The sequence below is a fragment of the Massilia agri genome (assembly GCF_024753255.1).
Classification (GTDB): domain Bacteria; phylum Pseudomonadota; class Gammaproteobacteria; order Burkholderiales; family Burkholderiaceae_D; genus Telluria; species Telluria agri.
Genome location: NZ_JANUHA010000003.1, coordinates 57,354 through 169,996, shown reverse-complemented (window position 1 = coordinate 169,996; position 112,643 = coordinate 57,354). Strand labels below are relative to the sequence as shown.

Annotated in this window: 108 protein-coding genes (2 of these 108 cut by a window edge); 70 read left to right on the top strand and 38 right to left on the bottom strand. The window is 66.3% G+C overall.

Translation table 11 applies throughout. From position 1 onward, the window contains the following. From NX780_RS05815 to hutI, 7 genes are all read left to right on the top strand, one after another. Positions 1-968, top strand: the 3' portion of a protein-coding gene (locus NX780_RS05815; protein WP_258826913.1) for an amidohydrolase. The gene continues 703 nt to the left of window position 1, outside the view; only the last 968 of its 1,671 coding nucleotides appear in the window; its start codon lies beyond the left edge, outside the window; the stop codon is at positions 966-968. Positions 969-1,093: 125 nt separating this feature from the next. Then, complete coding sequence (gene hutU, locus NX780_RS05810) at positions 1,094-2,797, top strand: urocanate hydratase (protein WP_258826912.1); 1,704 nt, start codon at positions 1,094-1,096, stop codon at positions 2,795-2,797. Between the two features lie 11 nt (positions 2,798-2,808). Next, positions 2,809-4,356, top strand: coding sequence for a histidine ammonia-lyase (gene hutH, locus NX780_RS05805; RefSeq protein WP_258826911.1), 1,548 nt, complete (start codon positions 2,809-2,811; stop codon positions 4,354-4,356). A gap of 30 nt (positions 4,357-4,386) precedes the next feature. Beyond that, a complete protein-coding gene (gene hutG, locus NX780_RS05800; RefSeq protein ID WP_258826910.1) occupies positions 4,387-5,175 on the top strand; it encodes an N-formylglutamate deformylase in 789 nt (262 codons plus the stop codon). Further along, positions 5,172-6,539, top strand: a complete 1,368-nt coding sequence (locus NX780_RS05795) for a formimidoylglutamate deiminase (protein ID WP_258826909.1) — start codon at positions 5,172-5,174, stop codon at positions 6,537-6,539. The genes hutG and NX780_RS05795 overlap by 4 nt, the downstream gene beginning before the upstream one ends. After that, on the top strand, positions 6,536-7,138 hold the full coding sequence (locus tag NX780_RS05790; protein ID WP_258826908.1) for a HutD/Ves family protein: 603 nt from the start codon (positions 6,536-6,538) through the stop codon (positions 7,136-7,138). The genes NX780_RS05795 and NX780_RS05790 overlap by 4 nt, the downstream gene beginning before the upstream one ends. Further along, positions 7,131-8,351 carry an imidazolonepropionase gene (hutI, locus tag NX780_RS05785; RefSeq protein ID WP_258826907.1) on the top strand — a complete coding sequence of 407 codons (1,221 nt, stop codon included), beginning with the start codon at positions 7,131-7,133 and terminating at the stop codon, positions 8,349-8,351. Before NX780_RS05790 ends, hutI begins: the two co-directional genes overlap by 8 nt. Positions 8,352-8,649: 298 nt before the next feature. Here the strand turns inward: hutI and NX780_RS05780 are convergent, their stop codons facing one another. The 4 genes from NX780_RS05780 to NX780_RS05765 form a co-directional block, all read right to left on the bottom strand. Then, a complete protein-coding gene (locus NX780_RS05780; protein ID WP_258826906.1) occupies positions 8,650-9,141 on the bottom strand; it encodes a GNAT family N-acetyltransferase in 492 nt (163 codons plus the stop codon). Beyond that, a complete protein-coding gene (locus NX780_RS05775; RefSeq protein WP_258826905.1) occupies positions 9,138-10,076 on the bottom strand; it encodes a DMT family transporter in 939 nt (312 codons plus the stop codon). Before NX780_RS05775 ends, NX780_RS05780 begins: the two co-directional genes overlap by 4 nt. A 61-nt stretch (positions 10,077-10,137) precedes the next feature. Next, the gene (locus NX780_RS05770; protein ID WP_258826904.1) at positions 10,138-10,584 is read right to left on the bottom strand and encodes an Mpo1 family 2-hydroxy fatty acid dioxygenase; all 447 of its coding nucleotides are present in this window, start codon (positions 10,582-10,584) and stop codon (positions 10,138-10,140) included. 47 nt (positions 10,585-10,631) lie between these two features. After that, positions 10,632-11,591 (bottom strand): LysR family transcriptional regulator, encoded by a 960-nt coding sequence (locus NX780_RS05765; protein WP_258826903.1) that lies wholly within the window; start codon positions 11,589-11,591, stop codon positions 10,632-10,634. A gap of 130 nt (positions 11,592-11,721) precedes the next feature. Between NX780_RS05765 and NX780_RS05760 the strand changes: the two genes are divergently transcribed. From NX780_RS05760 to NX780_RS05730, 7 genes are all read left to right on the top strand, one after another. After that, complete coding sequence (locus tag NX780_RS05760) at positions 11,722-11,937, top strand: hypothetical protein (RefSeq protein ID WP_258826902.1); 216 nt, start codon at positions 11,722-11,724, stop codon at positions 11,935-11,937. After that, positions 11,934-12,776 carry an alpha/beta hydrolase gene (locus NX780_RS05755; protein ID WP_258826901.1) on the top strand — a complete coding sequence of 281 codons (843 nt, stop codon included), beginning with the start codon at positions 11,934-11,936 and terminating at the stop codon, positions 12,774-12,776. Before NX780_RS05760 ends, NX780_RS05755 begins: the two co-directional genes overlap by 4 nt. A 336-nt stretch (positions 12,777-13,112) precedes the next feature. After that, positions 13,113-14,330: an efflux RND transporter periplasmic adaptor subunit gene (locus NX780_RS05750; protein ID WP_370663581.1), complete on the top strand. Its 1,218-nt coding sequence runs from the start codon at positions 13,113-13,115 to the stop codon at positions 14,328-14,330. A gap of 4 nt (positions 14,331-14,334) precedes the next feature. Continuing rightward, positions 14,335-17,520 (top strand): efflux RND transporter permease subunit, encoded by a 3,186-nt coding sequence (locus NX780_RS05745; RefSeq protein WP_258826900.1) that lies wholly within the window; start codon positions 14,335-14,337, stop codon positions 17,518-17,520. A 1-nt stretch (position 17,521) separates the two neighbouring features. Continuing rightward, on the top strand, positions 17,522-19,009 hold the full coding sequence (locus NX780_RS05740; protein WP_258826899.1) for an efflux transporter outer membrane subunit: 1,488 nt from the start codon (positions 17,522-17,524) through the stop codon (positions 19,007-19,009). A 255-nt stretch (positions 19,010-19,264) separates the two neighbouring features. Beyond that, a complete protein-coding gene (locus NX780_RS05735; RefSeq protein ID WP_258826898.1) occupies positions 19,265-20,539 on the top strand; it encodes a glucan 1,4-alpha-maltotetraohydrolase domain-containing protein in 1,275 nt (424 codons plus the stop codon). A 50-nt stretch (positions 20,540-20,589) separates the two neighbouring features. Further along, the gene (locus tag NX780_RS05730) at positions 20,590-21,126 is read left to right on the top strand and encodes a DNA-deoxyinosine glycosylase (RefSeq protein WP_258826897.1); all 537 of its coding nucleotides are present in this window, start codon (positions 20,590-20,592) and stop codon (positions 21,124-21,126) included. Here NX780_RS05730 and NX780_RS05725 read toward each other — a convergent pair whose 3' ends face one another. After that, complete coding sequence (locus NX780_RS05725; RefSeq protein WP_258826896.1) at positions 21,127-22,317, bottom strand: tetratricopeptide repeat protein; 1,191 nt, start codon at positions 22,315-22,317, stop codon at positions 21,127-21,129. A 94-nt stretch (positions 22,318-22,411) separates the two neighbouring features. Then, positions 22,412-23,269 (bottom strand): HDOD domain-containing protein, encoded by an 858-nt coding sequence (locus tag NX780_RS05720; protein WP_258826895.1) that lies wholly within the window; start codon positions 23,267-23,269, stop codon positions 22,412-22,414. Between the two features lie 158 nt (positions 23,270-23,427). Between NX780_RS05720 and NX780_RS05715 the strand changes: the two genes are divergently transcribed. Next, positions 23,428-23,997 carry a DNA-3-methyladenine glycosylase gene (locus NX780_RS05715; RefSeq protein ID WP_258826894.1) on the top strand — a complete coding sequence of 190 codons (570 nt, stop codon included), beginning with the start codon at positions 23,428-23,430 and terminating at the stop codon, positions 23,995-23,997. A gap of 5 nt (positions 23,998-24,002) precedes the next feature. On the opposite strand, the gene NX780_RS05710 is transcribed toward NX780_RS05715, so the two are convergent. After that, positions 24,003-25,697: a methyl-accepting chemotaxis protein gene (locus NX780_RS05710; protein WP_258826893.1), complete on the bottom strand. Its 1,695-nt coding sequence runs from the start codon at positions 25,695-25,697 to the stop codon at positions 24,003-24,005. Between the two features lie 27 nt (positions 25,698-25,724). Further along, complete coding sequence (locus NX780_RS05705) at positions 25,725-26,180, bottom strand: cache domain-containing protein (RefSeq protein WP_258826892.1); 456 nt, start codon at positions 26,178-26,180, stop codon at positions 25,725-25,727. 341 nt (positions 26,181-26,521) lie between these two features. Between NX780_RS05705 and NX780_RS05700 the strand changes: the two genes are divergently transcribed. The 3 genes from NX780_RS05700 to NX780_RS05690 all read left to right on the top strand — a co-directional run bounded on the left by NX780_RS05700 (position 26,522) and on the right by NX780_RS05690 (position 30,625). Next, positions 26,522-27,901, top strand: coding sequence for a KamA family radical SAM protein (locus tag NX780_RS05700; RefSeq protein WP_258826891.1), 1,380 nt, complete (start codon positions 26,522-26,524; stop codon positions 27,899-27,901). Positions 27,902-27,926: 25 nt separating this feature from the next. Further along, on the top strand, positions 27,927-29,204 hold the full coding sequence (locus NX780_RS05695; RefSeq protein ID WP_258826890.1) for an MFS transporter: 1,278 nt from the start codon (positions 27,927-27,929) through the stop codon (positions 29,202-29,204). Between the two features lie 101 nt (positions 29,205-29,305). After that, the gene (locus tag NX780_RS05690; protein ID WP_258826889.1) at positions 29,306-30,625 is read left to right on the top strand and encodes a PQQ-dependent sugar dehydrogenase; all 1,320 of its coding nucleotides are present in this window, start codon (positions 29,306-29,308) and stop codon (positions 30,623-30,625) included. Between the two features lie 29 nt (positions 30,626-30,654). On the opposite strand, the gene NX780_RS05685 is transcribed toward NX780_RS05690, so the two are convergent. From NX780_RS05685 to NX780_RS05670, 4 genes are read right to left on the bottom strand one after another with little or no spacing between them, the layout of a single operon-like run. Further along, a complete protein-coding gene (locus NX780_RS05685; RefSeq protein ID WP_258826888.1) occupies positions 30,655-30,984 on the bottom strand; it encodes a hypothetical protein in 330 nt (109 codons plus the stop codon). 2 nt (positions 30,985-30,986) lie between these two features. Beyond that, positions 30,987-33,491, bottom strand: coding sequence for a cytochrome c oxidase subunit I (gene ctaD, locus NX780_RS05680; RefSeq protein ID WP_258826887.1), 2,505 nt, complete (start codon positions 33,489-33,491; stop codon positions 30,987-30,989). Next, complete coding sequence (locus NX780_RS05675) at positions 33,488-34,417, bottom strand: cytochrome c oxidase subunit II (protein WP_258826886.1); 930 nt, start codon at positions 34,415-34,417, stop codon at positions 33,488-33,490. Before NX780_RS05675 ends, ctaD begins: the two co-directional genes overlap by 4 nt. 5 nt (positions 34,418-34,422) lie before the next feature. Beyond that, entirely contained in the window at positions 34,423-34,818 is a 396-nt protein-coding gene (locus NX780_RS05670; protein ID WP_258826885.1) for a c-type cytochrome, read from the bottom strand. An 89-nt stretch (positions 34,819-34,907) separates the two neighbouring features. Between NX780_RS05670 and NX780_RS05665 the strand changes: the two genes are divergently transcribed. Genes NX780_RS05665 through NX780_RS05655 form a run of 3 tightly spaced genes read left to right on the top strand, consistent with a single transcriptional unit; the run spans position 34,908 to position 36,704 of the window. Continuing rightward, entirely contained in the window at positions 34,908-35,450 is a 543-nt protein-coding gene (locus NX780_RS05665; protein ID WP_258826884.1) for a c-type cytochrome, read from the top strand. Continuing rightward, positions 35,447-35,797 carry a c-type cytochrome gene (locus tag NX780_RS05660; RefSeq protein WP_258826883.1) on the top strand — a complete coding sequence of 117 codons (351 nt, stop codon included), beginning with the start codon at positions 35,447-35,449 and terminating at the stop codon, positions 35,795-35,797. Before NX780_RS05665 ends, NX780_RS05660 begins: the two co-directional genes overlap by 4 nt. Positions 35,798-35,855: 58 nt before the next feature. Next, entirely contained in the window at positions 35,856-36,704 is an 849-nt protein-coding gene (locus NX780_RS05655; RefSeq protein ID WP_258826882.1) for a fumarylacetoacetate hydrolase family protein, read from the top strand. Between the two features lie 4 nt (positions 36,705-36,708). Here NX780_RS05655 and NX780_RS05650 read toward each other — a convergent pair whose 3' ends face one another. After that, positions 36,709-37,263: a carboxymuconolactone decarboxylase family protein gene (locus NX780_RS05650; protein ID WP_258826881.1), complete on the bottom strand. Its 555-nt coding sequence runs from the start codon at positions 37,261-37,263 to the stop codon at positions 36,709-36,711. Between the two features lie 112 nt (positions 37,264-37,375). Here NX780_RS05650 and NX780_RS05645 point away from each other — a divergent pair, with 112 nt between their 5' ends. Further along, positions 37,376-38,701, top strand: a complete 1,326-nt coding sequence (locus NX780_RS05645; protein ID WP_258826880.1) for an aspartate aminotransferase family protein — start codon at positions 37,376-37,378, stop codon at positions 38,699-38,701. A gap of 101 nt (positions 38,702-38,802) precedes the next feature. Here the strand turns inward: NX780_RS05645 and NX780_RS05640 are convergent, their stop codons facing one another. The 3 genes from NX780_RS05640 to yjgA are packed head-to-tail and all read right to left on the bottom strand — an operon-like array spanning position 38,803 to position 40,699. Continuing rightward, positions 38,803-39,471, bottom strand: coding sequence for an alpha/beta hydrolase (locus tag NX780_RS05640; RefSeq protein ID WP_258826879.1), 669 nt, complete (start codon positions 39,469-39,471; stop codon positions 38,803-38,805). Positions 39,472-39,483: 12 nt separating this feature from the next. Further along, on the bottom strand, positions 39,484-40,116 hold the full coding sequence (gene mog, locus NX780_RS05635; RefSeq protein WP_258826878.1) for a molybdopterin adenylyltransferase: 633 nt from the start codon (positions 40,114-40,116) through the stop codon (positions 39,484-39,486). Continuing rightward, positions 40,097-40,699, bottom strand: a complete 603-nt coding sequence (yjgA, locus tag NX780_RS05630; protein WP_258826877.1) for a ribosome biogenesis factor YjgA — start codon at positions 40,697-40,699, stop codon at positions 40,097-40,099. Before yjgA ends, mog begins: the two co-directional genes overlap by 20 nt. A gap of 107 nt (positions 40,700-40,806) precedes the next feature. Between yjgA and pmbA the strand changes: the two genes are divergently transcribed. Genes pmbA through NX780_RS05615 form a run of 3 tightly spaced genes read left to right on the top strand, consistent with a single transcriptional unit; the run spans position 40,807 to position 42,861 of the window. Beyond that, complete coding sequence (gene pmbA / locus NX780_RS05625; RefSeq protein ID WP_258826876.1) at positions 40,807-42,171, top strand: metalloprotease PmbA; 1,365 nt, start codon at positions 40,807-40,809, stop codon at positions 42,169-42,171. An 11-nt stretch (positions 42,172-42,182) separates the two neighbouring features. Next, positions 42,183-42,422, top strand: coding sequence for a hypothetical protein (locus tag NX780_RS05620; RefSeq protein ID WP_258826875.1), 240 nt, complete (start codon positions 42,183-42,185; stop codon positions 42,420-42,422). Between the two features lie 13 nt (positions 42,423-42,435). Continuing rightward, a complete protein-coding gene (locus tag NX780_RS05615) occupies positions 42,436-42,861 on the top strand; it encodes a DUF1801 domain-containing protein (RefSeq protein WP_258826874.1) in 426 nt (141 codons plus the stop codon). Between the two features lie 159 nt (positions 42,862-43,020). Here the strand turns inward: NX780_RS05615 and NX780_RS05610 are convergent, their stop codons facing one another. From NX780_RS05610 to NX780_RS05600, 3 genes are all read right to left on the bottom strand, one after another. Further along, positions 43,021-43,257, bottom strand: a complete 237-nt coding sequence (locus NX780_RS05610; protein ID WP_258826873.1) for a hypothetical protein — start codon at positions 43,255-43,257, stop codon at positions 43,021-43,023. Further along, positions 43,254-44,387, bottom strand: a complete 1,134-nt coding sequence (locus NX780_RS05605; RefSeq protein ID WP_258826872.1) for a M14 family metallopeptidase — start codon at positions 44,385-44,387, stop codon at positions 43,254-43,256. The genes NX780_RS05610 and NX780_RS05605 overlap by 4 nt, the downstream gene beginning before the upstream one ends. 63 nt (positions 44,388-44,450) lie before the next feature. Then, complete coding sequence (locus NX780_RS05600) at positions 44,451-45,305, bottom strand: LysR family transcriptional regulator (protein ID WP_258826871.1); 855 nt, start codon at positions 45,303-45,305, stop codon at positions 44,451-44,453. 99 nt (positions 45,306-45,404) lie between these two features. Between NX780_RS05600 and NX780_RS05595 the strand changes: the two genes are divergently transcribed. After that, positions 45,405-46,064: an NAD(P)-dependent oxidoreductase gene (locus NX780_RS05595; RefSeq protein ID WP_258826870.1), complete on the top strand. Its 660-nt coding sequence runs from the start codon at positions 45,405-45,407 to the stop codon at positions 46,062-46,064. Here the strand turns inward: NX780_RS05595 and paaX are convergent. Then, positions 46,061-46,981: a phenylacetic acid degradation operon negative regulatory protein PaaX gene (gene paaX / locus NX780_RS05590; protein ID WP_258826869.1), complete on the bottom strand. Its 921-nt coding sequence runs from the start codon at positions 46,979-46,981 to the stop codon at positions 46,061-46,063. The two genes, NX780_RS05595 and paaX, sit on opposite strands and share 4 nt — an antisense overlap. Positions 46,982-47,074: 93 nt before the next feature. Between paaX and paaA the strand changes: the two genes are divergently transcribed. From paaA to NX780_RS05525, 13 genes are read left to right on the top strand one after another with little or no spacing between them, the layout of a single operon-like run. Further along, entirely contained in the window at positions 47,075-48,064 is a 990-nt protein-coding gene (gene paaA, locus NX780_RS05585) for a 1,2-phenylacetyl-CoA epoxidase subunit PaaA (RefSeq protein ID WP_258826868.1), read from the top strand. An 18-nt stretch (positions 48,065-48,082) separates the two neighbouring features. Next, positions 48,083-48,367: a 1,2-phenylacetyl-CoA epoxidase subunit PaaB gene (paaB, locus tag NX780_RS05580; RefSeq protein WP_020651929.1), complete on the top strand. Its 285-nt coding sequence runs from the start codon at positions 48,083-48,085 to the stop codon at positions 48,365-48,367. Positions 48,368-48,375: 8 nt separating this feature from the next. Next, positions 48,376-49,128 (top strand): 1,2-phenylacetyl-CoA epoxidase subunit PaaC, encoded by a 753-nt coding sequence (paaC, locus tag NX780_RS05575; RefSeq protein WP_258826867.1) that lies wholly within the window; start codon positions 48,376-48,378, stop codon positions 49,126-49,128. After that, complete coding sequence (paaD, locus tag NX780_RS05570; protein WP_258826866.1) at positions 49,128-49,649, top strand: 1,2-phenylacetyl-CoA epoxidase subunit PaaD; 522 nt, start codon at positions 49,128-49,130, stop codon at positions 49,647-49,649. Before paaC ends, paaD begins: the two co-directional genes overlap by 1 nt. Before the next feature lies 1 nt (position 49,650). Further along, positions 49,651-50,727, top strand: a complete 1,077-nt coding sequence (gene paaE / locus NX780_RS05565) for a 1,2-phenylacetyl-CoA epoxidase subunit PaaE (RefSeq protein ID WP_258826865.1) — start codon at positions 49,651-49,653, stop codon at positions 50,725-50,727. Between the two features lie 50 nt (positions 50,728-50,777). Beyond that, complete coding sequence (gene paaG / locus NX780_RS05560; protein WP_258826864.1) at positions 50,778-51,569, top strand: 2-(1,2-epoxy-1,2-dihydrophenyl)acetyl-CoA isomerase PaaG; 792 nt, start codon at positions 50,778-50,780, stop codon at positions 51,567-51,569. 3 nt (positions 51,570-51,572) lie between these two features. Further along, a complete protein-coding gene (gene paaH / locus NX780_RS05555; RefSeq protein ID WP_258826863.1) occupies positions 51,573-53,111 on the top strand; it encodes a 3-hydroxyacyl-CoA dehydrogenase PaaH in 1,539 nt (512 codons plus the stop codon). Beyond that, the gene (gene paaI, locus NX780_RS05550; protein ID WP_258826862.1) at positions 53,104-53,541 is read left to right on the top strand and encodes a hydroxyphenylacetyl-CoA thioesterase PaaI; all 438 of its coding nucleotides are present in this window, start codon (positions 53,104-53,106) and stop codon (positions 53,539-53,541) included. The genes paaH and paaI overlap by 8 nt, the downstream gene beginning before the upstream one ends. 34 nt (positions 53,542-53,575) lie before the next feature. Next, positions 53,576-54,889 (top strand): phenylacetate--CoA ligase PaaK, encoded by a 1,314-nt coding sequence (gene paaK / locus NX780_RS05545; RefSeq protein WP_258826861.1) that lies wholly within the window; start codon positions 53,576-53,578, stop codon positions 54,887-54,889. Positions 54,890-54,904: 15 nt separating this feature from the next. After that, complete coding sequence (gene pcaF, locus NX780_RS05540; RefSeq protein ID WP_258826860.1) at positions 54,905-56,107, top strand: 3-oxoadipyl-CoA thiolase; 1,203 nt, start codon at positions 54,905-54,907, stop codon at positions 56,105-56,107. Between the two features lie 2 nt (positions 56,108-56,109). Next, the gene (locus NX780_RS05535; protein ID WP_258826859.1) at positions 56,110-56,709 is read left to right on the top strand and encodes a phenylacetic acid degradation protein PaaY; all 600 of its coding nucleotides are present in this window, start codon (positions 56,110-56,112) and stop codon (positions 56,707-56,709) included. A gap of 25 nt (positions 56,710-56,734) precedes the next feature. Further along, on the top strand, positions 56,735-58,786 hold the full coding sequence (paaZ, locus tag NX780_RS05530; RefSeq protein ID WP_258826858.1) for a phenylacetic acid degradation bifunctional protein PaaZ: 2,052 nt from the start codon (positions 56,735-56,737) through the stop codon (positions 58,784-58,786). A 38-nt stretch (positions 58,787-58,824) separates the two neighbouring features. Beyond that, complete coding sequence (locus NX780_RS05525; RefSeq protein WP_258826857.1) at positions 58,825-59,289, top strand: cupin domain-containing protein; 465 nt, start codon at positions 58,825-58,827, stop codon at positions 59,287-59,289. 3 nt (positions 59,290-59,292) lie between these two features. On the opposite strand, the gene NX780_RS05520 is transcribed toward NX780_RS05525, so the two are convergent. Continuing rightward, positions 59,293-59,520: a hypothetical protein gene (locus NX780_RS05520; protein WP_258826856.1), complete on the bottom strand. Its 228-nt coding sequence runs from the start codon at positions 59,518-59,520 to the stop codon at positions 59,293-59,295. Between the two features lie 65 nt (positions 59,521-59,585). Then, positions 59,586-60,302: an HAD-IA family hydrolase gene (locus NX780_RS05515; RefSeq protein WP_258826855.1), complete on the bottom strand. Its 717-nt coding sequence runs from the start codon at positions 60,300-60,302 to the stop codon at positions 59,586-59,588. Positions 60,303-60,591: 289 nt separating this feature from the next. On the opposite strand from NX780_RS05515, the gene rsgA reads away from it, so the two are divergent. Further along, the gene (rsgA, locus tag NX780_RS05510; RefSeq protein WP_258826854.1) at positions 60,592-61,620 is read left to right on the top strand and encodes a ribosome small subunit-dependent GTPase A; all 1,029 of its coding nucleotides are present in this window, start codon (positions 60,592-60,594) and stop codon (positions 61,618-61,620) included. 34 nt (positions 61,621-61,654) lie between these two features. Here rsgA and argH read toward each other — a convergent pair whose 3' ends face one another. Continuing rightward, complete coding sequence (gene argH / locus NX780_RS05505) at positions 61,655-63,052, bottom strand: argininosuccinate lyase (RefSeq protein ID WP_258826853.1); 1,398 nt, start codon at positions 63,050-63,052, stop codon at positions 61,655-61,657. A gap of 141 nt (positions 63,053-63,193) precedes the next feature. Here argH and NX780_RS05500 point away from each other — a divergent pair, with 141 nt between their 5' ends. The 5 genes from NX780_RS05500 (at position 63,194) to NX780_RS05480 (ending at position 67,791) form a co-directional block, all read left to right on the top strand. Continuing rightward, the gene (locus NX780_RS05500) at positions 63,194-63,802 is read left to right on the top strand and encodes a hypothetical protein (RefSeq protein ID WP_258826852.1); all 609 of its coding nucleotides are present in this window, start codon (positions 63,194-63,196) and stop codon (positions 63,800-63,802) included. 112 nt (positions 63,803-63,914) lie between these two features. Then, positions 63,915-64,352: a GNAT family N-acetyltransferase gene (locus tag NX780_RS05495; RefSeq protein WP_258826851.1), complete on the top strand. Its 438-nt coding sequence runs from the start codon at positions 63,915-63,917 to the stop codon at positions 64,350-64,352. 69 nt (positions 64,353-64,421) lie between these two features. Further along, entirely contained in the window at positions 64,422-65,681 is a 1,260-nt protein-coding gene (locus tag NX780_RS05490; RefSeq protein WP_258826850.1) for a cyanophycinase, read from the top strand. A 61-nt stretch (positions 65,682-65,742) separates the two neighbouring features. Continuing rightward, positions 65,743-67,158 (top strand): IgA Peptidase M64, encoded by a 1,416-nt coding sequence (locus NX780_RS05485; RefSeq protein WP_258826849.1) that lies wholly within the window; start codon positions 65,743-65,745, stop codon positions 67,156-67,158. A 144-nt stretch (positions 67,159-67,302) separates the two neighbouring features. Beyond that, positions 67,303-67,791, top strand: coding sequence for a hypothetical protein (locus NX780_RS05480; protein ID WP_258826848.1), 489 nt, complete (start codon positions 67,303-67,305; stop codon positions 67,789-67,791). A 58-nt stretch (positions 67,792-67,849) separates the two neighbouring features. Here the strand turns inward: NX780_RS05480 and parC are convergent, their stop codons facing one another. Then, positions 67,850-70,186: a DNA topoisomerase IV subunit A gene (parC, locus tag NX780_RS05475; RefSeq protein WP_258826847.1), complete on the bottom strand. Its 2,337-nt coding sequence runs from the start codon at positions 70,184-70,186 to the stop codon at positions 67,850-67,852. 31 nt (positions 70,187-70,217) lie between these two features. Next, positions 70,218-72,215, bottom strand: coding sequence for a DNA topoisomerase IV subunit B (locus NX780_RS05470; RefSeq protein WP_258826846.1), 1,998 nt, complete (start codon positions 72,213-72,215; stop codon positions 70,218-70,220). Positions 72,216-72,433: 218 nt separating this feature from the next. On the opposite strand from NX780_RS05470, the gene NX780_RS05465 reads away from it, so the two are divergent. From NX780_RS05465 to NX780_RS05455, 3 genes are all read left to right on the top strand, one after another. Next, positions 72,434-73,324, top strand: a complete 891-nt coding sequence (locus NX780_RS05465; RefSeq protein WP_258826845.1) for a response regulator — start codon at positions 72,434-72,436, stop codon at positions 73,322-73,324. 140 nt (positions 73,325-73,464) lie between these two features. After that, entirely contained in the window at positions 73,465-74,466 is a 1,002-nt protein-coding gene (locus tag NX780_RS05460; RefSeq protein ID WP_258826844.1) for a gamma-glutamyl-gamma-aminobutyrate hydrolase family protein, read from the top strand. Between the two features lie 122 nt (positions 74,467-74,588). After that, positions 74,589-74,930, top strand: coding sequence for a hypothetical protein (locus NX780_RS05455; RefSeq protein ID WP_258826843.1), 342 nt, complete (start codon positions 74,589-74,591; stop codon positions 74,928-74,930). Between the two features lies 1 nt (position 74,931). Here NX780_RS05455 and NX780_RS05450 read toward each other — a convergent pair whose 3' ends face one another. Further along, positions 74,932-75,594 (bottom strand): ArsR/SmtB family transcription factor, encoded by a 663-nt coding sequence (locus tag NX780_RS05450; RefSeq protein WP_258826842.1) that lies wholly within the window; start codon positions 75,592-75,594, stop codon positions 74,932-74,934. 74 nt (positions 75,595-75,668) lie between these two features. Here NX780_RS05450 and NX780_RS05445 point away from each other — a divergent pair, with 74 nt between their 5' ends. Together NX780_RS05445 and NX780_RS05440 are read left to right on the top strand one after the other, a co-directional pair. Beyond that, positions 75,669-76,001 carry an NIPSNAP family protein gene (locus tag NX780_RS05445; protein ID WP_258826841.1) on the top strand — a complete coding sequence of 111 codons (333 nt, stop codon included), beginning with the start codon at positions 75,669-75,671 and terminating at the stop codon, positions 75,999-76,001. After that, the gene (locus tag NX780_RS05440) at positions 75,998-76,375 is read left to right on the top strand and encodes an antibiotic biosynthesis monooxygenase family protein (protein ID WP_258826840.1); all 378 of its coding nucleotides are present in this window, start codon (positions 75,998-76,000) and stop codon (positions 76,373-76,375) included. The genes NX780_RS05445 and NX780_RS05440 overlap by 4 nt, the downstream gene beginning before the upstream one ends. 6 nt (positions 76,376-76,381) lie before the next feature. Here NX780_RS05440 and NX780_RS05435 read toward each other — a convergent pair whose 3' ends face one another. The 6 genes from NX780_RS05435 to NX780_RS05410 form a co-directional block, all read right to left on the bottom strand. Further along, positions 76,382-77,035 carry a hypothetical protein gene (locus NX780_RS05435; RefSeq protein WP_258826839.1) on the bottom strand — a complete coding sequence of 218 codons (654 nt, stop codon included), beginning with the start codon at positions 77,033-77,035 and terminating at the stop codon, positions 76,382-76,384. Positions 77,036-77,136: 101 nt separating this feature from the next. After that, positions 77,137-78,273 (bottom strand): YbdK family carboxylate-amine ligase, encoded by a 1,137-nt coding sequence (locus NX780_RS05430; protein ID WP_258826838.1) that lies wholly within the window; start codon positions 78,271-78,273, stop codon positions 77,137-77,139. Beyond that, a complete protein-coding gene (locus NX780_RS05425; RefSeq protein ID WP_258826837.1) occupies positions 78,263-79,465 on the bottom strand; it encodes a cation:proton antiporter in 1,203 nt (400 codons plus the stop codon). The genes NX780_RS05430 and NX780_RS05425 overlap by 11 nt, the downstream gene beginning before the upstream one ends. A gap of 185 nt (positions 79,466-79,650) precedes the next feature. Beyond that, positions 79,651-80,820: a vWA domain-containing protein gene (locus NX780_RS05420; RefSeq protein ID WP_258826836.1), complete on the bottom strand. Its 1,170-nt coding sequence runs from the start codon at positions 80,818-80,820 to the stop codon at positions 79,651-79,653. Positions 80,821-80,823: 3 nt separating this feature from the next. Then, positions 80,824-81,414, bottom strand: coding sequence for a GNAT family N-acetyltransferase (locus tag NX780_RS05415; RefSeq protein WP_258826835.1), 591 nt, complete (start codon positions 81,412-81,414; stop codon positions 80,824-80,826). Then, positions 81,411-82,265, bottom strand: coding sequence for an AAA family ATPase (locus NX780_RS05410; RefSeq protein WP_258826834.1), 855 nt, complete (start codon positions 82,263-82,265; stop codon positions 81,411-81,413). Before NX780_RS05410 ends, NX780_RS05415 begins: the two co-directional genes overlap by 4 nt. A gap of 177 nt (positions 82,266-82,442) precedes the next feature. Between NX780_RS05410 and NX780_RS05405 the strand changes: the two genes are divergently transcribed. From NX780_RS05405 to NX780_RS05385, 5 genes are all read left to right on the top strand, one after another. Beyond that, on the top strand, positions 82,443-82,781 hold the full coding sequence (locus NX780_RS05405; RefSeq protein WP_258826833.1) for a c-type cytochrome: 339 nt from the start codon (positions 82,443-82,445) through the stop codon (positions 82,779-82,781). A 10-nt stretch (positions 82,782-82,791) separates the two neighbouring features. After that, a complete protein-coding gene (locus NX780_RS05400; RefSeq protein WP_258826832.1) occupies positions 82,792-83,130 on the top strand; it encodes a c-type cytochrome in 339 nt (112 codons plus the stop codon). Positions 83,131-83,230: 100 nt separating this feature from the next. Next, a complete protein-coding gene (locus NX780_RS05395; RefSeq protein WP_258826831.1) occupies positions 83,231-84,727 on the top strand; it encodes a SulP family inorganic anion transporter in 1,497 nt (498 codons plus the stop codon). 40 nt (positions 84,728-84,767) lie between these two features. Further along, the gene (locus tag NX780_RS05390; RefSeq protein ID WP_258826830.1) at positions 84,768-85,889 is read left to right on the top strand and encodes an AraC family transcriptional regulator; all 1,122 of its coding nucleotides are present in this window, start codon (positions 84,768-84,770) and stop codon (positions 85,887-85,889) included. Positions 85,890-85,977: 88 nt separating this feature from the next. Next, positions 85,978-87,453 (top strand): amidohydrolase family protein, encoded by a 1,476-nt coding sequence (locus tag NX780_RS05385; protein ID WP_258826829.1) that lies wholly within the window; start codon positions 85,978-85,980, stop codon positions 87,451-87,453. Position 87,454: 1 nt separating this feature from the next. On the opposite strand, the gene NX780_RS05380 is transcribed toward NX780_RS05385, so the two are convergent. The 4 genes from NX780_RS05380 to NX780_RS05365 all read right to left on the bottom strand — a co-directional run bounded on the left by NX780_RS05380 (position 87,455) and on the right by NX780_RS05365 (position 91,844). Then, entirely contained in the window at positions 87,455-88,990 is a 1,536-nt protein-coding gene (locus NX780_RS05380; RefSeq protein ID WP_258826828.1) for an aspartyl protease family protein, read from the bottom strand. 97 nt (positions 88,991-89,087) lie between these two features. Then, positions 89,088-89,516, bottom strand: coding sequence for a DUF1841 family protein (locus NX780_RS05375; protein ID WP_258826827.1), 429 nt, complete (start codon positions 89,514-89,516; stop codon positions 89,088-89,090). Between the two features lie 70 nt (positions 89,517-89,586). After that, positions 89,587-91,113, bottom strand: coding sequence for a retroviral-like aspartic protease family protein (locus tag NX780_RS05370; protein WP_258826826.1), 1,527 nt, complete (start codon positions 91,111-91,113; stop codon positions 89,587-89,589). Positions 91,114-91,208: 95 nt separating this feature from the next. Then, the gene (locus NX780_RS05365; RefSeq protein ID WP_258826825.1) at positions 91,209-91,844 is read right to left on the bottom strand and encodes an RNA pyrophosphohydrolase; all 636 of its coding nucleotides are present in this window, start codon (positions 91,842-91,844) and stop codon (positions 91,209-91,211) included. 204 nt (positions 91,845-92,048) lie between these two features. On the opposite strand from NX780_RS05365, the gene NX780_RS05360 reads away from it, so the two are divergent. The 4 genes from NX780_RS05360 (at position 92,049) to NX780_RS05345 (ending at position 97,438) form a co-directional block, all read left to right on the top strand. Continuing rightward, complete coding sequence (locus NX780_RS05360) at positions 92,049-93,767, top strand: proline--tRNA ligase (protein WP_258826824.1); 1,719 nt, start codon at positions 92,049-92,051, stop codon at positions 93,765-93,767. Between the two features lie 23 nt (positions 93,768-93,790). Further along, positions 93,791-94,387, top strand: coding sequence for a lytic transglycosylase domain-containing protein (locus NX780_RS05355; protein ID WP_258827137.1), 597 nt, complete (start codon positions 93,791-93,793; stop codon positions 94,385-94,387). Positions 94,388-94,584: 197 nt separating this feature from the next. After that, positions 94,585-96,057: an alkaline phosphatase gene (locus NX780_RS05350; protein ID WP_258826823.1), complete on the top strand. Its 1,473-nt coding sequence runs from the start codon at positions 94,585-94,587 to the stop codon at positions 96,055-96,057. 10 nt (positions 96,058-96,067) lie between these two features. Continuing rightward, entirely contained in the window at positions 96,068-97,438 is a 1,371-nt protein-coding gene (locus tag NX780_RS05345; RefSeq protein WP_258826822.1) for an alkaline phosphatase, read from the top strand. A 181-nt stretch (positions 97,439-97,619) separates the two neighbouring features. On the opposite strand, the gene NX780_RS05340 is transcribed toward NX780_RS05345, so the two are convergent. Together NX780_RS05340 and ffh are read right to left on the bottom strand one after the other, a co-directional pair. After that, entirely contained in the window at positions 97,620-97,997 is a 378-nt protein-coding gene (locus NX780_RS05340; RefSeq protein WP_258826821.1) for an SWIB/MDM2 domain-containing protein, read from the bottom strand. Between the two features lie 231 nt (positions 97,998-98,228). Beyond that, a complete protein-coding gene (gene ffh / locus NX780_RS05335; RefSeq protein WP_258826820.1) occupies positions 98,229-99,596 on the bottom strand; it encodes a signal recognition particle protein in 1,368 nt (455 codons plus the stop codon). A 357-nt stretch (positions 99,597-99,953) separates the two neighbouring features. On the opposite strand from ffh, the gene NX780_RS05330 reads away from it, so the two are divergent. From NX780_RS05330 to curA, 11 genes are all read left to right on the top strand, one after another. Beyond that, a complete protein-coding gene (locus tag NX780_RS05330) occupies positions 99,954-100,925 on the top strand; it encodes an ABC transporter substrate-binding protein (RefSeq protein WP_258826819.1) in 972 nt (323 codons plus the stop codon). Positions 100,926-100,935: 10 nt separating this feature from the next. After that, entirely contained in the window at positions 100,936-101,784 is an 849-nt protein-coding gene (locus NX780_RS05325; protein ID WP_258826818.1) for an ABC transporter permease, read from the top strand. A 1-nt stretch (position 101,785) separates the two neighbouring features. Then, positions 101,786-102,613 carry an ABC transporter ATP-binding protein gene (locus tag NX780_RS05320; protein WP_258826817.1) on the top strand — a complete coding sequence of 276 codons (828 nt, stop codon included), beginning with the start codon at positions 101,786-101,788 and terminating at the stop codon, positions 102,611-102,613. A 58-nt stretch (positions 102,614-102,671) separates the two neighbouring features. Continuing rightward, complete coding sequence (locus NX780_RS05315; RefSeq protein WP_258826816.1) at positions 102,672-103,478, top strand: cytochrome C assembly family protein; 807 nt, start codon at positions 102,672-102,674, stop codon at positions 103,476-103,478. Further along, the gene (locus tag NX780_RS05310; RefSeq protein WP_258826815.1) at positions 103,475-103,732 is read left to right on the top strand and encodes a PP0621 family protein; all 258 of its coding nucleotides are present in this window, start codon (positions 103,475-103,477) and stop codon (positions 103,730-103,732) included. The genes NX780_RS05315 and NX780_RS05310 overlap by 4 nt, the downstream gene beginning before the upstream one ends. Positions 103,733-103,740: 8 nt before the next feature. Then, positions 103,741-105,390: a sensor histidine kinase gene (locus NX780_RS05305; RefSeq protein ID WP_258826814.1), complete on the top strand. Its 1,650-nt coding sequence runs from the start codon at positions 103,741-103,743 to the stop codon at positions 105,388-105,390. A gap of 36 nt (positions 105,391-105,426) precedes the next feature. Continuing rightward, positions 105,427-106,899 carry a sigma-54-dependent transcriptional regulator gene (locus NX780_RS05300; protein WP_258826813.1) on the top strand — a complete coding sequence of 491 codons (1,473 nt, stop codon included), beginning with the start codon at positions 105,427-105,429 and terminating at the stop codon, positions 106,897-106,899. Positions 106,900-107,500: 601 nt separating this feature from the next. Further along, positions 107,501-110,425 carry a ribonucleoside-diphosphate reductase subunit alpha gene (locus NX780_RS05295; RefSeq protein WP_258826812.1) on the top strand — a complete coding sequence of 975 codons (2,925 nt, stop codon included), beginning with the start codon at positions 107,501-107,503 and terminating at the stop codon, positions 110,423-110,425. Positions 110,426-110,546: 121 nt separating this feature from the next. Beyond that, positions 110,547-111,656: a ribonucleotide-diphosphate reductase subunit beta gene (locus NX780_RS05290; protein ID WP_258826811.1), complete on the top strand. Its 1,110-nt coding sequence runs from the start codon at positions 110,547-110,549 to the stop codon at positions 111,654-111,656. Positions 111,657-111,790: 134 nt separating this feature from the next. Next, positions 111,791-112,336, top strand: a complete 546-nt coding sequence (locus tag NX780_RS05285; protein WP_258826810.1) for a DUF4256 domain-containing protein — start codon at positions 111,791-111,793, stop codon at positions 112,334-112,336. A gap of 72 nt (positions 112,337-112,408) precedes the next feature. Continuing rightward, on the top strand, positions 112,409-112,643 hold the start of the coding sequence (gene curA, locus NX780_RS05280) for an NADPH-dependent curcumin/dihydrocurcumin reductase (protein WP_258826809.1). 785 nt of this gene lie beyond the right edge of the window; 235 of the gene's 1,020 nt are visible here — the first part of the coding sequence; it begins with the start codon at positions 112,409-112,411; its stop codon lies beyond the right edge, outside the window.

Below are 112,643 nucleotides of genomic sequence, written 5' to 3'. Positions count from 1 at the left end.
CGCTGCAGGAACTGGCGCGCGTGGGCCTGACCACCGTGCACGACGCCGGAATCGGCGTGGCGGAAGACCGCCTCTACCGCGACTACGCGGACCAGAAGAAACTCACCGCGCGCGTCTACGCCATGATCGGCGGCACCGGCGCGGACTTCGACCAGCTGGCCAGGAAGGGCCCGCTGAAGGACTACGCCGACGGCATGTACGCGCTGCGCGCCGTGAAACTGTATTCCGACGGCGCCCTGGGCAGCCGCGGCGCGGCCCTCATCAAGCCATACAGCGACGAGCCGCATTCGCATGGCCTGCTGTTCTTCAAGGCCGCGCAGATGGACGCGATGATGACCAAGGCCATGCGCAAGGGCTACCAGGTGAATGTGCATGCGATCGGCGATGCCGGCAACAAGCAGATCCTCGACATCTACCAGAAGGAACTCGGCGTCACCAAGAGCGCAGCCCAGCGCCACCGCATCGAACATGCCCAGGTGGTGACGGCCCAGGACATCCCGCGTTTCCAACAGTTGGGCATCATTCCTTCGATGCAGCCGACCCACGCGACCTCGGACAAGAACATGGCCGAGACCCGCGTCGGTCCGGAGCGCATCAAGGGCGCCTACGCCTGGCGCAGCTTCCTGCACCAGGGTTCGCGCATCGCCTGCGGTTCGGACTTCCCGGTCGAGTCGCCGAACCCCTTCTACGGCATCCACGCCGCCGTCACCCGCATGGACCACGCCGGCCAGCCGGTGGCGGGCTGGTACCCGAACCAGGCGATGTCGCTCAAGGAAGCCTTCCGCTGCTTCACCCTGGACGCGGCCTACGCCGGCCACCAGGAAAACAGCCTCGGTTCGCTGGAAGTGGGCAAGCACGCCGACTTCATCGTGATCGACCGCGACCTGTTCCGCATGTCGACGTATGACATCTTCAAGACCGGCGTGCTGGAAACCTGGGTGGGTGGCAAGCAGGTGTTCAAGAAGTAAGCGCCCGGGTGGGCGGCGGGTCCGTCGCCCACCCCCGTGAAAGGCATCAAGCGTAACGATGAAAGTGGTTGACTTGGTTGTATAGACAACCTAGACTCATTGCAGATTCCAACCCAGGAGCCGCCATGAACTCACCGATGCCCCACGACCCCCGCTTCGACCCCACGCGCGTCATCCGCGCCCCACGCGGCAGCGAACTCTCCTGCAAGAGCTGGCTGACCGAAGCCGCCTACCGCATGATCCAGAACAACCTCGACGCCGAGGTGGCCGAGAACCCGCAGGCGCTGGTCGTCTACGGCGGCATCGGCCGCGCCGCCCGCAACTGGGAGTGCTACGACCAGATCCTCGCCTCGCTGCGCGAACTGGAAGACGACCAGACCCTGCTCATCCAGTCCGGCAAACCGGTCGGCGTGTTCCGCACCCATGCGGACGCCCCGCGCGTGCTGCTGGCGAATTCCAACCTGGTGCCCAAGTGGGCCAACTGGGAACACTTCAATGAGCTGGACCGCAAGGGCCTGTTCATGTACGGCCAGATGACCGCCGGCAGCTGGATCTACATCGGCACCCAGGGCATCGTGCAGGGCACCTACGAGACCTTCGCCGAGGCCGGCCGCCAGCACTTCGGCGGCGACATGGCGGGCCGCTGGATCCTCACCGCGGGCCTGGGCGGCATGGGCGGCGCCCAGCCGCTGGCCGCGACGTTTGCGGGCGCCGTGTCGCTCAACATCGAGTGCCAGCAGAGCAGCATCGACTTCCGCCTGCGCACCCGCTACCTCGACAAGCAGGCGCGCGACATCGACGAAGCGCTGGCGATGGTGAAGGAATACACGGACAAGCGCGAAGCCGTCTCCATCGGCCTGCTCGGCAATGCCGCCGACGTGCTGCCGGAGCTGGTGCGCCGCGCGAAAGCGGGCGGCCTGGTGCCGGACCTCGTCACCGACCAGACCTCGGCCCACGACCTGATCAACGGCTACCTGCCGTCCGGCTGGTCGGTGGAAGAGTGGAAGGCAGCCCAGCAGGACCCGTCGCAGCATGCGCGCCTGAAGGCGGCCGCCGCCGCGTCCTGCGCCGTGCACGTACGCGCCATCCTCGACTTCAAGGCCATGGGTTCCCATGCCGTCGACTACGGCAACAACATCCGCCAGGTGGCCAAGGACGAGGGCGTCGAGAACGCCTTCGACTTCCCCGGCTTCGTGCCCGCCTACATCCGTCCCCAGTTCTGCGAAGGCCGCGGGCCATTCCGCTGGGTGGCGCTGTCCGGCGACCCGGAAGACATTTATAAGACCGACGCCAAGATCAAGGAGCTGTTCCCGCAGCACGCGCGGGTGCACCGCTGGCTCGACATGGCGCGCGAACGCATCGCCTTCCAGGGCCTGCCGGCGCGCATCTGCTGGCTCGGCCTGGGCGAACGCCACCTGGCCGGCCTGGCCTTCAACGAGATGGTGCGCACGGGCGAACTGAAAGCGCCGATCGTGATCGGCCGCGACCACCTCGACACCGGTTCCGTGGCGAGCCCGAACCGCGAGACCGAAGCCATGCGCGACGGCACCGATGCGGTGTCGGACTGGCCCCTGCTCAACGCCCTGCTCAACACCGCGGGCGGCGCCACCTGGGTCTCGCTGCACCATGGCGGCGGCGTGGGCATGGGATACTCGCAACACTCGGGTGTGGTCATCGTGGCCGACGGCACCGAGGCGGCCGCGCAGCGCCTGGCGCGCGTGCTGGTGAACGACAGCGGCTCGGGCGTGATGCGTCACGCCGATGCGGGCTACGACAGCGCAATCGAGACGGCCAGGAAGAATGGCCTGATTCTCCCGATGATCAAGTAAAGAGCAAGAGCATGAACGATTCGCACCACCATCTGACTTTGCAACCGGGTGAACTTCGCCTGGCCGACCTGCGCGCCGTCTGGGCCGCCCACGTGCCTGTGAAACTCGCACCCGAAGCCTGGGCCGCGGTCGAGGCTTCCTGCGCCCTGGTCCAGAAGATCACCGCCAAGGGCGACCCGGCCTATGGCATCAACACCGGCTTCGGCATCCTGGCCAAGGCCCACATCCCGAACGACCAGCTGGAAGCGCTGCAGCGCAACCTGATCCTGTCGCATGCGGTGGGCACCGGTGAACTCATCGCCGACAACATCGTCCGCCTGATCGTGCTGACCAAGATCGGCAGCCTGGCGCGCGGCTACTCGGGCGTGCGCCCGCTGATCATCGAGACCCTGATTGCCCTGTACAACGCGGGCATCATGCCGGCGATTCCGAGTCAAGGCTCGGTCGGCGCCTCGGGCGACCTGGCGCCGCTGGCCCACATGACCCTGGCCATGCTGGGCGTCGGCCCGGTGCGTTATCGTGGCGAACTGATGGAAGCCTCCGCAGCCCTGAAGGCCGCCGGCATCGAGCCCGTCACCCTGGCCGCGAAAGAGGGCCTGGCCCTGATCAACGGCACCCAGGTCTCGACCGCGCTGGCCCTGCACGGCCTGTTCATGGCCGAGCGCCTGCTGGAGGCGGGCATGGTGGCCGGTTCCCTGTCGGTCGACGCGGCGCGCGGCAGCGATGCGCCTTTCGACCCCCGCATCCACGCGGTACGCGGCCAGCCCGGCCAGATCGCGGCGGCCCACATCTACCGCGAACTGGTCAAGGGCAGCGCCATCCGCGCCTCCCACCTGGTGGGCGACGAGCGCGTGCAGGACCCCTACAGCCTGCGCTGCCAGCCCCAGGTGATGGGCGCCGCCATGGACCTGATCGCCAATGCCGGCCGGACCCTGCTGATCGAGGCCAACGCGGTGACCGACAACCCGCTGCTGTTCCCGGAGGATGGGGCGATCATCTCGGGCGGTAACTTCCACGCCGAGCCGGTGGCCTTCGCCGCCGACACCCTGGCCCTGGCCATCGCCGAGATCGGCGCCCTGTCCGAACGCCGCATCGCCCTGCTGATCGACGCCAACCTGTCCGGCCTGCCGGCCTTCCTGGTGAAGGAGCCGGGCCTGAACTCGGGCTTCATGATCGCCCACGTCACGGCCGCCGCGCTGGCCTCGGAAAACAAGTCCCTGGCCCATCCGGCCAGCGTCGACAGCCTGCCAACCTCGGCCAACCAGGAAGACCACGTCAGCATGGCCACCTTCGCGGCGCGCCGTCTGGACCAGATGGCGCACAATACGGCGGTTATCGTCGGCATCGAGTTGCTGGCGGCGGCCCAGGGCATCGAGTTCCACCGGCCATTGACGAGTTCCGACCACCTGGAGCACGTGCACGCCCAGCTGCGTTCGCGCGTGGCGCCCTACGATGCGGACCGCTTCTTCGCTCCGGACATCGAGGCTGCGCGCAAGATGGTGGTCGAGGGCGAACTGTCGGCCTCGTGCAAGGAACTGTTCACCGTGCTGCACCCGTAATCAATCTTCGTTAATCTATTTGGAGAGGACATGGATTTCCGGTTCAAGGCAGGCAGGCTCCCCATGCTCGTGTCGATGCCCCATGCGGGCACCGACATCCCGGACGAGGTGTTGGCGACCATGACGCCCTGCGCGGCGTCGACCGCCGACACCGACTGGCACCTGCCGGAACTGTACGGCTTCCTGGAAGAGATGGGCGTGTCGACCATCTCGGCGCGCTGGTCGCGCTATCTCATCGACCTGAACCGTCCGCCCGAGAACACCAATCTGTATCCGGGCATGGACACCACGGGACTGTGTCCGGTCGACACCTTCGGCCGCGAGAGCCTCTACCTGGAAGGCCGCACGCCCGATGAGCTTGAAGTGCGGCGGCGCCTGGAACGTTACTGGATGCCTTACCACGAACAGCTGCGCGAGGAACTCGACCGCTTGAAACGTGAGTTCGGTCGCGTGGTGCTGTGGGATGCGCACTCGATCGCCTCCATCGTGCCGCGCTTCTTCGAGGGCCGCCTGCCGGACCTGAACTTCGGCACCGCGGATGGCGCGTCCTGCGATCCCGGATTGCAGGAGGCCGTGGTCGGTGTCGCACGCGCCCAGGACCGCTTCAGCATCGCCGTGAACGGCCGCTTCAAGGGCGGCCACATCACGCGCAAGTATGGCCAGCCGGCGCAGGGCGTGCACGCGATCCAGCTCGAGATGTGCCAGTGCCTGTACATGAACGAAGCGCCGCCTTTCGAGTACCGTCCCGAGGTCGCAGGCGAGGTCCAGCCCCTGCTGAAGGACATGGTCAAGGCCGCGGCCGACTGGGTGCGCGCATGAGAGCCCTGTTCGCGCGCCATGCATTGCTGCCGGACGGCTGGCGGCGCGACGTGCTGCTCGAATGGGATGCGCACGGCGACCTGACGCGGGTCGAGGCCCAGGCCACGGCTCCACTGGGCGTGCCGCGCGCCGACCACGTCCTGCCGGGCATGGTCAACCTGCATTCGCACGCCTTCCAGCGCGCACTGGGCGGCCTGACCGAGGTGGCGGGCGAGGGCCCGGACAGCTTCTGGACCTGGCGCGACCTGATGTACCGCTTCGCCGCCCGCATCACGCCTGGGCAGATCGAGGCGATCGCCGCCCAGCTGTTCGCGGAGTGCCTGCGTCACGGCTACACCTCGGTGTGCGAATTCCACTACCTGCAGCGCGCGCCGGGCGGCGAAGCCTATGCGCGCCCTGCGGAGACGGCCGAGCGCGTCGCTGCTGCCTCCCACGCCACCGGCATGGGCCTGACCCTGCTGCCGGTGCTGTACAGCCACGCCGGTTTCGGCGAACAGCCCCTCAAACCCGAGCAACGGCGCTTCCGCACCGGTGTCGACGACATCCTCGGCATCGTGGACGCGCTGTCGCCCTTGCGCGGCGGCCAGCTCGAGGTCGGCGCGGCGCCGCACTCGCTGCGCGCGGCCACCATCGCGCAGATCCGGGAACTGTCCGCGGCCTTGCCGCAAGGGCGCCCGCTGCACATCCATATCGCCGAGCAGCAGGGGGAGGTGGAGCAGAGCCTCGCGTTTTGTGGCAAGCGGTCGGTCGAATACCTGATGGACCAGGTCGCGGTCGACGAGCGCTGGTGCCTGGTGCACGCCACCCACCTGAACGACCAGGAAGTGCAGGCGATCGCCCGCAGCGGCGCCGTGGCCGGCCTGTGCCCGACCACCGAGGCCAACCTCGGCGACGGCCTGTTCCCGCTGCGGCCCTTCATCGATGCGGGCGGACGCTTCGGCATCGGCAGCGACAGCCACGTGTCGCAAAGCCCGGTCGAGGAGCTGCGCTGGCTGGAATACGGCCAGCGCCTGCAGCATCAGCGCCGCAACGTCGCCTTCACGTCCCAACAGCGCGACGTCGGCCAGTACTTGTGGCAAGCTGCCTTGCGTGGCGGCGCCCAGGCGGCCGGCCGCAAGGTCGGCGCGCTCGCCGTCGGCCTGCGTGCGGACCTGCTGGTGCTGGACGACAGCCACCCGAACCTGGACGGCGTACGGGACGAGGAAGTGCTGGGCCGCTTCCTGTTCTGCGGTAACGACAACCTGGTGCGCGACGTTCTGTGCGGCGGACGCTGGGTGGTGCAGGGCGGCCGCCACGTGGCGCAGGACGCGATCGCGCGGCGCTACCGGGATGCAGTCAATGAACTACGGGAGGTAAGCCAATGACCACTCTGATCCCCTTCGCGGCGCTCGCTCCGGTGCCGTGGAAGAACGGCGGCGGCAGCACGACCGAAATCGCCATCGGCCCGCCGGATTCCGGCTTCGAGGACTTCGACTGGCGCGTCAGCCTGGCCACCATCGAAAAGGATGGCGCTTTTTCCCTGTTCCCCGGCGTGGACCGTACCCTGGCATTGGTCGAGGGGCACGGCATGACATTGGAAATCGACGGCGAGCCGACCCTGGTCACCGATGCCGATCCGGTGGTCGCTTTCGACGGCAGCTCGAAGGTCGAGGCCAAGCTCAATCGCGGCGGCAGCACCGACTTCAACGCCATGACGCGCAGCGAGCGCTGCTACCACACCTTCGGACGCCGGCGCCTGTCGGGCGACTCGACCTTCGTGGCGCGCGCCGACGTGACGGTGCTGTTCCTGGCCGAGGGCGACGCGCTGGAACTGCGCAACGAAGGCGAGCGCATCGGCCTGGTGCGCTACGACGCGGTGGTGCTCGAAGGCGGCTCCGTCTGGAAGCTGGAGGGGCAGGGCATGGTCTACATCGTCGACGTCTGGTACCACGGCGACGAAGAGGACGAGACATATTATGAGTGAGGTGGCGGACCTGCTGTTCACCAACGTCCGTCTCGCGACGATGGTCGGCGGCTACGGCGAGATCGAGGACGCCGCGCTCGCCGTCCGGGATGGACGCATCGCCTGGATCGGTCCGCGCGCGGCAAAGCCGCAGGCATCGAGCGAATACGACTGCGGCGGCGCCTGGATGACGCCCGGCCTGGTCGACTGCCACACCCACATCGTCCACGCCGGCAACCGCAGCAACGAGTGGGAAGCGCGCCTGAACGGCGCCACCTATGAAGACATCGCACGCCAGGGCGGGGGCATCATGTCGACGGTGCGCGCCACACGCGAGGCCGATGTCGACACCCTGCTGGCGCAAAGCCTGCCGCGCGTGGCCCGGCTGCTGTCCGAAGGCGTCACCACGCTCGAGATCAAGTCCGGCTACGGCCTCGAAGCGGGCGCCGAGGAGCGCATGCTGCGCGCCGCGCGCCAGGTCGCCGGGCGCCTGCCGGTGCGGGTCGCCACCACCTTCCTCGGCGCCCACGCGCTGCCGCCGGAATTCGCGGGCCGCCCCGACGACTATGTGGACGCGCTGTGCAGCGAAATGCTGCCGCAGCTTGCCCGCCATGGCCTGGTCGACGCGGTGGACGCCTTCTGCGAACGCATCGGTTTCACCCATGCGCAGGCCGAGCGCGTGTTCGAGGCGGCGCGCAGGCTCGGCCTGCCCGTCAAGCTGCATGCCGAGCAGTTATCAAGCCAGGGCGGCGCGGCGCTCGTGGCGCGCTATGGCGGCCTGTCGGCCGACCACCTCGAATACCTGGACCAGGCCGGCATCGATGCCATGGCGGCCGCCGGCACCGTGGCCGTGCTGCTGCCGGGCGCCTACTATTTCCTGCGCGAGTCCACGCCGCCACCGGTCGCCGCACTGCGCGAAGCCGGCGTGCCGATGGCCGTCGCCACCGACTGCAACCCGGGGACGTCGCCGATGACGTCCCTGCTGCTGGCGATGAACATGGCCTGCACCCTGTGGCGCCTGACGCCGCAGGAAGCCCTGCTCGGCGCCACCATCCATGGGGCGCGCGCACTCGGCCTGCACGGGCAGATCGGCACCCTGGAAGTAGGGAAGGTGGCCGACATGGCGCTGTGGGACATTGCCCGACCGGCCGACCTGGCATATGCGATGGGGTCGAACCCCTGTCGCGCCGTGGTGAACGGCGGCATCTTACGCGGCGCCCATATCGCCGCCTGAGCCGAAGCGCTGCGGAAAAGCTGCGCTCCCGCATGCCGGGGACTGTCAATAGAAGTGTTTTTGACAGGCATCAAATCGCCTGTTTACAACTGGGGAATGATGGACTGAACGGATCGCGTCACACGCTAGAAAGAAGCAGTTGGTGTCGTAACAACGGTAACGAGTTGTAAAGCTTCATTGCCGCTTAAGAATCGACGCCTATAGTGAACCCGTGTGATTCACCATCTCCCCTCCCCATTTGACGAAAATGGGTTCGCCCACGGCGCCTTCTGGTCCGTGGGCTTTTTCTTGTGCGCCCCTAGCAGGCGCGGCGTTCCGCCAGCGCCGCCAGGCTGTCGCCGGTGACGCGGCAAATACGCCAGTCGGGCAGGATGTCCGCGCCCATGGCCTTGTAGAACTGGATCGCCGGTTCGTTCCAGTCCAGCACCGACCACTCGAAGCGGCCGCACTGGCGCTCGACCGCGATCTGCGCGAGGCGGGTCAGCATCCTGGTGCCATAGCCCTTGCCGCGGTGCGACTGGCGCACGTAGAGGTCCTCCAGGTACAAGCCCTTTTTCGTCAGGAAGGTCGAGAAGTTATGGAAGAACAGGGCGAAGCAGACCACTTCGCCGTCTTCCTCGCCCATGATCGCTTCGCAGGACGGACGTTGGCCGAACAGTCCTTCGTGCAGCAGTTCGTCGGTGGCGACCACCATATGCTCGAGTTTTTCGAACACCGCAAGCTCCCTGATCATCGACATGATGTGGGGGATGTCTTGCGTGGTCGCGGGGCGGGTGGTGAAAGTGGTCATGGTGTTTCGAGTGGGTTGTTCAGGTTGGCGGATTGCACGGGTTTCGCTGCGGGTGCGCGCAGGGCCCAGGCCACGCTGGCCAGGCACAGGACCATGCCGGCAAATTCGATGGGACCGGGGCGGTAGCCTTCGAGCTGGATCGACAGCAGCACCGACAGCACGGGCGTGATCACGCCGATGTAGACGGTCTTCTGCGCGCCGATGCGGCCGATGAGCGTGAAGTAGGCGAAGAAGGCGATCACGGAGCCGAAGATCGACAGGTAGACCAGGCCGCCCCAGTAGGTGGCGCTTGCCGGAATCACGAAGCTGTCCCCGTGCGCGAGCGCCCAGACGGTGACGAGCGAAGCGCCCCACAGCATCGACCAGGCCATCGTCAGGGGCAGGTTCTCGCATTCTTCCTTGACCTTGCTGACCACGATGCTGCCGGCCGAGCTGGCGATGGTCGCGGCCAGGGCCAGCACCACGCCGGCAATGAATTTCGCACTGCCTCCGGCCTGGAAGTCGGCCCAGGCGGCGCCGATCGAATGCCAGAACAGCAGCGCCACGCCGGCGATCGCGGCGACCCCGCAGCCGATGGTGCGGCGGTTGATGACGGTGCCGAAGAACAGGCTGCTCAGAAGCGGCGTCCAGAACACCATCAGCGCGAATACCACGGCCACCAGGCCCGAGACCACGTACTGTTCGGACTCGTAGGTGCACAGGTAGGAGATGCAGAAGGTCAGCACGCCCTGCAGCGCCATCCACTTGTGCACGCGCCATGGCAGCGCCAGGCGGTCGCGCTTGACCAGGCAAATCACGAAGAGCGTGGCGGCGGCCAGGAAGAAGCGGTAGGCCACCGAGACGGCGGGCGGCGCCTCGCCCAGCTGCAGGGTGATGGCGAAAAAGGTCGAGCCCCAGATCAGGGAGGCGATGGTGAAGAGGGCGGAGGAGGGCATCGCGGGAGTATACGTCGTCCCGCGATTTGTTGCAGTGGCCGGCGTCGCCAGCCACCAGGCATCAATAAGCGAAATTCAGGCGGCGGTACAGGAACGACAGTACGAACAGCGGCCCGATGAGCAGGAAGCGCAGGTCCTCGAAAAACGAGGGCTTCTTCCCTTCGATCTTGTGGCCGATGAACTGCCCGATCCAGGCCACCACGAAGATCGCGATCGACACCGGCAGCACGGTGTACTCCGGCATGATCGCCAGGATCCCCAGCATCACCGCGCTCATTACGCCCATGCCGAGCGCGAACTGGCGCGACAGCTTGGTGTAGTAATAGAGCGAGGCGAGCGTCGTCGCGACCGCCACCACCGGATGGATCGCCCACAGGATGCCCAGCAGGCTCAGGACGATCAGCGGGATGCACACGAAGTGGATGATCTCGTTGGTGTGGTTGCGGTGGCTTTCGGCGTAGCGCGCCAGCAGGATGTCGATGTTGCGGGGCTGCGAACTGGGGTTCATGTCTGTCTCCTGGATCTGTTGTCCGATTTTTCCCATCCTGCCCGATTCTACACGGTCTCCAGCTGCAAATCAGCCGGCACGGCGCTCGGGCGCGGCGTCTGCAGGCGCAGGTTCGGATGCGCCGCGAACAGTTCCGAGACCCACTCCACGAACACCCGCACCTTGGCCGACAGGTGACGGTTCTGCGGATACACGATGTGCACCGGCAGCGGGTCGCTGCGCCACTCCTGCAGCACCGGGACCATGCGCCCCGCCGCGATGTGTGCGGTCAGAAGGTAGTCGGTCATCATGATGACGCCCAGGCCCGCCAGCCCCGCCTGGACGTAGGCGTTGGAATCGTTGAGCGCGATGGCGCCGGGCAGGGCAACCTCGATCCGTTCGCCGTCGCGCGTGAAATCCCAGTTGAGGATCTTGCCGTTCTTGGCCGAGAAGTAGTTGACGCAGCGGTGGCGCTCGAGGTCGCGCGGGTGCTGGGGCATGCCGTTGCGGGCGATGTAGTCGGGCGAGGCGCAGGTCATGAAGTTGATCACGCCGATGCGGCGCGCGATCAGGTTCGGGTCGATCAGCTCCCCGCCGCGCACCGCGCAGTCCACGCCTTCTTCCACCAGGTCGACCGGGCGGTCGGTGCTGCCCAGTTCCAGGGTGATGTCCGGATAGCGCTCGAAGAAGGCGGGCAGGGCGGGAATCAGGATCTCGGAAGCCAGGCCGGTGGGCGAATCCACGCGCAGGCGCCCGCTGGGACTGAGCCGGTGGCGCGACAGCGATTCCTCGGCGTCGCGCACGTCCGACAGGATCTGCACGCAGCGCTCGTAGTAGGCGGCGCCGTCCGAGGTGATCATGACCTGGCGCGTCGTGCGGTGCAGCAGCTTGACCGACAGTGTCGATTCCAGCGTCTGCACCAGCGTCGACACCGTCGCCTTGGGCAGGTTCAGCATTTCGGCCGCCTTGGTGAAGCTGCCGCAGTCGACGACCTGGATGAACACTTCCATGGCCTGGAGCTTGTTCATGGTGGACTCCCTTTTTCGTGATTGTTCAGCCTTCTGAACAATCAATTCGATATTGACATCTTTATCTGATTGTAGATGAAGTCTATAGTGTGTGCATCGCAACAAAAAGTAAACACACACGGAGCAGGTCATGAGCATTCGGGATGGAATCTTCACCACGGTAGCAGTCGCCCTGAGCGGGGTAGCGCTGGCAGGCCTGCTGGGGACCGACGCCTATTCGCAGGCTGCCGGCGCGGAAGCGCGCGGCCTGAAGGCGCTCTCGATGCAAGTGGAACTGGGCAGCGAAGCCTGCGTCGACGAGGTCGACAGCCGCTGGGCCGCCCTGCCTGAAGGAGGCGCACGATGAGCGCGGTGCTCGACGAGGTGCAGCTTGCTGTCGACGTGCGCGAGCTCGAGGTCGGCGGCGCCGAAGGCCCGCTGGCGGCGCGCCTCTACCTGGGAAGCGGCGCCGGCGCGCCGGCCAAGCGCGACACCCTGGTGGTGTTCTTCCACGGCGGCGGCTTCGTCGCGGGCGACCTGCAGGAAGCGGACGAATTCCTGCGCTACCTGGCCCAGTGCGACACGAGCCGCGCGGTACTGGCTTCGAACTATACGCTGGCCACCGTCAAGCCCTTCCCGGCGGCGGTGGAAGACGCCCATGCCGTGGTGCTGTGGGCAACCAAGCACAAGGCCAAGCTGGGCTGGTCCGGCAAGAAGCTGGTGGTGGCGGGCATCGAGGCCGGCGCCAACCTGGCGGCAGTCTGCGCCCTGATGGCGCGCGACCGCGCGGCCCCGAAGCTGGCCGGCCAGATCCTGATCATGCCGATGCTCGACCCGGGCCTGTCGACCTGCTCGATGCGCCAGATGAACGAATGCCCGGAACGCGAGAAAGTGACGAACGTCTGCGCCGAAGCCTACCGTGGTTACCTGCCGCATGCCGCGGACCGTGCCCACCCGTATGCCTCGCCGCTGCGCTCGACCCGGCTGAAGAACCTGCCGCCGGCCCTGATCCTCTCCGCCGAGGACGACCCATTGTGCGACGAGGCCGAACAATACGGCGCAAAACTGATCAACGCCGGCGTAAGAACCACCGTGCGGCGCATGCCGCCGGCGCCCCTGGCGGAGCCGGGCGGACGCAACGACTGCGCCTGCAAGGTGCACGCGTTGGGGGAAATCGCCATCTTCCTGTCCGCACTGGACCGGTAAGCCGCCAGCAGTAACACGACATCCGCAGTCTCCCGAATACCGTGCCACGTGGCGCGGGGAGGCCCTGTTTTTCCCAAAATTCGCCGCGAATAGCGCCGTGAGGGAGCTTTTCAAGAAAGGTGAGCCATGATGCATGCCTGTTTCGCCAGCCCGCCTGGCCACCCGCGCACCATGCGTTGTTGACGCTTGCGCCCTGAGCGGCCCGCTCCGCTCCTAATTCACTCGGAATCGGTCATCCACGCCTGAAGCGTGGAGAGGCCCTCTTTTTTCCTCGCATCCGGCTTCGTCCCGGCTGCGATAGGGATTGTTTTGTCTCCTCAATAAGAAAGGTTGATCATGAAAAACCAACAAGGACGGATGGGCACAGTGAAAACGCTCGTGGGCCTGCTTGCGGCCGCGGGCCTGGCAGGGGCGGTCCTGAACGGCTGCGCCGACGCCAACAGCAAGGATGAACCGGCAGCGGCCGCGGCGCAGGCCGGCCCGCCGGTGTCGGCGGCGATCGTCGTCGAAAAGCCGGTCGCCGAGACCCAGGAATTCTCGGGCCGCCTGGAAGCGGTCGAGGTGGTCGAGATCCGTCCGCGCGTGAGTGGCTACATCACGGCCGTGAACTTCAAGCCGGGCGCCGAAGTGAAGAAGGGCGACGTGCTGTTCGTGATCGACCCGCGCCCCTACCAGGCCGAAGCCGACCGCGCCGCCGCCGCCGCCGCCGCAGCGCGCGCGAAGGCCGACCTGGCCCGTCTCGAACTGCAGCGCGCCGAGCGCCTGCTGGCCGATAAAGCCATCGCCCAGCGCGAGTTCGACGAGCGTGCCAGCGTCCAGAAGGAACTCGACGCCGCCGCCCGTGCCGCCCAAGCCCAATCCGAGGCAGCGCGCCTGAACCTCTCCTATACCCGCATCACCGCGCCGATCGACGGCCGCGTGTCGAAAGCCGAAATCACCCTCGGCAACCTGGTCGACGCCAGCGCCGTGCTCACCTCGGTGGTGTCGCTCGACCGCATCTATGCCAGCTTCGACGGCGACGAGCAGACCTACCTGCGCGTCGGCAGCCGCGCCCAGCGGGCCCAAGGGGCCACCGTGAAAGTCGGCCTGACCGGTGAAGAAGGCTTCCCGCACGAAGGCAAGCTGGAATTCGTCGACAACCAGCTCGACGCCAACACCGGCAGCGTGCGCATGCGCGCCACCCTGGACAACCCGGACCGCACCCTGGCGCCGGGCCTGTTCGCCCGCGTGCAGATCGGCAGCGGCGTGGCCAACAAGGCGGTCCTGATCAATGACCGCGCCGTCGGCACCGACCAGAGCCGCAAGTACGTGGTCGTGGTCGGCGCCGACAGCAAGGCCGAGTACCGTCCCGTCACCCTGGGCCCGGTGGTCGACGGCCTGCGCGTGGTGCGCACCGGCCTGAAACCCGGCGAGAAGATCGTCGTCAACGGCCTGCAGCGTGTGCGCCCGGGCTCCCCGGTCACCGCGCAGATCGTGCCGATGGATGCCGCCGCGACCGCTGCCGCCGCCGATAAGAAGACCGGCACGCAAGTCGCCCTGAATACGAAGGAGTAATCCCATGAACTTTTCCCGCTTCTTCGTCGACAAGCCGATCTTCGCGGTCGTGCTGTCGGTGATCGTCTTCGTGGGCGGCCTGATCTCGATCTTCAAGCTGCCGGTGTCCGAGTACCCGGAAGTGGTGCCGCCCTCGGTGGTGGTGCGCGCCCAGTACCCTGGCGCCAATCCGAAGGTGATCGCCGAAACCGTGGCCGCGCCGCTGGAAGAGCAGATCAACGGCATCGAGGACATGCTCTACATGTCTTCGCAAAACACCTCGGATGGCGCCCTGGCCCTGACCCTGACCTTCGCGATCGGCACCGACATCGACCGCGCCGAGAGCCAGGTGCAGAACCGGGTGCAGCGCGCGCTGCCGCGCCTGCCCGAGGAGGTGCGCCAGATCGGCGTCACCACCGTCAAGAGCTCGCCCAACCTGACCATGGTGGTGCACCTGAATTCGCCGGATGGCCGCTACGATGACCTCTACCTGCGCAACTACGCGGTGCTGAACATCAAGGACCAGCTGGCGCGCCTGAACGGCATGGGCGAAGTCCAGCTGTTCGGCTCGGGCGACTACGCCATGCGCGTCTGGCTCGACCCGCAGAAGGTCGCGGCGCGCAACCTGACCGCGGGCGACGTCGTCTCCGCCATCCGCGAGCAGAACGTGCAGGTCGCGGCCGGTGTCATCGGCCAGGGCCCCGCCAAGGACGCGGAGTTCCAGCTGACCGTCAACACCCAGGGCCGCCTGTCGAGCGTCGAGGAATTCGGCGACATCGTGGTCAAGGCCAACGAGGACGGCGCCGTCACGCGCCTGAAGGACGTGGCGCGCCTGGAGATGGGCTCCAGCTCCTACGCGCTGCGCTCGCTGCTGAACAACAAGTCGGCGGTGGCGATCCCGATCTTCGAGGCGCCCAACGCCAACGCGCTGCAGCTGTCCGCCGACGTGCGCGCCAAGATGGAAGAGCTGTCGAAGGACTTCCCGGAAGGCGTCGAGTACAGCATCGTCTACGACCCGACCCAGTTCGTGCGCGAGTCGATCGACTCCGTCATCAAGACCCTGCTGGAAGCCGTGGTGCTGGTGGCCCTGGTCGTGATCGTGTTCCTGCAGACCTGGCGCGCCTCGATCATTCCGCTGCTGGCGGTGCCGGTGTCCGTCGTCGGCACCTTTGCCGTGATGCTGATGTTCGGCTTCTCGATCAACACCCTGTCGCTGTTCGGCCTCGTGCTGGCCATCGGTATCGTGGTCGACGACGCCATCGTGGTGGTGGAGAACGTCGAGCGAAACATCACGAATGGCCTGTCGCCGCATGACGCGACCATCCAGGCCATGAAGGAAGTCTCGGGTCCGATCATCGCGATCGCCCTGGTGCTGTGCGCCGTGTTCGTGCCGATCGCCTTCGTGTCCGGCCTGACCGGCCAGTTCTACCGCCAGTTCGCACTGACCATCGCGATCTCGACCGTGATCTCGGCCTTCGTCTCGCTGACCCTGGCCCCGGCCATGTCGGCCGCGCTCCTGAAAGCGCACGATGCGCCGAAGGACGCGCTGACCCGCGCCATGGACAAGGTGCTGGGCCGCTTCTTCGCCGCCTTCAACCGCTTCTTCGGCCGTGCCTCGCACCGCTACGAAGGCGGCGTGAAGACCGTCCTGCGCCGCAAGACGGCGACCCTGGGCGTCTACCTGGTGCTGGGCGTGGCCGCGGTCTTCATGTTCAAGGTCGTGCCGCCGGGCTTCGTGCCGGCCCAGGACAAGGGCTACCTGATCGGCTTCGCCCAGCTGCCGGATGCCGCCTCGCTGGACCGCACCGATGAGGTGATCCGCAAGATGTCGAGCATCGCCAAGGAAATCCCTGGCGTGGAATCCTCGATCGCCTTCCCGGGCCTGTCGATCAACGGCTTCACCAATGCGCCGAACGCCGGCATCGTGTTCACGGGCCTGAAGCCCTTCAGCGAGCGCAAGGGCAAGCCCGAGCAGAGCGCCGAAGCGATCGCCGCCGAAATCAACAAGCGCATGGGCGCGGTGGAAGACGCCTTCGTGATGGTGCTGCCGCCGCCTCCGGTGAACGGCCTGGGCACCACCGGCGGCTTCAAGCTGATGCTGGAAGACCGCGGTAACCTCGGTTACGACGAGCTGTATAAAGCCACGCAGGCGCTGCAGGCCAAGGCCTGGGGCACCCCGCAGCTGGCGGGCGTCTTCTCGAGCTACCAGATCAACGTGCCGCAGCTGTTCGCGGACGTGGACCGCGTGAAGGCCAAGCAGCTGGGGGTGCCGCTGGCGACCATCTACCAGACCCTGCAGGTGAACCTGGGCTCGCTGTACGTGAACGACTTCAACCAGTTCGGCCGCACCTACCAGGTGCGTGTGCAGGCCGATGCGCAGTTCCGCTCGCAGCCGGAGCAGATCGCGCAGCTGAAGGTCCGCAACGACAAGGGCGAGATGATTCCGCTGTCGTCGCTGATGCAGGTGAAGGACAGCTATGGCCCGGACCGCGTCCAGCGCTACAACAACTACGTGGCGGCCGACATCAACGGCGGCGCGGCGCCGGGCGTGTCCTCGGGCCAGGCCCAGGCCATCATGGAGCAGCTGGCCAAGGAGACCCTGCCGAAAGGGATCGCCTATGAATGGACCGAGCTGACCTACCAGGAGATCCTGGCCGGTAACACCATGGTCTACGTGTTCCCGCTGTGCGTGCTGCTGGTGTTCCTGGTGCTGGCCGCCCAGTACGAGAGCTGGACCCTGCCGCTGGCGGTGATCCTGATCGTGCCGATGTCGATCCTGTGCGCCCTCATCGGCGTCAAGCTCTCCGGCGGCGACAACAACATCTTCACCCAGATCGCCCTGTTCGTGCTGGTGGGGCTGGCATCGAAGAATGCGATCCTGATCGTGGAATTCGCGAGGGAACTGGAAGACCACGGCCGCAGCGTGTTCGAGGCCGCACTGGAAGCATCGCGTCTGCGCCTGCGTCCGATCCTGATGACCTCGATCGCCTTCATCATGGGTGTGGTGCCGCTGGTGTTCTCGACCGGCGCCGGCGCCGAGATGCGCCATGCCATGGGCGTCGCGGTGTTCGCCGGCATGCTGGGCGTGACCTTCTTCGGCCTGTTCCTGACGCCGCTGTTCTACGTCCTGCTGCGCACGTTCGCCAAGCGTTTCGAGAAAAAAGCCCCGGCCGTCGCCCACAAGGCGCCGAGCCTGGAAGGAGTGCATTGAGATGAAAAGCATGATCGCAAAGGGCGTGGCGCCCCTGCTGGCAGCCCTGCTGCTGACGGCCTGCGCCACCCCGGAGTTCAAACAACCGGCGGTGGAAACGCCGACCGCCTTCCGTGAATCCCAGACGCCTGCGAACGAGGTGGAAGGCGTCGACGGCGCGCGCTGGAAACCGGCCCAGCCGGCCGAAGCGCAGCCGCGCGGCCAGTGGTGGCTCGCCTTCAACGATCCGGCGCTCACCGCCCTGATCGATGAGGCCAGCGCCAACAACGCGAATCTGTCGGTGGCCGCCGCCCGCGTCAAGCAGGCGAGGGCGATCGCCGGCATCGCCGCAGCCGACCGCGTGCCGCAGATCGGTGTCGGCATTGGCGCCCAGCGCGCCCGTTCCTCGGCGCTGGAGTCCGGCCTGCCGCAGGGCACGCCGATGCAGCCGGTGACGAGCTATAACGCCCAGCTCACCGCCAGCTACGAGGTCGACCTGTTCGGCCGCGTGGCGGCGGGTGTGTCGGCGGCGCGCAGCGATGCGGCGACCTCCGAGGCGAACTACCGCTCGGTGCTGCTGGCCCTGCAGGCCGACGTGGCGCAGACCTACTTCCGCCTGCGCGCCCTGGACGCCGAGCTGGATACCGTGGCCCGCACCGTGCAGCTGCGCGAGGAAAGCGTCAACGTCAACCAGCGCCGCTTCGACCTGGGCGACATCGGCGAATTCGACCTGTCCCGCGCCCGCACCGAGCTGTCGACCGCCCGCGCCGAGGCCATCGGCCTGCAGCGCCAGCGCGCCACCGCGGAACACGCGCTCGCGGTCCTGCTGGGCAAGCCGGCGTCGAACTACGTGGCCGGCCGCAGCCCGCTGCTGGACGCGACCGCATTGCCGACCATTCCGGCCGGCCTGCCGTCCTCGCTGCTGGAGCGCCGTCCGGACATCGTCGCCGCCCAGCGTGCGATGGAAGCGTCGAACGCCCGCATCGGCGTGGCGCGCGGCGCCATGTTCCCGGCACTGACCATCAGTGCGGCCGGCGGCGGGGTGGGCGGCGCCTTCTCGGACGTGTTCAGGTGGAGCAGCCGCTCCTGGGTGCTGGGTCTCCTGACCTCGATGCCCATCATCGACGGCGGCCGCAACCGCGCCAACGTCGAGCGCAGCGAAGCCGTGCTGGAAGAATCGGTCGGGACCTACCGCCAGAGCGTCCTGAGCGCCTTCGCCGAGGTCGAGGACAACCTGGCCGGCCTGCGCATCCTGTCGGGCCAGGCCGGCGAGATCGATTCCGCCCTGGTCTCGGCGCGCCGTTCGGCCGACCTGGCGCAGAAGCTCTACGACGCCGGCCGCTCCAGCTACCTCGAGCTGCTGGACGCCCAGCGCAACCTGGCGGCGGTCGAACGCACGGCTGTCCAGCTGCGCGGCAACCGTGCGGTGACGACCGTGGCGCTGATCCGCGCACTCGGCGGCGGATGGGAGGCCGGCCGTATCGGCGGACAGGCGGTCGCACAGAACTAAGCTTTACCTCTCCAGGCCTTGTTTGCCCTTTGCGGCGGGTGCGTAAGCGCTCGCCGCTTTTTTTTCGTGGGTAGCAAAACTACAAAAAGCGTTCAGAATTCAATTGACACCCGATCTGACCAGGCAGAGAATCTTTCGGGTCATTTCCATGTATGTGCGTTGGTGATGGTAGTTAAACTACCTGTTTTGCATGGTGATTGACCGTTGTTACCGCTTTCTGAAAACACCAATCCGTAACAATTATTCGGAGGAGACATGAAGAAGAAAGTCAGCGTTACAGCCTTGCTCGCATCGGGTATCCTGATGCTGTCGGCCCATGCCGGCGCCGCCACCCCGCCAGCCCAGGCCGGCAACAGTTCCGCCGTCGTGCTCCAGGGCTTCCACTGGAATTCGGCGGGATACAGCAATCCGAACTGGTACAACACCCTGGCCGGCAACGTGGCCGACCTGAAGGCGATGGGCTTCAGCCATGTGTGGTTGCCGCCCTCGTCGGACTCGGCGGCCAGGGAAGGCTACCTGCCGCGCCAGCTGAACAATCTCAGCTCCAGCTACGGCAGCTCGGCCGAGTTGACCAATGTGGTGCGCGCCTTCACCAACAGCGGCATCCGGGCGATTGCCGACGTCGTCGTCAACCACCGTGTCGGCTCGACCGGCTGGTCCGATTTCACCAATCCGAACTGGACGCGCTACACGATCGCCAATAACGACGAGTGCAACTGCGGGCTGGGGAACGGCGATACCGGCTCCGGCTTCAATGCCGGCCGCGACATCGACCATACGAACGTCGGCGAGACCCAGAACGGCATCATCAACTGGCTCAACTACACCATCAAGCCGGTCGGCTTCAGCGGGCTGCGCTTCGATTACGTGAAGGGCTTCGGCGCCCAGTATGCCGGGCAGTACGCGAATGCCTTCGGCGCCCAGTTCTGCGTGGGCGAGCTGTGGACCGACCTCGACCTGAACAACATCGATTCCCACCGCCAGCAGATCATGAACTGGATTAACGGTACCGGCAACAGCTGCGGCGCCTTCGACTTCACGACGAAGGGCCTGCTCAACGACGCACTGGCAAACGGCAACTACTGGCGCCTGCGCGATTCTTCCGGCAAGCCGCAGGGCGCCCTCGGCTGGTGGCCGGCAATGGCGGTGACCTTCGTCGACAACCATGACACCGGCCCTTCGGAGAGTTGCGGCGTCGGCCAGAACCACTGGCCGGTGCCCTGCGGCGCGGTGATGCAGGGTTATGCCTACATCCTGAGCCATCCGGGCATCCCGACGGTCTACTACCCGCACATCTACAACTGGAACCTGAAGGCGGCGATCAGTGCGCTGATGCAGGCGCGCCGGACCGCGGGCGTGCATTCCACCTCGCCGGTCGCGATCCAGGCCGCCACCCAGGGACTGTACGCCGCCATCATCACCGGCAGCACGCGCCAGCTGGCGATGAAGATCGGCCCGAACAGCTGGAGCCCGGGCGCCGGCTGGACGCTGCAGACCTCGGGAAGCAACTACGCTGTCTGGATGAAGTAAACGGTCCGGGAGGCGAGCGGCTCCCGCGACGGCGCCGCTACAATGGAGGCATGACGACAGCACCATCCCCGACCCTGACCGGCCTTGCGCCGGTCATCGATGCCGACGTGCGCATCCTCGTACTCGGCAGCTTTCCCGGCGCGGCTTCGCTGGCTGCAGGGTGCTATTACGCGCACCCGCGCAACCAGTTCTGGCGCCTGGTTTCCGGAGTGCTTGGAGAAGACCTGGCGGCCTTGCCCTATGAAGAGCGGCTCGTGCGCCTGCTGGCGCACCGCGTCGGCCTGTGGGACGTGCTGGCCGGCTGCGAACGCGAAGGGAGCCTCGACTCAAGCATCCGCAAGCCGGCCGCCAACGATTTCGAGCGCCTGCGGACCTTGTGTCCATTGCTGGAAACCGTGGGATTCAACGGCCAGGCCTCCGGCAAGTTCGCCCCGCAGTTCGCGGCAGCCGGCTACCGCACGGTGGTATTGCCTTCGAGTTCCCCGGCGCACATGGCGATGAGCTTCGAGCAGAAGCTGGCGGTGTGGCGCCGGTTGGCGGAGGAGACGGCGCCAGGCGCGCGTCCGGCACAGCCGCCCCTGTTCTGATTACTGATAGCGGCTCGGCTCGACACTGCGCCGCGCGTTCATGCTGATCTGCCTGAGATAAGCCAGCTTCGCCGAATACTGGTCCCGCACGTCGCGCCGGGTGCTGTGCTCGACGGCCAGGGCCAGCTGTTCACGCGCGTCGCCGATCTCGCCCATGCGCGCATAGGCGATGCCCAGCCAGAAGCGGAACTCGTCATTGAAGGGCGCGCGCCTGATCTCGCGTTCGAACAGCGATCTCGCCTTCTCCGGCTCGCCGTCCTTCAGGGCGATCATGCCCTGGTCGAAATAGTAATAGGGCGCGACGGGCTCGATGCTGTTGATGCGCTTGGCGAGCGCCATGGCTTCCTCACGCTTGCCCAGGTCGACCAGCACCGGCTGCAGGTTGCGCATGACGACCACGTTCTCCGGCTCGCGCGCCAGTGCCGAGCGATAGGTCTGTTCGGCCATGGCCAGCTTGCCGCTGCGCTCGTAGACCACGCCCAGGGTGTTGAGGACGGTGACCAGCTTCGGACGTGCCTGCACCGCGGCGCGCGCCCACCAGTAGGCATCGTTCACGCGGCCCTGCACCAGCATTTCGGCGGCGCGGTTGTTGGCATAGAGCGCGATGATGTCCTGCTCTTCGATGGCGTGGGCGCGCAGGCGTGCTGCCGCGTCGCTCGGAATGAAGTCGACCAGCAGCTGCATCTCGGCGCCCGGGGAATGCACGTTCGGCATGCGGCGGTCGCTGAGCAGGATGTTGACGTGCGAGCTGGCCAGGAACAGGCCCGCTTCGCGGCTCCAGGTGTTCTGGGCGTCGATGTTCTGGTACTGCACCGGCATGCCCAGCGCCTTGGCGAAGGCCGCGGTCATGATGACGAGCGACAGGCAGTTGCCGGAGCGGGCGGCATAGGTTTCCGCGGCCGTGCGGGTCTTGCTGGATTCGTATTCGAGCTGCAGGTCGGACTTGCGGTACAGGGCGTCGACCAGGCCATGGCGCTCGCCCCGCTCGCGCAGGAGGGCGGAGAACCTGGAACTGTTCAGGTAAGCCCGCATCTCGGGGCTGAGCTCGAACAGGGTGTCGGTGCGGACCGGTTCGGAAGGCGGCGCGAAGGAGGCGTCGGCGAAGACGGGCGGGGGAGGCTCGACAGGCGGCGCAACCGTGGCGCAGCCGGCAAGCAGGGATATCGACAACAGGACCGCCAGGCGCTTCATGTCTTCCTCCGTATTTACTGCTTATGATGGAGGAGTATCGGCCTGTGCGGCAGGCTTGTCAAAGCCTGCCCGATGCATACTTGGAGCGCTCTTTTTATTCGGTGTGGAATGCTTCCACCAGCTCGTCCAGCAGCTCGGCGGTTTCCTCGTCCGAGAGTCCGAGGTAGGCGCAGGCGCTGGCGCCGCCCTTGGCCCATTCGAGCGACTCGGCATGGCCCTGGTAGCGGCAGATCGCGCTTTCGGCCAGCACCGACAGGGCCACCAGCGAACGCACCGCGCCGGAGGTGGCGGGGTCGTCGAGGACGTCGAAGTCGTGGTGGTGCAGGATGGCCCAGCCGACGTCGCCGGACAGGCCCCAGTTGCGCGCCAGCAGGCAGCCGACCGAGGCGTGCGAGGTCGAGTGGCGTTCTTCTTCCAGGGCCGTGAACGGACGGTCGCTTTCCAGCGAGGCGTCGGCATACGTCTGGGCGTAGTCGGGGAAGCGCTCGATCAGGAGCGGCACGCCGGTGTCGCAGAACAGGCCGAAGGTATGGGCCACGTCCGCTTCGCCGATGCGCAGGCGGCGCGAGAGGAACACCATGGCCTGGGCGCGGCGGGTCGAGATGTCCCAGAAACTCGCCAGGCTGGCGCTGTTGGCCGGAATCGCCTCGCGCGCCAGCAGCCCGGTCATCAGGGCCGCGACCTGGTTGATGCCCAGGAATAGGATGGCCTGCTCGACCGACTTGGCCTTGCGGCGTCCGCCGTAGATCGAGGAGTTCGCCAGCTTCAGCAGGGCGCCGGACATGCCGACGTCGCTCGCCACGATCTTGCCGATCGCTTCCGGCGACGGATCTTCCGATGCCAGCTCGCGCTGCATGTCGGCCAGCAGGCTCGGACGCGGCGGGATGCGGATCGACTTGATCAAGGCGTCGACCTTGTCGAGATGCGGAAGAGGATCGGCGACGGTATTCATGGGCGCGGGAAGAAAAGGAAGGGCGGCGGGGGAAGCGAACAACCCTGCCACTATACCCCAGCCGAATTTTTCTTGCACTTTGGCAATGCTCATTTGTGTCAATTTCACCAAAGGACAGCGTTGCGACACCGGTTCAGTAGCGGAATTACAATGCATCCATGGCTATTTCGACAATTGCAGGAATCGACTTCATGGCGCCCTCGGAGATCGTGGCGCGCCAGCTGATCGGCGTGACGGTGCTGGTGGATGGTGTCGGCGGCCGGATCGTCGAAACCGAGGCCTATGACCGCGAAGATCCGGCATCGCACGCCTTTTCCGGCCCGACCGAGCGCAATGCGGCGATGTTCGGGCCGCCCGCCCATGCTTATGTCTACCGCTCCTACGGGATTCACTGGTGCCTGAACTTCGTCTGCCGCGAAGAGGGGCATGGCGCCGGGGTCCTGATCCGCGCGCTCGAGCCGGTGATCGGGCTGGACACGATGCGGGTGCGGCGCGACGCCGATGACGAGTGGCTGCTGTGCTCCGGACCCGGCAAGCTGTGCCAGGCCCTGGGCGTGACCCGCGCCCTGAATGGCCGGCCCTTGTCGGAGGCGCCTTTCGAGCTGCTGCCGGGCCCGCCGGATCTCGAGGTGGTGACCGGGCCGCGCATCGGCATCTCGAAGGCGATGGACGTGCCCTGGCGCTTCGGGCTGGCCGGATCGCGTTTCGTGAGCCGGCCGTTCAGGTAAGGGATTTACGCGCGGCGCCGCTGCGGTTGCGCCGCCGGCAGGGCCGCGACCGGCCGCCCGCGCATCGGGCTGCCCTCGGCGCGCCGCTCCTGCAGGCCGTGGAAGCCATCCTCTTCCATCTCTTCCTCGTCGATCGCGATCGCCGGCGCGCCGTCGGCAAGCTTGAAGATCGACACCGCCTTGGCCAGGTTGACGGTCTGCTCGTGCAGGCTTTCGGCGGCCGCCGCGGCCTGTTCGACCAGGGCCGCGTTCTGCTGGGTCATACCGTCCATCTGCCCGACCGCCTTGTTCACCTCGGCGATGCCGTCGGCCTGCTCGGTGCTGGCCACGCTGATGCGGCCGATGATGTCGTTCACCTGGCGCACCGAGGACACGATGTCGCCCATGCTGGCGCCGGCCTCGCTCACCGAGGCGCTGCCTTCCTCGATGATCTTCACGGAGTCGGCGATCAGGGCCTTGATCTCGCGCGCCGCCGCGGCCGAGCGCTGGGCCAGGGTGCGCACCTCGGCGGCGACCACGGCGAAGCCGCGTCCCTGTTCGCCGGCGCGCGCGGCTTCCACCGCGGCGTTCAGGGCCAGCAGGTTGGTCTGGAAGGAGATGCCGTCGATGACGCCGGTGATCTCGACGATCTTGCGCGAGCTGGCCTGGATCGATTCCATCGTCGCCACCGCGCGGCCCACGGCTGAGCCGCCATTGGACGCCAGCTGCGCGGCTTGCGCCGACAGGTTGGAGGCCAGGCGCGCATTGTCGGCGTTCTGCTTGACCGCCGTGGTCAGCTCTTCCATGGTGCTGGCGGTCTGTTCGAGGGAGCCGGCCTGCATCTCGGTGCGGGTCGACAGGTCGAGGTTGCCGCTGGCGATCTCCTTCGAGGCGGTGTCGATCGAATGCACCGACTTCAATATGCTGCGCAGGGCCCCGTCCAGGCGCGAGATGGAGTGGTCGAGGGCGCGGGCGGTGTCGGCGATCTCGTCGCGTCCGCTGCCTGCCGTGTTCGAGGTGCGCAGCCGGCCTTCGGCCAGGTCGCCCACCACCGTGGCGATCGCCTGGATGTCGGCCAGCATGGCGCGCCGCACCAGCATGGTCACCGCCAGCGACAGCCCGATCGACAGCAGCACCAGGGCCGCCATCGTGATGCCGAGGAAACGGAATTCGGCCTTGGCCGCGGCGTGCGCTTCCACGCTCAGCTTCTTCTCCAGCGTGGCCAGGCGCTGCAGTTCGGCATCAAGCGCGACGAACTGCTTCTCGGCCTTCTGCATCGAGTTGGTGGCGATCGACTGGTCGACCTGGGCGAGTTCGATCGTTTCCGCCACCATCTTGCGGTAGCCGGCCAGCGCCGCCAGGGAATTCTCCAGCGGCGCGCGTTCGCCCGGCGCGGCTGACTTCTTGAGCTCGCCGAGCTCGTCCCCGATTAGCGCATGCTTCTTGTGGATGTCCGCGGTCAGCGCCGCCAGCCGGCTCTGCGCGAAGCTGCCGTTGACCCAGGCCAGCAGCTGGTAGATGTTGGCGTGCGCGAAGCGCGCATCGCCCGCCACGTCGGCAACCGCCTGCAGGCGCGCGGCGCGCACCTGCACCATGTGCTCGAGCGAGGCGTTCTGGCGCACCATGCCGTAGTAGGCGGCTGCCGACAGCATGGTGAGCAGCACCAGCACCAGTCCCGGGGCCAGCAGGAGTTTGGGGCCGATCCGCAGTTTGTTCAGCATGCTTGACTCCGGGAGGATGGAGGGACGTTATTTCTTGTAGATGCCGGCTTCGAGGACAACGTCGTCGACCCGCTGGATATAGGTGGTCTTCGGCTCGATCTTGCCGCTGGTCGGATTCTTGTACTGGTAGTCGACCCAGCCCTTGCCCTTGGCGGCGGCCAGCTCGATGATCTCGCGGCGGTACTTCTTGCCGTTGGCATCGGGGACATCGGTCAGGTCCTTGCCGACGATCGAGGGATTGATCGGGTGGGCCAGCACGATGCCGGTCTTCAGGTCGCGCATGTCGATGTACAGCTCGCCCTGCACGTAGTCGGCATCCTTGGCGTTGATCTTCCTGATCATCTCGTCCTTGCCCTTGGCCTTGATCAGGGCGGCGCCACGTTCGACCATGGCGATGGCGTCCTTTTCGGTCGGGCCGCTGGCCAGGGCAGGGGTGGCGGCCAGGGCAAGGCACAGGGCGGCGGCGGTGGCGGTCAGCTTCATGGTCTACTCCTCGGGTTAGTGTTCTGGGGCCAATATTTCTGAAGTGCATTGGCAAATGTACCGGGGTGAGAGGGGCGGGAATTGCGATTACGCAATCGCACGTGGGACGCGGGATCAGAACGTTGTGGATTGGTGTCCAGGCAGGTCAAGCGCTGGCTTGACCGACCTGTCCAGATGTCGTCCCGTTCCGCGCCTTCCTTGTGCTAGCTCCCCTTGTCAGACTCGTCCGATTGATTGACGGCAATTCTTCAATATTTCCGCAGCGTAAGATGAATTCTTCCCGGCAACGCGCCTGCAACATATTGGCGGCCGGCCCACCTTTCGTTTCCTGGAGAACTCCCGTGATCACGACCGAATCGACGCCCTCCAAGTTCAAGCCCTATACCCGGCAATCGATCCATACCGCGCGCCAGTGGCAATGGCTGACGCCGGAGCTGCAGGAAGCGGTGCAGGTGGTCTCCCACGTGCTGCCTTTCCGGGTGAACGCCTATGTGCTGGAGGAGCTGATCGACTGGGACAAGGTGCCGGACGATCCGATCTATCGCCTGACCTTCCCGCACCGCGACATGCTGCCGGCCCAGGAGTACGAGCAGCTGCGCGACCTGGTCCTGTACAAGAAGGACGAGGCGGCCACGGCGAAGCTGGTGCACGCGATCCGCATGCGCATGAACCCGCATCCGGCCGGCCAGATGACCCACAACGTTCCGCGCGTGAACGACGCGCCGCTCAAGGGCCTGCAGCACAAGTACAAGGAGACCGTGCTGTTCTTCCCGAGCTCAGGCCAGACCTGCCACGCCTATTGCACCTTCTGCTTCCGCTGGCCGCAGTTCGTCGGCATGGACGACATGAAGTTCGACGCGCGCGAGTGCACCGAGCTGGTGTCCTACCTCGAGACCCATCCGGACGTCACCGACGTCCTGATCACGGGCGGCGACCCGATGATCATGAATACCCGCTCGCTCGCCGAATTCCTCGAGCCCCTGCTCGAGCCCAACCTGGCCCACATCCAGAACATCCGCATCGGCACCAAGTCGGTCGCCTATTGGCCGCAGCGCTTCGTGTCGGACAAGGACAGCGACGACCTGATGCGCCTGTTCGAGAAGGTGGTCAGATCAGGCAAGAATCTCGCGATCATGGGCCACTATAATCATGCGGTGGAGCTGCGCCACCCCATCGCCCAGCAGGCCGTCAAGCGCATCGTCGGCACCGGCGCCACCCTGCGCATGCAAGGCCCCCTGATCCGCCACATCAACGAAGACCCGAAGAGCTGGGCCGAGCTGTGGACCACGGGCGTGCGCCTGGGGGCGATTCCCTACTACATGTTTGTCGAGCGCGACACCGGCCCGCGCGACTATTTTGCCCTGCCGCTGGCGCGCGCCCACCAGATCTTCCAGGAAGCGTATTCGATGGTGTCCGGCCTGTCGCGCACGGTGCGCGGCCCTTCGATGAGCGCCTTCCCCGGCAAGGTGGTGATCGACGGCGTGGTGACCATCAATGGCGAGAAGCTGTTCGCGCTGCAGTTCCTGCAGGCCCGCAATCCCGAGTGGGTGCGCCGTCCCTTCTTCGCCAAGTACGACCCGGATGCCACCTGGCTGGATCACCTGAAACCGGCCTTCGGGCGCGACAGGTTCTTCTTCGAGATGGAAAGCGGCGGCCCCCTGCGCGGACCCGGCGGTCGCGTGATCCCCCTGGTGCCGGCCGCCCAGCGCGACGCCGCCTGACATCCCGCTTCTACCGGGAACCGCCATGCAGGACACCGCCACCGCGCCACGCCTGTCCGGCGTGGCGGTTTTCTTCCATGTCTTCCTGCCCTTCGCCCTGGGGCACTACCTGTCCTCGCTGCTGCGCAACGTGAACGCCGTGCTGGCCTCGCACCTGGTCGGCGCGCTCGCGCTCACGCCGGGCGAGCTCGGGCTGCTCACCAGCGCCTTCTTCTTCGCCTTCGCACTGGTGCAGCTGCCGGTCGGGATCGCGCTCGACCGCTTCGGGCCGCGCCGGGTGCAGCTGGTGATGATGCTGGTCGGTTCGCTCGGCGCACTGCTGTTCGCCCACGGTGAGAGCTTCGGCCAGCTGCTGCTGGCGCGCGCCGTCATGGGCTTCGGCCTTGGCGGCTGCTTCATGGCGGCGGTGAAGGCGGTCTCCACCTGGATCGCGCCAAACAGGCTGCCCTCGGTGCACGGCTACCTGATCGCGGTCGGCGGGCTCGGGGCGGCGTCGGCCACCATGCCGGTGCGCCTGGCCCTCGACTACCTAGAGTGGCGCGGCCTGTTCGTGGTGCTGGCCGGCCTGGTGGCCTGCTGCGGCCTGCTGGTCGCGCTGCTGTACCCGCGCGCCGAAGCACCAAGCCCGAACCGCGGACCGCTCGGCGAGGCGCTGCGCCAGGTGCTGCGCGCGCCGGTGTTCCGCACCACGGCCTCGCTGGTGCTCGTCCCGCATGCGGTGTTCTTCGGCATCCAGGGCCTGTGGATCGGGCGCTGGCTGACGGACGCGGCGCGCTTTCCCGACCACGCCGTGGCCTACCTGCTCTACATGGGCATGGCTTCGGTGATCTTCGGCGCCATCGCGGTGGGCATGATCACCGAGTGGGCGGGACGGCGCGGCATCGCCCCGCTGGACGTGGCGGCGGCGGGCATCACGGTGTTCCTGCTGGTGCAGGCGGCCTTCGTGGCCGGCTACAAGCCGAGCTACCAGATGCTGTCGGTGCTGTTCACGCTGGTGGGGACGATCACGGGAATCGAGTACGCGATCATCGCCCAGTCGATGCCGCGCGAGCTCACCGGGCGCGCGGCCACCTGCCTGAACCTCTTGATCTTCATCGGCGCCTTCGTGGTGCAGGCGGGCTTCGGCCTGCTGGTCGGCCTGTGGACACCGGAACCGGGTGGCCATGCGCCGGCGGTCGCCTACCAGGTCGGCTTCGCGGTGCTGGTGCTGGTGCAGCTGCCGGGCCTGGTGGGCTTCGTCCTGCGGCGGCGGCGCCAGGCGGGCGCGCCGGCGGTGGAGGAGGCTTTGCCGGCGGTGTCCTGATGGCTTGCTTTTCTCGTCGGTAAGGGATGGCGCTGTATTGCCGAATTGGCTAGCATGTGGCAATACGGACGCCGTCCGGACCTGACGAGAGAAGAACCGCCATGCGCGCCCACCTGCTGCCTCGCCTCACGGCAGGCTCTTTGATCCTGCTGCTCGCCGCCTGCGGCGACAAATCCACCCTGCCGGTCGGCGCCGACGTTGGCCTGAACCCGACCATCAAGGCGCCGGTCAGGAGCGCCATCCCGACCGTCGACATCGCGCCCGCCAAGGGCTGGCCTGAAGGCGGCAAGCCCGTGGCCGCCGCGGGCCTGGCGGTGAACGCGTTTGCCACCGGCCTGGACCACCCGCGCTGGCTGCACGTGCTGCCCAACGGCGACGTGCTGGTGGCCGAGACCAATGCGCCCGAGCGTCCCGAGGGCAAGAAGGGCATCCGGGGCTACGTCATGGGCAAGGTGATGGCCAGGGCCGGCGCCGCGGTGCCGAGCGCCAACCGCATCACCCTGCTGCGCGATGCCGACGGCGATGGCATCGCCGAGGTCAAGAAAGTATTCCTGAAGGGCCTGAACTCGCCCTTCGGCATGGCCCTGGTGGGTGACATGCTCTACGTGGCCAATACCGACGGCATCGTGCGCTTCCCCTACCGCGAGGGCGAGCTCGAGATCACGGCGGGTGCCCAGCCGGTGGCGGCGCTGCCGGGCGGCCCGCTGAACCACCACTGGACCAAGAACATCATCGCCAGCCCTGACGGGCGCAAGCTCTACGCCACCTCGGGCTCGAACAGCAATGTGGGCGAAAACGGCATGGACAAGGAAGTCGACCGCGCCGCCATCCTCGAGGTCGACATCGCCACCGGCAAGGCCCGCCTGTTCGCCTCGGGCCTGCGCAATCCCAACGGCCTGGCCTGGAACCCGCAGACCGGCGCCTTGTGGACCGTGGTGAACGAGCGCGACGAACTGGGCAGCGATCTGGTGCCCGACTACCTGACGTCCGTAAAGGACGGCGGCTTCTACGGCTGGCCCTACAGCTACTACGGCCGGCACGTCGACGAGCGCGTCCAGCCGCCGCGCCCCGAGATGGTGGCGAAGGCCCTGGTTCCCGACTACGCGCTGGGTGCCCACGTGGCGGCGCTCGGCCTGGCCTTCTATACCGGCAAGTTGCTGCCCGCGCAGTACGCGAACGGCGCCTTTATCGGCCAGCACGGCTCCTGGAACCGCAAGCCGCTGTCGGGCTATAACGTGGTGTTCGTGCCCTTCAAGGATGGGATGCCGGCCGGGAAGCCCCTCGAGGTGCTCACGGGTTTCGTGAACAGGGAGGGCGATGCGATGGGGCGGCCGGTGGGTGTCGCCGTGGACAGGGCGGGCGCCGTGCTGGTGGCGGACGACGTGGGCAACGTCGTCTGGCGCGTCACGCCGGCCCGATAATCATGATGTGGGCGGCACAACCGCCCGCATCATGCACAACCCCCGACTATCAGCAGCGGCAGGCCGGTCCACACGATCCCGACCAGCGCCAGCAGCGCCCCCAGCGCCGCCGCCCAATCCAGCAGCGCGGCGTCTTTCGCATTCTTCAGGATGCCCCGCTCGCGCCACAGCAGCCAGGCGCACATCGCCAATGCGACGATGGTCACGATCCCCATCAGCCCCCGGTCCGGCCCGCCCGCGCGCATGGCCGCCGGCGTGCACTGCGCCGCCGCCAGCAGGTAGCAGAAGGTGAAGTGCGCCGCCCATACCAGCAGGGGCAGGGTGCCGCGCAGCAGCTGTCGCCAGAATCCGTCTTGCATGCTCACTCCATCAGCAGCGGCAGGATGTTCACCAGCGCCATGCCGGCGATTCCCTGCAGGGTCGTGTAGTGCCAGAGCAGGCTGACGTTGTCGAGCGTCGCCCGGCTGTGCTCACCCAGGTGACCGCGCCAGTGGCGCAGCGCCAGATACGGCCCGGCGATCGCCAGCACCACGATGTGCAGCCCCTGGTAGGACAGCAGGGCGCCGATCGCCGCGGCCCAGGCGGTGGCCGTCGGGTCGAGGCCTGCGAACTGGTGGCCGCGCAGGTCGAGCAGGAAGGAAGCCGCCGTGCAGCCCAGCGCCAGCAGCACCAGCCAGGGCAGGCGGCGCTTGCCGATCGCACGCGCCGCGAGCAAGATCAGTGCGGAACCCAGCAGGAGCAGTCCGCCGGAGGCCAGCTGCCAGGGCAGCGAAGGCAGCGATGCGCCGGGCGGCGGGCAGACCATCAGGCGCATCGAGACATGCACATAGGCGTAGCCGAAGGAAGCGAAGATGCAGGCGTCCACCACCAGCATCACGATCGTGCCCCACCAGGACTGCGAGGCCGTGGTCTTCGCGTTCACCGGCAGCACCAGGTCGTCGGCCACGCGCGCTTCTCGAATGGGCGGCTTGCGGTCCGATTCCCACAGCCAGGCCACGGTGCCTGCCACCGCCATGAAGCCGAAGATCCAGGCCAGCAGCACCGCTTTCACTGTCAGCAGCAGGAAGAAGCCGGCCGTGCCCAGCGCCGCGACCACGGGCAGCCAGCTGTCGGTCGGCAGCACCATCAGGTAGCGCGGCTCGCCCGCGACAGGACTGGTGGCGATGGTCTCGCGCAGGCCGGTGGCGGTGCCGGGAAGGTAGTGCTGGCCGCGGTCGACTTCTTCGGACAGGGTCGGCTGGTCCCACAGCGGATTGGTCGAGGTGATGCGCGGAATGCTGTGGTTGCCGTAGGACTCCGAGGTCAGCCATTCGAGGGTGGGCGCATTCCACGGGTTGCCGACTTCTTTCTCGGGCCGGCGCAGGGTGCGCACGGCATCGACGATGAAGAGCACCACCCCGAAAGCGAACACGAAGGCGCCGATGGTCGACAGCAGGTTCAGGAAATCCCAGCCCAGCTGGCTGTCGTAGGTGTAGACCCGGCGCGGCATGCCCTGCAGACCGGTGATGTGCATGGGGAAGAAGGCGAGGTTGAAGCCGCCGAACATCAGCCAGAATACCCAGCGCGCCACTTTCTCTGACAGGCGCTGCCCCTTGACCAGCGGGAGCCAGTAGTACATGGCCGCGAACACCGGGAACACCATGCCGCCGATCAGCACGTAGTGCAGGTGGGCGACGATGAAATAGGTGTCGTGCACCTGCCAGTCGAAGGGAATCACCGCCACCATCACGCCGGTGAGGCCGCCCAGCACGAAGATGAACATGAAGCCCATCAGGAACAGGGCCGGGGAAGTCATCTGCACGCGTCCGTTCCACAAGGTGGCGATCCAGGCGAAGACCTGGATGCCGGTCGGGATCGCCACTGCCATGCTGGCCGCCGAGATGAAGCTCATCTCCAGCACGCCCAGGCCCGCCGTGAACATGTGGTGGGCCCACAGGCCGAAGCTGAAGAAGCCCACGCCCACCAGGGCCACGATGATGGCGCGCCGCCCGACGAGTGGTGTGCCGGCGATGGTCGGGATCATGGTCGAGACCATGCCGGCCGCCGGCAGGAAGATGATGTAGACCTCGGGGTGGCCGAAGAACCAGAACAGGTGCTGCCACAGGATCGGGTCGCCGCCGCGGTCGGCGATGAAGAAGGGCCAGTCGAAGGCGCGTTCCAGCTCCAGCAGGGCGGTGCCGGCGATCACGGCGGGGAAGGCGAACACGATCATCACGGCGACCACCAGCATGGCCCAGGCGTAGACCGGCATGCGGCGCAGGCTCATGCCGGGTGCGCGCGTGAACAGGATGCCGACGATGAGCTCCACCGCTCCGGCGATGGCCGAGATCTCGATGAAGCCGATCCCCAGCAGCCAGAAGTCGGCGTTCAGGCCGGGCGAATACTGCTCGCCCGTATAGGGCGGATACATGAACCAGCCGCCGTTCGGCGCCAGGCCGACAAAAATGGTGCAGAAGAAGGCCAGGCCGCCGAAGGCATAGGCCCAGTAGGCGTAGGCCGAGAGGCGCGGGAAGGGCAGGTCGCGCGCGCCCAGCATGTTGGGCAGCAGGTAGACGGCGATCGCCTCGACGATGGGGATGGCGAACAGGAACATCATCACCGTGCCGTGCATGGTGAAGACCTGGTTGTAGGTTTCGGGCGAGAGCAGGGTGTTGTCCGGCACCGCCAGCTGCACCCGCATGACCAGGGCCAGGATGCCGGCCAGGATGAAGAACAGCAGGGCGGTGCCGATGTAGAGCAGGCCGATGCTGGTGTTGTTCACCGACTTGAAGAAGCGCCAGCCGGTCGGCGTGCGCCAGACTTCCTTCAGGCGCTCGAATTCGCCGTCCGGGCGGGGGAGAGAGTTCGGGAGGCGCTGCTCGTTCATTTCAGGTGCTCGAGATAGGTGGCCAGCGCCTGCAGGGTGGCGAGGTCGAGGTCTTGCGAGCCGGGCATGAAGACGCCGGGCTTGGCCGCCTGCGGGTCCGCGATCCAGCCTTGCAGGGTGGCGCGGTGGGTGCGCAGGGTGCCGGCGCCGATGTGCATGCGGCTGCCCACGTGGGTCAGGTCCGGGCCCAGGCGTGCGCCCTCGGCCACGCCGCGGATGGTGTGGCAGGCCTGGCAGCGCTGCTGCAGGAAGGCTTCGCGTCCTTGCGCGAGCACCGTGCTGTCGGCGGGCGCCGCCGGCTGCGCCTGGCGCGCCAGCCAGGCCTCGAACTCCCGCGGCGTGGAGGCGACCACGTGCAGCGCCATCTTCGCATGCTGCTCGCCGCAGTATTCCGCGCATTGTCCCCGGTAGATGCCGGGCTTCTCTGCGCGCAGGGTCAGGCCCGTCACGCGGCCCGGCACCATGTCGCGCTTGCCCGCGAGCGCAGGCACCCACAGGCTGTGGATCACGTCCGCCGAATTCAGGCCCAGGTAAACCGCGCGCCCGGTCGGAATGTGGATCTCGTTGGCGGTGACGATCTCGCGGCCCGTCGCCGGATCGTGGTAGCGCACCTCCCACCACCACATCTTGGCCGTCACCGAGATGGTGAGGGCGTCCTTCGACGACTGCGGCGCCAGCTGGGCGCTGCGCCAGGTGCTCCACCCCAGCAGCGCGGACAGGACCACGACCGGAAAGGCGATGCCCCCGCCGCCGATCCACAGCAGGGCGCGCGCGGGGCGTTCCTGGCGGCGCAGGCTGAGCAGCAGCAGGGCCATGACGGCGACAAAAATCAGGGTGCCGGCGCCGAACATCACCCAGGCGAAATGGCTGATGATGGCGGCGTCCCAACCGGCCGGGTGCAGTACGGACTGGAGGTTATCCGGCATCGCCTTCATCGCAGCGTGTACAGGTAGGCCGCCATATGGCGCGCCTCCTGCTCCGTGAGGCCCATCGGCGGCATCTCGGTGCCGGGCTTGACCGCGTGCGGCACGCGCAGCCAGCGCACCATATTGCCGGGGCTGTTGGGGATGCCGCCGGCGATGTAGCTCAGGCGGCCGATGTAATCGAGCGCGGGACCTTCGTCGCCCGCCGCCCCCTGTACCCCGGGGATCACGTGGCAGGCGCCGCACTGGTACTGGGTCACCAGGCGCAGGCCCTGTTCGATGTCGCCGCCCGGGACGACGGACTGGCGCTCCCCCTCGCAGCCCGCCAGCGCCGCCACGCAGGCCAGCGCCACGCCGGCGCGTCGTAAATACAGGGTCGCTTGGTTTGGTGGACGGGCGCGCACGTTTGGAATTCGGGATTATGGAGTGGCTTTTATAATACACAAACGACAATGTAATTTTTTTAACAAATTCAATCGGACGCACCCCCGACATGCTCACCAACCGCCAACGGCTGATCGTCAAGACCGCTGTCCTTACGCTGCTGGCGGCAGGCGTCACGGCCGGCGCGGCGGGCCTGGCGCTGCTCTACGGCGGCTGGTACAACATCGGTGCGACGGCCCAGCACTTCCCCTTCGTCTACTCGGTGCTGGAAGAGGGCATGAAGCACTCGGTGCGCAACCATGCGGAGGACATCAAGGCGCCGCGCCTGGGCGGTGCGCAGCAGCTGCAGCTCGGCGCCCGGGTCTACCGCGACAAGTGCCTGCAGTGCCACGGCGGGCCGGGCGTCGCCCAGTCGACCATCGGCATGAGCATGCAGCCGATTCCCGGCCCCCTGGTCGACGCGACCCAGCGCTGGGAGCCGAACGAGCTGTATTGGGTAACGAAGCACGGCATCAAGATGAGCGGCATGCCGGCCTGGGAATACCACCTGCGCGACGAGGAGATCTGGGCGGTGGTGGCCTTCGTGACGCTGCTGCCGTCCATGGATGCGCAGGCCTTCAAGGCCGCGACCCGGCCGGAGGCGGCGCCATGAGGGCGCTTGCGCTGCTTGCCTTGATGGCGCTGGCGGCCTGCGCGCCCAAGCGCCCGCCCGGCGGCGTGCAGGGCGATCCGGAGCGTGGCAAGATCGCGCTGACCCAGTACGCCTGCCAGTCCTGCCACCTGATTCCCGGCGTGCCCGGCTCCAAGGTCTACGTCGGCCGGCCGCTGTCGGACATGGGACGGCGCAAGGTGCTGGCGGGCGCGGTGCCGAACGACCAGGCGGGCCTGATGCGCTGGATCCGCGACCCGCAGTCGGTCGATCCGAATACCGCGATGCCGAACATGGGCGTCACCGAGCGCGATGCGCGCGACATGAGCGCTTACTTGCTAAGTCACTGAGAAGCCACCGGACGCGATCCTGTATCATCGCCGCTTTTACCCATTCAGGAAGACAAGCATGAGATTGGTGCGCTATGGCCGCCCGGGCAAGGAAAAGCCGGGCCTGTTCGACGAAGAGGGCCGCCTGCGCGACCTGTCGGGCATCATCGACGACATCGACGCGTCGCAACTGGGCGACAAGGCCCTGCGCAAGCTGGCCAAGGTCGACTGGAAGACCCTGCCGCTGGTACGCGGCAACCCGCGCCTGGGCGTGCCGGTCGCCAAAGTCGGCAAGTTCATCGGCATCGGCATGAACTACGCCGACCACGCCGCCGAGACGGGCGCCGCGGTGCCGAAGGAGCCGGTGTTCTTCACCAAGGCGACCAGCTGCCTCAATGGCCCGGACGATCCGATCCAGCTGCCGAAAGGATCGAAGAAGACCGACTGGGAAGTCGAGCTGGGCGTGGTGATCGGCGCCCGCGCGCAATACGTCAGCGAAGAGGAGGCGCTGAAGTACGTGGCCGGTTATACCGTGGTCAACGACGTTTCCGAGCGCGCCTTCCAGTTCGAAATGGGCTCGCAGTGGGACAAGGGCAAGGGCTGCGATACCTTCGGCCCGGTCGGCCCCTTCCTGGTGACCCGCGACGAGGTCTATGACGTGCAGGACCTCGACCTCTACCTGGAACTGAACGGCAAGCGCATGCAGACCGGGAACACGGCGAGCATGATCTTCACCGTGGCGCAAATCGTCAGCTACGTCTCGCGCTTCATGACCCTGGAGCCGGGCGACGTCATCACCACCGGCACCCCGCCGGGCGTGGGCATGGGCCGCTCGCCGCAGCGCTTCCTCAAGAAGGGCGACAAGCTGCGCCTCGGCATCGCCGGTCTCGGCGAGCAGCAGGCCGAGGTCGTGGGCTTCCCAAAGTAAGCCTTCAGTCAGGCAGGGGCGCCGCCTGTGAGGGCGGCGCCACCGTCCTGGCCGTGTTCATCACCATGGCCAGGAAGGTGTAGTAGCCGTTCAGCCCCATCAGGTCCACCACCCCCTGCTCGCCGAAGAGCGCGAGCGCATCCGCATACACCCGGTCCGACACCGACTTCCTTTCGTGCAGCTCGATGCAGAAGTCGTGCACCACGGCCTCGTCCACCAGCATGTCCTCGGGCCGCTGCCGCTCGGCGATCGCATGGATGACGGAAGGCGGAATCCCCACCTGCGCCGCGATCGGCGCATGGATCGCCCACTCGACCTGCTGGTTCCACTGGCGCGCGGTCACCAGGATGGCCAGCTCCGACAGCCGCACCCCGATGGCGCTGCGGTAGCGCAGGTACTCGCCCATGCGCTGGGCGTACTCCATCAGTTCCGGGCTGCGCAGCAACGGCACGAAGGGCCCGTAGACGGCGCCGCGCGGGCCGTCGATGATGGCCTGGGCGGCGGCGCGCTGCGCAGCGGTCCAGTCTTCCGGCGCGATCGGGCCGAGTCGGTCGGTCATGGTGGAGAGGGACTGTTGTAATTGGTCAATAATTGCACAGCGTCCCAACAAAATCAAAAGAACCCTTGCGCGACACGCTTATTGTCAAATCCTTCTACTGAAGGGAGTCGCAATGAGCCACATCCTCCATCGCAATTTGCGCCAGGTGCCGCCGACCGCGGTGGCAGCCGACGGCATCCGCATCCGCGACAAAGCCGGCCGCGTCTACATCGATGCCAGCGGCGGCGCGGCCGTGTCCTCGCTCGGCCACGGCCATCCGGACGTGATCGCCGCCATGCACCGCCAGATCGACAAGGTCGCCTACGCCCACACCGGCTTCTTCACTACCGACGCGGCCGAGGAGCTGGCTGACCGCCTGATTGCCGGCGCGCCGCAGGATATCGGCGCCGTCTACCTGGTCTCGGGCGGATCGGAAGCGATGGAGACGGCGCTCAAGCTGGCGCGCCAGTACTGGGTGGAGGCGGGCGAGCCGCAGAGGAAGCTCTTCATGGCGCGCCGCCAGAGCTACCACGGCAACACCCTCGGCGCCCTCGCGGTGGGCGGCAACGAGTGGCGCCGGCGCGACTTCGCGCCGCTGCTGATGGACACGGTGCGCGTCTCCGCCTGCTACGAATACCGCGGCCGCGCCGCCCACCAGAGCGTCGACGACTACACCGCGGGCCTGCTCGACGAGCTGGAAACCCGCATCCTGGAGGCCGGGCCGGAGAACATCATCGCTTTTGTCGCCGAACCCGTGGTGGGCGCGACCGGCGGCGCGATTCCGCCGACCCCCGGCTACTTTCAGGGCGTGCGCGAGATCTGCGACCGCTACCGCATCCTCCTCATCGCCGACGAGGTGATGTGCGGAATGGGCCGCACCGGCACCATGTACGCGATCGAGCAGGACGGCGTGGCGCCGGACATCATCGCCGTGGCCAAGGGCCTGGCCGCGGGCTACCAGCCGATCGGCGCGGTGCTGGCGCACCAGACCATCGCCGACTGCCTGCGCAAGGGCAGCGGCGTATTCCAGCACGGGCACACCTATATCGGCCATCCTGTCGCTGCGGCGGCCGCACTGGAAGTACAAAATGTGATCGAGCGCGACGACCTGCTGGGGCGGGTGCGCAGCCGCGGCGCGACCCTGCGGCGCATGCCGGGCGACGTCTTCGGGGTGCACGAGCACGTGGGCGACATCCGCGGACGCGGGCTGCTGCTGGCGCTGGAGTTCGTGCAGGACCGCGCCAGCAAGACGCCCTTCCCGCCGGAGCGCAGGCTGCATGCGGCGATCAAGGCCAAGGCGATGGAGAACGGCTTGATGGTGTATCCGATGGGCGGGACCATCGATGGGCAGCATGGGGACCACGTGCTGCTGGCGCCGCCCTTCATTGCGACGGCGGCGGACCTCTCGGAGATCGTGTCGCGGCTATCCGATGCGGTGGAGGCGGCCTTGAATTCGTAGGGTGGTCGGCTCTGCCGACCGCGCGTTCAAACCGACGATGGTTAGACGCGGTGCATCAATTCACATGTGATTTGAACGCGCGTTCGGCGAAGCCGAACACCCTACGACAGCACCTTGCGGATCCACTTCGAGATATCCTGCACCTCTTCCAGGCACAGCGAGTGCTGCATCGTGTACTCGTGCCACTCGACCTGGTAACCCAGCTCCTTGAGCACCTGCGCCGACTGCTGCGCGCGCACGAAAGGCACGACATTGTCGTGGGTGCCGTGGGCCATGAAGACCGGCGTGGCCAGGCTTTCGGCGCTGCGCTCGGCGGCGGCCACGCCGGCCAGCGGCAGGTAGCCCGACAGGCACAGCATGCCCGCCAGTTTTTCGGGATGGCGCATGCCGGTCTGCAGCGTCATCGCGCAGCCCTGCGAGAAGCCGGCCAGGATGATGCGCGAGGCGGGAATGCCGCGCGCCTTCTCGCGGGCGATCAGGGCTTCCACGTCGCGCTGCGAGGCGCGCAGGCCGCCTTCGTCCTCGCGGCGGCTCAGGTCTGCGTTGCTGATGTCGTACCAGGCGCGCATCACGTAGCCGCCGTTGATCGTCACGGGCATGGTCTTCGCATGCGGGAAGACGAAGCGGATGCCCGGCAGGCTTGATAAGTCCAGCTCGTTCACCAGCGGCACGAAATCGTTGCCGTCCGCGCCCAGGCCGTGCAGCCAGATGACCGCGACTTCCGGGTTCGGCGCGGTTTCGATCTCGATGTTTTCCAGCAGTTGGGTCATTCGGTATTCCTTTTATGCCGCAGGAGGACGCAGCGCCGACTTCGGGCGGAAGGTCTTGCTGACAAGGGGGTTGGTTTCCATGTACGGGCCGCCAATGAGGTCGATGCAGTAGGGGACCGCGGCGAAGATGCCGCCGACCACCACATTGCCGGCATCGTCCTTCAGGCCTTCCAGCGTTTCCTTGATCGACTTCGGCTGGCCCGGCAGGTTCATGATCAGGGCCGCGTGGTCCGGCGTTTCACGGATCACGGCCGTCTGGCGCGACAGGATCGCGGTCGGCACGAAGCGCAGGCTGATCTGGCGCATCTGCTCGCCGAAGCCCGGCATTTCCTTCGTCCCGACGGCAACGGTCGCTTCCGGCGTGACGTCGCGCCGCGCGGGACCGGTGCCGCCGGTGGTGAGCACGAGGTGGCAGCGGGCGTTGTCGACCAGGTCGACGAGGGTGCGCTCGATCTCCGCGCGTTCGTCGGGGATCAAACGGGTTTCGAGCCGAAATGGCGTGGTGATCGCCTGGGCCAGCCAGTCGGACAGGGCCGGGATGCCCTTGTCCTCGTAGACGCCGCCGCTGGCGCGGTCCGAGACCGACACCAGGCCGATGATCAGCTCTTGATGCGCCAGTTCCGGATCATTCGTCGTCGGATTCATCTTCGACCGGTTCTTCCTCGTCGTCGCTTGCCGCCTGCTTCGGCTTCTTGCCCAGGTCCTTCAGGATCTGGAAGATCTCGCGGTAGGCCTTGGGCGGCTTGTTCTCCGCCTGCTCCTTGCGCGCATTGCGGATCAGGGTGCGCAGCTGCTGCACGTCGAGTTGCGGGTGCTCTTCCAGCAGCTGGGTCAGGGCCTTGTCGTCGGCAAGGAGCTTCTCGCGGCGGCGCTCGAGCGCGTGCAGGGCCGCGGTTTCGGCCTTCGAGGCGCCTTTCCAGCCCTCGATGGTGCGTTTGATGACCTCGACCTCTTCCTCGTCCAGCGTGCGCATCTTCTTGCCCACGAACTGCAGGGCGCGGCGGCGGCCCTCGTGGTTGGTGATGGTCTGGCAGGTGAGGATGGCTTCCTTGACGTCTTCGGGCATCTCGACGCGCTTGACGCGGTCGCGCGGCGCCTCGACCAGCTGTTCGCCGAGCTTCTGGAGCTCGTTCGACTGGCGCTTGGCCTCGGACTTGGAAGGACGTTCGTATTCTTGGTCGAACTCGTTGGACTGGAAGCCGACGGAGCCGCGGTTTGGATTAGGCATAATCTATGGATTGACTCGGATTGATCCGATTGGCGTGGAGCCGGTCAGTGAAATCTGTAAACGGCTGCTATGATAACTGTTTTAGGGCGAGCTACGAAAAACACGACATGAACGACTCCGCGATCACCTCTGCTTTCACCCATACGCAGGACCAGCTGAAACAGCTCGCCCGCGACGTCCTGGCGTTCGCAAAAGAGCAGGGCGCCACTGACGCCTCGGTCGAGATCAGCGAAGGCAGCGGCCTGTCGGTTTCTGTGCGTAAAGGCAAGATCGAGACCATCGAGCAGAACAAGGACAAGGGTATCGGCGTCACCGTGTATTACGGCCAGCGCCGCGGCAATGCCAACACCTCGGACTTCTCCAGCAAATCGCTGAAGGACACCGTGGAGGCGGCCTGGAACATCGCCCGTTTCACCGCCGAGGACGACTGCGCCGGCCTGCCGGACGCGGATCTGCTGGAAACCAGTCCGCGCGACCTGCGCCTGTTCTATCCCTGGCAGATCAGTACCGAGGAAGCCGTCGAACTGGCCCAGCGCTGCGAGAACGCGGCCTTCGAGGTCGACCCGCGCATCACCAACAGCGAGGGCGCCAGCGTCTACGTGCAGCAGTCGCATTTCGTCGGCGCCAACACGCGCGGCTTCATCGGCGGCTACCCCTTCTCGCGCCACACGATTTCCGTCGCGCCGATCGCCGGCCGCGGCAACAAGATGCAGCGCGACGACTGGTACACCTCGGCGCGCGACCCGAAGAAGCTGTCCAGGCCGGAGCTGGTCGGCCGCTACGCCGCCGAGCGCGCGCTGGCGCGCCTGAACGCCCGCAAGCTCGACACCCGCACCTGCCCGGTGCTGTTCGAGGCGCCGCTGGCCGCCGGCCTGCTGGGCGCCTTCGTCCAGGCCGTGTCGGGCGGCGCGCTGTACCGCAAGTCGACCTTCCTCCTCGATTCGCTCGGCAAGCAGATCTTCCCGGAGCACATCAACATCGTCGAAGACCCGCACCTGATCGGCGCGGTCGGTTCGGCGCCGTTCGACGAGGAAGGCGTGCGCACCACCCGCCGCAAGGTCATCGACAAGGGCGTGCTGCAGGGTTATTTCCTGTCCTCCTATTCGGCGCGCAAGCTGGGCATGCAGACCACCGGCAATGCCGGCGGCTCGCACAACCTGGACATCGTCTCGACCCAGACCAAACGTGCCGACGATTTCGAAGGCATGCTGCGCAAGATGGGCACCGGCCTGCTCGTCACCGAACTGATGGGGCAGGGCGTGAACTACGTCACCGGCGACTATTCGCGCGGCGCGTCCGGCTACTGGGTCGAGAACGGCGTGATCCAGTACCCGGTCGAGGAAATCACCATCGCGGGCAATATGCGCGAAATGTTCCAACAGATCGTGGCCGTCGGTAACGACGTCCTCACCCGCGGCAACAAGCAGACCGGCTCGATCCTGATCGAGAAAATGGTCATCGCCGGCAGCTGAAAGGAACACACATGAGCAAATTCGTCCGCATCGACAAGGAAAACAGCCAGAAGACCGTGCTGCTCAACCTCGACCTCGTCGCCACCGTCGAGCTGTCCCAGCAGTCCGACCTGCTCAGCTCGGGCAACGACAGCCGCAAGGTCTACACCACCTTCCTGGCTCCCGACAAGACGGCCATCGCGACCCTGCATTTCGATACCGTCGAGGATGCGAATGCCTGGGTCGGCAAGCACCTGGGCGTGGAACTCTGACACTGCGCCGGCCATGGCCAGCCAGAACAAGACGGTTCCAACCGATGCCAGCGTCCGGGCTTACCTGGACGCCATTGAAGACCCGGTGCGCCGCCAGGATTGCGAGCGTATTACTGCCATGATGGAACGCCTGGCCGGCGCGCCGCCCGTGATGTGGGGCGGCAGCATCGTGGGTTTTGGCAGCTACCACTACCGCTACGACAGCGGCCGCGAAGGCGATGCGCCGTTGATTGGCTTCTCCTCGCGCAAGGGCGACATCAGCGTTTATCTTTCCTGCGACGATGCGCAGCTAGAGGCCATGCGTGACAGGCTCGGCAGGCACAAAATGGGCAAGGCCTGCCTCTACCTGCGCCGGCTCGAGGACGTCGACCAGCAGGTGTTGGAAGCCATGCTGGTCCACGCCACCGCCACCACGCGCGCCCGCTATCCTCAGCCGTAATTCTCAGCCGTAAGGCAGGAACGGCACCCGGTTCGCGAAATCGCCTGAAACCGCTAGTCATGTCCAACAAAGACGGCATTGAATTGCCGATCATGCTGCGGGCATGTGAAAACGCCCCGCCAGGGGCGGAGCGTTCCATAGTGCACAGATTCCGGCCGGTCAGCCGGCCTGCTCGATCCGGCTGAGCCGCTGGCCGTAGATGCCCCAGCTGCGCGGCTCGCCATCGACCGTCGCCTTCAACGCCCAGCCGGTGCCGATCTTCTCGACCGTCACCTCGGTCTCGAGTTCCTTCGCCACTTTCTCGGCCCAGGTCTGGGCCGCGCCGCGGCCCTTGAACAGTTCCTGGCCCTCGAACACCACGGTGGCGTCGAAGACGGGAGCGGAGAAGACGCTCATTTCAGCGCGCGGACCGCGTTGAGCACCGGCTGCAGTACCGCCGCGCCCAGGCGCGCACTGCGGGCGCCGTCCCAGCCGACCTGCGGATCCGGGTCATTGGCGTTGTCCTTGAACGGCAGTTCCAGGGTGAGCGAGAGGCAGCCGAAGGCGTGGGTGATGTGCGGCGAACCCATGGTCAGGGTCTCGTCGGTGAACGGCGTCGCGCCGTAGCCGTGCACGTCCTGGAAGTCCGGGCTGGCGATCTTGAAGTCGTCGATGAACTGCTTCTGCTGCGCCGCTTGCGCCTCGGTCCAGGTCGGGAGCGACTCGCTGCCGGCCACGAAGACATAGGGCAGGCCCTCGTCGCCGTGCACGTCGAGGCAGAGGTCGACGCCGGTTTCGTGCATCTTCTTGAGCACCAGGAAGACTTCCGGGCTGCGCTCCATGGTCGGGTTCATCCACTCGCGGTTCAGGTTGGCGCCGGCCGCGTTGGTGCGCAGGTTGCCGCGCACCGAGCCGTCCGGGTTCATGTTCGGGACCACGTAGAACACCGATTCCTTCAGGAGCTGGCGGCCAAAGGGGTGGGCCGGGTCGAGCAGGGCGTCGAGCATGCCTTCCACGAACCACTCGGCCATCGTCTCGCCCGGGTGCTGGCGTGCGATCACCCAGACCTTTTTCTTTTCAGGCGACGGTTCGCCGATCACCAGCATGTTCAGGTCGCGGCCGTCGACGGTGGAGCCGAGGTCCAGCATGCGCACGTGCTCGGACATCTGGGCGCGGTCGAGCAGCTCCAGGTGGCGTTCCCACGAATACGGCTCGAAATAGGCGTAGTAGACGCTGTCCATGCCCGGGGTGTGCTCGATGGTAAGGACCTTGCCGTCGTAGGAGGTCGGCACGCGGAACCAGTTGATGCGGTCGTAGCTCGCCATCGCCTGGTAGCCTTCCCAGCCGGCCGGATAGGCGGCCTGGCCCGCATTCAGGAAGCGGATGGTGCAGGCCTGGCCTTGCGCGCCCTGCAGGCGGAAGTAGAACCACTGGATGATGTCGGCGTGCGAATCCTTGCGGATGTTCAGGTCGATGGCGTTCGCGCTCGTGGCGTTCACGACCTCGATGGCGCCAGCGTCGAACTGGCTGCTGATCTTGATAGACATGGTGTGTCCCGGGAAGGGGTGTTGGGTAAAACGCCGATGATAACCCCTTTTGGCGCGGGTTCGCTAGCCGGAAAGGCAACCCGGGAGCGCGGCGAAATGGCGCCGCAGGGCGTCCAGCGCGACGCGCACCTTGGCCGGATCGCCGGTGCGGCCGGGCGTCACCGCCGTTACCGGCAGCGAAGACTGGCGCGTGCCGGGAAGCACCCGCACCAGCGCGCCGCGCGCCAGGGCGGGGGCTGCGTCCGCATGGGCGAGCCGGGCCAGGCCCAGACCCTGTTCGCACATCTGCTGCAGGGTGAGCTGGTTGTTGCTCACGATGCGCGCGCCGGCATTGGGTTCGCGGGGCGACGCCAGCCAGTGGTGCGCTTGCAGATCCTCCGGTTCCGCCGGCATGCCGTGGCTGTCGATGTAGCTTGGCGCGGCGCACAGGATGATTTCCAGTTCGCACAGGGGACGGGCAACCCAGTCCGAATCGGGCAGCTGGCCCGCGCGGATCGCGATGTCGATGCGCGCATCGATCAGGTCGATCATCGCATCGTCCACCAGCAGGTGCAGGCGCAGTTGCGGCCAGGCGGCCAGCACCGGCGCCAGCGCCGCGGCGATGTGGGCGCCGAAGCCGACGGGCGCGGCGATGCGCAGTTCTCCGCTCGGTGCGTCGCGCGCCTGCAAGAGCGAATCGGATGCGGCGCGGGCCGCGTCCAGCAGGCGCTGGCAGTGGGGAAGGCAGCGCTGGCCGGCTTCGGTGAGCGTCAGCTTGCGGGTCGAGCGGTGCAGCAGGGTGACGCCGGTCTCGCTTTCCAGCGCGCGGATGGACTGGCTGACGGCCGAGGGCGTCATGCCGAGGCGCCGCGCGGCCGCGCTCATGGAGCCGGCGGCAACGGTCTCGGCGAAGACGGCGTAGAGCTTCAGGTCGTTCATTTGTTAGCCCAGCTTCAAAGTCCTAGCCATTCTAGCCCGCTTATCGCCGCATCGTGAAGCGGATATCGTGATGCTTTCGATATTGAAGAAGGAGCACACATGAAGATCGCCCTCATCGGCGCCACCGGATTTGTCGGCGCAGCCGTGCGCGCAGAGCTGCTGCGACGCGGCCACCAGGTCACCGCGCTGGTGCGCGAAGCGGCGCGCCTGTCGCCTGAACCGGGACTCATCCCGGTCGTGGCCGACGTCTACGACGCGGACGCGGTGGCGGCCGGCGTGCGCGGGCACGATGCCGTGGTGTCGGCGTTCAATCCTGGCTGGAACGATCCGGCGCTGTACGAGAACTTCATGCGCGGCAGCGCGGCCATCGAGCGTGGCGTGGAGGCGTCCGGCGTGCGTCGATTATTGGTGGTCGGCGGCGCCGGCAGCCTGTTCGTGGCGCCCGGCGTGCAGCTGGTCGATACGGAGGAATTCACCGGACACGTGCCGCCGAATATCGTGCCGGGCGCACGGGCCGCGCGCGATGCGCTGGGCATCCTGCGCAGGAACACGGAGTTGGATTGGACCTTTCTCAGCCCACCCGCCTTCCTGGGGCAGGGAGAACCGACCGGCGCCTATCGCGTGGGAGCGGACGATCTGCTAATGGCGGGCGATCGCCCCGCCGGCATCGCCGTCGAGGACCTGGCGCTGGCGATCGCGGACGAAATCGAAGCGCCGCGCCACCTGCGCGCGCGCTTCACCGTCGCCAGTCCGCTTTAATCCAGGCCGCCGAAGCGCTCGTGGAAGGCCGCGTCGGCGGGCGGCGTGGTCTCGTCTTCCTTGCGCAGCATCGCCATGACGTGTTCCTCGGCGCGCGCCTGGGTGCGCCGGTAGATGTGCCGCGCCAGTTCATAGGCTTCGCTGCCCGGCCAGGGCGTGGGCAGCAGCTCGAGCGGCAGCATCGGGTCGTGCAGCTGCACGCGGCGGTAGGCGTGGATCAGCAAGGTACGGATTGCAAACGCTTCCTGCGGCGCCAGGCTGTCATCCAGATTGTCCGCCACGGGCGTGAAGGTGGCGATGAACTGGCGATAGCTCTCCACCACGCTCGACAGATCCCAGGCATCGCCCACCAGTTCCGGCAGGGGACGTGAGCCGACGCCCGGCAGCTCCGCCGCGTCGCACACGAATACTTTTCCTTCCGCGCCGGCGCGCACCAGGATTTCCTTCAGCGTATCCCGGTCCGGCGCCGGATGCGCCATCACGCCGGTCGCCAGCATCGCAAAGCCTTCCCACTCCAGTTCCTTGCGCAGCAGCGCGCGCAGGTCGCCGTCGATGCTGCCGTTCGGGGCCAGCACGAAGGTCCAGCGGCCGTCCCAGTGCAGGCCGGGCGCCGAATAGATGCGGCGGTTGGCGCGCTCGAAGCGGGGCAGGGCCTTCGGCTCCAGCGCATAGCGGCTGCGCCGTCCTTCGCGGCTGGCCACCAGCCAGCCTTCCTGCACCAGGCGGAACACGCTGGTGCGCACCAGCCGGTCCGACACGCCGAGCGGACCCAATAGCTCGATCATGCTGCCCAGCCAGAAGGCGCCGCCGTGCGGGGCGATCGTGTCCCCGCACAGGGTCATCACCAGCGATTTATGCCGTGGCGGCTCGCTCGTGAGGAAGTGGTCGATCCAGGCGCCGCTGCTGAGTGATGTCATGTTGATGAGTCTGCAATATGATTCAAAATTTCGGTGTACATTCAATTTTTTGTATCGTATTATGGTTTGCAGAAGTTCGCAACGGAGACCGACATGTACGCACAGATGGTGGAGACCGGACTCAAGAAAGTCCGTACCGAGGAAGACATGAGCGCCGAGGAACAGGCGTTCCAGGCGCGCATCGACGCCGGCATCAAGATCGAGGCCAAGGACTGGATGCCCGAGGCCTACCGCAAGACCCTGATCCGCCAGATCTCGCAGCACGCGCACAGCGAGATCGTCGGCCAGCTGCCGGAAGGGAACTGGGTCACGCGCGCCCCGACGCTCAAGCGCAAGTCGGTCCTGCTGGCCAAGATCCAGGACGAGGCCGGCCACGGCCTTTACCTGTACAGCGCCGCCGAAACGCTCGGCGTCTCGCGCGACGAGCTGCTTGCCGCCCTGCACTCGGGCAAAGCCAAGTATTCGAGCATCTTCAACTACCCGACGCTGACCTGGGCCGACATGGGCGCGATCGGCTGGCTGGTCGACGGCTCAGCCATCATCAACCAGATCCCGCTCTGCCGCTGCTCCTACGGCCCGTATGCGCGCGCCATGATCCGCGTCTGCAAGGAAGAGTCCTTCCACGCGCGCCAGGGCTACGACATCATGATGAGCCTGGCCCAGGGCACGCCCGAGCAGAAGGCGATGGCCCAGGATGCGCTGAACCGCTGGTGGTGGCCTTCCTTGATGATGTTCGGCCCGTCGGATGCCGAATCCGTCAACAGCGCCCAGTCGACCGCCTGGCGCATCAAGCTGTTCTCGAACGACGAGCTGCGCCAGCGCATGGTCGACCAGACCGTGCCGCAGGCCGAATACCTCGGCCTGACCATCCCCGACCCGGACCTCAAATGGAACGAGGAACGCGGTTCCTACGACTTCGGCGAGATCGACTGGAGCGAGTTCCAGAATGTCCTGAAGGGCAACGGCCCCTGCAACCGCGAGCGCCTGCGCACCCGCGTGAAAGCGTATGAAGACGGCGAATGGTTCCGCGACGGGTTGAATGCCCACGCCGAGAAGAAAGCGGCCCGCAAAGCGGCTGCATAAGAAACTGGAGAGACAAGCATGAGCAAAGAATGGCCCCTGTGGGAAGTCTTCATCCGCAGCCAGCACGGCCTCGCCCACAAGCACGTCGGCAGCCTGCACGCCCCTGACGCCGAGATGGCGATCAACAACGCCCGCGACGTCTACACCCGACGCAACGAAGGCGTCAGCATCTGGGTCGTGCGCGCCGCCGACATCGTCGCCAGCAGCCCGAGCGACAAGGAAGCCCTGTTCGAGCCGGCCAACAGCAAGGTCTACCGCCATCCCACCTTCTTCCCGATGCCGGAAGAAGTGAAGAACCTGTGAGTCCGGCCGTGGATGCAAAGATCGAATACCTCCTGCGCCAGGGCGACAACGCCCTGATCCTCTCCCAGCAGCTGTGCCAGCTGTGCGGCAAGGGCCCGGCGCTGGAAGAAGACATGGCGCTGTCGAACGTCGCGCTCGACCTGCTGGGCCAGACCCGCATGTGGCTCACCTACGCCGGCGAACTCGAAGGGAAGGGCCGCGACGAAGACCGCCTGGCCTTCCACCGCGACGCCTTCGATTACCGCAACTGCCTGCTGGTCGAGCAGCCCAACGGCAGCTACGCCGACACGATGATGCGCCAGTTCCTCTTCGATACGTGGCACTACTTCCTGATGGACGGCCTGACCCGCTCGAGCGACGCGCGCATCGCCGAGATCGCGCAGAAGTCGATCAAGGAAGTGACCTACCACCTGCGCCGCTCCGGCGACCTGGTGGTGCGCCTGGGCGACGGCACCGACATCAGCCACGCCAAGATGCAGACGGCGCTCGACGAGCTGTGGATGTACAGCGGCGAAATGTTCATCTACGACGCCGTCGACAACGCGATGGTGGAGCAGGGCGTGGCACCAGGCGCCGAGCAGCTGCGCAAGCACTTCCTCGACCACCTGGCCGACGTGCTGAACGAAGCCACCCTCACGATGCCTTCTCCGGACGCCTGGATGCAGCGCGGCGGCAAGCAGGGCCGCCATACCGAGCGCCTCGGCTACATCCTGGCCGAGATGCAGTTCCTGCAGCGCGCCTATCCGGGAGCGCAGTGGTAATGAGCGCGGTCGGCGTCACCACGGACCAGGTCTGGCGCTGGCTCGGCGAGGTTGCCGATCCGGAGATCCCGGTCATCTCGGTGGTGGACCTCGGCATCGTGCGCGACGTCGCTTTCGACGGTGCGCATGGTGAAACTTGCGTGGTGACGATCACGCCGACTTATTCCGGCTGCCCGGCGATGCAGGTGATCTCTGACTCGGTGAAGGAAGCCCTGCTGTCGCACGGCCTGGAAGACGTGCGCATCGTCAGCCGCCTCTCGCCCGCCTGGACCACCGACTGGATGAGCGAGGCCGGCAAGGCCGCCCTGAAAGGCTATGGCATCGCCCCGCCGGTGCAGCAGGCGATCGACATCAGCGGCCTGCACGCGGGTATCCGCCGCCGCGCCGCGCCCGAGGTCTCCTGCCCGAACTGCGGCTCGCCGCATACCCAATTGACCAGCGAATTCGGCTCGACCCCGTGCAAGGCCCTGTACAAGTGCCTCGACTGCCGCGAGCCCTTCGACTACTTCAAGTGTCACTAAGATGAGCAAATTCTATCCCTTGACCGTCGCGAAGGTGAAACACGAAACCCGCGACGCCATCGCCGTCACCTTCGACGTCCCGGCCGAGCTGAAACCGCAATTCGCCTACCAGCAGGGCCAGCACCTGACCCTGCGCGCCATGATCGACGGCGAGGACGTGCGCCGTTCCTACTCGATCTGCTCGGCGGTGCAGGACGACACCCTGCGCGTGGCGATCAAGCGCGTCGGCGGCGGCCTGTTCTCGAGCTGGGCCAACGAACACCTCAAACCCGGCGCTACCCTCGACGTGATGCCGCCGATGGGCCACTTCAACGTGCCGCTCGACGCGCAGAGCGAACGCCACTACCTGGCCTTCGCCGCCGGCAGCGGCATCACGCCCATCCTGTCGATCGTCAAGACCACCCTGCTGGCCGAGCCGAAGAGCCGTTTCACCATCGTCTACGGCAACCGCGCCTCCTCAAGCGTGATCTTCCGCGACGAGCTGACCGATCTCAAGGATACGTACATGGACCGGCTCAAGCTGGTGTATGTGATGAGCCGCGAGCAGCAGGACATCGAACTCTTCAACGGCCGCATCACCGAAGAGAAGTGCGGCCACTTCCTGAAGCACTGGATCGACATCCGCGACATCGACGTCGCCTTCATCTGCGGCCCCGAAGACATGATGCACGGCGTCTCGCGCGCATTGCAGGACGCCGGCCTGGCCAAGGAAAAGATCCGCATCGAGCTGTTCGCCGCCAGCATCCCGAAGCACGAGCACAAGCCGCGCAAGGTGGAAGCAGGGCAGCAGCATCAGACCGAGGTCACCGTCATCATGGACGGCAACGCGGCCAGCTTCACGATGGACAAGGACAAGGAATCCCTGCTCGACGCCGGCCTGCGCGCCGGCATCGACATGCGCTACTCCTGCAAGGGCGGCGTGTGCTCGACCTGCCGCTGCAAGGTGCTCGACGGCCAGGTCGAGATGGACGTGAACTACGCGCTGGAAGACTACGAAGTGGCGCGCGGCTTCGTGCTGAGTTGCCAGAGCTTCCCGATCACGGACAAGGTGGTGGTCGACTTCGACATCGCAGAGTAATTGGTCCAACCGAGCAGTCCGACAAACAACAAGAAGACGAGGAGACATCCATGAGCTACGAAACCATCCAGTTCAAGATCGAGAACGGCATCGCCCTCCTGACCCTGAACCGCCCCGACCGCCTGAACAGCTTCACCCAGGCCATGCACCTCGAGGTGCGCGACGCCCTGGACAAACTCCAGGCCGACAAGTCCGTGCGCGTGCTGGTCCTCACCGGCGCCGGCCGCGGTTTCTGCGCCGGCCAGGACCTGCAGGACCGCGCGGTCGAACCGGGCGCACCGGGCGTGGACCTCGGCGAATCGGTCGAGAAGTTCTACGCGCCGCTGGTGTTGACCCTGAAAACACTGCCGATGCCCGTCATCTGCGCCGTCAACGGCGTGGCCGCCGGCGCCGGCGCCAACCTGGCGCTGGCCTGCGACATCGTGCTGGCCGCAAAATCGGCCAGCTTCATCGAGGCCTTCTGCAAGCTGGGCCTGATCCCGGACACCGGCGGCACCTGGCACCTGCCGCGCCTGATCGGCCAGGCGCGCGCCACGGGTCTTGCCATGCTGGGCGAGAAGCTCAGCGCCGAGAAGGCCGAGCAGTGGGGCCTGATCTGGGCCTGCGTCCCCGACGAAGCCCTGATGGACCAGGCCATGGCCATGGCTGAGCATTTCGCCGCCGCGCCAACGAAAGGCCTGGCCTTCACCAAGAAAGCCCTGCAGGCCAGCTGGACCAACACCCTGCCGGAACAATTGAAGCTCGAGGGCGAAATGATGCGCGAACTCGGCTACAGCCACGACTACCGCGAGGGCGTTGCCGCCTTCATCGCCAAACGTCCGGCGCACTTCAAGGGAGAGTAAGCAATGCAGGCACTCCCGAAGGAAAGCATCGTTGCCGTCGTCGGCAGCGGCGCCATGGGTTCCGGCATCGCCCAGGTCGCGGCCACCGCCGGCCACCAGGTGCTGCTGTTCGATACCCGCGTCGAAGCGGCCGACAAGGCCATCGACGGCATCAAGGCTACTTACGCCAAACTGGTCGAAAAGGGACGCATGGGCGCCGTCGAAGCGGACCTCGCCGGCGAACGCCTCAAGCGCATCGGCACCTTGCAGGAAGCGGCAAAGGCAGCGCTGGTGGTCGAAGCCATCGTCGAGAACCTGGACGCCAAGCGCGCCCTGTTCACCGAACTGGAAGGCATCGTGCTTGATGACTGCATCCTGGCCACGAATACCTCGTCGATCTCCGTCACCGCGATCGCCGCACCCCTGCGCCGTCCGGAACGCCTGGTCGGCATGCACTTCTTTAACCCGGTGCCCCTGATGGCGCTGGTCGAAGTCATCAGTGGCATCGCGACAAGCAGGCAGGTCGCCGACACCGTCCATGCCACCGCCGAAGCCTGGGGCAAGAACCCGGTGCACGCCAAGTCGACGCCGGGCTTCATCGTCAACCGCGTCGCCCGTCCGTATTACGCGGAAAGCCTGCGCCTGCTGCTGGAGCAGGCCGGCGACCCCGCCACCATCGACGCCGTGCTGCGCGACTGCGGCGGCTTCCGGATGGGCGCCTTCGAGCTGATGGACCTGATCGGCCACGACGTCAACTTCTCGGTGACGAACTCGGTCTACGACGCCTATTTCGGCGACCCGCGCTTCACACCCTCGATCCTGCAGCAGGAACTGGTCAACGCCGGCTTCCTGGGCCGCAAGACCGGCCGCGGCTTCTACCGCTACGGCGAAGGCGTCGAGAAGCCTGCCGTGCACACCGAAGCGCCGCAGGCGCGGCCCGATTCCGTGGCGCTGATCGGTGGCGAATCGAGCACCCTGGCGCCGCTGGCCGCACGCCTGGCGGCCGCCGGCTTCGAGCTGCCGCGCCATGAAGCATTCGAAGGCACGCCCGGCTTCCTGTGCGGGGCAGCCGCCGTGTATCTCACCGACGGCCGCACGGCCACCGAGCGCGCGGCCGAGACCTGGCATCCAGATACGGTCATCTACGACCTGCTGCTCGACGCCGGCAAGGCCACCCGCATCGCGCTGGCGCGCGCCGACCAGTGCAGCGACGCCGCCTACAACGCGGTGGTCGGCATGTTCCAGGCCGCCGGCTTAGCGGTCACGCGCCTGGACGACGTGCCCGGCATGGCCGTGATGCGCACCGTCGCCATGCTGGCCAATGAAGCGGCCGATGCCGTCAACCAGGGCGTGTGCAGCGCCGTTGCCGTCGATATCGCGATGCAGAAGGGCGTCAACTACCCGCGCGGCCCGCTGGCCTGGGCCGACAGCATCGGCCTGCAGCAGGTCGTCACCGTCCTGTCGCACCTGGCCGCGAGCTATGGCGAAGACCGCTACCGCGTCTCGCCGCTCCTGCGCCGCAAGATCGCCGCCAATCCGACCGGAGCGCGCTTCCATGCATGATGATGGCAGCCCGCAGGCGCTGGCCGAGCTGGCCGGCAAGACCATGTACGAGCGCGACCCGGCCAGCCAGGCCCTGGGCATGACCTTGGACGAGATCCGCCCCGGCTACGCCCGCATGTCGATGCACGTGCGCGGCGACATGCTCAACGGGCACGCCACCTGCCACGGCGGCTACATCTTCATGCTGGCCGACAGCGCCTTCGCCTTCGCCTGCAACTCGCACAACTTCAATACCGTCGGCGCCGGCTGCACCATCGACTACCTGGCCCCCGGCCGCGAGGGCGACGTACTGGTGGCCGAGGCGGTGGAGCAGGCCTTGCAGGGCAAGACGGGCGTCTACGACATCACCGTGACGAACCAGGAAGGGAAGAAGATCGCCCTGTTCCGCGGGAAGTCGCACCGTGTCAGTGGGATGGTGGCCGAACGCTAGCAGTACCGCTTTTGCAACACGATAGGAGGCCGGAATGGTCCAACGCACCCCTGCTCCGAATGAGCTGGAACCGATCGAACGCGCGAGCCGCGACGAGCTGCAGGCCCTGCAGCTCGGGCGCCTGAAATGGTCGCTGCACCACGCCTACGAGAACGTGCCGCACTACCGCGCCGCTTTCGACGCGGCCGGCGTGCACCCGGAAGACCTGAAGTCCCTGGGCGACCTGGCGAAGTTCCCCTTCACCGACAAGAAGACCCTGCGCGACAACTATCCCTTCGGCCTGTTCGCCGTGCCGCGTGAGCAGGTGGTGCGAATCCACGCCTCGAGCGGCACCACCGGCAAGGCCACCGTGGTGGGCTACACCCAGCACGACATCGACACCTGGGCCGGCGTGGTGGCGCGCTCGATCCGCGCCGCCGGGGGACGTGCGGGCGACATGGTCCACATCTCCTACGGCTATGGCCTCTTCACCGGCGGCCTGGGCGCCCACTACGGCGCCGAGAAGCTCGGCTGCACGGTGATCCCGATGTCGGGCGGCCAGACCGAGAAGCAGGTGCAGCTGATCCAGGACTTCAAGCCCTCGATCATCATGGTCACGCCCTCCTACATGCTGAACATCGTCGAGGAATTCGCACGCCAGGGCCTGGATCCGGCGCAGTCTTTGCTCAAGGTCGGCATCTTCGGGGCCGAACCCTGGACCGATGCGATGCGCAGCGAGATCGAGGCGCGCGCCGGCATCGATGCGGTCGACATCTATGGCCTGTCCGAGGTGATGGGCCCGGGCGTGGCCAGCGAGTGCATCGAGAGCAAGGACGGCCCGGTGATCTGGGAAGACCATTTCTACCCCGAGATCATCGATCCCGATACCGGCGAAGTGCTGCCGGACGGCGAGGAGGGCGAACTCGTGTTCACGTCGCTCAGCAAGGAAGCGCTGCCCATCATCCGCTACCGCACCCGCGACCTGACGCGCCTGCTGCCGCCGACCTCGCGCTCGATGCGCAGAATTAGCCGCATCACGGGGCGTTCCGACGACATGCTGATCATCCGCGGCGTGAACGTGTTCCCGAGCCAGATCGAAGAAATCATCCTGAAGATGCCGGCGCTGGCGCCGCAATACCAGCTGGTGGTGGCGCGCGACGGCCACCTGGACACGCTGGAGGTGCTGGGCGAGCTGCGCGACGCCGCGATTTCGCAGGCCGACGTGGACGCCTTGGGCCGCGAACTCCAGCACCGCATCAAGACCTATGTGGGCGTGACCACCCGCGTGACATTGACCCCGCCAGGCGGCATCGAACGCACGCTGACCGGCAAGGCCCGCCGCGTGGTCGACAAGCGCCCAAAAAACTAAACCAGAGGAGACACCATGCTTGAGGCATTCATCTGCGACGCCATCCGCACCCCCTTCGGCCGCTACGGCGGTTCGCTGGCCACCGTGCGCGCCGACGACCTGGGCGCGCTGCCCATCGCCGCGCTGATCGCCCGCAACAAGGACGTGGACTGGGGCGCCGTGGACGACCTGTTCTACGGCTGCGCCAACCAGGCCGGCGAGGACAACCGCAACGTCGGCCGCATGGCTGCGCTGCTGGCCGGCCTGCCGCAAGAGGTGCCGGCCAACACGATCAACCGCCTGTGCGGTTCGGGCATGGATGCCGTCGGCACCGCTGCACGCGCGATTCGCGCCGGCGAAGCGCAGCTGGTCATCGCCGGTGGCGTCGAAAGCATGACCCGCGCCCCATTCGTGATGGGCAAGGCCGACAGCGCCTTCTCGCGCGCCGCCAAGATCGAGGATACGACCCTCGGCTGGCGTTTCGTGAACCCGCTCATGAAAGCAAAATACGGCATCGATTCGATGCCCGAGACCGCCGAGAACGTGGCCCGCGAATTCGGTATCGCCAGGGAAGACCAGGACGCCTTCGCCCTGCGCAGCCAGCAGCGCTGGGCACGCGCGAATGCCGAAGGCTTCTTCAAGGACGAAATCATCCCGGTCACCATCCATGGCAAGAAAGGCGAGTCGCGCGTCTTCGACACCGACGAGCAGCCGCGCGAGACCAGCATGGAAGCGCTGGCGAAACTGAAGGGCGTGGTCACGCCCGACGGAACGGTCAGCGCCGGCAACGCCTCGAGCCTGAACGACGGCGCCTGCGCACTGCTGCTCGCTTCGGAGACGATGGCCGTGCGCAACGGCCTGACCCCGCGCGCCCGCGTGGTCGGCATGGCCACCGCCGGCCTGGCGCCGCGCATCATGGGCTTCGGTCCGTCGCCGGCGGTGAAGAAGCTGCTGCTGCAAACCGGATTGCGCCTCGACCAGATGGACGTGATCGAACTGAATGAAGCGTTCGCCGCCCAGGGCCTGGCCGTGACGCGCGACCTCGGCCTGCCGGACGATGCGGCGCACGTGAACCCTAACGGCGGCGCGATCGCCCTCGGCCACCCGCTGGGCGCGTCCGGCGCGCGCCTGGTGACGACCGCCGTCAACCAGCTGCACCGGTCGAAGGGCCGCTACGCCCTGTGCACCATGTGCATCGGCGTCGGCCAGGGCATCGCCCTGATCGTCGAGCGGGTGTAGGCATGGTCAAGGTCTACGAGATCAACGGCGTGCGGCCGGTGGTGCACCCCACCGCCTACGTGCACCCGAGCGCGGTGCTGATCGGCGACGTCATCGTCGGCCCGCGCTGCTACATCGGCCCGCTGGCTTCGCTGCGCGGCGACTTCGGTCGCCTGATCCTGGAGGAGGGAGCCAACCTGCAGGACACCTGCGTGATGCACGGCTTCCCGGGCGAGGACACGGTGGTCGAAGTCGACGGCCACATCGGCCACGGCGCGGTGCTGCACGGTTGCCGCATCAAGCGCAACGCCATGGTGGGCATGAATGCGGTCGTGATGGACAAGGCCGTCGTGGGCGAAGAATCGATCGTCGCCGCGATGAGCTTCGTGAAGGCGGGCATGGTCATCCCGCCGCGCAGCATGGTGATGGGCACGCCCGCGAAGATCATGCGCGAGCTGACGATTGATGATGTGAAGTGGAAGAGCTTCGGCACGCGCCAGTACCACGAGCTGAACGTGCGCTCGCTGGAGACGATGCGCGAGGTCGAAGCCTTGACGGAAGTGGAGCCGGATCGCAAGGGCATCGCGTTCGACCCGAGCGGCATGCACAAACCGAAATCCTGAAGAGACAAGAACGGAGACGAACGACATGGGCAATATCGCCACCCTGCAAAGCCTGATCGCCGGCCGCTGGCACGGTACCGAGGCGCACACCCCGCTGCACAGCGCGCTGAACAATGAACTGATCTATCACACCCACGCCGAGAAGATCGACTTCGACGAAGCCGTCACCTATGGCCGCAAGACCGGCATCCCGGCCCTGATGCAGCTCGACTTCCAGAAGCGCGCCCAGCGCCTGAAAGCGCTGGCGCTCTACATGATGGAGCGCAAGGAAGAGCTGTACGAAATCTCGCACCTGACCGGCGCCACCCGCCCGGACAGCTGGGTCGACGTCGAAGGCGGCATCGGCACCCTGTTCGCGTACGCCAGCATGGGTTCGCGCGAGCTGCCCTCGTCGAACGTCCTGCACGAAGGCCCGGCCATGGCCCTGGGCAAGCGCGGCGGTTTCGCCGGCACCCACATCCTGGTGCCGCGCGGCGGTCTCGCAGTGCACATCAATGCCTTCAACTTCCCGATCTGGGGCATGCTGGAAAAATTCGCGCCGAGCTTCCTGGCCGCCATGCCCTGCATCGTCAAGCCGGCGACTGCCACCAGCTACCTGACCCACGCGACCGTCAGGATGATGATGGACTCCGGCCTGCTGCCGGAAGGCGCGCTGCAGCTCGTCATCGGATCGACCGGCGACCTGCTCGACCGCCTGGGCGGCTTCGATGCCGTCACCTTTACCGGCTCGGCCGATACCGCCGCCAAGCTGAAGGCCAACCCGAACCTGATCCGCGAAGCGGTCCCCTTCACCGCCGAAGCCGACTCGCTCAACTGCGCGATCCTGGCCCCTGACGTCACGCCCGACGACCCGGAGTTCGACCTGTTCGTCAAGGAAGTCGCGCGCGAGATGACCGGCAAGGCCGGCCAGAAGTGCACGGCGATCCGCCGCGTGATCGTGCCGGAGCAGCATGCCGAAGCGGTGGGCGCGCGCCTGCGCGAGCGCCTGGCCAAGATCACCGTCGGCAATCCGAAGGTCGAGGGCGTGCGCATGGGCGCGCTGGCCTCGATGGACCAGCACCGCGACGTGTCGGAACGCGTCGAGATGCTCGCACGCGGCAACGAAGTCCTGTTCAGTGCCCGCGACGGTTTCAATCCGGTGGGTGAGGGCGTAGCTGCTGGCGCCTTCTTCGCACCGACCCTGCTCCTGTGCCGCAACGCGATGGTCAACGACGCCGTCCACGACATCGAAGCCTTCGGCCCGGTCTCCACCGTGATGACCTACCGCGACATCGACGAAGCCTTGACTCTCGCCGCACGCGGCAAGGGCAGCCTGGTGACGACGCTCGTCACCAAAGACCCGGCCATCGCCGCGCACGCGGTGCCGATCGCCGCCGCCTCGCACGGCCGCGTGCACATCCTCGAGCGCGAATCGGCCGTGGACTCCACCGGCCACGGCTCGCCGCTGCCGCAGCTGAAGCACGGCGGTCCGGGCCGCGCCGGCGGTGGCGAAGAGCTGGGCGGCATCCGCGCCGTGAAGCACTTCCTGCAGCGCGCCGCGGTCCAGGGCTCGCCGACCATGCTGGGTGCCGTGACGGGCGAATACGTGCGTGGTGGCGCGGTCAAGGAAACCGAGGTCCATCCTTTCCGCCGCTGGTTCGAGGACCTGGAAGTCGGCCACTCGCTGCTGACCCATCGCCGCACCGTGAGCGAAGCCGACATCGTCAACTTTGGCGGCGTCTCGGGCGACTACTTCTACATGCACTTCGACGAGATCGCGGCCAAGGACACCCAGTTCGGCAAGCGCATCGCCCACGGCTACTTCGTGCTGTCGGCGGCGGCGGGACTGTTCGTGTCGCCGGCCCCGGGGCCGGTGCTGGCCAACTACGGCCTGGACAACCTGCGCTTCGTCGCGCCGGTGGCGATCGGCGACACCATCCGCGCAAGGCTCACCTGCAAGCGCAAGGTCGACCGCAACCGCACGGACGAACAGGGGCGGGGGCAGGGCGTGGTGGCCTGGGACGTGCAGGTCACCAACCAGAACGACGAACTGGTGGCGAGTTACGATATCCTGACGCTGGTACAGAAGCGCGGCTGAAACGACGCTCTTGCCGCGAATCAACAGGAGATCACCGCATGTCGAGACTGGACCTGAGCAGCATCCCCGTGGTGAAGGGCACGGGCTACCCCGATCCCTTCGCCGAGCTGGTCGACGGACGCACCCGGCAGGCGCTGGGTGATGCCGGCGGCCTGAGCCAGTTCGGCGTGAACCTGGTCGAGCTCCAGCCCGGCGCCGCGTCTTCGCAGCGCCACTGGCACTCGCACGAGGACGAGTTCGTGATGATGGTGTCGGGCGAGCTGGTCCTGGTGACCGACGAGGGCGAGACCATCATGCGAGCAGGGGACTGCGCGGCTTTCCCGGGTGGAAAGCCGAACGGGCACCATCTCATCAACCGCAGCTGGGGACCGGGCGTCTTCCTCTGCGTCGGTTCGCGCATCCGGGAAGACAAGGCGAGCTATCCCGACATCGACCTGCAGTACGACGGCGCGACCGATTCCTACTTGCACAAGGACGGCACGCCCTATCCCAAGCGCACCTGAGCCCTAGTTCAGCTTGCGCGCATAGCGCGAGCGGATATGCTGGCTGACGAAGGTGGACAGCCCGCGGCCTTCGCGGGCCAGTTCCTGCATCTTGGCAATGTTCTCCGGGCCAGCGCTGCGCTCGGTGTAGAGGTAGCGGTCGCCCCCGGTGAACTGGATGGTGATCGAGTCCTTGTCGATGTCATAGGCGACGACGCCGGATTCGCCGCTCGTGTTGCGATAGCGGTGCATGCGCACCTCCGTGAGGAATGTCGATACGCCTCATGTGGGTGCCGTTCGCCCCAGTACAAGTCGGCTCAGTGGCCGATCTTCCTCTGCACCTTGAGCATGCCGTTCTCTAGCTGCACGGCAAGCAGGTCCGCGTAATCGGGCACCGGCGACGAGCGCGTCTCGACCGGATGCGTGTGGGTGGCCGTGACGACGATGCTGTCCATGCCGGCCGCTTCCGCTGCCGCCAGGCCGATCGGCGTGTCCTCGAACACCAGGCAATCCTGCGGATTCACGCCCAGCTTCTGCGCCCCCAGCAGGAAGGGATCCGGCGCCGGCTTGCCGTGTTTCACATCCTCGGCCGACACCAGCAGCGGCGGCAGGGGCAGCCCGGCGGCGGCGATGCGCGCGGTCGCCAGCGGGCGCGAGGCCGAGGTGACGATGGCCCAGCGGTCCGTCGGCAGGCTGGCCAGGAAGCGTCCCACGCCGCGGATTTCCTCGATGTCCCCCACGTCCTCAATCTCGGCCAGGGCAATGCCCAGGGCTTCGGCCACCGGATCGACGCCGGGCAGGCCGAGCTTGCGGATGGTGTCCTCGGTGCGCTTGCCGTGCACGGTGGGCACGAAGGTCACGGGATCGAGCCCATGGCGCACGGCCCAGGCGCTCCAGACGCGCTCGGCGGACTTGATCGAGGTAAGGATGGTGCCGTCCATGTCGAACAGGAAGGCGGCATACTCGCGGGAAGGGAGGACTTTAGGATTGCTTGGCGTCACGGGAGTCTCGATATCGGTTGATGAGCCGGTCATGGGCTGGGCAAACAGCATAGCGCAAACCGCCAGGCGGCATCGCGCCCTTGACCTTCTTGCCGGCTGCTGCCAGACTAGCCATCCCACCAACCGATCCGAGGAGACAAAGCATGAACCAGCCTGATACCGCCCTCCGGTCGGCCGCCTGATCCGCCCGCTCATCACCACGCTTCACTAGCGATGTGCCTGGCGCGATAGCGCGCCGACCTTCCACTTTTCGACCCTGCTGCGCCAAACGCGCAGTGCCTGCGCACGCCTGTTGCGCTCTCGAACTGGAAACCACATCGTCATGATCGACATCGATTTCCCGACCCTTCACGGGATCGGATTCAAGCAGCAATTCGTTTCACAACTGGCCGCGAGTTCGGCCCAACACCGCCTCGCCCGCGTCACCGCCGCCCAGCGCGACGCGATGACCCTCGACGACGGCAAGCACACCTTCCATGCGCGTCTCCTGCGCCACATGGAGCCGGCCGTGGTCGGCGACTGGGTGCTCCTCATCGAGAGCGCCGGGGAATACTGGATCGACAGCGTCCTCGAGCCGTCCACGCGCCTGACGCGCCGCACGCCCTCCGGCCGCCAGGTATTGGCCAGCAACGTCGATACGGCCCTGCTCCTGATGGGCCTCGACAACGACTTCAATCCGCGCCGCATGGAGCGCTATATCGCCGTGGTGCGTGCCTGCGGCGTCGAGCCTGTGATGGTGCTGACCAAGTCGGACATCGGCATCGACGCTAGCGAGAAGATCGCCCAGCTGCGCCAGCGCATCCCGGACGACGTGCCGGCATTGAGCCTGCATCCCGCCGAGCAGGACGATGCGGGAATGCTGGCGCCCTGGCTGGGGAAGGGCCAGACCCTGGTGCTGCTTGGCTCTTCCGGCGTCGGCAAGTCGACCCTGACCAATGCCCTCACGGGCAGCGGCCAGGCCACCGGCGGCACCCGCCATGGGGACGACCGCGGCCGCCACACGACCACCGCGCGCTCGCTGCACCGCTGCCCGGGCGGCGCCTGCATCATCGACACGCCGGGCCTGCGGGCCTGGCAGCCGGATGCGGACGAGGAAGAGCTGGGACTGTCCTTCAACGACATCGCCGCGCTGGCGGAGCAGTGCCAGTTCCGCGACTGCGTGCACGAGAGCGAGCCGGGATGCGCGGTACGGGGTGTGGTGGATGCGGACCGGCTGCGCAACTACCGCAAGCTGCTGCGCGAGGTGCAGCGCGCGGAGCAGACGCCGCTGGATCGGATCGCCGAAAGAGGGAAGTGGAAGGTGTTGATGAAGGAGGCCCGGCAGCGGGGCCGCGACAAGCGCGGAGGGTGAGGATGGCGGGCGGCGCGGCCGCCCGCCATGAACATCATTCAGCCAGCTGCTTGCGCACGCGCTCGATGGCTTTGCGGACCTGGTTCGGCGCGGTGCCGCCGACGTGGTCGCGCGCCGCCACCGAGCCTTCCAGCGACAGCACGGCGAATACGTCCTGCTCGATCAGCGGCGAGAACTCGCGCAGCTTCTCGAGCGCCATCTCGGACAGGTCGCAGCCGGCCACGTCGCAGGCGCGCACCGCGTGCGCCACGGCTTCGTGCGCGTCGCGGAAGGGCAGGCCCTTCTTGACCAGGTAGTCGGCCAGGTCGGTCGCCGTCGCGTAGCCCTGCAGGGCGGCGGAGCGCATGTTCTCGGCCTTCACCGTGATGCCGCCCGCCATGTCGGCGAAGATGCGCAGCGTATCGGTGACGGTGTCGATGGTATCGAACAGCGGTTCCTTGTCTTCCTGGTTGTCCTTGTTGTAGGCCAGCGGCTGGCCCTTCATCAGGACCAGCAGGCCGTTCAGGTGGCCGTAGACACGGCCGGTCTTGCCGCGCGCGAGTTCCGGCACGTCCGGGTTTTTCTTCTGCGGCATGATCGACGAGCCGGTGCAGAAGCGGTCGGCGATGTCGATGAAGCCGATGCGCGGGCTGATCCACATCACCAGCTCTTCCGAGAAGCGCGAGATGTGCATCATGATGAGGGAGGCGGCCGCCGTGAATTCGATGGCGAAATCGCGGTCCGACACGGCGTCGAGCGAGTTGTGGCAGACGTCCTCGAAGCCCAGGGTCTTGGCCACGCGCAGGCGATCGATCGGGAAGGTGGTGCCGGCTAGCGCGGCCGCGCCCAGCGGCAGGCGGTTGACGCGGCGGCGCGCGTCCTGCATGCGCTCGAGGTCGCGGCCGAACATCTCGACGTAGGCCAGCATGTGGTGTCCAAAGGTGATGGGTTGCGCCACCTGCAGGTGGGTGAAGCCCGGCATGATGGTGTCCGCATGGCGCTCGGCCAGGTCCGTCAATGCAGCGCGCAGGCTGTTCAAGAGACCCACGATGTCGTCGATCGCGGCGCGCACATACAGGCGGATGTCGGTTGCGACCTGGTCGTTGCGCGAGCGGCCGGTGTGCAGGCGCTTGCCGGCGTCGCCCACCAGCTCGGTCAGGCGCTTCTCGATGTTCAGGTGCACGTCTTCCAGGTCCAGCAGCCATTCGAAGGTGCCGGCGTCGATCTCGCTCTTGATCTGGGCCATGCCGCGCTCGATGTCCGCGCGGTCCTGTGCGCTGATGATGCCCTGGGCGGCCAGCATCTCGGCGTGGGCCAGCGAACCCTGGATGTCGTAGGGCGCCAGGCGCTTGTCGAAGAACACGGACGCGGTGTAGCGCTTGACGAGGTCGGAAACGGGTTCGGTGAAGCGCGCGGACCAGGCCTCGGCTTTCTTGGAGAATTGATCGGTCATGGTGGAATCTCGGTTGGGGATCGTACGATTATAACTGGCCGGCAGGTCGGACCACTTCGCCCCATCCGTGGTGGATGACAAGCCCGGGGAAATGCGTGATGATGTGGCCAGGCTTCATTAAATGACAACAAAGGGGGAGACATGAATCGACTGACACAACTCGGCGCGGCGGCGCTGCTGGCGGCGGCAAGCTGCGTACCGGCAGCGGCCCAGCAGGCGACGCCACCGGTACCCGGCGCGACGCCGACCGCGATCGCGCCGCCGCCGCCCAAGGCCGCCCCCGGCCTGCCGGCTGCCCGTCCCGCCGATGTCGCCTCGATCGACGCGATCGTCGCCGCACTCTACGACGTGATCTCCGGCCCGGCCGGCGCCCCGCGCGACTGGGACCGCATGCGCTCGCTGTTCGCGCCCGAGGGCCGGATGGGCGCCGTCGGCATGCGCCCGGACGGCAGCTATGTGCTGCGCAGCCTGACGCCGGAAGACTATATTTCGCGCAATACCAAGGCCTTCGCCACCATGGGCTTTTTTGAAACCGAGCTGGCCCGCACCACCGAAACCTTCGGCCAGATCGCCCATGTGTTCAGCACCTACGAGGCGCGCCACGCCAAGGACGATGCGAAGCCCTTCATGCGCGGCATCAACAGCATCCAGCTGATCCACGACGGCAAGCGCTGGTACGTGCTGAACCTGATCTGGCGCGCCGAGGACAGCAAGCTCCAGCTGCCCGAGCGCTACCTGCGCAACGGTTGAGCTGGGCGCGGCGGACGTCATTGCGCATGGCGCAAGGACGTCCAATCGCGTGTTGTATTACTGGCAAACGGCGCTAGAATTCACTTTTAAGCCAGAACCAGACACGGGTCCCATGATTACCAACGACTCCAGCTTCCAGGTCAGCACCGATCAGACGAAGCTCGACATCCCGATGATCTACCGCTTCCTGAGCGAGCAGAGCACCTGGGCGGTCGGCATCTCCCGCCCCGTGGTCGAGCGCGCGATCGAGAATTCGCTGTGCTTCGGCGGCTACCTCGACGGCCGCCAGATCGCCTTCGCGCGCGTGATCACCGACTTCGCCACCTTCGCCAACCTGGTGGATGTGTTCGTGGTGCCGGAATACCGCGGCCATGGATACGGCAAGCAATTGGTCGGCGTCGTGCTGCGCCACCCGAGCCTGCAGAAACTGCGCCGCTTCACGCTCGCCACGACCGATTGCCACAGCCTCTACGAACGCTTCGGCTTCACCACGCCGCAGCGTCCCGAGACGCTGATGGAACGTTACTTTCCGAACATATATTTGTCCTGAGCATACTCAACACGGCGACGCCCTTCTCGAATCAGGCTTACGATAGTCCTCATCGAGAAGGAGGCAGTCATGTTCCAGGTCGCCGCCCGGGTTCTCCGTCGCGCCTTGCTCGCCTTTCTACTGCTGGCGGGTAATAGCTGCTGGGCCGACAAGGTGGAGGTCCCCCCTTCGCCCAAGGGGCATCTCGTGATCATCGGTGGCGCCCTGCGTGGCGACAATGCGGCCGTGTGGGAACGCATGGTCCAGCTCGCGGGCGGCAAGGGCGCCCGCATCGCCGTCTTCGCCTCCGCTTCCGCCAGCCCTGACAAGGCCGGCAAATTCCTGGTCGACCGTTTCAATGCCTACGGCGCGAAAGCCTTTTTCGTGCCGGTCGCCGTGCGCCTGGCCGGCACCGACTACCAGGCCGCGGCCGAGGATCCGATCTTGGCCGACGCGGTGCGCTCGGCCGGCGGCGCCTTCTTCGCCGGCGGCGACCAGGGCCGCATCACGCGCGCGCTCAAGCGTCCCGACGGCGGCAATACCCGTATGCTCGATGCGCTCTGGGAGCTCTACCGGCGTGGCGGCATGCTGGCCGGTTCAAGCGCCGGGGCCGCCATCATGAGCAGCACCATGTTCGGCTATCCGAAGCCGGTGCTGGCCACCATGAGGCTGGGTTTGGACGAGGGCAGGGAGATCGCGCCGGGCCTGGGCTTCATCGGCGAAGACGTGTTCGTCGACCAGCACCTCCTGGTGCGCGGGCGCTTCGCGCGCATGGTGCCGGCCATGCTCAAGAAGGGCTACAAGATCGGCCTGGGGATCGACGAGAACACCGCCATGGTGGTCGGGCCGAAGCGCGAGGTCGAGGTGATCGGCTACCGGGGCGCCCTGCTGGTCGACCTGTCGAGGGCGGTGGCGCAGGACGGGCCCCTGAACGTCAGCAATGTGCGCCTGAGCTACCTGGACAACGGCGACCGCTTCAGCCTGCATACCCACGCCTTTACGCCGGGCAGCGACAAGATCGACAACAAGCTCGATCCTGCGAAACCCTACTTCCGCGAACCGCTGTTCTCGGCCGACATCCTCGGCAACACGACCGTGGTCGACCTGATGTCCCGGCTGATCGACAGCGACCAGCGCGAGGCCATCGGACTCTCGCTCGACGGCCCCAACGGCCCCCAGCCCGACCTGGGCTTCGAGTTCAAGCTCACGCGTACGAACGACAGCGTCGGCTATATGTCGCTGCTGACCGAAACCTACTCGGTCTACAACATGCGGCTCGATATCCGGCCCATCGTGGTGCAGCGGCCCTTGTACCAGTACCGGCAGGCCGAGACCGCGGCAGCCAGGTGATTGCCGGAATGGCAGGCCAGGCGCAGTAGAATGGACGACCTTCGTCTCATGAGGATCGTCCATGTTCCATCTTTCCTACCGCCTGCTTGCCGCAGCGCTGGCGCTGGCCGCAGGCATTGCCCATGCCGCCCAGCCGGCCACCGTCCGCGTCGACTATGCCCACAGCGGCAACGCCCTGTCGGACCAATACGCGCTCGAGCGCGTCGTGATCGAACCGCTGCCCTGGCCGGGCAACACCGCGCGCAACCTGGACGATACCAACCGCGGCCAGAACCGCGTCGAGGTGGTGGATGTGAAGACCGGCGACCTGCTGTATTCGCGCGGCTTCTCGACGGTCTTCGGCGAGTGGCGCACGACGGAAGAGGCGAACCGCATCAGCCGCGCCTTCCACGAATCGGTGCGCTTCCCGAAATTCGACCGCCCGGTGCGCGTGCGCATCCTCAAGCGCGACGAGCGCAACCAGTTCTCGGTGGCCTGGAGCATCGAAGTCGACGCCGACGCGCAGGAGGTGGTGAAGAAGCAGCCTGCCGCGCCCGCAAAACCGGTTCCGATCCACGTTAGCGGTCTATCGCCCGACAAGGTCGACCTGCTGGTGCTGGGCGACGGCTACACCGCTCTGGAACTGAAGAAATTCGAAAGCGACGCGCGGCGCCTGGTGAAGCACCTGTTCACGGTCTCTCCCTTCAAGGAGCGTGCGAAGGACTTCAATGTCTGGGGGCTGGCGGTGCCGACGAAGGAATCCGGTATCACCCGTCCCTCCACCGGCGTGCACCACGCCTCGAGCCTCGGCACGCGCTATGACATCTTCGGCAGCGAGCGCTACGTGCTCACCCTGGACAACCGCGCGCTGCGCGACATCGCCCAGCACGCACCCTATGAGTTCATCGAGATCCTGGTGAACAACGAGACCTATGGTGGCGGCGGCATTTTCGGCCAGTTCAGCACCGCGGCGGCGGGCAACGAGTGGGCCGATTACCTCTTCGTGCACGAATTCGGCCACCACTTCGCGGGCCTGGCCGACGAGTACTACACCTCGCCGGTGGCCTATGCGACGGGCGGGGTGCGCATGGAGCCGTGGGAGCCGAATGCCACCGCGCTGCGCGACCCGGCGAATCTGAAATGGAAGCGCCACGTGAAGGCGGGCACGCCGTTGCCGACGCCCTGGCCCAAGGCCGAATACGAGGAGGCCTCGCGCGCCTACCAGAAGAAGCGCGCCGCCCTGCGCGCGGCGAATCGCCCGGAGAGCGAGATGAACGCGCTGTTCCGCGAAGACCTCAAGGCGACCGAGGCGCTGTTCGCGGGCAAGCCGCATCGCCACGATGTGGGCGCCTTCGAAGGTGCGAACTACGAGGCCAGTGGCTACTACCGCCCGGCGATGCAGTGCCTGATGTTCGACCGCAGCGAAGCCTTCTGTCCGGTGTGCCGGGATGGTGTGAGCGAGATCATCGACCTGTATGCGGGGCCTGCTCGGCAGTAAAGTTTGCTTACAAATGTCACCGGAAGTCCGTGGGGTGGCTAACAGACCCGGGCAGTAGGGCAGCCTATTCTGGAGTCGTTGTCAGACAAAAATTATTACGCGGTTGCACAGCACTGCGTGACCACTCACCGGAAAGGAACCATCATGAACAAACTGATCGCCACCCTCATCGCCGGCCTGTTCGCCACCGCCGCCACCGCCCAGACCACCACCACGCCGGCCGCGACCGACGCTGTCGTGAAAGCGGAAGCCAAGGCGGAGAAGGAAGTCGTGAAGGCCGAAGCCAAGGAAATCAAGAACGCCGCCAAGGCGGACGAGAAAGTGAACAAGGCGGTCGCCAAGGCCAACGAGAAGAAGGCCGAGGCCCACGCCGACGCCGTGAAGGCCCACGCCAACGCGGTCGAGAAAGTCGCGAAAGCCGATCCGGAAGACCGCGCCAAGGCGGTAGCCAAGGCCGAGGAAAAGATCGCCGACGCCAACCTGAAGGCTGACAAGAAGATGATCAAGGCCGACGAGAAGCTGTTGAAGACCCAGGTCGATGCGGCAGCCGACAAGGCACAAGCCGCAGCCAAGACCGAACAGGTGCGTGCTGAAGCGCAGGCTGATGTGCACAAGGCCGCTGCCAAGCACTGATCAGCATCCGCTGAAATGAAAAACGCCGGCTCGCGAGCCGGCGTTTCGTTTTACGCGATCAGGTCGCGCCGGCGTCGGTTGCCCGCATCGCCAGGTCCTGCGCCTTGAGCTTCGCCGACAGCGGCTTGCCCTTGCGCGCACGCTTGCCGAAGTGCGGCTCCAGGCCGGACGCGAACAGCTCCACCGTGCGCGGCTTGGAGCCGGCCCAGGTGCCGATGACGTTCACGCCCTTCTGGGTGATCGGCTGCGCCGCCAGCAGGGTTTCCTTCGGTTCGAGCTCCATCAGGATCACGCCGCGGCCGCCGTTGGTCAGCACCTTCATCTCGTCGATGCCGAACACCAGCACGCGGCCCTTCTCGGACAGGCAGGCGATCGCGCCCGCCGTTTCGCTGACGATCCGCGGGGCCAGCGGCACGGCGCCCTCGTCCAGGGTGATGAAGGACTTGCCGCCCTTGAGCCGGCTGATCATGTCGCCGGCCTTGGCGATGAAGCCGAAGCCGTTCGAGGTCGCCAGCAGCAGGCGGGTCTCCGGGTTGCCGGCGAAGTAATGCAGGATGCGCACGCCGCCCGACAGGTCGACCAGGGTCGTGATCGGCACGCCGTCCCCGCGCGCGCCAGGCAGTGCGGCCACCGGCACCGAGAAGGACTTGCCGTTGCTGCCGATGCCGATCAGCGAGTCGATCGTGCGGCACTCGAAGGCCTGCAGCAGCGAGTCGCCGGCCTTGAAGGTGAACTGGGCCGGGTCATGGCCGATGCCGGTGCGCGCGCGCACCCAGCCCTTCTCGGACACGATCACCGTCACCGGCTCGTCGATGACCTTCTGTTCGGCCACGGCGCGCTCGGCTTCCTCGATCAGGGTGCGGCGCTCGTCGCCGTACTGCTTGGCGTCCTGCTCGATCTCGCGGATGATCAGGCGCTTCATCGAGGACGGATTCTCGAGGATGTCTTCCAGCTTTTCCTTCTCGCTGCGCAGCTCGGCCAGCTCCTGCTGGATCTTGATCGCTTCCAGGCGCGCCAGCTGGCGCAGGCGGATCTCGAGGATGTCCTCGGCCTGGCGGTCCGACAGGCGGAAGCGCTCGATCAGCGCGGCCTTCGGCTCGTCCGAGTTGCGGATGATGGCGATGACTTCGTCGATGTTCAGCAGGACCGTCTCGCGGCCTTCCAGGATGTGGATGCGGTCGTTGACCTTGCCCAGCCTGAATTCGGTCCGGCGGCGCACGGTGACGAAGCGGAAGTCGATCCATTCCTGCAGGACCTCTAGCAGGCCCTTCTGGCGCGGACGGCCGTCGCCGCCGATCATCACCAGGTTCATCGGGCTCGAGGTCTCGAGCGAGGTATGGGCAAGCAGCATCAGCATGAACTCGCCCTGGTCCTGGTTCTTCGACTTCGGCTCGAACACGATGCGCACGGCTGCCTCGCGGCCCGATTCGTCGCGCACGGTGTCGAGCGCGCCCAGGATGGTCTGCTTCAGCGCCAGCTGTTCCGGCAGCAGGGTCTTCTTGCCCGCCTTGATCTTCGGGTTGGTCAGTTCCTCGATCTCTTCCAGCACGCGCTGGGCCGAGGTGCCCGGCGGCAGTTCGGTGACCACCGCCTGCCACTGGCCGCGCGCCAGTTCTTCGATCTTCCAGCGCGCGCGGACCTTGAGCGAGCCGCGGCCGGTCGCGTACATGTCGGCGATGCTCGAGGCCGGGGTGATGATCTGGCCGCCGCCCGGGAAATCCGGGCCGGTGATCAGGGTCATCAGCTCGGCGTGGGTGATCTTCGGGTTGCGGATCAGGGCCACCGCTGCGGACGCCACTTCGCGCAGGTTGTGCGAAGGGATCTCGGTGGCCATGCCGACCGCGATGCCGGAGGCGCCGTTGAGCAGCACCATCGGCAGGCGCGCCGGCAGCTGGCGCGGCTCGGTGGTGGAGCCGTCGTAGTTCGGCTGGAAGTCCACCGTGCCCATGTCGAGTTCATCGAGCAGCAGGCGCGACACCGGCGTCAGGCGTGCTTCGGTATAACGCATCGCCGCCGCGCCGTCGCCGTCGCGCGAGCCGAAGTTGCCCTGGCCGTCGATCAGCGGATAGCGCAGCGAGAAGTCCTGCGCCATGCGCACCAGCGCGTCGTAGACCGACTGGTCGCCGTGCGGGTGGAGTTTGCCGAGCACGTCGCCGACCACGGTGGCGGACTTGCGCGGCTTGGCGGTGTGGCCCAGGCCCAGTTCGTGCATCGAGTACAGGATGCGGCGCTGGACGGGCTTCTGGCCGTCCGACACGTCCGGCAGCGCGCGGCCCTTGACCACCGAGACGGCGTAGTCGAGGTAGGCGCGCTCGGCGAAGGTGGAAAGGGTGAGCGTCTCGACGTCGTCGGACGGCTCGTGTTGTTGTTCGAAGAGGCTTGCTTGCGTCGTCATGATCTATTCGTTCTGTTCGGCAGGCGCGACGTCAGATGTCGGCTTCCGTTTCGTTCCCGTGTTCTTCCAGCCAGGCGCGGCGGGCGGCCGCTTCGCCTTTGCCCATCAGCATATTGAAGCGCGAGGCCGATTCCGGCAGGCTGTACTGGCCGAAGGCGACCGGCAGCAGGCGGCGGGTGTCGGGGTTCATGGTGGTTTCCCACAGCTGTTCCGCGTTCATCTCGCCCAGGCCCTTGAAGCGGGAAATGCTCCACACGCCTTCCTTCAGGCCTTCTTTTTTCAGCTTGTCCTCGATCGCCAGCAGTTCGCCGTCGTCCAGCGCGTAGAGCTTCTGCAGCGGCTTCTTGCCGCGCGCCGGCACGTCGACGCGGTACAGCGGCGGCCTGGCGACGCAGATGTGGCCGCTGCGGAACAGGGCGGGGAAGTGCTTGAAGAACAGGGTCAGCAGCAGGACCTGGATGTGCGAGCCGTCCACGTCCGCATCCGACAGGATGCAGATCTTCCCGTAGCGCAGGCCGGACAGGTCCGGGTTGTCGTCAACGCCGTGCGGGTCGACGCCGATCGCCACCGCGATGTCGTGGATCTCGTTGTTCGCGAACAGGCGGTCGCGCTCGGTCTCCCAGGAGTTCAGCACCTTGCCGCGCAGCGGCAGGATGGCCTGGAATTCCTTGTCGCGGCCCATCTTGGCCGAACCGCCCGCCGAGTCGCCCTCGACCAGGAACAGTTCGTTGCGGGTGATGTCGGTCGATTCGCAATCGGTCAGCTTGCCCGGCAACACGGCCACGCCCGAGGACTTCTTTTTCTCGACCTTCTGCAGCGAACGCAGGCGCGACTGGGCCTGCTTGATGACCAGTTCGGCCAGCTTCTTGCCGTATTCGACGTGCTGGTTCAGCCACAGTTCGAGCGGCGGACGGGTGAAGGTCGACACCAGCTTGACCGCGTCGCGCGAGTTCAGGCGTTCCTTGGTCTGGCCCTGGAACTGCGGGTCCAGCACCTTGGCGGACAGCACGAAGGAGACGCGCGCGAACACGTCTTCCGGCAGCAGCTTGACGCCTTTCGGCAGCAGCGAGTGCATCTCGACGAAGCTCTTCACGGCGCCGAACAGGCCGTCGCGCAGGCCGGATTCGTGGGTGCCGCCGCTGACGGTGGGGATCAGGTTGACGTAGGACTCGCGCACCACGCTGCCTTCTTCGGTCCAGGCCACGACCCAGGCCGCGCCTTCGCCCTCGGCGAAGCCTTCGTCGCCGGCGGCCGCGTACTGCGCGCCCTCGAACAGCGGGATCACGGTCTGGCCACCCGAGGTCTGGGCCAGCGCTTCGGTGAGGTAGCCGCGCAGGCCTTCGTCGTAGCGCCAGGTCTGGACGTCGCCGGTCTTGGCATTGGTGAGCGTGACGGTCACGCCCGGCAGCAGCACGGCCTTCGAGCGCAGCAGGCGCTGCATGTCGCCCAGCGGGATGACGGGCGAATCGAAATATTTTGGATCGGGACGGGCGGTGACGCGGGTGCCGTTCTTCTTGCCGCCGCGTTCAGCCGGGCGCGAGCTCAGGGGCTCGACCAGATCGCCGTTCTCGAAGGCCAGGTCGTGCACGCCATTGCCGTCGTCATCCTTGCGCCAGACGGTGATTTCCAGGCGCGTCGACAGCGCGTTGGTGACCGAGACGCCGACGCCGTGCAGGCCGCCCGAGAAGGCATAGGCGCCGCCCGAGCCCTTGTCGAACTTGCCGCCCGCGTGCAGGCGGGTAAAGACGATCTCGACGGTCGGCACGTTTTCTTCCGGGTGCAGTCCAACCGGGATGCCGCGGCCGTCGTCTTCGACCGTGACCGAGCCGTCCGTATTGAGCGTCACGGCGATGTTCTTGCAGTGCCCGCCCAGCGCCTCGTCGGAGGCGTTGTCGATCACTTCCTGGATGATGTGCAGCGGATTTTCGGTCCGGGTATACATGCCCGGACGCTGTTTCACGGGTTCGAGTCCCTTGAGGACGCGGATGGATGATTCGCTGTAGTCGGATGCGGGTTTCTTGGAAGCCATGCTGATATTCTTAAATTCGATGCTTGCGCATTCTATCTTGTCGCGCGGAAAATTTTGATCTTTTCAAGCGATCCAACTGTGCTTGTTAGTCCGCACCATTGTGCTAGATTAAAACGATATGGTCAGGAAGATGCCAAGGGCAGCTTAAAAACCGTCGCGGGCGGCATGCCGCGCGCAGCAGGTTTTTCGGCTGCCCCCAAGGAAAGGCTGGAAGAGCGATGCACGCACCCAGATATCCGTTCACCATCCGCCTGGTCGGGTTCGCGCCGGCTGAATGCGCGCAACTGGAACACCTGCTCGCGCAAGCCCCTGCGACAGGGCCGTCGTATTTTTGCCTGCACGACGACAGTTTGCAAGAACCCGACCTGTATATCGCCGATGGCGGCAACCCCGCCGCCCTGGCGCGCTTGTCTTGCCTGCCGCCCGGCGCCCTGCAGCCCATTCTCCTGATCGGCGGCGACGGCGCCAGCTGCCTGCGTACCCTGCCGCGCCCGGTCGACCCAAGCCGACTTTGCACGACCCTGGCCGAACTGCTCGACGCCCGGGTGCAGGCGCAGGCCGCGCTGGCCGCCAGCGGGCAATGCAGCCTGCCGGAGCGCCGCCGAAGGCCTCGGCTGGGGCCGGATACCGAGGCCCCGGCCTATTACCAGCGCATGCGCCAGGGGCCGCCGGACGGCGCGGTGCTCATCATCGACAAGGGCGGCGCCTTCCGCGACCACGTGGCGCGCGTGGTGCACGGCAAGCTCGGCGCCGCTTACGACGCCGGCCTCGGCAACGGCAACCGCCCCGGCGCCGGCTTGCCCGGCAGCGCCCGGCCGGTCGAGTGGACCGACAGCTGCCGCGCCGCCGTGCGCCTGTGCGACGAAACCCCGGTCTCCCTGGTCATGATCAACACCTGCGCGCCCGGCATCGAACCGTATAGCCTGAGCAGCGCCATCAAGTCCCAGGAAGGGGCAGGGCGGACCGCCGTGCTCTTTCTTGTCGGGCAATCGTTCAAGTACGACAGCCTGCGCGCCCGCGATGCCGGCGTGCGCGGCCTGCTCGACAAGCCCGTGGCGGACCGTCACCTGGTGGCGACCTTCCAGAAGCTGCTGGCCCTGCCTGCCTGAAAAACTACTGTAATTGCATACAGTATTAACCGAAATTGGAATTCCCGCAAGCTGCCGTTTTCACAACGCCTGGCGGAGGAGACCGGGAATTTGTAACAAATTCGAATCGTGCGCTGCCGTGACGCGGCTATATTGGTGTCATGGTGGAAGAGCAAAAAAAAACAGTCAAGGAAGCGTCCGGCCCCCCGATCGAAAAGCGTCCCGATACGCCGGTAAGAGTGCCTGACCGGCGCGCGACCCAGGGGCAGACCGTACGCGGGTATGCCAAGTACCTGCGCGACGGTGATACGCCGCTGGCGCTGGTGGGCCGGGTCATGAGCTCGCGTTGGCGCGCCGTGCGGGAGCGCTTTAACCGCGACTTCATGAACCGCACGCTGCACATCGGCGTGTCGGCGCGCATTTTCCACCCCGAACCCGGCGCCCGGGGCCTGCTCAGCAAGAATCTCCAGTATCTCGAGGAATCGATCGCCCAGTGGGTGATGTCGCGCGACGTGCTGGTCTTCATGATCCCGACGGTGAATACCAATGGGCTGCTCCACCCCAGCAACATCACCCTCCGCCATTACGCGCGCCACCTCGACGGCCTGGTGCTGCAGGGCGGGGCGGACGTGGCGCCGCAAACCTATTCCGAAGTACCGACCCGGCCCGAATGGAGCGGTGACCGCGCCCGCGACGTCTACGAGCTCGAGCTGTTGCACGAATTCGTCGACGCAGGCAAGCCGGTGCTGGGCGTCTGCCGCGGCTGCCAGCTGATCAATGTCGCTTTCGGGGGCACGCTCTACCAGGACGTCGCCACCAACGTCCCGGAAGCGCTGGCCCATGTGCACGACATCTACGATGCCCACCGCCACGCCGTCCGCTTCCCTGCCGGCTCCACGCTCGGCAGGATGTTCGGCCACGTCGAGCGGCCCATCGTCAACTCCATCCACCACCAGGCGGTCAAGGAGCTGGGGCGCGACATCCGCGTCGAAGCCTATTCCGAGCCGGACGGCATCGTCGAGGCGATCCGCTACGAACGCGCCGATTTCGTGATGGGCCTGCAATGGCATCCGGAATTCCACCGCGCCGGCGGCACCGAGCTGCTGGACTGCACGCCGGTGCTGGACGAGTTCCTGCGCGCCGCGCGCGAGACGCGGCTCTGATCTCCGGAGTTTGTTTCACCTCGAACACGTTTGCCGAAAACGCTTGCTTTCGTCCGATGACCGGACAATAATTGAATGAGAATGATTCTCATTTGATTGGCGACCGTTCAGGAGACGTGTGTATGACTATTCCTTTCGCAGACCCGGCCTCGACCCCGCAGGAGCCGCGCAGCCAGGACGTGATGCTGGTGGCCTCGCTGCTGCACCTGATGTCGCATTACACCGCACGCGGCGACGGCGAGCAGCCCTGCGTGAAGCTGGCCTCGGTGATCGAGCGCCACTTGTGCGCGCTGTCGCGCCTGCCGGATATCGACCCCGTGCTGCGCGCTACCTGCGAGCAGCTGGCCGAGCGCTGGGCCGGCCTGGTGGACGAAAAGCTGCCGCGCCCCCAGCCGGCCAAGCAGCCGCTGCTGGCGCGTTTCATGAAAGGCCAATGGGGCGGCAAACCAGTCGCTGCCGGCTGAATCAGTCCAGCCAGTCCCGTAGCGCCGCTTCTCCCGCGGCGCTGAATGCCATGACACGGGAATCTGGCACCCGTTTGGCCCATCCCAGCTGTTCGAAGCGCGCCAGGAGCGCCGCGCCGAGCGTTCCGGCAAGGTGATGGCGCCGCTCGCTCCAGTCCAGGCAGGTGCGGCAGAAGGGACGGCGCCCCTTGGGCTCCACCAACTCCACGCCGAGCTTTTCCATGGCCTGTGATCCCAGCGGCGTGAGGGCGATCCCGCCTGGATCCAGCGCGAAGGCGCCGCGCTGTGCCAGCTTTTCATACACCAGCACCCCCAGTTCTCCCGCCAGGTGGTCATAGCAGACCCGCGCCTTGCGCAGCGCCGGCTCGCGCGGGCCCACATGCGGCGATCGCGCGAGGGCGGCCGCGCCCATCAGGCTCTCCAGCATCTGCGCGACGTCCTCGTCGGCGATGCGGAAGTAACGGTGCCGTCCCTGCTTCTCGACTGTGAGCATGCCGGCGTCGACCAGCTGCGCCAGGTGGGTGCTGATGGTCTGGCGCGTGACGCCCGCGGAGTCCGCCAGTTCGGTGGCGGTGAGGGCGCGGCCGGCCATGAGTGCGCTCAAGACCTGGCCGCGTGCGGTGTCGCCGACGAGCGCGGCGATGGTGGTGATATTCGGTCCCATGCTTCGATCTTAGCCGAAGCATCCGGGCATGCAAACGTCCAGAATGGCCGCATCCATTCACACGAGGAGTTCGCATGACCATCACCTGCTTCATCCGCTACCAGATCGATCCCTTCCAACGCGAGAACTTCCGGCGCTACAGCGAGAACTGGGGGCGCATCATTCCGCGCCTGGGTGGACGCCTAGTGGGCTACTTCCTGCCGCACGAGGGGACCAATGACGAAGCCTGGGGCCTGGTTGCCTTCGACAGCCTGGCTGCCTACGAGGCCTACCGCAGCCGCCTGAAAACGGATCCGGAAGCCCGCGCCAACTTCGCGCTGGCGCAGGAACAGCGCTTCATCCTGCGCGAATGGCGCACCTTCACGGAAGTGGTCGAGGGTACGCTGGGGCGCGAGGCGTTGTCATGATTGCCGTGATCTTCGAGGTCGAGCCGGCCGAGGGGCAGCGCCAGGCCTACCTCGACATTGCCGCCGGGCTGCGTGCGGAGCTGGAGACGATCGACGGCTTGGTGTCGATCGAGCGCTTCGAGTCGCTGTCGCGCCAGGGGCGCATCCTGTCGCTCTCGTTCTGGCGCGATGAAGAGGCGGTGACGCGCTGGCGCAATGTGGAAGCGCACCGCGCGGCGCAGGCGCAGGGAAGGAGCGGGATCTTCCGCGACTACCGGCTGCGCGTGGCACATGTTGTGCGCGACTACGGGTTGCACGAGCGCACAGACGCGCCCCAGGATTCGCGCGACGTGCATGGTGGGTCCATTCGCTGTGATCGCCAGGCTGCGCCATGAAGCCCGTCATGCACCGTCGATATGCAACTCGAACAGAGATTTGCCAAACTTGTCGCGAACAATCAAGGCTTGTCCTTCCAGCACGACATCGTGGAATCGATGCGAGTACACGACTTCATCCGGCAAGGTTCTAAGAATCTCCTGAGCAAAAACCTGCCTCTCCCCATGCTTGACCTCCAATATCAGATGAAAGGATGAGAGGTCGAGTTCACACAGCAATCTGCATGCGAGTCCAGCCGAACGAAAGGTCCTTGCCGAGTGCACCCACTGATTTCTGTAGCCCAGCTTTCTAAACGACTCAATTGCTTCGTGAAATAGCTCTACCGGCAGATCTTCATCCCTGCCGCACTGCATGAAGCCGGTGTGGAGCAAGCCAATGAAATACTCGGGAAGATCTTCTTCTGCAGTTCTTTCATACTCTGCGATATCAAAAGGAACTTCTACTTCCAGGGTGTTGGAAGAATTCTTGTAGCTCGAACCGGAAGCAGTGCTTGTACAGACCACGCAGATCCGGTTGAAGCCCTGGGTTTGAACCTTTCGATCAGCCAGGAAATGCTGGACGTAATGACAGATGAATCGCGTCTGGTTTCTGAATGCGCGTGCTGAATCACTCTTGAAGGTACCCAGGTCGGGGTAAAGAAATAGTCCGGTGAAGCGCATGAATATCCATTCCCTGGCAGATCACATGCCGTGCCTCCCTGACACGAGCTCAGCCTTGATTCTACCGTGCTGCCACCGCCAATCCTGCGGCGTGCCGGACCCTAGCGGATACGCATGCGCCGCTCGCCCCGGAAGCGCTGGATGGCGGCATTGACCACGCCTTCCACGCTGCCCTCACGCTCGAACACGTGCCGCAGCTGGGTCGCGTCGCTCCCTTCGCGCGCCGCCTCGGCCAGGTGCTGCAAGGCATCCACGCTGCCCAGCGCCTCCGCATGCGGCATCATCTTCTCCAGCGTGGTCAGGATGTCCTCGCGCAGTGGCAGCGATTCGTAGGTCTTCGGATGCGTGATCGCACCGTCCAGCCCGAAGCGGCAGGCCTGGAAGCGGTTGTAGTTGTAGACCAGGTAGTCGTCCTCGACGGGCGCCGCCTCCGCGCGCGTGAGCAGGTAGCGGCACAGGGCCTGCAGGTAGGCGGCGATGGCGGCGGCCCGTTCCACCGTCAGCGGCGTGTCGCACACGCGCAGCTCGATGGTGCCGTATTCGGGCTTGGGCCGCAGGTCCCAGTAAAAATCCTTCATGCTCTTGATGATGTTGGTGCGCTCCATCTTGGCGAAGTACACGTCGGTGAACTCCTGCCAGGTATGGACGAAAGGCGCACGCCCGCTCATCGGGAAGGCGAACACGGAATTCAGGCGCGCCGACTGGAAGCCGGAATCAACGCCCTGCACGAAGGGGGACGAGGCGGAGAGTGCGATGAAGTGCGGCAGGTAGCGGTTCAGCGCGTGCAGCAGGTAGAGGGCGTCGTTGCCGTTGGCGCAGCCGATGTGCACGTGCTGGCCGAAGACCGTGAACTGCTTGGCGAGGTAGCCGTAGAGCTGCGACAGGTATTCGTAGCGCGGCTTGCTCGAGATCTTCTGTTCCGACCAGTGCTGGAAAGGGTGGGTGCCGCCGCCGGCGATGCCGACATTGAGCTGGTCGCCGGCCGCAACCAGGGTGTCGCGGATGTCCAGCAGCTCGGCCAGCAGCGGGCCGTAGGACGAGTGCACGCTGGAGTTAATCTCGATCATGCTCTCGGTGATCTCGGGCGTCACATTGCCCGGGAAAGGCTTGCGCCTCAAGAGGTGCAGCAGGTCGGGCGCGGCCGCCGTCAGGTCGAAGTCGGACAGACTGACCAGCTGCAGTTCGAGCTCGACCCCGAAGGTGAGCGGCTGGGAGGAGCTGAAGGCTTCAAGCGGCATGGTTCTGCTCCGGCGCCTCGGTGGACGATTCGCGCGCCCAGACCAGGGCGCGCTGGATGATGACGGGGCCGAACACTTCCAGCAGCATCGTGACCGCCGCCATCGCGCGCAGCTCCTCGACCACGTGCACGCCGGCGTGGCGCGCATGCTCGATCAGCAGGATGACGAACACCGACAGCGGCGCCAGGCCCAGGCCGGTGAGCGCTCCCTTGCGCCAGGAGACGCCGGACAGGTGGGCGAAGGCCATCACGCCCGCGGTCTTGGCGATCTGGCGCACCAGCACCACGATGACGGCGAGCGCGCTGCCGGTGGCGATCTGGCGCCAGTCGAGGGTCGAGGCGGCGTAGAGGAAGAGCAGCACGGTGAGCAGCTCGCCCAGCGGCCCGAAGTTACGCTGCGCCTTGCTGAAGGCGACGCGGCGGTGGCGCGCCGTCAGGCCGAAGCTGAGCGCGGCGATATAGGGTGAGAGCGTACCGGCGTCGCAGATCGCGACCAGCAGCACGGTGGCCAGGGCGAAGGCCACGGTCGCGTCCTGGCGCGGGTTGTGGATGGTGCGCAGCAGGGCCGGCACCACGAGGCCGAACACGGCGCCGATGAGTAGTGAACCGGCCAGTCCGACCGTGCTCTGCCACAGCGCCTCGCCCAGGGCGTCGAAGGTACGGAAGATCCAGAAGCCGATGATGGCGTTGAAGGCGAACACCGCCAGCACGCAGTTCTGGGCGGTCAGGTGCAGCACCCGTTCGGTCACCTGGCCCGAGCTGCGCTGCTCGTTGATGACGCGCACGATCGTGGCGGGCGAGGTGCCCATCGACAGCGCGGCCATCATCAGCGCGATCAGCTGCGGGCTGCCGAAGGCGAGGGCGACCAGGTAGACCGCGGCGAAGGTGAGCAGGGCTTCCGCCAGGCCGGCTACCCCGACCCAGGGATTGACGCGCAGCCAGCGCAGGTTGATGCGGTAGCCGAGTTCGAAGAGGATCAGGCCGAAGGCGACGTCGGCCAGCAGGGCGACCGGGCCGGCATCGGGCGCCGGCAGCACGCCGATCTGCGAGGCGCCCAGGGCGAAGCCGACCAGGCCATAGAAGCTGATGCGCGGCAGGCCGGTCCAGCGCTGCCCGAACTCGCCTGCCAGCCAGGCGACGGCGAGCGCGATCGGCCATGCGAGGCTGGTCAGGATGGGCAGCAGGTCGGGCATCGGGTCCCCTGTATCGAATTGGGTTTCGTAGGGTGTTCGGCTTCGCCGAACGCGCGTTCAACTAACGCATGAGCTGCTACTGATCGTCCGGGAGTTGAACGCGCGGTCGGCATAGCCGACCACCCTACAGTATGTTGGCAATTCTACAAGAGGGTTTGTCGCGCACGATTGATGTGCGAAAGCTCCTACTTGCTCAGGAGGCGCATTGCCCGCTCCAGCCCTTCAAGGGTAATCGGGAACATCCGGTGATTCATGATCTGCCGGATCACGGCGATCGACTGCCGGTACTCCCACAAGTGCTCCGGCTCCGGATTGAGCCAGGCGAACTTGGGGAAGGCGCTGGTGAAGCGCGCCAGCCAGGCCGCGCCGGCTTCCTCGTTGTTGTACTCGACCGAGCCGCCCGGGGCCAGCACCTCGTAGGGGCTCATGGTGGCGTCGCCCACGAAGAGAATGCGGGTGTCGGCCGGGTACTTGCGCAGTACGTCCCAGGTCGGGAAGCGCTCGCTGTGGCGGCGCCGGTTGTTCTTCCACAGGTAGTCGTAGACGCAGTTGTGGAAGTAGTAGAACTCCATGTTCTTGAATTCGTTCTTCGCCGCCGAGAACAGCTCCTCGACGCGCTCGATGTGGTCGTCCATCGAGCCGCCGACGTCGAGCAGCATCACCACCTTGATGCGGTTCTTGCGCTCGGGCTGCATGCGGATGTCGAGGTAGCCCGCATTGCTGGCGGTGGCGCGGATGGTGTCGTCCAGCGCCAGTTCTTCCGCCGCCCCCGTGCGTGCAAAACGGCGCAGGCGGCGCAGCGCGACCTTGATGTTGCGGGTGCCCAGCTCACGCTCGTCGTCGTAGTCGCGGTAGCTGCGCTGCTCCCAGACCTTCACCGCCGTGCGGTTGCGGCCCTGGCCGCCGATGCGGATGCCTTCCGGATTGGTGCCGCCATTGCCGAAGGGGGAAGTGCCGCCGGTGCCGATCCACTTGTTGCCGCCTTCGTGGCGCCCCTTTTGTTCCTTCAGCAGTTCTTCCAGGCGCTGCTGCAGCTTGTCGTAGCCGAGCTTTTCCAGCGCCGCCTTCTGCTCGGGCGTGAGCTCGCGCTCGAAGCGCTTGAGCAGCCAGTCGAGCGGAATCTCGGCCTTCTCGTCGAACACGGCGTTGACGCCCTTGAAGTAGGCGCCGAAAGCACGGTCGAATTTGTCGAAGTGGGCCTCGTCCTTCACCAGCGTGAGGCGCGCAAGGTAGTAGAACTCGTCCAGCGAAGGCAGGATCACCTGGCGCTGCATCGCTTCCAGCAGCGTCAGGAATTCCTTGATCGTGACCGGGACCTTGGCGTCACGCAGGGCGTAGAAGAAATCGATCAGCATGGTTCAAACCCTTGCGTGCCGCTCCAGCCGCTCATGCAGGCCGCGTTTAATCGCCGGCCATTCCTCGCGCAGGATGCTGTACATGACGGTATCGCGCACCGTGCCGTCGCGGCGCAGGGCCTGGTGGCGGATGACGCCATCCTTCTTCGCGCCCAGCTTCTCGATGGCGGCCTGGGAGGCGAAGTTCTCGCAGTCGGTGCGCAGGCCGACCACGCCACAGCCGAGCGTATCGAAGGCGTGCGAGAGCAGGAGCAGCTTGCAGCTGGTGTTGACATGGCTGCGCTGCACGCGTTTCGCATACCAGGTGTAGCCGATCTCGACGCGGTCGACCAGCGGCAGGATGTCGTGGTAACTGGTCGTGCCGAGCACCGCGCCGGTAGAGGCGTCGATCACGGCGAAGGCCACGCGGTCGCGCATCTCGAGCGCGGTCGTGATGTACTGCAGGGCGTTGTGCGGCTCCGGCACGCTGGTCACGCGCAGATTCCACAGTTCGCCGTCACTCGCCGCCGCGCGCAGGCCGTCCTCATGGTGCGGCGCCAGCGGTTCCAGCCGCAGGCCGTTGAACTCGAGCGTGACCGGGCCGGCCTTGATCATCGGTTGGTCCTCGACATATAGACCAGGCGCTCGAACAGGTGCACGTCCTGCTCGTTCTTGAGCAGGGCGCCGTGCAGCGGCGGCACGATCGCTTTTCCGTCCTGGCTGCGCAGGGCGTCAAACGGGATGTCCTCGGCCAGCAGCAGTTTCAGCCAGTCGAGGAATTCCGAGGTCGAGGGCTTCTTCTTGATGCCGGCAACCTCGCGCAGCTCATAGAAGCTCTGCAGGGCGGCGGCGAGCAGGTCCTGTTTCAAGGTAGGGAAGTGGACCTTCACGATATCCATCATCGTCTCGCGGTCCGGGAATTTGATGTAGTGGAAGAAGCAGCGGCGCAGGAAGGCGTCCGGCAGCTCCTTCTCGTTGTTCGAGGTGATGATCACCAGCGGGCGGTGCCTGGCCACCACCATCTCGCGCGTCTCGTAGACGTAGAACTCCATGCGGTCCAGCTCGCGCAGCAGGTCGTTCGGGAATTCGATGTCGGCCTTGTCGATCTCGTCGATGAGCAGCACCACCGGTTCCGGCGCGGTAAACGCCTGCCACAGCACGCCCTTGACGATGTAGTTGTGGATGTCGCGCACACGTTCGTCGCCCAGCTGCGAGTCGCGCAGGCGCGACACCGCGTCGTACTCGTACAGGCCCTGCTGGGCCTTGGTGGTGGACTTCACGTGCCACTGCAGCAGCGGCATGTTCAGGCTTGCCGCCACTTCCTCGGCCAGCATGGTCTTGCCGGTACCCGGTTCGCCCTTGATGAGGAGCGGGCGGCCGAGGGTCAGCGCGGCGTTGACGGCCAGTTTCAGGTCGGCGGTGGCAACGTAGTTGTCGCTGCCTTCGAAGCGTGGGGAAGCGTGCATGGGCGTTCTGGATCGAAGTGAAATGAAGGGGAGTATATGCCAGAACCGGAGCGTCAACAGGCCGCGTGCGTTTGTAGACTGGTGTCAACTCTTCAGATAGAATCGGCAGGTTGGTAGTCCATTTGCTAACTTTTTGTGCGTTTGCGGTATTCGAATTACAACTAACGAGCCACACCCATGAAAAAATCTTTAGCACTACTGGTACTGGCCGCGTTGGCCAATACCGCCGCCGCGGCGGAAGTTGTCGGCAATCCCAAGGCAGCACCCAGCAAGATCGAAATGTGCATCGGCTGCCACGGCATCCCGGGCTACAAGGCGGCCTTCCCCGAGGTCTACCGCGTTCCGATGATCGGCGGCCAGTCTGCCAAGTACATCGAATCCGCACTGCACGCCTACAAGAAGGGCGACCGCAAGCATCCGTCGATGCGCGGCATCGCCGTCAGCCTGAGCGACCAGGACATCGCCGACGTCGCCGCGTATTACGCGCAGCAGACTCCCGCCACCGTGAAGCGCTGAGGACCCGACAATGAAGAAATTCGCTATTGCGCTGCTCGCCTGCGCCCTCCCGTTCGCCGCATCGGCCGCCGACGTCTCGAAGGGCGAAGCGTTGGCCAAGAAGTACAACTGCGCATCCTGCCACGGCGCGGACTACAACAAGCCGATCGACCCGAGCTACCCGAAACTGGCCGGCCAGCACGCCGACTACCTGGCCCACGCCCTGCGCGCCTATAAACGCGGCGCCGGCGCGAATGGCCGCACCAATCCGATCATGGCGGGGCAGGTGCAGCCGCTGTCGAACCAGGACATGGCGGACATCGGCGCCTACCTGGCCAGCCTGCCGTCGAACCTCGTGGTCAGCAAATAAGCATGTAAAGACACGGTTGCCGGCGCCAAGCTGGTAAACTGACGATCCCCCTGACCGGTCAGCCGGCAGGGGGATTTTGTTTTCGTCCTTGCTACCGCTTATGTCCCCATCCCATATCAAGACCAACCTGCTCAGCGGCCTGACCGTCGCCCTGGCCCTGGTCCCTGAAGCCATCGCCTTCGCCCTGGTCGCCCAGGTCTCGCCGCTCACCGGCCTGTATGCCGCCGTGCTGGTCGCGCTCGTCACCTCGAGCTTCGGCGGCCGTCCCGGCATGATCTCGGCCGCGGCCGGCTCGCTGGCGGTGGTGATGACGGCGCTGGTGGTGCAGCACGGCGCGCAGTACCTGTTTGCGGCCGTGGTGCTGATGGGCGTGCTGCAGCTGCTGTTCGCGCTGTTCCGGCTCGGCAAATTCATCCGCATGGTGCCGCATCCGGTGATGCTCGGTTTCGTCAACGGCCTGGCGCTGGTGATCTTCGTTGCCCAGTTCGGCCACTTCAAGACGGGTGGCCAGTGGATGGCCGGCGCCGAATTGTTCACCATGCTGGCGGTGGTGGCCGCGACCATGGCCGTCATCTACCTCACGCCGCGCATCACGAAGGCGGTCCCGGCGACCCTGGTCGGCATCCTGCTCGCCACCGCCGGCTGCGCGCTGCTGGGCATCGACACCAAGACCGTGGGCGACCTCGGCTCGATCGCCGGCGGCCTGCCGAGTTTCGCGGTGCCCGAGGTGCCGTGGAACCTGGAGACCCTGCGCATCGTCTTCCCTTATGCGCTGGTACTGGCCAGCGTCGGCCTGATCGAGTCGCTGCTGACCTTGACCCTGATCGACGAGATCACGGACACCCGCGGACAGCCGAACCGCGAATGCCTGGCGCTGGGCGCGGCCAACGTCGTCACCGGCTTCTTCGGCGGCATGGGCGGCTGCGCCCTGATCGGCCAGAGCATGATCAACGTGAACAGCGGCGGCACCGGGCGCCTGTCGGGCATCGTCGCCGCGCTGTTCCTGCTCTCCTTCATCCTGGTCGGCTCCAGTTGGATCGAGCAGATCCCGCTGGCGGCCCTGATCGGCGTGATGTTCGTGGTGTGCGAGAAGACCTTCGAATGGGGCACTTTCCGCCTGTTCGGCAAGGTGCCGCGGGCGGATGCCCTGGTGATCGTGCTGGTGGCCGGCATCACCCTCGCTTTCGACCTGGCGGTGGCGGTGCTGGTGGGCGTGATCGTCTCGGCGCTGGTGTTCGCCTGGCAGCACGCCAAGCAGATCCGCGTCGCCACCAGCATCGATGCGCAGGGCTGGAAGGTCTACGAGCTGGAAGGCACCTTGTTCTTCGCCTCGGTGAGCGGCTTCCAGGCCCTGTTCACGCCAAAAGAAGACCCCCAGGACGTGGTGATCGAATTCTTGCGCGCCCGCGTGGCCGACCATTCGGCGATCCAGGCCATCGACGCCCTGGCCGAACGCTACCGCGCCGCGGGCAAGCGCCTGCACCTGCGCCACCTGAGCCCGGACTGCCGCGAGCTGCTCGAGCGCGCCCGCGACATGATCGAAGTGAACCTGCCCGAAGATCCGCGCTACCACGTCGCCGACGACAAGCTCGCCTGATTCGGGCAGAATGGCCGGATGAGCGATTCGTAGCGTGCACGTGTTGACGACCATCCTGTCCGGACTCTTCCTGCTGGCCATCGGCCAGGGCCTTTTCCTTGCCGCCGTGCTGGCCCTGCTCGGCACACGCCGGCCGGAGGTACGCGCGGCCAACGGCCTGCTCGCCGCCCTGATGCTCTTGTGCGTGGCCGTGGTGGGGCACGCCTGGCTGGGCATCGCCGGCCTGTACCCGGCCTGGCCGCACAGCGCGCTGGCGGTCCTGCCCCTGGGCTTCGCGACCGGGCCGCTGCTGTATCTCTACCTCTCCCGCATCCTGCATGACCGGCCGCTGGGCCGGCGCGCATGGCTGCACTTCCTGCCCTTTGTGCTGGTGACGCTGGCGCTGCTGCCTTTTTATTTGCAGCCTGCGAGCGCCAAGCTGGCCTGGATGCGAAGCCTGGACGGCCCGCCCTGGTATGCGGGCCTGGCGGCCATCGCCAAGCTGCTGATCTTCCTGGCCTACCTGCGCGGCTGTTATCGATTGCTCAAGGGGGCGGACGGAAACCCGCTGGCGCCGGGACTGCGCCGCCTGCTCGGGATCTGGCTGGTCGGCGGCCTGCTCAGCATGCTGGCCCTGGCGCTCGAATTCGTGCTGCCCGTGTCCGCCGACGTGGTGGGCGCCCTGGTGCTCCTGTACTTCCTGTATGCGACCGCCTACCTGGCGATCCGCCAGCCGCTGGGCTACCGGCCACCGGTCCCCGAGCCTGCACCCGAGCCGAAGCCGCGCTACGGCGACCGCCTGCTGCCGGACAGCGAGCGCGGCGCCTTCCTGGTTCGCCTGGAAGCCTGCATGAAGAACGAGCAGCCCTGGCGAAACGGCGAGCTGAAACTGGAAGAACTGGCCGAGCGCCTGGCATTGAGCGCGCACGAGCTGTCGCAGCTGATCAACGGCGCCTGTGGGGTCAACTTCCAGGACTACCTGAACGGCTACCGGGTGGTAGCGCTCAAGGAGGCGCTACGTGACCCGGCCCGGGCCGGGCACACGATCCTCGACCTGGCCATGGACTCGGGCTTCAACAGCAAGAGCGCCCTGAACCGGGTATTCAAGGCGCATACCGGGATCACGCCGGGTGAATACCGGCGCCAGGGAAGGGGAGAAGAAGGGGCGCCGGCAGGGGCCTAGAGGTCCCGAATCATGATTTGCGACGCTTGCCCCCCTGTCTCGGGCCAGACTCCAGGCTCCGTTTCAACGAATCGATAGGAGTCGTCGCATGAAGTTCGCTGTTCTCTCCATTGCCGTGCTGGCGTCCGCACTGCAGGTTTCCGATGCCGCCGCCGAGGCGGTCTGGATCACCAACGTCAAGCTGGTCTCGCCCGAAAAGCTGGACCGCATCGAGCCGGGCAGTGTGCTCGTCAAGGATGGCCGCATCGCCGCCGTCCACCGCGGTTCAAAAGCGCGCATGCCGGCGGGCGCCCGCCGTATCGACGGCAAGGGCTATTACCTCACGCCCGGCCTGATCGACTCCCACGTCCACCTGCACGCGGTGCCTGGCATGAGCATCGAGCAGGCCAAGGAAGAGCCCCAGCTCGCGGAAAGCTACCAGCGCCAGCTGCCGCGCTCCTTCCTCTACTACGGCTACACCACCGTGGTCGACCTGGCGGTGGCCGACGAGAAGGTGATCGAACGCTTCCGCGCCGCGCCCCTGCACCCGGAGGTCGTCCATTGCGGTCAGCCTCTGCCCATCGCCAACGGCTATCCGATGTCCTTCATCTCCAGGGCCAACCGCTTCGCGCTCTTCCCGAACTACGTCGTCGACCCGAGCAAGCCGACGCCGATCCCTCCCGGCGATCGGCCGGAAGACCATACGCCGCAGGCCGGCGTGGCGCGCGTCAAGGCGGCAGGGGCATCCTGTGTGAAGACCCACTTCGAGCGCGGCTTCGGCGCCGAGCGCAACCTGCCGGTGTGGAGCCCGGAACTGTTCGCCGAAGTGCGCGCCGCCGCCAGCGCCAACAAGCTGGCCCTGGTCACCCATGCGAACTCCTTCGAGGGCCAGCGTTTCGCGGTGGACGGCGGGGCCGACGTGCTGGCGCACGGCATGTGGCACTGGGGCGGCCTGAAGGCCGGCGCGGAGCTGCCCGGCGAGATCCGCGCGCTGCTCGACCGCGTCGTGGTGCAGCACACCGGCTACCAGCCGACCATGCGGGTGCTGGTCGGCCTGGAGGCCTATTTCGACAAGGGCTACCTGCGCCACCCCGGCGTGCGCAAGGTGGTGCCCAAGGCGCTGGCGGACTGGTATGAAACCCCAAGCGGCAAGTGGTTCGGCAAGGAGCTGGCCGAGGGGCACAGCGACGAAGAGATGCTGGAATCCGGGAAGGAGCCGCTGCGGCGCCTGCGCCAGGTGGTGGCCTATCTCGCCGCGCGCGATGCGAACATCCTGTTCGCCACCGATACCCCGTCCTCGCCGACCTACGGCAACCTGCCGGGACTGAACGGCTACCTCGAGATGCAGCACCTGGTGGATGCCGGATTGACCCCGGCCCAGGTCCTGCGCGCCGCCACCATCAACAATGCGCGCGCCTTCGGCGTCCAGGACCGGGTCGGCACCATCGAGGCGGGCAAGAACGCCAACCTGCTGCTCCTGAAGGAGTCGCCTTTGGTGAGCGTGAAGGCCTGGGACAGCATCGTCACGCTGTGGGTCGGCGGCAGGCAGGTCGACCGCGAGCAGCTCGCGGCCGGCGCGCCCTGAATCAGCCGCCCAGCTTCGTGTAGGTCAGATCGGGCGTGGTGCAGCTGGCCTTGATCTGGGCGTCGATGGCCTTTTCCTGGTCGGGCTGGGCGTGGGCGCGGTGGAAGTCGCCCATCGCGGCCAGCGCTTCGCAGCGGCGCTCCTTGCCATCGCCTTCGTCCGCTTCTGCCAGCAGTTTTTCGGCACTAAGTTTACCGAGGTAGAACTCGCCGATCGGCTTCGGCCACTCGTCGTTCTGGGTGCGCGCGAAGATCGTAGCCAGTTCCGATTTCGCCAGGTCCGCCTGGCCGGCACGTACGCGCGCCAGGTAGAGCCAGACGGCGCCGTGGCGTTCGGCCGGCAGCCTGTCGAGGGCGCTGCGCAAGCGCGTCGCGGCGCCGGCATAGTCGCGCTGCACCAGCAGCCGGCGTCCGGTGTACAGGTTGGCGTAGGGACTGCCGCCCTTGGCGGCTTTTTCCAGCCATTCGGCGCCGCGTTCCTTGTCCTGCTCGCCGTTTTCACCGCTGTAGAGCGAGCGGGCCAGCGCATACTGGGCATCGGCATTGCCGCCTTCCGCCTCGGCCACGACCCAGGGCTCGAGCGTGCGCCGCTGGCCGAAGGGCTCGCCGCCCACATAAGAGAAGTAGAGCTTGTTCTGGCTCATGGCGAACAGCAGGCGGTGGGCGCGCACGAAGTCGGCGCCGAGCAGCACATCGGCCATGTTCAGGCCGGAGTCTTCCACCGACATCCTGGCGTTCTGGACGGTTTCTTCGCCGATCTGGAAGGTCTTGACCGTGACATACCAGTTCGAGGCGGTGTGGCTGCCGACCCCGATGATGCCCCTGCCGCGCTCGGCGTCCGGCCCGTCGAGCGAGATGCCGGCGCGCCGCGCGGCGTCGCTGGTGATGGAACTGGTCGTGGCGCCGGTGTCGATCATGGCTTCCAGTTCCTTGCCGTTGATGCGCACGAAGAACTTGGGATTGCGGTGGTGCTCGCCGCCGTGCATCCGCATCGGCACCGACTGCACGTCCTTGCCCCAGTAGCCGAGCCAGGTGCTGCCGCATTTTTCGGGAACGAAGAAGATCAGGTGCTTGGCCGCCAGCGAGATCTCGACGTCGGTCTGGAACAGGAAGGGCGAGCCGAGGATGCCGTCGTAGATCGGCGTGTCGCCCATGCTGCCGAGCACCGGCATGTTGCTGCGGCCGGCGCGCACCGGCCCGACGATGAATTCGTTGACGATCGACGCATAGATCGGCGAGGTGCCGCCGATGCCGGACGAGCGCCTGCCGGTCGCGTAGAGCCGGATGTTGCGCCGCTCGGTGCCGGTGCGCGTCAGGTAGGTCTGGGACGCGCCGGTATCGACCAGCAGCTCCGCCGGCAGGCCGTTGATGGTCCCCTCGGTGGTGATTTCCAGGCCGGGGCCGCTATACCGCAGCGGCAGCTTGCCGATCGGTGTGTACTTGCATTGGCTTTCGGCGGCAGCCACGGTCAGCGACGCGAGGACGCAGGCAGCGCCCAGCAGCAGGCGCACGAGAGGGTGGGGGCGGGTCGGGTTCATGCATAAATACTACGAGGAAAGTTTCTTTCCAGGCAATGTTATATGCATAAATACGGTTCGACCACATCAAGTGTTGCGAACCGGAACAAACGCAAGCCTAACGACTGGCTCGCTGGCGCACGCACTCGATATACGCCTCGGTATCCGGCGGCACGCCATTGCGCTGCGAGGCCCAGATCATCTCGCCGAGGCATTCCATGATCTCGTGGTGCGCCTCGTGCTCGCCGCGCCGGGCGACAAGCAGGTCGTGGGCGGCCTTGATGCCGCGCGGCTGGTCGATCGAGACCTGCTCGGCGATCGACAGGTGCATCGACAGGTGCAGGAAGGGGTTCGGCTTGCCGCCTTCGACCGAGTAGTCGCGCGCGATCGCCGCTTCCACGTCTTCCAGTTCGGCGTGGTATTCGGGGTGCTGGACGATCCAGTCGGCGGCGATGGCATCCATCGGCGTCAGGATCTCTCCATTGCGCTGCTTGCGCAGGGCGTCGCAGAAAAAGCGGCGCACGTCGTGCGAGGACGGTGTGAACATGGCTGGGGAGGGTAAAAAAGGCAGGAAGCCGGCATTCTAGCGCGTCCTGCCTTTGCCTGCTCGGGTGGCCTCAGCCCGCCTTCGGCGGCGGCCCGCACTCGGGCCGCTGGGCCAGCAGCGCCTTCGACTTGTCCGCCTCGCCCAGGGCAGCGTGGTATTCGGCGATCATGGTCTTGGCCATGCAGACCTGGCGATTCGCGCGCGAGCGGTCGTCGCGGGCATCCTCCAGCACGTCTTCCATGCTGCGCTTGCCAAGGAGGTAACGGGCGACCGGTTTGGGCCACTGGTCGTTGTCGTCGCGCGCGAAGGCTTTTTCCAGATCGGCGCGCGCGGCATCACCTTCGCCCAGGCGCAGGCGGGTGAGGTAGAGCCACAGGGAGGCGATGCGGTCGCCCGGCAGGCCGCGCAGGCCCACGCGCAGGCGCCGCGCCGCTTCTTCATAGTTGGCGCTGTCCATCATGCGGCGCCCGATCATGACGTTCGCTTGCGGGTTGCCGGCGGCGGCGGCGCGCTCGAACCAGGCCTGGGCCTGGACCGGGTCGCGCGGCACGCCGCGGCCGCTGCGGTACATCGACCACAGCATCATCTGGGCGTCGGTATTGCCGGCCTCGGCTTCCTTCTGCATCCAGGGCTCGATCGTGCGGCGCTGGCCCAGCGGCGCGCCGCCGACGTAGCTGATGTAGAGCTTGCGCTGGCTCATCGCGAACAGTACCCGGTGCGCACGCAGGAAGTCGGCCCCCAGCAGCAGGTCGACGTCGCGCAGATCGGTGTCGATGACGGCCACCTCCGCATTGCTGATGCGTTCGGCGCCGATCTGCAGGGTGTCGAACACGGTCGTCCAGCGCGCCACCCGGGTGTCGCCGAGGCCGACGGTCTCGCCGGCCCGCTCGACACCGGGCGCATCGAGCTTCAGGCCGGCCCGCTTGGCGGCGCCGAGCGTGACGGAGGTGGTGCTGGCGCCGCTGTCGATGACGGCGGTGAGCTTCTTGCCGTTGAGCAGGACGGTGAATTGCGGATTGGGACTGCGGGACCAGTTCGCTTCGAAAGGAATCACGACGGCATCCGGGTCCCAGTAGGCCAGGAATTTGTCGCTGCAGTTGCGTGGGCGGAAGAAACGGACTTCCTTCTCGGCGAGCGACATCTCGAAGTCGCTCTGCAGCAGGAAGGGCGCGCCGACCAGGCCGTCGAAGGAGGGCGGGGTGCCGAAATCGTGCAGGACCCGCAGCTCGCCCGAGGTGGACGAGGCCGGGCCGGCGCGGAACTCCTTGTAGCGCGTACGGTAGACCCGGCTGTAGCCGCCGATGCCGACGCTGCTCGCGCCGGTCGCCCACAAGGACATGCCGCGCGGCTCGGTGCCGGTGCGGGTGAGCGCCGTGTCGCTGGCGCCGGTGTCGACCAGCAGCTGGGCCGGCGTGCCGTTGATCGAACCGTCCATGGTCAGGACCAGCGAAGGGCCGGTGTAGTGGACCGGGACGCTGGCGACGTTGATGTAGAGACAACGGTTGGGATCGAGCTCTTGCGCCTGAAGCGGGAGGGCGGCGAGGAGGGCGGCGAGGAGGGCGGCGCAGGCCAGTGCGCGGACGATGGAGGGACGCATGGGGGCATTGTCGGGCCGGCCTGCACGGCTGACAAATCGCCCGGCATAAAACGACAAGGGGACGAAGCGGGCTTCGTCCCCTTGTACTGTATCGCTTACTTGTCCGGCACCAGCACCAGCGAATCCGGCGCGGCCGGTTTCGCGGAAGCGGCGGCCAGCGCAGGCGCTTGCGCGCCCTTGCCCCCGCCCTGCGAGCGGCCATGCGGCTGGCGCAGGTAGCGGGCGCTGTGGCGGCGCTCGCCGTTCTGGCCCTTGGCCGGCCAGGTGATGAAACGCGACAACTCCTGCAGGGCCCGCTGGTAGACATCGCGCTTGAACTCGATGACCACGTCCAGCGGCACCCAGTAGTCGTGCCAGCGCCAGGCATCGAACTCGGGATGGTCGGTCAGGCGCAGGTTGACGTCGTTATCCCGCGCGACCATGCGCAGCAGGAACCAGATCTGCTTCTGGCCACGGTAGTGGCCGCGGATCTCGCGCTTGATGAAGTGATCGGGCACCTCATAGCGCAGCCAGTCGCGGGTGCGCCCCACGATCTTGACGTGTTCCTGGCGCAAGCCGATTTCTTCCTCGAGCTCGCGGTACATCGCCTGTTCCGGCGTCTCGCCGTATTTGATACCCCCTTGCGGAAACTGCCACGAGTGCTCGCGCACCCGCTTGCCCCACCACACCTCGTTGTTGGCGTTCAGAAGGATGATGCCGACGTTGGGGCGGAACCCTTCACGATCGAGCATAAGTGCACCTCGAAACTTTCTGCCGGCCGTACGATCCTTATATTTTTACCCACAAAGTGTCGTAGCCGCCCGGTCGGCAAGTTGCCGACCGGGCGGGTGCTACCTGTTCCGGACCCATTTGTAGAAAGATTGGTCGCATCAGCCAGCTAATCCTTTAAAATTAGGTTGATTATAACCCTCTCTTTTTAAAAAGAATTCACGGATATGCGCGCCTCACGATTTTTTATTTCAACTCTTAAAGAAGCGCCTTCCGACGCGGAAATCGTCAGCCACCAGCTGATGATGCGCGCCGGGATGATCAAGCGGCTTGGTTCGGGCATCTACACCTATATGCCGACCGGCCTGCGGATCATCCGCAAGGTCGAGAACATCATCCGCGAAGAGATGAACAAGGCGGGCGCCATCGAACTGCTGATGCCGCTGGTGCAGCCGGCCGAACTCTGGCAGGAAACCGGCCGCTGGGACAAGATGGGCCCCGAGCTGATGCGGGTCAAGGACCGCCACGGCCGCGAGTTCGCCATCCAGCCGACCTCGGAAGAAGTCGTGACCGACGTCGTGCGCAGCGAACTGAAGTCCTACCGCCAGCTGCCGATCAACTTCTATCACATCCAGACCAAGTTCCGCGACGAGCGCCGTCCGCGCTTCGGCCTGATGCGCGGCCGCGAGTTCACCATGAAGGACGCCTATTCCTTCGACCGCGACGTCGAGGGCATGCAGAAGTCCTACGCGACCATGTTCGACGCGTATAAACAGATCTTCACCCGCTTTGGCCTGAAGTTCCGCGCGGTGGCGGCCGACAACGGCGCCATCGGCGGCACCGGCTCGCACGAATTCCACGTCATCGCCAGCACCGGCGAGGATGCGCTGGTCTACTGCCCGGACTCGGACTACGCGGCCAATATGGAAGCGGCGGAAGCCCTGGCCATCGGCGAGCGTGGCGCGGCAACGCAAACGCTGACCAAGACCTCCACGCCCGGTAGAACGAAGTGCGAAGCGGTCGCCGAACTGCTGAACATCCCGCTGCAGCACCACGTCAAGAGCATCGCCCTGACCGTCGACAACGAAGGCAAGAAGACCTACTTCCTGCTGCTGCTGCGCGCCGACCATGAACTCAACGAGATCAAGGTGAGCAAGGTGCCGGGCCTGAAGGAATTCCGCTTCTCGACCGAAGCCGAGATCCAGGAAGTGTACGGCACCGTGCCGGGCTACCTCGGCCCGATCGGGACCAAGCTGCCGGTGACCGTCGTTGCCGACCGCACGGTCGCCAACATGGCCGATTTCGTCTGCGGCGCCAACGAGCTTGATTACCACTACACCGGCGCGAACTGGGGCCGCGACGTGGCCGAGCCGATCGTGGCCGACCTGCGCAACGTGGTCGAGGGCGACGCTTCGCCGGACGGCAAGGGCAAGCTGGCGATCGAGCGCGGCATCGAAGTGGGCCACGTGTTCCAGCTCGGCACCGCCTATTCGGAAGCCATGGGCGCTACTTTTCTGGACGAAGCGGGCAAGCCGGCCCCGCTGCAGATGGGCTGCTACGGCATCGGCGTGACCCGCATCCTGGGCGCGGCCATCGAGCAGAACTTCGACGACAAGGGCATCATCTGGCCCGATTCGATCGCACCGTTCGAGCTGGTGCTGTGCCCGATGGGCCTGGACCGCAGCGAGATGGTCAAGGAGAGAACCGAACAGCTGTACGCCGAGCTGCTGGCGGCGGGCATCGACGTGATCGTCGACGACCGCGGCCTGCGTCCGGGCGCGATGTTCGCCGACTGGGAGCTGATCGGCGTGCCGCACCGCGTCGTGATCGGCGAGCGCGGCCTCAAGGAAGGCAACCTGGAATACCAGGGCCGCCGCGACGAAGCCGCCACCAGCGTGCCGGTCGACGGCATGGTCGCCTTCATCAAGGGCAAGCTGGGCAAGTGATCCAGGCGCCGCTGTTTTCCTTCATGACGGCCGCGCTGCTGGCCTCCGGACTGCTGTTCGGGGCGGCGGCGCACGCCGGCAACCAGAAGGAAGAGCAACTGGCGGACTCGGTGCGCCTGGCCCTGGCCAACGCCATCCACGACACCCGGCCGCCCAAGCCCGTGCTGCGCGACGCGCAGGCGCGGGCGCGCTACCAGGCCTGGTTCGACGAGATGTCGAAGCGCCTCGCCAAGCGCATCCCGGACCGGCTTTCGCGCACCGAATTCCTGGAAACCGTCTGGTACGAGTCGACCCGCGCGGGGCTCGACCCGGCCATGGTGCTCGGCCTGATCCAGGTCGAGTCGGCCTACCGCAAGTACGCGATCTCGATCGCCGGCGCGCGCGGCTACATGCAGGTGATGCCGTTCTGGACCAAGGTGATCGGCGACAGCGACCGCCGCATGCTGTTCAATATGCAGACCAATCTGCGCTACGGCTGCTCGATCCTGCGCATGTACATCGACATGGAAAAGGGCAACCTCTACCTCGCCCTCGGCCGCTACAACGGCAGCCGCGGCAAGCCGCAGTACCCGAACGCGGTGCTGGCGGCGTGGAAGAAGTGGGAATTCAAGCCGGGTTGAACGTAGGGTGGACGGCTTCGCCGTCCGCGCGTCCAACTCTCATATGAAGGGATGCGACGCTTGCTGTTCAAGCACGGTTTGAACGCGCGGCCGGCAGAGCCGGCCACCCTACGAAGCAACAATCCCGCAACATAGCAAATCGTCCATATGCACTTCAAGCGGTGTATGCTCTCCGCTTTCCGTCTCAAGAGGTACCCATGCGATTGTCTCCTCTCGCCGGCGTCGCGCTCGCCATCGCGCTGGCCGGCTGCGCGTCCACGCCAACGGCGCCCCAACAAGCCGCCACGCAGCAGAATCCGGTCGACCAGCGCGCGAAAAACGTCATCTTCTTCCTCGGCGATGGCCTCGGCATCAACACCCTGACCGCCGCGCGCATCTTCCACGTGGGCGAGGAGGGCCAGCTGGCCATCGACCGCCTGCCGGAATCGGCCTTCGTGAAGACCTATTCGAACGACGCCATGGTCACCGACAGCGCGGCCGGCATGGCCGCCTACATGACGGGTGTCAAACAGAACAACGGTGTGATCTCGATGTCCCCGGGCACGCGGTCGATCGCGCCGGGCAAGGATGCCAACGGTAACGCCCTGGTGAGCCGCTGCAACGAGGCCGGCGCCAACGGCGCGCCGGCCGCCACCCTGCTGGAACTGGCGCGCCGCCGCGGCATGGCGCTGGGCGTCGTCACCAACACCAGCGTCACCGACGCGACGCCGGCATCGAGCTATGGCCATGCCTGCCACCGCAAGCTCGAGACCGACTTCGCGGCCATGCTGGTGCCCGGCGGCGCCGGCTACAACAGCGCCCTGGGCAGCCGCGGCATCGACGTGATGTTCGGCGGCGGCGTGCAGTTCTTCACGCCGGCAGAACGCGGCGGCAAGCGCGCGGACGGCCGCGACCTGGTGGCCGAACTGGGCCGGCAGGGCTTCCGTGTCGCCCTGGATGCCGCCCAGTTCAACGCGCTCGGCGCCGATCCGCAACGCCCGGCCATCGGCCTGTTCGCGCAGAACCACATGGACTACGACGCGGTGCGCAAGCCGGCGCAACAGCCGAGCCTGACCGAGATGACGCGCAAGGCCATCGACCTGCTGGCGCCGCACGCGGGCAGCCAGGGCAAGGGCTTCTTCCTGGTGGTGGAGGGCGGCCTGATCGACCACGCCCTGCACGCCACCCTGGGCAAACGCGCGCTGCAGGAGACCGTGTCCTTCAACGACGCCATGCAGGCCGCCATCGAGAAGATGGAGCAGCTGGACCCGGGCCTGAAGAACACCCTGATCGTCTCCACCGCCGACCATGACCACACCCTGCTGCTGAACGGCTACACGGTCCGCACCGGCAAGACCACGCCCACCAACCCCGGCGTGCTGGGCCTGGTGCGCAATCTCGACGGCACCCCGAAGCTGGACCGGAACGGCCGTCCCTTCACCATCATCGGCTTCGGCACCGGCGAGAACCGCGTCAACGGCCCGCGCGGCAGCCAGCCCGCGCTCACCGACGAGATCGTGACGCGCGACGACTACCACCAGGAAGCCGTGGTGCGCACGCGCACCGGGGCCGAAACCCATGGCGGCAGCGACGTCTACCTGGGCGCCACGGGCGCCGGCGCGGAGCTGTTCCGCGGCACCATCGACAACACCCGGGTCTTCAGCCTGATCAAGACCGCCGCCGGCCTGTAAGGAGAGCACCATGCAAAAACGACTTTCGACCCTGGTGCTTGCCGGCCTGTTCACGACCTCCGTCTGGGCCGCGCCGCAAGCGAAAAACATCATCTTCTTCGTCGGCGACGGCATGGGCCCGACCACCATCGCCGCGGCCCGCATCTTCAAGCACGGCGAAGAAGGCCTGCTGAATTTCGAACGCCTCGAGCGCACCGCGCGCATCAAGACCTACTCGAACGACTTCCAGACCACCGACAGCGCGCCGTCGATGGGCGCCTACATGACGGGCGTGAAGATCAACCAGGACTGCATCTCGATGAAGGATGCACGCGCCATCGATCCCGAGAAGGACGCCAACGGCAACCGCACCATCGACAAGTGCGGCGCGAACAACGGCTACGTGGCGCCGACCATCCTCGAACTGGCCAAGGCGCGCGGGAAAGCGGTGGGGGCGGTGACGACGACCGAACTGACGCACGCGACGCCCGCGTCGACCTTCTCGCACGTCTGCCACCGCGACGCGGCCTACACCATCGCGCGCCAGATCGTACCGGGCGGCGAGGGCTACAACCTGGCGCTCAAGGACGGCGTGGACGTGCTGATGGGCGGCGGACGCCACCACTTCACGCCCTACGACAAGGCGAGCAATCCCAGGGGCCGTGCGGATGGACGCGACCTGATGGCGGAATTCGGCGCGCAGGGCTACGCCGTCGGCCGCACCCGCGCCGACATGATGTCGGCGCGCCCGGGCCGCAAGTTCGTCGGCATCTACAGCGCCGACGACCACCTCGATTATTCGCTGGCGCGCCGCGCCGAGCAGCCGACCCTGACCGACATGGCGCTCAAGGCCATCGATCTGCTGTCGAAGGATCCGGACGGCTTCTTCCTGATGGTCGAAGGCGGCAAGATCGACCACGCCCTGCACGACAACAACGCCAGGAACGCACTGGCCGACACGGTGGCCTTCGACGAAGCGATCCAGGCCGCGATCGACAGGATGCGCCAGATCGATCCGGGTCTGGAGAACACCCTGATCGTGGTCACCGCGGACCACGACCACACCATGGTCCTGAACGGCTACCCGAAACGCGGCAGCAAGGTCCTCGACATCGTCCACGACTATGCGACAGGCCAGCCGAAGAAGGATGCCGACGGCAAGACCTTCACGGCCCTCGTCTTCGGCAACGGCAAGGTACGTCCCGACGTGCGCGCCGACGTGGACAGCGCCACCGCGCTGCGCGACGACTACCAGCAGGAGGCCGGCGTGCATACGGTGTACGAGTCGCACGGCGGCGGAGACGTCAAGCTGTATGCGGTGGGGGCGGGTTCGGCGCCGTTCAAGGGGACGATGGAGAACACGCAGGTATTCCATCTGATGAAAGCCGCTGCAGGCCTGTGATTTTCGTAGGGTGGGCGGTCCTCCGCCCACGCGTTCAACCAATATACGAATAGCGATGGGTCAAATCGTAGGTGATTTGGACGCGTGGGCGGAATCCGCCCACCCTACAAAACCCAAAAACAAAAAGCCCCGGTCACCCGGGGCTTTTCATTTGCAAGGCTACTGGACAGCCGGCCAGTGCTTACTTCAGGTGGTCCGAAATGAGCTTGGTCATTTCGAACATCGACACCTGGGCCTTGCCACCGAAGACGGCTTTCAGCTTGTCGTCGGCGTTGATCATGCGGCGGTTCGATGCGTCCTGCAGGTTTTGCGCCTTGATGTAGTCCCAGACCTTCTTGGTCACTTCGGTACGTGGCAGCGGCTTGTTGCCCACCACTGCTGCCAGTTTGTCCGACGGGGTCATCTCTTTCATGAAAGCGGCGTTCGGCTTGCGGGCCGCTGCCGGCTTCGCTGCTGCCTTTGCTGGAGCTGCTGCCTTCTTCGCTGCAGGCTTGGCCGCTGCAGCCGGCTTGGCGGCTTGCTTGGCTGGCGCTGCGGTGGATTTTTTGGCTGTTGCCATCTTCGAGCCTCCTAAAACGATCACAGGGAAATTGCGTTATTTACGCACGGGCTTATATTGGTGGCCTTTTACTGTTCGTGCAAGTCTTTTTCGAAATTTTTTCATTCTTGTAAGCCCCAAAATGCGAGCTATCGCACACTCGGCGCATATTCATTGATAAAAACGGGCTCCAGAAGGTAAAAAACCGCGCAAGGCCTGTGCCTGCGCGGTTTTTCGTGGATGCACCGTGAATCAGCGCAGGCCGGGCATCATGCCCTTCATCCCGCGCATCATCTTCATCAGGCCGCCGCCCTTGAGCTTCTTCATCATGGTCTGCATCTGATCGTACTGGTTCAGCATGCGGTTCACTTCCTGCACCTGCACGCCCGCGCCTGCCGCGATGCGGCGCTTGCGGTTGGCCTTGATCAGTTCCGGCTTGGCGCGTTCGCCTGGTGTCATCGAGTCGATGATGCCGACCATGCGGCGCACCTGCTTCTCGGCCTGGTCCATGTTGGCCCCTGCCGCGGCTTGCTGGAACTGCGCCGGCAGCTTGTCGAGGAGGCCTGACATGCCGCCCATCTTCTTCATCTGGGTGAGCTGGGCCTTGAAGTCGTTCATGTCGAACTTGCCGCCGCCCTTGATCTTGTTGGCCAGCTCGGTCGCGGCCTGGGCGTCGACGCCCTTGCGCGCTTCTTCGACCAGGGCCAGGATGTCGCCCATGCCCAGCACGCGGTTGGCCATGCGGCTCGGATCGAAGGCTTCCAGGCCGTCCAGCTTTTCCGAGACGCCGGCGAACTTGATCGGCTTGCCGGTCACGTGGCGCACGGACAGCGCCGCACCGCCGCGCGAATCGCCATCGAGCTTGGTCAGCACCACGCCGGTCAGGGGCAGGGCGTCGTTGAAGGCCTTGGCCGTGTTGATCGCGTCCTGGCCCAGCATGGCGTCGACCACGAACAGGGTCTCGACCGGGTTCACGGCCGCGTGCACCGCGGCGATCTCCTGCATCATCGCTTCGTCGATGCCGAGGCGGCCGGCGGTGTCGATGATCAGGACGTCGTGGTAGTGCTTCCTGGCCCAGTCGAGCGCATTCTTTGCGATGTCGACCGGCTTGTCGTTGGCGGTGCTGGGGAAGAAGTCGGCGCCGACCTGCTTGGTCACCGACTCCAGCTGCGCGATCGCGGCGGGGCGGTAGACGTCGGCGGAGACGGTCAGGACCTTCTTTTTCTTCTGTTCCTTGAGGTACTTGGCGAGCTTGCCGGTGGTCGTGGTCTTGCCCACGCCCTGCAGGCCGGCCATCAGGATGATCGCCGGCGGCTGCTGGGCGAAGGAGAGCTGGGTGGCGTCGGGGCCGAGGTCGGCGCCCATCAGGGCGGCCAGCTCGCGCTGCACCACGCCGACCAGGGCCTGGCCCGGGCTGAGCGAACCGATGACTTCTTCGCCCAGCGCTTTTTCCTTCACTTTGGCGATGAACTCGCGCACCGCCGGCAGCGCCACGTCGGCCTCGAGCAGGGCCATGCGCACTTCGCGCAGCATCTCGGCGGTGTTGGCCTCGGTGAGGCGCGCCTCGCCGCGCATGGTCTTGACGACCTTGGCAAGGCGTTGGGTAAGGTTATCTAGCATGTTCTACCTGACTAATATAGACAGTTCGGGTAGGGTAGACGGGTTTCCCGTCCGCGCGTTCAACTCCCGCATGAACCGATGTGAGGCATGCTGTTCACGCACTGTCTGAACGCGCGGACGGCGAAGCCGACTAGGCGTCCCCGTCCACCCTACGATAAACCGCCATTTTACCTTGCGCAGCCTGTCAAGTTCCGCCGAGTCAGCCATATAGCGCATTTTTTCAGCACTTGTGATGCGTTCGATCACCCCGAAAGCTTGCCTAATTTGACACATCTCACGTACATATAGGCCATTTCCCGTCAGCATCGTCTTCTGTGCAGCATCGTTTGCCTGCACCGCATTCAACAGGAGAGAAGCATGACGAAGGTATTCGGCAGCATCCTTTTCGCGGCCACCCTGCTTGCAGCAGGCGGCACCCAGGCCCAGGAGGTGATCCGGCTCGGCAATCTCAAGCTGGCCCATTTCGGCGCCGTTTCCTATATCAAGGAAGTCGCACCCAAGTGCGGCATCCGCGTCGAGGAGAAGATCTTCGCGAAGGGGCTGGACGTGATGCAGGCGATCATCGCGGGCGAACTGGATGTTGGCGCCACCGCTTCCGAAGCGGCGATCTCGGGGCGCGCGGGTGGGGCGCCGATCGTCGCGGTGGCCGGATTCGCGCGCGGCGGCGCGCGCCTGGTGGCGCGGCCGGAGCTCGGCGTCAAGAGCGTGGCCCAGCTCAAGGGCAAGCGGGTAGGGGTGACGCGCGGCGCGATCCAGGAAGTGCTCCTGATGGCGGTGCTGGCCAAGCATGGCTTGACGTCCGCCCCGACGCCCGGCAAGGACGTGCAGCTGGTCTACCTGTCCTACCCCGACCTGAACCAGGCCCTGCTGGGCAAGCAGATCGACGCCATGATGCAGTCCGAGCCGCAGTCCTCGCAGGCCATCAACAAGGGCTTCGGCGCCGAGGTGCTGAAACCCTACGACACCCCGATCGGCGAGCCGGTGCGCACCCTGGTCATGACCGAGCAGTTCTACCGCGAGCGCCTCCCGGCGGCGGAGAAGTTCATGCGCTGCTTCGTCGAGGCGACCAGGACCTTCATCGACCAGCCGGCAGTGGCCGAGAAATACGTGCGCGAGGCGATCTTCAAGAACCAGATCTCGAGCGACGATTTCCAGGACGCGATCCGCAATTCGCCCTATTCCTATGCCCTCACGCCGGAGCACATCCAGGTCACGACCGACATCATGGTGAAAACCGGCGTCGGCCGCATGACGCGCCCGCCGCTGGCGAAGGATTGGGTGCGGACCGACCTGCTGGAGGCCGCCATGAAGAACCTGGCCGTGCGCTGAAAGGAATGCCATGAAGATTCCGGACAGGCGAAAACGGTCGCGCGAGCGCTGGCGCGAAATTGGGGTGGGCTTGGTGGCGCCGGTGCTGGCGCTCGCGCTCTGGCAGTGGGTGGCATATCAGGGCTGGGTCAACCCGCAGGTGCTGCCGGCGCCGCTCGACGTATGGCGCAAGTGGGTGGACTACCTGCTGCCCCTGGTGCCCTTCGAACAATACACGGAAGGAGGGCGCTGGTCCTGGGCTTTCTCCGGCGAGCTGCCGATGGACATCTGGACCAGCATGTTCCGCGTGGTGGTCGGCTTCGCCATCGGCGCCGGCCTGGCGCTGCCGCTCGGCCTCGCGATGGGGGCGAGCCGGGTCGTGTACGCCTGGATGAACCCCCTGGTGCAGATCCTGCGCCCGATCCCGCCGATCGCCTACATCCCGCTGGCCATCCTGTGGTTCGGCCTGGGCAATCCGCCGGCGGTGTTCCTGATCGCCCTGGGCGCCTTCTTCCCGGTCCTGATGAACACCATCGCCGGCGTGCGCCATGTGGACGGCATCTACCTGCGCGCGGCGCGCAACCTGGGCGCCGACGGGGCCACCATGTTCCTGCGCGTGATCCTGCCGGCCGCCGTGCCCTACATCCTGTCGGGTGCGCGGATCGGCATCGGCACCGCCTTCATCGTGGTGATCGTGTCCGAGATGATCGCCGTGAACAACGGCCTGGGCTTTCGCATCCTGGAGGCGCGCGAGTACTTCTGGTCGGACAAGATCATCGCCGGGATGATCACCATCGGCCTGCTTGGCCTGGCGATCGACGTCGCCATGAACCGCCTGAACAACCATCTGCTGCGCTGGCACCGCGGCCTGGAGCACTGACATGAACGCACCGCAGGCATTCCCTCAGCTGGATCTGGCCCCGCATATCCGCATTGACGGCGTGCACAAGGCTTTCGAGACCGGCGGACGCATCGTCACCGCGCTGCAGGACATCCGGCTCGACATCCCGCGCGGGCAGTTCACCTGCCTGCTCGGCCCTTCGGGTTGCGGCAAGTCGACGCTGCTCAATGCGGTGGCGGGCTTCTCGCTGCCCAGCAGCGGCACCATCACGGTCGACGGCAGGCAGATCACGGCGCCGGGTCCGGACCGCGGCATGGTGTTCCAGGAGTATGCGCTCTTCCCCTGGATGACGGTCGAGGACAATATCGCCTTCGGCCTGCACATCAAGGGCATGTCGAAACCCGAGATCCGCGACCGCGTCGGCGGCCTGCTCTCCATGCTGTCGCTGGGCGACTTCCGCCAGCGCTTTCCCAAGGACCTGTCGGGCGGCATGCGCCAGCGCGTGGCGATCGCGCGCGTGCTGGCGCTCGACTCGCCCATCATGCTGATGGACGAACCCTTCGGCGCCCTGGATGCGCTCACCCGCCGCAACCTGCAGGACGAGCTGCTGCGCATCTGGTCGGAGCTGAAGAAGACCATCCTGTTCGTCACCCACAGCATCGAGGAAGCCGTCTACCTGGCAGATCGCATCGTGGTGATGACCTACCGGCCGGGGACGGTCAAGCGCGACCTCATGGTGGACATGCCGCGCATGCGCGATCCGGCGGCGCCGGAATTCAACCAGCTCAAGCGCGAGCTCGGGGTGCTGGTGATGGAAGAGCAGCAGCGCCACCATACGGACGAGCTGAGGATGGCGGCGGTGGATTGACCCGGCTGCAGGCCGGTGGGGTCGCCACTGTCGTATCCCGATGGTGTAGACTTCCAGTATGCAGAACTCCCTCTTCCTCGCCGCGGCCCTGCTGTACGCGGTGTGCGCCCTGCTGCCGTCGCGCCGGGGCGCTCTCATCTCGGGCGTCACCGCCGTGGCCTGGGCGGTGCATGGCGCCGCGCTCGGGCTCGACGTGGTCGCGCCCGGCCGCCTGCGGGTCGGCTTCGCCATCATGCTGTCGAGCGCCCTGTGGGTCTCGGTGGCCGCCTACTGGCTGGAAAACCGCAACTTCGCCCTCGACGGCATGCGCCGCCTGGTGATGCCTTTCGCCTGCGTGGCAGCGCTGCTGCCAATGATCTTCCCGGGCAGCCTGCTGGCGCTGAACGGCCAGTCGCCCGCCTTCGGCTGGCACGTGGCCGTGGCCGTGCTGGCCTACAGCACGCTCACCATCGCCGCCTTCCACGCGGTGCTGATGGCGCTGCAGGAAGCGCGGCTGCACGCGCGCGGCGGCGCGACCAGCGGCTGGCTGGCCGGCGCCCTCGACCAATTGCCGGCCCTGCTCACCATGGAAAAGCTGCTGTTCCGCGTGATCTGGATCGGTTTCGTCCTGCTCAGCCTCACCGTGCTGTCGGGCGTGGTGTTCTCCGAACAGCTGTTCGGCCGCGCCCTGCGCTTCGACCACAAGAGCGTGTTCGCGCTGTTGTCCTGGCTGCTGTTCGCGGCGCTGCTGGCCGGCCGGCGCTGGCAGGGCTGGCGCGGCAAGACCGCGCTGCGCTTCACCCTGGCCGGCTTCGCCACCCTGGCGCTGGCCTATGTCGGCAGCCGCTTCGTGCTCGAAGTCGTCCTGCACCGGGGGGGCGCATGACACGCATCCTGTTCTGGATCGCCCTGATCGTGCTGGTCGTGCTGGCCGTGCGCGCCAAGCTCAAGGCCTTGTCGCGCCAGCAGTCGCCGTTTGACCAGCCTCGGCAGCAACAGCGCCCGCAGGAGCCGGTCCGCGAAATCGAGTCGATGACCCAGTGTGCGCACTGCGGCCTGCATTTCCCGGCTTCCGAGGCGGTGCACGCGGACGGCCACGACTACTGCTCGCCGGGCCACGTGCGCCTGCCGCCGAAGTAAGCCGGCCGATGTCACGACGGAAGGCGCTCTCGCGCGAAGCGCGCACCACCTTGTGGCGTTCGCTCCAGACCTTCAACGTCACCCGCATCGTCATCGCGCTGGTGCTGCTGCTCTACCTGGGCCTGGACATCGGCGATGACGGGGTGCATGCCACCGCGAGCACCGAGGCCTGCCTGGTCTACCTGGCGGCGGCCCTCGCTTTCGCTGCGGCGGGCACCTGGTGGAAGCGCCGCTTCGTGATGCAGCTGGGTGTCCAGGTGGCGGTCGACCTGGCCGTGATCTCGGCGCTCTACCTGGCCGCCGGCGGCATGCGCAGCGGCCTGGCCATCCTCTACCTGTTCCCGCTGGCCGGCGCCGCCATCCTGGCGCCGCTCCTGATGGCCCTGTTCTCGGCTTCGGTCGCGACCCTGTTCCTGCTGGCGGAAAGCCTCTGGCAGGTCTTCATGCAGGAGCGCCAGCCGCCCCTGATGCAGGCGGGCCTGTACGGCGCCGCCTTCTTCGCCGGCGTGCTGCTGGTGAACCGCCTGGCGGCGCGCCTGATCAAGCAGGAAGAGCTGGCGGCACAGCGCGGCACCGACCTGCACGTCCAACAGCTGATCAACCAGATCGTGATCGCCGACGTCGGCGACGGCATCCTCGTGGTGGGCGACAACGGCGTGGTCTTTACCGCCAACCCGGCGGCGCGCCGCATGCTCGGCCTGGAGGGGGAAGTGGCGGGGTTCCGCCTGGGCGAAGGCCCCGGGATGGAGCCGCTGGCCCAGGCCTTCACCACCTGGCTGCGCGCGCCGGTCGATGGCGCCGTCTTCGTGACCGTGAAACCCTACCAGGAGAACGAGGGCCTGCTGCGCGGCCGGCGCGACCGGCCGGCGCACCTCAAGCTGCGCTTCGCGCGGGTCGACACGCTCGGCAGCGCGCTGGGACGCAGCGTGGTCTTCATGCAGGACGTGAGCGCCATCGAAAACCAGGCGCAGCAACTGAAACTGGCGTCGATGGGACGCCTGACCGCCAGCATCGCGCACGAGGTGCGCAACCCGCTGTCGGCCATCGGCCACGCGACCGCGCTGCTGGCCGAGGACCTGCACGGCCCGGCCGAGGTGCGTCTGTTGAAGATCGTCGGCGACAACGTGGCGAGGGTGAACCGCATGGTCGAGGACATCCTGCAACTGTCGCGCAAGGTGCAGCCGAACGGCGAGCCGCTGCAACTGGCTCCTTTCCTGGCCGAGCTGAAGGCCGAATTCTGCGAAACCCATGGCCTGGCCGATGATATAGTCTATATCGGCGACGCCGGGACGAGTTCGGTGCGCTTCGATCCGCTGCACCTGCACGAAGTACTGCTCAACCTGCTGGGCAACGCGGTGCGCTACGCCAGCAAGGAAGCGAACAGCATCCGGGTGTTCCCGGCGCGCGACGCCGCCGGCCGCATCGAGCTGCACGTGCAGGACGACGGCCCGGGCATCACGCCGGAGGTGCGCGCCCACCTGTTCGAGCCTTTCTACACGACCTCGAGCAAGGGCACGGGCCTGGGGCTGTATCTCGCGCGCGAGCTGTGCCTGAACAACGACGCGAAGCTCGACTACGAATACCGCTTCGACGCCGCGGCCATGGGGCCGCGCAAGGCGAGCGGACGCTTCGTCATCAGCTTCGCGCAGCCGGCCTGAGTCGCCCGCCGTACCGTATATATATTAGAGAGAGCCATGGCCGCACCCCGTATCCTCGTGGTCGACGACGAAGCCGACCTGCGCGAACTGCTCGAGATCACCCTGCTCAAGATGGGGCTGGACGTCGACAGCGCCGCCACGCTGCGCCAGGCGCGGGCCCTGGTGGAGGAGCATGACTACGCCCTGATCCTGACCGACATGCGCCTGCCCGACGGCCTGGGACTGGAGCTGGTGCGCGAGGTGACGGCATCCAGCAAGGCCGCGCCGATCGCCGTCATCACAGCCTACGGCAGCGCCGAAAACGCGGTGGTGGCGCTCAAGGCCGGCGCCTTCGACTACATCTCCAAGCCGGTGGCGCTCGACGCCCTGCGCGTGATGGTGCGCTCGGCGCTCAAATTGTCCGAGGCGCCGGCGCCGCAGCAGGATGGCAGCGCACCTGGTTCGCGCATGATCGGTTCGTCGCCCGCCATGCAGTCGCTGCGCGCCCAGATCGGCCGCCTGGCGCGCTCGAACGCGCCGATCTCGATCACCGGCGAATCGGGCAGCGGCAAGGAACTGGCCGCGCGCGAGATCCACGCCCAGAGTTCGCGTGCGTCGAAACCGTTTGTCGCGGTGAACTGCGGCGCGATTCCCGAAACCCTGATGGAAGCCGAGTTCTTCGGCTACCGCAAGGGCGCCTTCACCGGCGCGACGGACGACCGCGACGGCTTCTTCCAGGCGGCCAACGGCGGCACCCTGATGCTGGACGAAGTGGCGGACCTGCCCCTGCCGATGCAGGTCAAGCTGCTGCGCGCGATCCAGGAGCGGCGGGTACGCAAGATCGGCGCCACCGTCGAGGAGCCGGTCGACGTGCGCATCATCAGCGCCACCCACCAGGACCTGGCGCGCTGCGTCGAGCAGGGCAGGTTCAGGCAAGACCTGTTCTACCGCCTGAACGTGATCGAGCTCTCGCTGCCGCCGCTGCGCGAACGCATCGACGACCTGGCGCCGCTGGTCGACGCCATCCTGGCGCGCCTGGCCGGGCCGGGACAGGCGACCCTCGGCCCGGGCGTGCTCGACGCGCTGCGCGCCTACTCCTTCCCGGGGAATATCCGCGAGCTGGAAAACGTGCTGGAGCGGGCGCTGGCCTTCGCCAACGACGGTGTGATCGAAGTCGGGGATCTGTCGCTGAAGGCGGCGCGCCCTGGCGATGCCGCCGCGCGCGAGCCGGCGCCGGCAGCTGCCTCCGTGGCGCCGCTCGAACTCGCCGTGGAGCTGGAGCCCGCTCCAGCGCCTGCCGCCGCGCCTGTCGCCGATCCGGTGCCGGCCCCGCCCGGACTCGGCCCCAACGGCCTGCCCAGCAACCTGCCCGAGTACCTGAGCCAGGTCGAACGCGACATCATCGGCCGCGCGCTGCAGCAGACCAACTTCAACCGCACCCAGGCCGCGGCCCTGCTCGGGATCAGCGTGCGCCAATTGCGCTACCAGATGCAGAAGCTCGAGATCGTCGCGCCGGACGACAACGCCTGAACATATTTCTATGTAGGGTGGTCGGGTTCCCCGACCGCGCGTTCAACTCACAGATGATTTGTCGCGCCGTGTCCGTTCGTGCGGGATTTGAACGCGCGGTCGGCAGAGCCGACCACCCTACCAAAGCAAGAGCCGCACCTGTCATCATGTTGTCTTTTCGCCAGCGCAAAATGCACGACTTTGATGCGGTGCGCATCGCTTTGATGAAGCCTTGAGCAGCGTCTGCGGACAAGGTTAGCGCTCACTCACCGCATATCGCCCATCGTTAAGGACGAACTGCATTGTCAAGCCCATGCACCAAAAAAAACAGAAAAAATTGCGAAGCTATTCACTTGCCCTGACCTAGGTCAGGCACTACAATTAGTCTTAACTCAAGATCGAACACTAGATATAGTGGTAGTGGACTGGAAGCAACTAGGATCACGTTCGACTTGAAGCTTGCTCTGCAAGCCACTGATTCATCAGCGATTTTCTAACCCTGCGTATCTGGTGCCAGTAAGGCGTTCCGGCTGGCGGGGTATCGCTTTGCTTAAATTTTGTCAGGTTGACAAGCCTGGCTGAAGACAAACGACGGCAGGTACCGCTGCTCACTGGAGGCTCAATGCAAACAGCACAAGACATTTCGATCAATCCGCACGTCACCCCAGGCGCGCCGGCAGGCGCCACGCCCGCAGAGATCGTCGCCCGTGGTGACTATCGCGTGATCCGCCGCAACGGCGCCGTGGTGGCCTTCGAGCCGCACAAGATCTCGGTCGCGATGACCAAGGCCTTCCTCGCCGTCGCAGGCGGGCAGGGCGCGGCATCGGCCCGCATCCGCGAGCTGGTCGAGCAGCTGACCGGCAACGTGGTGGCCGCCCTGGTGCGCCGCCAGCCGAACGGCGGCACCTTCCATATCGAAGACGTGCAGGACCAGGTCGAACTGTCGCTGATGCGCTCGGGCGAGCATGACGTCGCGCGCGAATACGTGCTGTACCGCGCCAAGCGCATGGAAGAGCGCAAGGCCGCCAAGGAAGCCCTGGGGGGCACCCAGGTCGCCGCGCCGCAGATCAATGTGGTCGACGGCGGCGAGCGCCGCCCGCTGGACGTGAACGACGTCTACGCCCTCGTGAACGCCGCCTGCTCGGGCCTGGAGAAGCACGTCGACGCCGACGCTATCGTTGCCGAGACCCTGAAGAACCTGTACGACGGCGTGCCGGTCGAAGAGCTGTACAAGTCGGCCATCCTGGCCGCCCGCGCCCTGATGGAAACCGACCCGGCCTACAGCCAGGTCACCGCACGCATCCTGCTGCACACCATCCGCAAGGAAGTCTTCGGCCACGAAGTGCCGCAGGCCGGCGCCGCCGCGGAATACATCACCTACTTCCCGAAATATATCGCCAAGGGCATCGAGAACGAGCTGCTGGACGAAGAGCTGGGCAAGTACGACCTCGAGCGCCTGGCGAAAGCCATCGTCGCCGACCGCGACCTGCAATTCGGCTACATCGGCCTGCAGACCCTGTACGACCGCTACTTCCTGCACGTGCGTGAAACCCGCATCGAAATGCCGCAGGCCTTCTACATGCGCGTCGCGATGGGCCTGGCCCTGCGCGAAGCCGACCGCGAGGCGCGCGCCATCGAGTTCTACAACCTGCTGTCGTCCTTCGACTTCATGAGCTCGACCCCGACCCTGTTCAACTCGGGCACCCGCCGTTCGCAGCTGTCGTCCTGCTACCTGACCACCGTCGGCGACGACCTGGAAGGCATCTACGACGCCATCAAGGAAAACGCACTGCTGTCGAAGTTCGCCGGCGGCCTCGGTAACGACTGGACCCCGGTCCGCGCGCTGGGCTCGCGCATCAAGGGCACCAACGGCAAGTCGCAGGGCGTGGTCCCGTTCCTGAAAGTGGTGAACGACACCGCCGTCGCCGTGAACCAGGGCGGCAAGCGCAAGGGCGCCGTCTGCGCCTACCTGGAAACCTGGCACATGGACATCGAGGAGTTCCTCGACCTGCGCAAGAACACCGGCGACGACCGCCGCCGCACCCACGACATGAACACCGCGAACTGGATTCCGGACCTGTTCATGAAGCGCGTGATGGAAAAGGGCCACTGGAGCCTGTTCTCGCCGAGCGAAACCCCGGACCTGCACGACAAGGTCGGCAAGGCTTTCGAAGAAGCGTACGTCGCCTACGAAGCCAAGGCCGCACGCGGTGAAATGACCGTGTACAAGAAGGTCGAAGCGCTCGACCTGTGGCGCAAGATGCTGTCGATGCTGTTCGAGACCGGCCACCCGTGGATCACCTTCAAGGATCCGTGCAACATCCGTTCGCCGCAGCAGCACATCGGCGTGGTGCACTCGTCGAACCTGTGCACCGAGATCACGCTGAACACCAGCGCCGACGAGATCGCCGTCTGCAACCTGGGCTCGGTCAACCTGCCGCAGCACATGAAGGGCGACGGCCTGGATCACGCCAAGCTGCAGAAGACCATCCGCACCGCGATGCGCATGCTGGACAACGTCATCGACATCAACTACTACGCCGTGGACAAGGCGCGCAATTCGAACATGCGCCACCGCCCGGTGGGCATGGGCATCATGGGTCACCAGGACTGCCTGCACATGATGCGCGTGCCGTTCGCTTCGGACAAGGCCGTCGAATTCGCCGACAAGTCGATGGAAGCCGTCTGCTACTACGCCTACCTGGCCTCGACCGAGCTGGCCGAAGAGCGCGGCCGCTACGAGTCGTACGAAGGTTCGCTGTGGGACCGCGGCATCCTGCCGCAGGACTCGATCAAGCTGCTGGCGGAAGAGCGCGGCGGCTACCTGGAGCAGGACACCAGCGAATCGATGGACTGGACCGTGGTGCGCAACCGCATCAAGCAGTTCGGCATGCGTAACTCGAACTGCGTGGCGATCGCCCCGACCGCGACGATCTCGAACATCATCGGCGTGTCGGCCTGCATCGAGCCGACCTTCCAGAACCTGTACGTGAAGTCGAACCTGTCGGGCGAATTCACCGAAATCAATTCGTACCTGGTGCGCGACCTGAAGGCGCGCGACCTGTGGGACGAAGTCATGATCGCCGACCTGAAGTACTTCGATGGTTCGCTGTCCAAGATCGACCGCGTGCCGCAAGACCTGCGCGACATCTACGCGACCGCCTTCGAAGTCGAGCCGAAGTGGCTGGTGGAAGCCGCCTCGCGCCGCCAGAAGTGGATCGACCAGGCCCAGTCGCTGAACATCTACATGGCCGGCGCATCGGGCAAGAAGCTGGACGAAACGTATAAACTGGCCTGGCTGCGCGGCCTGAAGACCACCTACTACCTGCGCACCATCGCGGCGACGCACATGGAGAAGTCGACCACCCGTACCGGCGCCCTGAACGCCGTGCCGGTCTCGGGCGGCCTGTCGGGTGGCCACGCGGCTCCTGCAGCGGCAGCTCCGGCAGCTGCGGCTCCGGCGGCAGCACCGGAAGTGGTGGAAGGCGCCGCCTGCTACCTGCGTCCGGGCGACGCCGGCTTCGACGAATGCGAAGCCTGCCAATAAGCTGCCGGTAATCGACCAATGAGGTGCAAGCCGGCTTGAAAACCGGCTTGCACCGTCAACTCACCGAATCAACAGACCGTCCGCCCCGCGCGGACGCAGTCACGAAAGAAGGAACTGAACAATGCTCTCCTGGGACGACGAACCGACCAGCGCCCCGCGCGCACCGCAAGCCTCCGCCAACCTGGACGCCGCACCCGCTGCCGCCGAAGTGGCCAAGCGCGTCAACGCCGACGACAAGCGCATCATCAACGGCCAGACCGACGTGAACCAGCTGGTCCCATTCAAGTACAAGTGGGCATGGGACAAGTACCTGGCCGGCTGCGCGAACCACTGGATGCCGCAGGAAGTGAACATGCAGCGCGACATCGAGCTGTGGAAGAGCCCGAACGGCCTGTCGGAAGACGAGCGCCGCCTGGTCAAGCGCAACCTCGGCTTCTTCGTCACAGCCGACTCGCTGGCCGCCAACAACATCGTGCTGGGCACCTACCGCCACATCACCGCGCCGGAATGCCGCCAGTACCTGCTGCGCCAGGCATTCGAGGAAGCGATCCACACCCACGCCTACCAGTACATCGTCGAGTCGCTGGGCCTGGACGAGCGCGAGATCTTCAACGCCTACAACGAGATCGAATCGATCCACGACAAGGACCAGTTCCTGATCCCGTTCATCAACGTGCTGACCGACCCTGACTTCAAGACCGGCACGCTGGAAAACGACCAGAAGCTGCTGAAGTCGATCATCGTCTTCGCCTGCCTGATGGAAGGCCTGTTCTTCTACGTCGGCTTCACCCAGATCCTGGCGCTGGGCCGCCAGAACAAGATGACCGGCGCCGCCGAGCAGTACCAGTACATCCTGCGCGACGAGTCGATGCACGTGAACTTCGGCATCGACCTGATCAACACGATCAAGATGGAAAACCCGCAGCTGTGGACCCCGGCCTTCCGCGAAGAGCTGAAAGCCCTGTTCCTGCAGGCCGTCGAACTCGAATACCGCTACGCCGAAGACACCATGCCGCGCGGCGTGCTGGGCCTGAACGCCCCGATGTTCAAGGGCTACCTGCGCTTCATCGCCAACCGCCGCGCCGTGCAGATCGGCCTGGACCCGCTGTTCCCGAACGAAGAGAACCCGTTCCCGTGGATGAGCGAGATGATCGACCTGAAGAAGGAGCGTAACTTCTTCGAGACCCGCGTGACCGAGTACCAGACCGGTGGTGCGCTGAGCTGGGATTGATCACGTAGCGCCAGTTTCACAAGCAAGCCGCCCGGCCGCCAGCAATGGCAGCCGGGCGGTTTTGTTTTTTGGGATGGGCAGCAACTGCTGTGATAACTTGGCGCTTTTTGTCACCGACACGGAAAGGTTTGCCCATGAACGCTCCGGACACCGACGCCCTGCTCCACATCCTGAAGACCCGCTTCGACAAACACATGCAGCGCCATCAGGGCCTGACGTGGACGGAGGTAGAGAAGAAGCTTGCCGATCCTCCCGCCGCCCTGCGCTCGCTCGCCGCGATGGAGGAAACCGGCGGCGAGCCGGACGTCATTGGTCGGGACGACAGCACTGGCAGACTTGTCTTCTGCGACTGTTCCCCTGAAACCCCCGCTGGCCGCCGCAGCATCTGCTTCGACCGCGCCGCCCTCGACGCGCGCAAGGAACACAAGCCACGCACAAGTGCGATGGAGATGGCGGCCGAGATGGGCATCGAACTCCTGACTGAAGCGCAGTACCGCGCCTTGCAGGAGCTGGGCGAATTCGACCGCAAGACCTCCAGCTGGGTTGCCACGCCGCCCGACATCCGCGCGCTGGGCGGCGCCCTGTTCTGCGACCGCCGCTACGGCAAGGTCTTCGTGTACCACAACGGCGCCGAGTCCTATTACGCGGTGCGGGGATTCCGGGGCTGGCTGGCGGTCTAGGGCCACTTCGGCAAGGATCGGCGAAGCGGCGTAGCATGGGTGGTCCTTGTCGATCCCACTGAAAGGACACCCATGCCAGACGTACAGAACCAGCAGATCCTGCTCGCCTCGCGCCCGACCGGCATGCCCACGCCGGAAAACTTCCGTATCGTGCAGACGCCCGTGCCGGAACCGGCAGATGGCCAGCTGCTGCTCGAAATCCTCTACCTGTCGCTCGACCCCTATATGCGCGGCCGGATGGACGATGCGAAGTCCTACGCCAGGCCGGTCGAGATCGGCGCCGTCATGGAAGGCGGCACCGTCGCAC

Bases quoted from the DNA above. Each gene is read 5' to 3' on its own strand.
- paaI (WP_258826862.1), top strand. From the start codon at position 53,104: ATGCATGATGATGGCAGCCCGCAGGCGCTGGCCGAGCTGGCCGGCAAG.
- NX780_RS05705 (WP_258826892.1), bottom strand. From the start codon at position 26,180: ATGAAGCTGACCGCCACCGCCGCCGCCCTGTGCCTTGCCCTGGCCGCC.
- NX780_RS05740 (WP_258826899.1), top strand. From the start codon at position 17,522: ATGAAAAGCATGATCGCAAAGGGCGTGGCGCCCCTGCTGGCAGCCCTG.
- NX780_RS05385 (WP_258826829.1), top strand. From the start codon at position 85,978: ATGAAGTTCGCTGTTCTCTCCATTGCCGTGCTGGCGTCCGCACTGCAG.
- NX780_RS05355 (WP_258827137.1), top strand. From the start codon at position 93,791: ATGACGGCCGCGCTGCTGGCCTCCGGACTGCTGTTCGGGGCGGCGGCG.
- paaB (WP_020651929.1), top strand. From the start codon at position 48,083: ATGAGCAAAGAATGGCCCCTGTGGGAAGTCTTCATCCGCAGCCAGCAC.
- NX780_RS05745 (WP_258826900.1), top strand. From the start codon at position 14,335: ATGAACTTTTCCCGCTTCTTCGTCGACAAGCCGATCTTCGCGGTCGTG.
- NX780_RS05460 (WP_258826844.1), top strand. From the start codon at position 73,465: ATGGTGGAAGAGCAAAAAAAAACAGTCAAGGAAGCGTCCGGCCCCCCG.
- NX780_RS05730 (WP_258826897.1), top strand. From the start codon at position 20,590: ATGACGACAGCACCATCCCCGACCCTGACCGGCCTTGCGCCGGTCATC.
- NX780_RS05370 (WP_258826826.1), bottom strand. From the start codon at position 91,113: ATGCGTCCCTCCATCGTCCGCGCACTGGCCTGCGCCGCCCTCCTCGCC.
- NX780_RS05325 (WP_258826818.1), top strand. From the start codon at position 100,936: ATGAAGATTCCGGACAGGCGAAAACGGTCGCGCGAGCGCTGGCGCGAA.
- NX780_RS05780 (WP_258826906.1), bottom strand. From the start codon at position 9,141: ATGACCACTTTCACCACCCGCCCCGCGACCACGCAAGACATCCCCCAC.
- NX780_RS05645 (WP_258826880.1), top strand. From the start codon at position 37,376: ATGAGCCACATCCTCCATCGCAATTTGCGCCAGGTGCCGCCGACCGCG.
- NX780_RS05525 (WP_258826857.1), top strand. From the start codon at position 58,825: ATGTCGAGACTGGACCTGAGCAGCATCCCCGTGGTGAAGGGCACGGGC.
- paaA (WP_258826868.1), top strand. From the start codon at position 47,075: ATGTACGCACAGATGGTGGAGACCGGACTCAAGAAAGTCCGTACCGAG.
- NX780_RS05710 (WP_258826893.1), bottom strand. From the start codon at position 25,697: ATGCTGAACAAACTGCGGATCGGCCCCAAACTCCTGCTGGCCCCGGGA.
- NX780_RS05490 (WP_258826850.1), top strand. From the start codon at position 64,422: ATGTTCCAGGTCGCCGCCCGGGTTCTCCGTCGCGCCTTGCTCGCCTTT.
- NX780_RS05315 (WP_258826816.1), top strand. From the start codon at position 102,672: ATGCAGAACTCCCTCTTCCTCGCCGCGGCCCTGCTGTACGCGGTGTGC.
- NX780_RS05455 (WP_258826843.1), top strand. From the start codon at position 74,589: ATGACTATTCCTTTCGCAGACCCGGCCTCGACCCCGCAGGAGCCGCGC.
- NX780_RS05285 (WP_258826810.1), top strand. From the start codon at position 111,791: ATGAACGCTCCGGACACCGACGCCCTGCTCCACATCCTGAAGACCCGC.
- NX780_RS05400 (WP_258826832.1), top strand. From the start codon at position 82,792: ATGAAGAAATTCGCTATTGCGCTGCTCGCCTGCGCCCTCCCGTTCGCC.
- NX780_RS05675 (WP_258826886.1), bottom strand. From the start codon at position 34,417: ATGCCGGATAACCTCCAGTCCGTACTGCACCCGGCCGGTTGGGACGCC.
- NX780_RS05790 (WP_258826908.1), top strand. From the start codon at position 6,536: ATGACCACTCTGATCCCCTTCGCGGCGCTCGCTCCGGTGCCGTGGAAG.
- NX780_RS05405 (WP_258826833.1), top strand. From the start codon at position 82,443: ATGAAAAAATCTTTAGCACTACTGGTACTGGCCGCGTTGGCCAATACC.
- NX780_RS05440 (WP_258826840.1), top strand. From the start codon at position 75,998: ATGATTGCCGTGATCTTCGAGGTCGAGCCGGCCGAGGGGCAGCGCCAG.
- paaH (WP_258826863.1), top strand. From the start codon at position 51,573: ATGCAGGCACTCCCGAAGGAAAGCATCGTTGCCGTCGTCGGCAGCGGC.
- NX780_RS05695 (WP_258826890.1), top strand. From the start codon at position 27,927: ATGCAGGACACCGCCACCGCGCCACGCCTGTCCGGCGTGGCGGTTTTC.
- NX780_RS05765 (WP_258826903.1), bottom strand. From the start codon at position 11,591: ATGAACAAGCTCCAGGCCATGGAAGTGTTCATCCAGGTCGTCGACTGC.
- NX780_RS05500 (WP_258826852.1), top strand. From the start codon at position 63,194: ATGAATCGACTGACACAACTCGGCGCGGCGGCGCTGCTGGCGGCGGCA.
- NX780_RS05350 (WP_258826823.1), top strand. From the start codon at position 94,585: ATGCGATTGTCTCCTCTCGCCGGCGTCGCGCTCGCCATCGCGCTGGCC.
- parC (WP_258826847.1), bottom strand. From the start codon at position 70,186: ATGACGACGCAAGCAAGCCTCTTCGAACAACAACACGAGCCGTCCGAC.
- pcaF (WP_258826860.1), top strand. From the start codon at position 54,905: ATGCTTGAGGCATTCATCTGCGACGCCATCCGCACCCCCTTCGGCCGC.
- NX780_RS05480 (WP_258826848.1), top strand. From the start codon at position 67,303: ATGAACAAACTGATCGCCACCCTCATCGCCGGCCTGTTCGCCACCGCC.
- NX780_RS05425 (WP_258826837.1), bottom strand. From the start codon at position 79,465: ATGCCCGACCTGCTGCCCATCCTGACCAGCCTCGCATGGCCGATCGCG.
- NX780_RS05755 (WP_258826901.1), top strand. From the start codon at position 11,934: ATGAGCGCGGTGCTCGACGAGGTGCAGCTTGCTGTCGACGTGCGCGAG.
- NX780_RS05415 (WP_258826835.1), bottom strand. From the start codon at position 81,414: ATGATCAAGGCCGGCCCGGTCACGCTCGAGTTCAACGGCCTGCGGCTG.
- NX780_RS05495 (WP_258826851.1), top strand. From the start codon at position 63,915: ATGATTACCAACGACTCCAGCTTCCAGGTCAGCACCGATCAGACGAAG.
- paaK (WP_258826861.1), top strand. From the start codon at position 53,576: ATGGTCCAACGCACCCCTGCTCCGAATGAGCTGGAACCGATCGAACGC.
- NX780_RS05430 (WP_258826838.1), bottom strand. From the start codon at position 78,273: ATGCCGCTTGAAGCCTTCAGCTCCTCCCAGCCGCTCACCTTCGGGGTC.
- paaX (WP_258826869.1), bottom strand. From the start codon at position 46,981: ATGACATCACTCAGCAGCGGCGCCTGGATCGACCACTTCCTCACGAGC.
- mog (WP_258826878.1), bottom strand. From the start codon at position 40,116: ATGAATCCGACGACGAATGATCCGGAACTGGCGCATCAAGAGCTGATC.
- NX780_RS05345 (WP_258826822.1), top strand. From the start codon at position 96,068: ATGCAAAAACGACTTTCGACCCTGGTGCTTGCCGGCCTGTTCACGACC.
- NX780_RS05770 (WP_258826904.1), bottom strand. From the start codon at position 10,584: ATGAACCCCAGTTCGCAGCCCCGCAACATCGACATCCTGCTGGCGCGC.
- NX780_RS05620 (WP_258826875.1), top strand. From the start codon at position 42,183: ATGAGCAAATTCGTCCGCATCGACAAGGAAAACAGCCAGAAGACCGTG.
- NX780_RS05610 (WP_258826873.1), bottom strand. From the start codon at position 43,257: ATGAGCGTCTTCTCCGCTCCCGTCTTCGACGCCACCGTGGTGTTCGAG.
- NX780_RS05640 (WP_258826879.1), bottom strand. From the start codon at position 39,471: ATGACCCAACTGCTGGAAAACATCGAGATCGAAACCGCGCCGAACCCG.
- NX780_RS05420 (WP_258826836.1), bottom strand. From the start codon at position 80,820: ATGCTGATCGATTTCTTCTACGCCCTGCGTGACGCCAAGGTCCCGGTC.
- NX780_RS05380 (WP_258826828.1), bottom strand. From the start codon at position 88,990: ATGAACCCGACCCGCCCCCACCCTCTCGTGCGCCTGCTGCTGGGCGCT.
- NX780_RS05465 (WP_258826845.1), top strand. From the start codon at position 72,434: ATGCACGCACCCAGATATCCGTTCACCATCCGCCTGGTCGGGTTCGCG.
- paaE (WP_258826865.1), top strand. From the start codon at position 49,651: ATGAGCAAATTCTATCCCTTGACCGTCGCGAAGGTGAAACACGAAACC.
- NX780_RS05615 (WP_258826874.1), top strand. From the start codon at position 42,436: ATGGCCAGCCAGAACAAGACGGTTCCAACCGATGCCAGCGTCCGGGCT.
- hutU (WP_258826912.1), top strand. From the start codon at position 1,094: ATGAACTCACCGATGCCCCACGACCCCCGCTTCGACCCCACGCGCGTC.
- NX780_RS05485 (WP_258826849.1), top strand. From the start codon at position 65,743: ATGTTCCATCTTTCCTACCGCCTGCTTGCCGCAGCGCTGGCGCTGGCC.
- NX780_RS05305 (WP_258826814.1), top strand. From the start codon at position 103,741: ATGTCACGACGGAAGGCGCTCTCGCGCGAAGCGCGCACCACCTTGTGG.
- paaG (WP_258826864.1), top strand. From the start codon at position 50,778: ATGAGCTACGAAACCATCCAGTTCAAGATCGAGAACGGCATCGCCCTC.
- NX780_RS05535 (WP_258826859.1), top strand. From the start codon at position 56,110: ATGGTCAAGGTCTACGAGATCAACGGCGTGCGGCCGGTGGTGCACCCC.
- NX780_RS05795 (WP_258826909.1), top strand. From the start codon at position 5,172: ATGAGAGCCCTGTTCGCGCGCCATGCATTGCTGCCGGACGGCTGGCGG.
- NX780_RS05720 (WP_258826895.1), bottom strand. From the start codon at position 23,269: ATGAATACCGTCGCCGATCCTCTTCCGCATCTCGACAAGGTCGACGCC.
- NX780_RS05750 (WP_370663581.1), top strand. From the start codon at position 13,113: ATGAAAAACCAACAAGGACGGATGGGCACAGTGAAAACGCTCGTGGGC.
- NX780_RS05365 (WP_258826825.1), bottom strand. From the start codon at position 91,844: ATGCTCGATCGTGAAGGGTTCCGCCCCAACGTCGGCATCATCCTTCTG.
- NX780_RS05300 (WP_258826813.1), top strand. From the start codon at position 105,427: ATGGCCGCACCCCGTATCCTCGTGGTCGACGACGAAGCCGACCTGCGC.
- NX780_RS05775 (WP_258826905.1), bottom strand. From the start codon at position 10,076: ATGCCCTCCTCCGCCCTCTTCACCATCGCCTCCCTGATCTGGGGCTCG.
- NX780_RS05655 (WP_258826882.1), top strand. From the start codon at position 35,856: ATGAGATTGGTGCGCTATGGCCGCCCGGGCAAGGAAAAGCCGGGCCTG.
- hutG (WP_258826910.1), top strand. From the start codon at position 4,387: ATGGATTTCCGGTTCAAGGCAGGCAGGCTCCCCATGCTCGTGTCGATG.
- NX780_RS05320 (WP_258826817.1), top strand. From the start codon at position 101,786: ATGAACGCACCGCAGGCATTCCCTCAGCTGGATCTGGCCCCGCATATC.
- NX780_RS05310 (WP_258826815.1), top strand. From the start codon at position 103,475: ATGACACGCATCCTGTTCTGGATCGCCCTGATCGTGCTGGTCGTGCTG.
- NX780_RS05715 (WP_258826894.1), top strand. From the start codon at position 23,428: ATGGCTATTTCGACAATTGCAGGAATCGACTTCATGGCGCCCTCGGAG.
- pmbA (WP_258826876.1), top strand. From the start codon at position 40,807: ATGAACGACTCCGCGATCACCTCTGCTTTCACCCATACGCAGGACCAG.
- ffh (WP_258826820.1), bottom strand. From the start codon at position 99,596: ATGCTAGATAACCTTACCCAACGCCTTGCCAAGGTCGTCAAGACCATG.
- NX780_RS05665 (WP_258826884.1), top strand. From the start codon at position 34,908: ATGCTCACCAACCGCCAACGGCTGATCGTCAAGACCGCTGTCCTTACG.
- NX780_RS05515 (WP_258826855.1), bottom strand. From the start codon at position 60,302: ATGACCGGCTCATCAACCGATATCGAGACTCCCGTGACGCCAAGCAAT.
- NX780_RS05690 (WP_258826889.1), top strand. From the start codon at position 29,306: ATGCGCGCCCACCTGCTGCCTCGCCTCACGGCAGGCTCTTTGATCCTG.
- NX780_RS05450 (WP_258826842.1), bottom strand. From the start codon at position 75,594: ATGGGACCGAATATCACCACCATCGCCGCGCTCGTCGGCGACACCGCA.
- NX780_RS05435 (WP_258826839.1), bottom strand. From the start codon at position 77,035: ATGCGCTTCACCGGACTATTTCTTTACCCCGACCTGGGTACCTTCAAG.
- hutH (WP_258826911.1), top strand. From the start codon at position 2,809: ATGAACGATTCGCACCACCATCTGACTTTGCAACCGGGTGAACTTCGC.
- ctaD (WP_258826887.1), bottom strand. From the start codon at position 33,491: ATGAACGAGCAGCGCCTCCCGAACTCTCTCCCCCGCCCGGACGGCGAA.
- NX780_RS05295 (WP_258826812.1), top strand. From the start codon at position 107,501: ATGCAAACAGCACAAGACATTTCGATCAATCCGCACGTCACCCCAGGC.
- NX780_RS05520 (WP_258826856.1), bottom strand. From the start codon at position 59,520: ATGCACCGCTATCGCAACACGAGCGGCGAATCCGGCGTCGTCGCCTAT.
- NX780_RS05660 (WP_258826883.1), top strand. From the start codon at position 35,447: ATGAGGGCGCTTGCGCTGCTTGCCTTGATGGCGCTGGCGGCCTGCGCG.
- NX780_RS05685 (WP_258826888.1), bottom strand. From the start codon at position 30,984: ATGCAAGACGGATTCTGGCGACAGCTGCTGCGCGGCACCCTGCCCCTG.
- yjgA (WP_258826877.1), bottom strand. From the start codon at position 40,699: ATGCCTAATCCAAACCGCGGCTCCGTCGGCTTCCAGTCCAACGAGTTC.
- NX780_RS05445 (WP_258826841.1), top strand. From the start codon at position 75,669: ATGACCATCACCTGCTTCATCCGCTACCAGATCGATCCCTTCCAACGC.
- NX780_RS05470 (WP_258826846.1), bottom strand. From the start codon at position 72,215: ATGGCTTCCAAGAAACCCGCATCCGACTACAGCGAATCATCCATCCGC.
- NX780_RS05760 (WP_258826902.1), top strand. From the start codon at position 11,722: ATGAGCATTCGGGATGGAATCTTCACCACGGTAGCAGTCGCCCTGAGC.
- hutI (WP_258826907.1), top strand. From the start codon at position 7,131: ATGAGTGAGGTGGCGGACCTGCTGTTCACCAACGTCCGTCTCGCGACG.
- argH (WP_258826853.1), bottom strand. From the start codon at position 63,052: ATGACCGATCAATTCTCCAAGAAAGCCGAGGCCTGGTCCGCGCGCTTC.
- NX780_RS05605 (WP_258826872.1), bottom strand. From the start codon at position 44,387: ATGTCTATCAAGATCAGCAGCCAGTTCGACGCTGGCGCCATCGAGGTC.
- rsgA (WP_258826854.1), top strand. From the start codon at position 60,592: ATGATCGACATCGATTTCCCGACCCTTCACGGGATCGGATTCAAGCAG.
- NX780_RS05340 (WP_258826821.1), bottom strand. From the start codon at position 97,997: ATGGCAACAGCCAAAAAATCCACCGCAGCGCCAGCCAAGCAAGCCGCC.
- NX780_RS05375 (WP_258826827.1), bottom strand. From the start codon at position 89,516: ATGTTCACACCGTCCTCGCACGACGTGCGCCGCTTTTTCTGCGACGCC.
- NX780_RS05410 (WP_258826834.1), bottom strand. From the start codon at position 82,265: ATGCACGCTTCCCCACGCTTCGAAGGCAGCGACAACTACGTTGCCACC.
- NX780_RS05595 (WP_258826870.1), top strand. From the start codon at position 45,405: ATGAAGATCGCCCTCATCGGCGCCACCGGATTTGTCGGCGCAGCCGTG.
- NX780_RS05725 (WP_258826896.1), bottom strand. From the start codon at position 22,317: ATGAAGCGCCTGGCGGTCCTGTTGTCGATATCCCTGCTTGCCGGCTGC.
- paaZ (WP_258826858.1), top strand. From the start codon at position 56,735: ATGGGCAATATCGCCACCCTGCAAAGCCTGATCGCCGGCCGCTGGCAC.
- NX780_RS05600 (WP_258826871.1), bottom strand. From the start codon at position 45,305: ATGAACGACCTGAAGCTCTACGCCGTCTTCGCCGAGACCGTTGCCGCC.
- NX780_RS05290 (WP_258826811.1), top strand. From the start codon at position 110,547: ATGCTCTCCTGGGACGACGAACCGACCAGCGCCCCGCGCGCACCGCAA.
- NX780_RS05735 (WP_258826898.1), top strand. From the start codon at position 19,265: ATGAAGAAGAAAGTCAGCGTTACAGCCTTGCTCGCATCGGGTATCCTG.
- NX780_RS05395 (WP_258826831.1), top strand. From the start codon at position 83,231: ATGTCCCCATCCCATATCAAGACCAACCTGCTCAGCGGCCTGACCGTC.
- NX780_RS05650 (WP_258826881.1), bottom strand. From the start codon at position 37,263: ATGACCGACCGACTCGGCCCGATCGCGCCGGAAGACTGGACCGCTGCG.
- paaD (WP_258826866.1), top strand. From the start codon at position 49,128: ATGAGCGCGGTCGGCGTCACCACGGACCAGGTCTGGCGCTGGCTCGGC.
- NX780_RS05330 (WP_258826819.1), top strand. From the start codon at position 99,954: ATGACGAAGGTATTCGGCAGCATCCTTTTCGCGGCCACCCTGCTTGCA.
- NX780_RS05360 (WP_258826824.1), top strand. From the start codon at position 92,049: ATGCGCGCCTCACGATTTTTTATTTCAACTCTTAAAGAAGCGCCTTCC.